This is a genomic window from Streptomyces radicis (assembly GCF_003626575.1).
GTDB classification, from domain to species: Bacteria; Actinomycetota; Actinomycetes; order Streptomycetales; family Streptomycetaceae; genus Streptomyces; species Streptomyces radicis.
Genome location: NZ_RBDY01000004.1, coordinates 55,403 through 168,938, shown reverse-complemented (window position 1 = coordinate 168,938; position 113,536 = coordinate 55,403). Strand labels below are relative to the sequence as shown.

The window sequence follows — 113,536 nt, the reverse complement described above, 5'->3', positions numbered from 1 at the left end:
GACATCAAGGAGTCGGCGCAGAACGGCATGGGCCCGCACGGCCTGCTGGTCGGCGCGACCGGCTCGGGCAAGTCGGAGCTGCTGCGGACGCTGGTGCTCGGGATGGCGGCCACCCACTCCCCCGAGCAGCTCAACTTCGTGCTGGTCGACTTCAAGGGCGGCGCCACGTTCGCCGGGATGGCCGAACTCCCGCACGTGGCCGCGGTGATCACCAACCTGGAGGACGACCTCACCCTGGTCGACCGCATGAGGGAGGCGCTCTCGGGCGAGATGAACCGCCGCCAGGAGGTGCTGCGCGACGCGGGCAACCTGGTGTCGGTCCGCGACCACGAGCGGGCCAGGCAGCGCGGCGCCGACCTGCCGCCGCTGCCCAGCCTGTTCATCGTGGTGGACGAGTTCTCCGAACTGCTCGCGCAGAAGCCGGACTTCGCCGACCTGTTCGTGCAGATCGGCCGCCTCGGGCGGTCGTTGGGGCTGCATCTGCTGCTGGCCTCGCAGCGCCTCGACGAGGGCAGGCTGCGCGGCCTCGAGGCGCACCTGTCGTACCGGATCGGGCTGCGGACGTTCTCCGAGGGCGAGAGCCGCACGGCGATCGGCGTCCCCGACGCGCACCACCTGCCCAACGCGCCGGGCCACGGCTATCTGCGGACGGACACGGCGACGCTCAAGCGGTTCCGCGCGGCGTATGTCTCGGGCCCCTACCGCACCGGCGAGGGCGAGGCGGGGGCGGCGCTCGGCGGGTCGCTCGCGGTGCGCCCCTTTCCCGCCTCCTATGTGCCGGTGCCAGCGGAGCAGCGCGCGCCCCAGTCCGAACGCGATGCCGAACGCGATGCCGAACCCCAGCGGGAGCCCGACGAGTTCGGCGAGGGCGAGGACCTGGGCAGCACGGTGCTCGGCGTGATCGTCGAACAGCTGGGCGGCCAGGGCCCTTCGGCCCACCAGGTGTGGCTGCCGCCGCTCGGCGCCCCCGAGTCGCTCGACGCGGTCCACGGCGACCTCGCGGTGCGGCCTGGGCGCGGCCTGTCCACGGCGCCGACGCGGCCCCCGCTGACGGCGGTCATCGGCACGGTGGACCGCCCGTTCCACCAGCGGCGCGACCCGTTCACGCTCGACCTGTCGGGCGCGGGCGGCCATGTCGCGATCGTCGGCGGCCCGCACAGCGGCAAGTCCACGGCCGTCCGCTCGTTGATCGCGTCGCTCGCGCTGCGCCACACGCCCGACGAAGTGCAGTTCTACTGCCTGGACTTCAGCGGCGCCCTGTTCGGGCTCGGGAAGCTCGCGCACGTCGGCGGGGTCGCGGGGCGGCTCGACGCGGAGACGGTCAACCGCACGGTGGCCGAGGTGCTCGAGGTCCTGGAGAGCCGGGAGAGCCGCTTCAGGGAGCTCGGCGTGGAGTCCATGGCGGACTACCGCCGCGCCCGCGCCGAAGGGCTGGCCGCCGACGACTTCGGCGATGTGTTCCTCGTGGTGGACGGCTGGGGCGTGCTGCGGCAGAGCTACCCCGAGATCGAGGCCACGCTGATGGCGGTCGCCGGGCGCATGCTGACCTATGGCATCCACCTGGTGATCACCGGGAACCGCTGGCTCGACATGCGCATGGCCATGCGCGACCTGGTCGGCACCAAGGTCGAGCTGAAGCTGGGCGACGCGCTGGACTCCGAGGTCGACAGGAAGACGCAGCGGACCGTTCCTGCCGGGCGCCCGGGGCGCGGCATCACGGCGGACCGGCTGCACTTCCTGACCGCCGTGCCCCGCGTGGACGGGCGGCACTCCGACGCCGGGCTCGCCGACGGCGTGGCCGACCTGGTCGCCCGGGTGAACGCGGCCTGGCAGGGCCGCCCCGCCCCCCGCGTCCGGCTGCTGCCGCCCAGCTTCCCCGTCACCGAGGTCGCCGAGCGCGACCTGGCGCGCGGCATCACCGTGGGCCTCGAGGGCAACCGCCTCGAGCCCGTGGTGTTCACGCCAGGCCAGGACGCCGGGATGATCGTGATCGGCGACAGCGAGTCGGGCAAGACGTCGCTGCTGCGCGCGGTCGCCCGGCAGGTGGTCCACGCGTTCCCGCCCGAGAGGGCCAAGCTCATCCTGCTCGACCACCGGATGACGCTGCTGCGCGAGTTCGACGGGCCGAGCCTGCTGGGGTACTCCACGACCCACGAGCGGTCGGCCGAGGTCATCGGCGGCGTGGCGCAGGGCCTGAAGAAGCGGCTGCCAGGCGCCGACGTGACGCCGGAGCAGCTGCGCGACCGCTCGTGGTGGAGCGGGCCCGAGATCTATCTGCTGATCGACGACTACGACCTGGTCGCCACGTCGGCGGGCAACCCCCTGCGCGCCCTGGTCGACTTCCTGCCGCAGGCCCGCGCGATCGGTCTGCACCTCTTCATCACCCGCCAGGCGGGCGGCGCGGCGCGCGCCGTGAACGACCCCGTGCTCGGCCGCCTCAAGGAGCTCAACTTCCCGGCCGTGCTGCTGAGCGTCCCCAAGGACGAGATGCCCATCTGGGGCGTGAAGTCCGCCAAGCGCGCCAAGGGCAGGGGCCTGCTGCTGCACCGGCGGCTCGGCACCGTTCCCGCCCAGCTCGTCCGCGCCGACTCCCCCCTCGCCACGTCCGACCGCAGTCAGGATCCCTCATGAACGGCAGCCTCACCCCGAACGCGACGGCGCGAAGGCCCGCGCGGGCCAGGGCGGCGACGCCCGCCGCACCCGCCGCACCCGCCGCGCCAAGCGCGCCCGCGGCGCCCGCCGAGTTCGTCCGCGTCGGCCTCGCGGGGGCGGCGGGGCGCGCCGACCTCGCGGTGCCCGCCGGGGTGCCGCTGGCCCGCCTCATGCCGACGCTGCTGCTGCACGCGGGCGAGGACCCCGGCCCCGACGGGGGCGTGCGCCACGGCGGCTGGGTGCTGCGGCGCGCGGACGGCACGCGCCTCGCGCCCGACCAGCCGCTGGTGGCGCAGGGCGTGCGCGAGGGCGACCTGCTCTTCCTGGCCCATGGCCACGACGACGCCACGCCCCCGCTCTACGACGACGTCGTCGAGGTGATCGGCGCCCACGGCGTGCGCGGCACCTGGTCCGGCGCCGGGACGCGCAAGGTCGCGGGGGCGCTCGCCGCCGTGGCCGCGCTGGCGGCGTGCGCCGCGCTGGCCGCCGCCCCCGGGCGGCTGCCCGGCTGGCTCGGCCTGGCGACGGCGCTGCTCGCCCTGGCCGTCGGCGTGCTGATGGCCCGCGCGTTCGGCGACAGCCGCGCCGGAACGGCCGCCGCCGTGCTGGCCGCCCCGCCCGCGATGATCGGCGCGGTCCGGCTGCTCGGCACCGAGGCGGGCACGGTCGACGGCTTCACCGCGGGCCATCTGCTGCTCGCCTGCGCGGTGCTCGCGGTGATCGGCGCGCTGGGCCCCGTGCTGGTCGGCGGCGGGGACGGCACGTTCACCGCGCTCGTGGTGGCCGGGGCGCTGGCCGCGGGCGGCGCCGCCGTCTGCGCGGTGTGGGACGCGGAGCCCGCGCGGGCCGCCGCGGTCGCCGGGCCGCTCGCCCTGGCCCTGACCACGGCATGGCCCGCCGTCGCGCTGCGCCTCGCCCGCCTCCCCGCGCCCGAAGTCGCCTCGGCCGCCGAGGACTTGGAGCGGCTGCCGAGCCAGCTCCAGTACGAGCGGCTGCGCGCCCGCGTGAACCGCGCCGGGCGGCTGCTGCGCGGCATGCTGGTGGGCAGCCACGTCGTCGCGGGCGGCGCCACGCTGGTGCTGTTCGCCGCGGGCGCGATGTGGGCCTCGGTCCTCGGCGGCGTCTGCGTCGTGCTGATCCTGCTGCGGGCGCGGCTGTTCAGGGAGGCGCGCCAGGCCGTGGTCCCGCTGGCCACGGCGCTGGTCACGGCGGGCGGCGGGGCGGCGTTCCTGCTGACCGCGTCCGTGGGCGACACCCTGCCGCTGCTCGGCGTCGCGCTGCCGCTGGCGTTGACGGTCGCCCTCGTCGCGGGCTGCGTCGCGCTGTTCGCGGGCCGGTCGAGGTCGGGCCCGCGCCTGTCGCGGGCCCTGGACACGCTGGAGACGCTGCTGCTGGTCGCGGTCGTGCCGCTGGTGCTCGCCGTGTGGGAGGTCTACACGACGCTCCTCGACCTGAGGGCGTGAGGCCGTTGCCCCGCCGACCGGCCGCCGCCGTCGCCGCGCTCGCCGTCGCGGCGACCCTCGCCACGCCGCTCGCCGCCGCGCCAGGGGCGGCGGCGGCCGAGTGCCGCACCGAGGTCACCGGCGCTGAGCTGCCGGACGGCGGCCCGCACCGGCTCATCGACCGGCTCGGCCTGCGCCAGGCGTGGGACCTGGCCACCGGGGCCGGTGTGACCGTCGCGGTGATCGACTCGGGCGTGGACGCCACCCACCCCGACCTCACGGGCGCCGTGGCCCGCGGCAGCGAGTTCGCGATGACGCGGGACGCCGACGAGTTCGCGCGCACCACCCCCCTGCCCGAGCAGGACTGCGAGGGCCATGGCACCGCCGTCGCGGGCCTGGTCGCGGCCCGCCGCTCCGAGGGCGACCGGATGGCGGGCGTCGCGCCCGGCGCCCGGATCTACCCCGTGCGCATCGCCGACGGCGTCGGCGAGGCCAGCCCCAACGCCCTCGCCGCCGCCGTGAACGACGCGGTGGACTCGGGCGCCTCCGTGCTCAACCTGTCCTTCGCCTATCCCACCGACGCGGAGCCGCTGCGCGAGGCGGTCGAACGCGCCCTGGCCGACGACGTGGTCGTGGTCGCGGCGGCGGGCAACGAGGGCACCGAGGACGTGCCCATGTACCCGGCCGCCTACGACGGCGTGCTCGCCGTGGGCGCGGTCGGCGACGACGGGCGGGCGATGGACCGTTCCAACGCGGCCGACTGGGTGGACCTGGCCGCCTATGGCGAGGACCTGATCGTGGTCTCGTCGGGCGGCTCCGGGTACCGCCAGGAGTCGGGCACGAGCTTCGCCACCGCCCAGGTCTCGGGAACGGCGGCGCTGGTGCGCTCCCGCTTCCCCGGCCTCTCGGGGCCCGAGGTGGCCGCCCGCCTCACCGGCTCGGCGACCCCGGCGGCCGGGGACGAGGGCGCCAGGACGGGCGCGGGGATCCTCGACCCGTTCGCCGCGCTGACCCACCTCGAAGGCGGCGGGGGAGGCGGCGACGGGGACGACGGCGCGGCCCAGCCGGGCGGCATCCCCGTCCAGGCGCTCCCCACCGACGAGCCGCTGCTCGGCCCGACCGCGGCCACCGCCGTGGCGTGGAGCGCCGGGCTGCTGCTCGCCGTCGTCCTGGGGCTGCTCGCCGCGCCCGCCGTGCGGCGCGCGGCCAGGCGCGGCTGGCGGCTCGGCCCCGACGACGAGGGCGCGGGCGCGGGTGCGGGCGCGGGCGCGGCGGGGGGCGCGGGCGCCGCGGGTGGCGCCGCGTCCGACCGGAAGCCGCCCGCGCGCACCCCCGCGGCCGCGCGCCTCGGCTGGCTCGACGGCAGCGGGACACCGACGGCGGGCCGCCCCACCTCCCCGAGGCACCCCAACTCACCCAGGAACCGGACCGGATAGGCGAGACGATGGCCACGACACGCGAACAGGCGGAGGCGTACGCCTACGAGAACCGCCGCCGCACCACCAGCCTCATCCGCGGCGCCGACGAGGCCCGCGACGACCCGCGCCGCCGCCTCAACTGCGCGGTCGGCGGCGGCACCGCCGTGGGGGTGCTGATCATGGCGGGCTTCGGCATCGCCGGGTGGCTCGGCGCGGGACGCGGCCCCGACCTGCCGGGCAGCGGCGCGGTGGTCGCGAGCGGCAGCGGCGACCGCTACGTGGTCGCCGAAGGCGTGGTGCACCCCGCGCTCAACCTCGCCTCCGCGCTGCTGGTCGGCGGCGGTGAGGTGACCGAGGTGCGGCAGTCGGCCCTGGACGAGGCGCCGCGCGGCCTGCCCGTCGGCATCCCGGGGGCCCCCGACGCGCTGCCGGGGCGCGACGACCTGGTCGATGACGACTGGACGCTGTGCGCGACGCCTTCGGAGACCGGCGGCGCCCCCGCGGACACGGCGCTCTATGTCTCCGTGCCCGGCGTCGCCCCCGGGGGCGAGGGCGCGGACGGCGGCTCGACGGTGCTGGCCCAGGAGGAGGACGGCGCGCTGTGGCTGCTGACCGAGGGCCGCCGTTACGCGCTGACGCCCGAGATCAGGGACGTGCTCGGCCTCCAGCGGGTGACGCCCGTGGCGCTGCCACGCGGCATCATCGCGGCGCTCCCCGAGGGCCCGGAGATCGCCGTCCCCGAGGCGGGCGGCGGCGCGGGCGGGCTGCCCACCGTGGACCTGCCGTTCCCCGCGGCGGTCGGCGACCTCGCGCACATCGAACTGGGCGGCGCGAGCCCGCAGTTCTACGTCGTCCGCCCCGACGGCCTGGTCGCCGTCTCCGAGCTGGTGTACACGCTGCTGCTCACCGGCGACGTCACCGACCACGAGCTGAGCGGCCCCGACGTGGCGCGCGCGGCCCGTTCCGACGACACCGCCCCCGGCGACCCGGCGTGGCCCGAGACGCTGCCCGCCGCCGACGAACCCGAACGGAACCAGCCCGTCTGCGTCTCGACGCCACCGGGCGCGGAGCCGGGCGACGCGCCGTGGCGGGCCACCGTGCACCTGCCCCCGACGATGCCCGAGCCCGAAGGGGTCACCGCCGTGGCGGCGGGGGACGGGGCCAGGCTCGGCCTGCTCGACCGCGTCTATGTGCCCGCGGGCCGTGGCGCGGTGGTGCGCGCGGTCTCGTCGGCGGGCGCGGGAGGCACCTACACCCTGGTCACGGACGGCGGAACGGCCTACCCGTTCGCCTCGGACGAGGCGGTGGAACGCCTGCGGTACCGGCCGGGTGACGCCCCTTCGGTGCCGCGCAGCTTTGTCGCGCTCCTCCCGGCGGGCCCGGCCCTCGACCCGCGGGCGGCCGCCCAGGAGCAGCGCGGCGAGGCGGCGCCCGAGCAGGACGAGCCCGAGGACGAGGGGGCCGAGAACGAGGAGGAGACGGGATGAGCGCCATGACAGCGACGGCCCGAGTCCGGGCCGGGACGGGGGCGTTCGGGCGGTTCGGGCGGGGCCGGGTGGTCGCCGTCGAGGCGGGGCTCGGCTCGCTCGCCGCCGGTGTCGCGTTCGGCGGCCCCTGGGGCTACGCCCTCGCGGGCGCAGGGGCGGCCACGGTGGCCGGGGCGCTGCTGCGGCTGCGCGGGCGCTGGGCGGAACAGCGCCTCGTCGCCCGGCTCTCGCGCGACGCGCTCGCCGTCGCACCGGTGGCCGCCGGGCCGCGCGACGACGGGCTCGGCCTCGTCCACGCCCTGCTGCCCGCGCTCGACGTGACGGAGGTCGCCGACCGCAACGGCGGCCCCATGGGCGTCATCTCCGACGGGCGCGGCCACGCGGCGGTCGTGGAGTTCCCCGGCGGCACGCTGCCCGCGCTGCCCGCCGCGGAGGTCGCGCGCTGGCTCGCCGATGACCCGGCACGGCCCGCGGCGGCGCAGGTGGTGGTCGAGCAGTTCGGGCTGCCGCCCTGGGACCTCCACTACCGCTACCAGCCGACCGCCACCTACCGGCAGCTCCCGTTCGGCGGGCGCCCGGTCGCCGTGCGCGCCTGGCTGGTGGCGCGTTACGAGCCGTTCGACGCGCCCGAGGCGGCCGAGCGGCGCGGCGGCGGCGAGGCGGGGGCGCGGGCGGCGGTGCTCGCGGCGACGGCCAGGCTGCGCGCGCGGCTGGCCGCGGCCGGGGCGCCGACGAGCGCGCTCGGCGCCGACGCGGTGCGCGAGCTGCTGCGGCAGCTCGGCGACGCGTCGGGCAACGGGCGCCCGCTGTCCGGCAGTTGGGCCGGTGACGCGGCGGCGCACTGCACGGTCACCGCGTCGGTGGCGGGCCAGAACGACTGGTGGCGGCTGCTCGACGGGCTCTCGGGCTGTGCCGCGGACCGCGTGGTGACGGCCGCGACCCTGACGGCCGCGACGCCGACGCCGACGTCGGCCGGTGGTGGCCCCGAGGCGGGGCTCACCGTCAGGACCGCGGTCCGGGTGGTCAGCACGCTCGCGCAGCACGCCGCGACCGAACGCGACCGGCTGCTGCGCGCGAACGTCGTGGGCCCGCCCGCGGCCGACCAGCGCGCCGGGCTGCTGGCGACGCTGCCGCTGGCGTATCCGTCCCGCTCGCTGGTCGCGGCGGCGGGCTTCGCTCCCAGGGAGGACGCATGAGGCTGCCTGATCGAGCGGCGCTGCCCGCCGTGCGGTGGGGCGACGCGTCGCCCGCGCCGTTCCGGCTTGTCCCCGCGGACGCGGGCGTCCACCTGGGCACGGGCAGGGACGGGCGGCCCGTCCGCCTGGCCGCGCCCGGACCCGCGGGCGTGCGGATCGGCGTGTTCGGGGAGTCGCTCTTCGGGCGGCTGTTCGCGCTGCGGCTGCTGGCCGTGGGCGCGCGGGTCACGGCGGCGACGCGGGTGCCCGAGCAGTGGACCGGGCTCGCGGGCGCGGCGGGGGACCGGCTGGTGATCGGCGACTCCGCCGCGGGCTGGCTGCGGCACGTGCCCGCGCCGCCCACGGTGGGCGCTGGCCCGCAGGCGCTCGTCTGCGACCAGCGCCGCCCCCCGCCCGCCGCCACCGCGGAAGGGCCCTGGCGAACGGTGCTGCACGTGACGCGCGGCGCGCCGCGGTCGTCGGCGTTCTGGGGCTCGGCCCACGCGGTGCTCGCGCTGGACGCGCAGTTCGCCGACGCGGTGGGCCGCATCCTCGGCGACCGGGCGGCCAGGGCCACGGCGGCGCTGGCCCCGGGCGAGATCGCGCTGTTCACCCCGGGCGCCGGCCACGAGGTCCTGCACCCGGACATCGCCCCCGGCGAAACGGCCCTCCTGACCCCGAACCTCCCGTAAACGGTCGGCCCGCGGCGCCGGAACGACCGCGGCGACGGTTCGGGTCAGCCCCGGGCGGACGCCGTGCGCCGCCGTGGCCCCCGCATCGCCGCGAGCGTGACCACCAGGGCCGTCGTGGCCGGGGCGACCGCCGCGGCCGCGACGTTCCACCGGGCGAGCAGCAGCCCGCCCGCGAGCCCGCCCACGAGCAGGGCGCCGAGGATGCCGCAGCGCAGCCCCGCGTGCCGCCGGTCCCCCGTGGCCAGGCCCGCGATCAGCGACGTGAGCGTGCCGGTCACGAATGTCGAGGTGATCCCGGCCCGGTCAAGGCCCCGGGCCGCGGCCGTCTGCGTGCCCATCGCCGCGGCCGACACCAGGATCAACGCCGCGCCCTCGGCGCCGCCGGGGCGGGCGCCGGTCGCGGCCCACCCGGCCAGGAACGCCACGTGCAGCGCGAGCACCACGGCCAGCGCCGCGGCGAACCCGCGGGGCCACGGCGACCCGGGGCGCGCGGGCGAGGCGGCGGGCAGCAGCCGGAATCCGGCCAGCATGCCGACCGCGAAGCCCGCGAACGAGGCGGTGCAGCGCAGCACATCGCCCGTGAGCAGCTCGGCCCACGACCCGCCTGCCGCGGCCGACATCCCGACCAGGACCAGATTGCCGGTCATGTTGGCGGTGAACACCCCGCCCAGGCCGAAGAAGGAGATCGCGTCGGTGATCCCCGCGGTGAACGTGAGGAGCACGAGCACCGCGTCGACGCGCCGGGCGCCGCGCCGCCTGGCGCCGTTCGTCATGAGGCCCGTGGGGCGACCTTCCGCTCGAACGCGGCGAGTGCCGCCGCCCCCACGGCCTTGTCCTGGTCGCCGTTGCCGCCGCTGACGCCGACGGCGCCGATCACCTGGCCGTCGAACACCACGGGGAAGCCGCCGACGAACGCCGCGAACCGGCCCGGGTGCATGTGCTGGATGCCGAACGCCTCGTTGCCCGGCAGCGCGGGGCCGCCCGGCTCCTCGTTGAACAGGTGGGTGGCGCGCTGGTGGCCCGCGGCGGTGAACGCCTTGGCGATGGCGATCTCGACGCCGGTCAGCCGGGCGCCGGTCATCCGGTGCAGCGCGATGGGGTGCGCGCCGTCGTCGGCGACGCAGATGGTCTGCCTGACGCCGATCCGCGCGGCCTCCGCCTCGGCGGCCTCCAGCATGATCAACGCGTCCTCGAGAGTCAGTCGGTGGATGGTGTGCATCGGCCCTCCGGTCGGCACGGCCCGGGCCGCTGTCAGCCCAGGTAGTTGCAGTAGACGGTCTTGGTGTCGGTGACGAACTCGAGCGCGGTGCGGCCCCCTTCGGGGAAGGCGCCCGAGCTCGAGCTGCCCCAGCCGCCGAACGGTGGCGCGACGCCGTTGCCCGTCGTGCGCTCGTTGACCTTGACCACGCCGCAGCGCACGGCCTTCAGGAAGCGGCCCGCGGTGCCGAGGTCCCTGGTGTGCACGGCGGTGACCAGGCGGTGCGCGTCGGCGTTGATGACGGCCGTGGCCTCGTCCGGCCCCTCGACGGGCACCACCGAGAGCAGCGGACCGAAGATCTCCGCGGTGTTGACGGGGTGGTCCGCCGGTACGCCGGTGAGGACGGTGGGCAGCACCCAGTGCCCCGCCGGGTCCGCGTCGGCCGCCAGGGCGCCCTGCCCCGCGACGGCCGCGCCCGCCGACAGGGCCGAGTCGAGCAGCCCGTCGATCCGCTCCCGCTGCGCGGCCGTCGCGGCGGGGCCGAGGTCGGCGGCGGGGTCGTCGCCCCGGCCCGCCGTGAGCCGCGCCGCCTCCTCGGCGAGCAGCTCGGTGAACGCGGCGGCCACGGGCCGTGCCACCAGCACCCGGTCCGTGGCGGTGCACACCTGCCCGGTGAGCCCGAACGCCCCGGCCGCGACCCGCGCGGCGGCGCGCGGCAGATCGGCGTCGGCGCACACCAGCGCCGCGTTGTGGCCGCCGAGCTCGAACTGGAGCCTGGCGCCGGGCGACACGGTCCGCCGCAGCACCGCGCCGACCCGGTCCGAGCCGGTGAAGGTGACGGCCCGCACCTCGGGCGCCCCCACGAGGGCCGCCATCGCCCCGGGGTCGTCGCCCTGCACCACGCGCAGCGCCTCCTCGGGAACGCCGCCCCGGTGGCACGCCGCGGCCAGCCGCTCGCCCGCCCCCGGGGTGACGGGCGACGGCTTGAAGACGACGGTGTTGCCCGCCGCGAGGGCCGGGGCGATCTTGCGGGCGGCGAGCGAGAGCGGGAAGTTCCACGGGGTGATGGCCACGACGACGCCGAGCGGCACGCGCAGCGTCCACGCGGCGAGACCGGCCGACTCGTCCGGGTACGTGGTCCCCTCGACCAGGAAGGCGAGTTGGGCGGCGAGCCTGAACTGCTCGACAGTCTTGGCCACTTCGGTGCGCGCCGCGCCCACGGGCTTGCCCTCTTCGCGGCTGATCAGCAGGGCCAGGTCCGCGGCCTCGGCGGCCAGCTCGTCGGCCGCGCCCGACAGCGCGGCGGCGCGCTGCCCCGCGGGGGCCGAGGCCCAGTCGTCGAAGGCCAGGTGCGCGGCGCGCACGGCCGCCACGGCGTCATCGGGGCGCGCCGCGCGCACCTCGGCGACGGTCTCGGAAGGGGCCGCGGGGTCGGTCGACCGCAGGGTGCTCACGGCGCCGTCCCGGCCGGGCTCTGGTGCACAAGGGGATTTCTCGACAAGATGACCTCCACGTTCCCATCTGCCGGACGGTGCTTCGCTTCTTCACCGGGGTCCAGCATCGGCGCTCCCGGCCCCGGCGGCTTCGTACAATCCGCACCATCGCCGCAGGAGGATGTAGGCACATGGCACACGGCGTTCCGCACATGTCCCCGATGACAGTCGAGTCCCTGCTGGCCGAGCCGGTGCTCCGCGGCCGTTTGCTCGGCGGGAAGGCGGGGCTGCGCCGCACGGTCAGCTGGTGCCTGCCGCTGGCCGAGCTGCCGCGGGGCCCAGGGTCCGGCCACCGGCCCTCGGGCGCCGCGGGCGATGACCTGGCGGGCATCGCCGTGTACGCCGCCGCGGCCCAGCTCGTCGCCGCGCCCGATCCGCGGCTGCTGCTCGCCGGGTTCGCCCAACGGGGGGCCGCCGCCGTGCTCGCGCGGGCGCGGGCGGCCACCGAGCCCGACCTGGCGCCCCTGATGCGGGCGGCGGACAGCGCGGGGCTGCCGCTCGTGCGGCTGGCCCCCGAGGCCGACTACCACGCGATCGGGCGGCTGGTAGCGGTCAAGGCCATCGCGGACAGCGCGCACGTCCTGGAGTACAGCGTCCGGGTACACCGCACGCTGGGCGAGGTCTTCGCGTCGGGCTCGGGGCTGCCCGCCCTGGCGCGTTCCATGGCGACGCTGTCCGGCGGCGCCGTGCTGATCACCGACCAGCACGGCGAGTTGCTCGCCAGGGCGGAGCGGGACCGCGCGGCCTCGGACGAGGAGTGGCGTGGGCTCGCGCACGCGGTGCACCGGCGGGCGGCCGAGGGCGCGACCGCGGAGCCCGAGCCGCGTGGTTCGGGGCGTCACCACGTCGCCGCCCGCGACCTGGCGGTCGACGCCCCGTGGGGCGAGCGGCTGCATGTCGTCCGCGCCCCGGTGAGCGTCGCGGGCGAGCCCTACGGCACGGTCGCCGTCGTCGAGCCCGCGCTGCCGCCCGACGCCCACGACCTCGCCCAGCACCGGGTGATCGTCGAGCAGGGCGCGCCGCTCGTGGCGTCCGAGATCCTGCGGCAGCGCTCCGTCACCGAGGCGGAGGAACGTTCCCGCGACGACTTCGTCGACACCCTGGTGCACGGGCGCTTCACCGACCCCCACGCGTTGCAGGCCCGCTCCCGGCACCACAGGTTCGACATGGAGTCACGGCACGCGGTGTTCGTCGTCCCCGTCCCCTCCGCCGACGCGGCGCGGGCGCAGGCGCTCCAGCGCTCGGTGGCCGCCGCCCGCGGCAAGGGCTTCACGATGGCCGCGCTGATGGGACAACTGATCGTCGTGGTGGCCGAGTTCGCCGCCGAGGCGGACGCGCCGTCCGACGCGAGGGCCGAACGGGACGCGCTGCGCCGCTTCGGCCGACAGCTGCACCGGCTCGTCGCGGACCGCACGGGCGGCGCGGCGCAGGTGGCGCACGGGCGGGTGGCGCAGGGCGCGGCCGGGGTGGCGGCGAGCTTCCGCGAGGCGCGGACGGCGCTCGAGCTGTCCCGCAGGGTGCGGGTGCCCGAGGTGTGCGGCTACGACGAGCTGCGGGTGTTCGCCGCGGTGGAGGAGGCCGCGGCCAGCCCGCAGGGGCGGGCGTTCGCGCGTGAGGTGCTCGAGCCGCTGCGCCGCGCGGACGGCCAGACGGGCAACCTCGAGGAGGTCGTGCTCGCGTACATCGCGGAGTCGGGGAACCTGAACGCGGCGGCGCGCAGGCTGCGGCTGCACCGCAACACGATGCTCTACAAGCTGGAACGCGCCTCGCGGGCCCTCCAGATGGATGTGCGGTCGTCGGAGACGCAGTTCACGGTGTGGCTGGCGCACCGCATCCAGACGCTCGACGACTCCCTGCGGGCGCTCAGGGCCGAGCTCTCCCCGCCCGCGTAGCGAGGCGCGGCCCCCGCGCTTCGGGCTCGTCGGGACCGTTCGGGTCCTTCGGGTCCTCGGGGTCCTTCGGATCGGCGCCGAGGAACGACGCGGCGAAGCCTGCCACGGCCAGGGCCGCGCACACCGCGAAGACCCACACGAGCTGGCCAGGGCGGGTGCCGAGCAGGGCCACACACGCCGCGCCGAGCGCCGTCGCGCCAAACCTGACCAGGTTGAACAGGCCGAGTCCCGCGCCCGTTCCGCCCGCGGGGGAGCGGGAGGCGCCGGTCGCCGCCGGGGTCTGCACGAAGGCGACCCCGGCTCCGACGAGCACGAGCGCCGCCACGACCGTCGGGGCCCCGCCGCGCAGCCCGGCCACGGCGGCGAGCAGGCCCAGCCCCGCGACGAGGGTCAGCAGGCCGCACCTCATCACCAGCCTGCCGCCGAGCCGTTCGGTGCACCGGCCCGCCACGGGGGCGAGCCCCGCCATGGCGAGCGGCAGCGCCAGCACGGCGAGCCCGGTGTGCGCCTGCGACATCCCGTGCGTCCCGACCAGGTGGACCGGGGCGGCGAGCAGGGTGGCGCCGAGGGCGAACATCTGCGCGGCGACGGCGAACGAGGAGCGCAGATAGCGCGCCTCCACGAGGTGGCGCGGGCGCAGGAACGCCTCGGAACGGCCCCTCTCCACGAGGACGAAGACGCCGATGAACGCCAGCCCGAGCCCCGTCATGCCCCACACCGCGGGCGAGCGGAACCCCAGCGCGGGTACGGCCGAGGTGGCCGAGAGCAGCAGCGCCGCGCCCCCGGTGAGGGTGAGCGCCCCACGCCACTCGAGCCGGGGGCGCCGCGCGGACGGCGCGTCGCGGGGCAGCAGCAGCCACCCCCCGAGCACCACGAGCAGCGAAAGCGGCACGATCTGCCAGAACACCGCGCGCCAGCCGAACAGTTCGGCCAGCAGCCCGCCCGTCGTCGGGCCGAGCGCCTGCCCCGCGCCGTTCGCCGCCGCCCACAGCGACAGCGCCCTGCTGCGCCGCTCCTCGCCGAGCACCTGGACCACCAGGACCATCACCGCGGGAAGCACCGGCGCGGCGGACAGCCCCTGGAGCATCCGGAACGCGACGAGCACCGGCAGGCTGGGCGCGAGGGCGGCGCCCGCCGCGCCCACCACCATGCACAGCATCGCGGCGCACAGCACCCGCCGGTGCCCGAGGCGGTCGCCGAGCCAGCCGGACAGCGGCATGAGCGCGGCCAGCGTCACGGGGAACGCGGTGGCGACCAGGACGCCCCGGCCGAGCGGCGCGTCCAGGTCGCCGAGGAGCGCCGTCATCGGCACGTTGACCACGGTGTTGGCCATCGTGGTGGTCACGGTCGCGGTGAGCAGCGGCAGCAGACCCCAGCGGCTCGGGCGCCCTGGGCGGCCCGCGGTCACGGTGTGACGGCCGCGGTCAGCTCGACCTCGACCGGGGCTCCCGACGGCAGTGAGCGCACCCCGATCGCGGACCTGACGGGCAGCCCGGCCCCCGGCGCGGCGGCGAGCAGCGCCGCCGACGCGCCGTCCGCGACCGCCGAGAGCGCGTGGAACTCCTCGGTGCAGGCGACATGGACGGTCATCCGGAGAAAGCGCCGCAGCCGCGCCGCGTCGCCGAGCTCCGCCACGATCGCGGCGCACGCGTTGCGGGCCGCGACGCCCGCCGCCTCGTGGGCCGCCGCCGCGTCCACGTCGCGGCCCACGACCCCCGTGACCGTGAGCCGACCGCCGATCCGCGGCGTCATCCCCGCGCTCATCGCGAGACCGCCATCGACCACCGCGGCGCGGTACGCCCCCTGCGGGCGCGGCGCGTCGGCGCCCGTCGCGTCGGACACCGGGCCGCGCGGCGGCCCGGTCGGTGCGTGCGTGTGCGACTCGGACATGCGACGAGTATCCGCCGCGGCCTTCCGCGCGATCCATGTGCGTTCCGACCTGGCGGACGGGAAAAGCTTGGGCACTCCGCACATTCCTGGGCGCGGGCAACTCCCGGGATTCCGAGGGGAAACGTGATGGAAACGGCGGGGGCTCGTGGGACGCATTCTGCACAAATAATGTCCCCGACAATGTGCATCCTCACTCTGTGGCCTGGCAGTCAGGCTCGCCAGCATGCCGCTTCAACCATTGGACTTCGGCCCCTGGGCTCGCCGGGAGCCGGGTAGGGAGTGCGGACGTGGAACTCACTGCTGCGCACTGGAGTTACTTCGCGGGGGTCGTCGTCATCATCGCGGTGATGATCGCCCGCCGGAACATCGTCGTTCCCGCCGTCATCGCCACTTTCCTCACGGCCTGGTTCTACAGCGGCAGCCTGATCCAGGGGATCACCTCGATCTTCTCCGCGAGCCTGACTGCCGCGTCGGAGCTTTTCAGCATCTTTCTCATCATCGCGCTGATCACCGCACTGCTCGGCGCGCTGCGCGCCATGGGGGCGGAGCGCCGCATGGTCAAGCCGTTCAGGGCGCTCATGCGCAACGGCCGCGCGGCCTTTGTCACGATCGCGGGGGTCACCTATTTCATCAGCCTGTTCTTCTGGCCCACCCCCGCCGTTCCGCTGATCGGCGCGATCCTGCTGCCCGCCGCGATACGCGCCGGGCTCCCCGCCATGAGCGCCGCCGCCGTGATCGCCATCGCGGGCCAGGGGATGGCGCTGTCGAGCGACTATGTGATCCAGGTGGCTCCCGGCCTCTCCGCGACCGCGGCCGGGGTGAGCACCGAGGTGGTCGCCGACCGGGCGATGGTGCTGTCGCTGATCACGGGTCTTGTCGCGCTCGCCCTGGTCTACTGGCGCGGTCGGCGCGCCTTCGGGACGCTCAGCGAGGAGCACGAACTCCGTTGGGAGAGCGAGTCGTTGGCCGCCGTCGCGAGCGTGCGGGGGGAAGCGGCCGGCACGGCGGACGCGACCGCCGAGGGGGCCGCGGCGACCCGGGCGGTCCGCGCTCCCGGCGCGGAGCCCGGTGAGGGCTCGGGCGCGGGCGGCCCTGTCCCTGGCGGGGAGTCCGGCCCTGGCGGGGACGAGCCGGTGCGGCGGTCCAGGGCCTTCGCCCTGCTGGTGCCGCTGACCTTCGCGGCGATCGTCGGCTACATGCTGCTCGGCAAGTTCACCGATGTCGTCGGCGAGGTGCAGGGCGGCGACGCGGCGGGCCTGGTCGGGGGCGTCGCCATGCTGCTGCTGATCGCCGCCGTGTTCAGCGTCGACGGCGGCCACGGGCTCACCACGGCGGCGACGCACGTGGTCGACGGGCTCGTCTTCGCGTTCAAGGCGATGGGCGTCGTGGTGCCGATCGCGGGCTTCTTCTTCCTCGGCAACGCCGACTTCATCACCAGGATCACCGGCGTGGAGTCGGGCGAGCCCCCGGCGCTGCTGTTCGACCTCGTGTCCGCCGCCGACCAGCACATCCCCGACAACGGCTTCGTGCTCGCCTTCGCCATCCTCCTCACCGGCATGATCACCGGGCTCGAGGGCTCGGGGTTCGCCGGGCTGCCGCTGACCGGGTCGCTTTCAGGGGCGCTCGGGCCCGAGGCGCACGTCGACCCCGCCACGCTCGCCGCGGTCGGCCAGATGGGCTCGGTGTGGACCGGGGGCGGCGTGCTCGTCGCGTGGTCCTCGCTGCTCGCCGTGGCCGGGGTCGCCAGGGTGCCCGTGCAGGACCTCGTCAGGCACTGCTTCCTGCCCGTCGTGGTGGGCCTCGCGGCGGCGACCAGCCTGGCCACGGTGCTGTTCTGAGGCCGCCGCGCACCGAAACGGCACTCTGCACAGAGAATTCCGTCCGCCCTGTGCACAAATACCATCCTCCCCTTCGGGATTCCCGCCTACGTTGGGGTCACCCGAACCGCGGAAAGGACAACGGCGCATGACTGAGCTCCTGGCGAGGGATGATTTCCGCGCCGCACTCGAAGATGCCATCAAAGGCCGCGAGGCGAAGAACGCCTCGTTCAGCAGAGCATGGGCGGAAGGGCGTCTGAAGCGCGAGCACTTCGCCCGCTGGGCGGAGAACCACTACCACTACGTCGGCCCGTTCGCCGACTATCTCGGCTACATCTACGGAAACACCCCGGACGAATTCACCGGGGCCAAGGACTTCACCCTCCAGAACATGTACGAGGAGGAGCTCGCCGACATCAGGCACACCGACCTCCTCATCCGCTTCGCCGAGGCGTGCGGCACCACGAGGGAGCGGGTCGAGGACCCGTCCAGCATGAACGCGGTCACCCGAGGCCTCCAGTCCTGGTGCTACGCCGTCGCCATGCGCGAGCACTTCGTGGTCGCCACGGCCGCCCTGGTCGTCGGCCTCGAGTCGCAGGTGCCCAGCATCTACCGGAAGCAGATCGTCCCGCTGCGCGAGTCCTACGGATTCACCGAGGACGAGATCGAGTTCTTCGACCTGCACATCACCTCCGACGTCGTGCACGGCGAGCGCGGCTACCAGATCGTGCTCGACCACGCCGACACCCCGCGGCTCCAGCAGCGCTGCCTGCGATTCGTCCGCTGGGGCGCCGAGATGCGCTACTCGTACACGCAGGCGCTCTACGAGCACTATGTGCGGCCCGACCTGGAGTCGGCCGCGGTGGCCGCGTAGGCCCGACCCCGCAGAGCCAGGGACGGCGGCGGCGGGAGCGCGATCCCGCCACCGCCGTCCCCCGTATCCGACCGCCGGAGGGAGCACATGTCCGACTGGGTCAAGGTCGCCGAGCTCACCGAGTTGAGCAGGCGAGGGAAGAAGCTCGTGGTGCTCGGCGACGAGCGCGTCGCCCTCTTCCACGACGACGGCGAGGTGTTCGCCTTCCGTGACGCGTGCGTGCACAAGGGCCGCCCGCTCTCCCGCGGCACGCTGCTGCGCGGCCGCCTCATCTGCCCAGGCCACCAGTGGGCGTTCGACCTGCGCACCGGCAGGGCCGACGACCGCGACGACCACCAGCCCGGCTTTCCCGTGCGCGTCGTGGACGGCGGCGTCTGGATCCGCCCGGGCGCGCCCGCCGCGCCGCCCGCCCCGCTCACCGCCAGGACCGTACAGGAGTAGGTCATGTCAGACACCCCGCAGAGCGTCGTCGTGGTCGGCGCGAGCCAGACCGCCGCGGTCGCCGCCCGCACCCTGCGCCGCCGCGGCTTCGAAGGGCGGATCACCCTCGTCGGCGACGAGCCCCACGCCCCTTACCAGCGGCCCCCGTTGAGCAAGGAGCTCCTGAACGGCGGCCTGTCGGGCGCCGACACCGAGGTGCTGTCCGAGACGTGGTGCGCCGACAACGCCGTCGAGCTGCGGCTCGGCACCGCCGCCCGGCGGGTCGACACCGCCGCGGGCGCGGTCGAGTTGGCCGACGGGACGCTGGTCCCCGGCGACCGCTTCCTGCTGGCCACCGGGGCCCGCGCCCGTCGGCTGCCCGGCCTCGAGAAGGACCACGAGCGGATCATCCATCTGCGCGGCCTCGACGACGCCCTGCGGCTGCGGGCCCTGCTGCGCCCCGGCGGCCGCCTCGTCATCGTGGGCGCGGGCTTCGTGGGCTCGGAGGTGGCCTCGTCCGCGCTCGCGGCCGGGGTGCGCCCCGTGGTCATCGAGCAGGCGGCCGAGCCGCTCGCGCGGGTGCTCGGCGCCGATCTCGGCCGGTTCTGCGGGCGGCTCCAGCGCGACAACGGCGTGGAGCTGCACACGGGCGAGACCGTCAGCTCGGTACGCGCCACCTCGGACGGCGTGGTAGTGACCACGGAGAGCGGGCTGCGGGCCGAGGGCGACGCCGTGGTGGTCGCGGTCGGCGCGCTGCCGAACGTGGACGTGGCGCGCAACTCGGGGATCTCCGTCTCCAACGGCGTGCTCGTCGACGAGTACTGCCGCACCAGCCTGCCCGGCGTCTGGGCGGCCGGGGACGTCGCCAACCACCGCCACCCGCTGTACGGACGCTGGATCCGCGTCGAGCACTTCGACAACGCCAACAAGCAGGGCATGGCCGCGGCCAAGAACATCCTGGGCAGGCCCACCGTCCACGACGACCCGCACTGGTTCTGGTCCGACCAGTTCGGCCTCAACCTCCAGCACTGCGGGCAGGCCAGGACGTGGGACCGCATGGTGGTGCGCGGCTCGCTCGACGAGGCCGACTTCATCGCCTTCTGCCTGGCCGACGGCGTGCTCACGGCGGCCTTCGCGGCCGAGCGCGGCGGCGACATCCATGCCGCGAGGGAGCTCATCGCCCGGCGCGCGACCCCGGATCCGGCGCTGCTGGCGGACGAGGACGTGGAGCTGGCCCAGCTCGTGGACGCGTCGGCCGCGGTGCCGGCGGGAGGGAGCTGACCATGGAGTATGTCAAGGTCGCCCGCTCGGGCCAGGTGCCCGAGGGCGTCGTGCGCCGCTTCTTCGTGGGCGAGGTCGAGATCGCCGTGGCCCGCTTCGGCGGCGAGGTGTTCGCCAGCGCCAACCACTGCACCCATCTGGCCTGCCTCCTCTCCGCGGGCAAGGTCACCGAGGACGGTCTGCTCTGCTCCTGCCACGGCAGCGTCTTCGACTTCGCCACCGGCGAGCCGCTGTCCCCGCCCGCGACCGAGCCGATCACGGTGTACCCGGTGCGCGAGGAGGACGGCGAGATCCTGGTGGGCGGCGTCACACCACCCTGACGCCGCGCCCGCGGTCGTCGGACGCCCGTTCCCCGGACCGCTTTCCGGCCCGTTTTCCGGACAGGGGCCCGCGGCTTGTAGGTTCGCCGGGACGGGGCGGATCTCCGAGGGGAGCGGGCGTGGTGGTGGCTGAGGAAGCGGTGCGGGTGCCGGGGATCGGGCCGAGGGCCGGTGCCGTCCTGGTCTTCGGCTCTTCGGCGGCGGTGCTGGTCGTCGAGCTGGTCGCGCTGCGGCTGCTCGCCCCCTACATCGGGCTCACCATGGAGATGAACACCATGGTGATCGGCATCGCCCTGTCCGCGATCGCCTTCGGGTCGTGGGCCGGTGGGCGGGCCGCCGACGCCGTGGCGCCCCGGCGCGCGCTCGGCCCGCTGCTCGCGCTCTCGGGCGTGGCCGTCGCGGCGACGCCCCCGCTGGTGCGGCTCGTGGGCGACGCGGGCGGCGGCCTGGTCCTGTATGTCGGCGCGGCCTGCCTGTTCGTGCCCGCCGCGCTGCTCACGGCGGTGACGCCCATGGTCACCAAGCTGCTGCTCGTCGACCTCGAGGCGACCGGCACGGTGGTGGGGCGGCTCTCCGGGATCGGCACGGCGGGCGGGATCGCGGGCACCGTGCTGACCGGGTTCGTGCTGATCTCGGTCGTCCCGGTCAGCGTCATCCTGTTCGCGCTCGGCGCGCTGCTGCTGGTGACGGGCCTGGTGGTGGACGCCTCGTCGCGGGACTGGCGCCGTGGCCGCAGGGCGCTGGTGGCGGGCGTGGTCGTCGGCGGCAGCGTCACGGTCGGGGCGGCGGTGCCGAGCGGCTGCGACGCCGAGACGCGTTACCACTGCGCGAGCGTGGTCGACGACCCCGAGCGGGAGAGCGGCAGGACCCTCGTCCTCGACGGGCTGCGGCACTCGTATGTGGACCTCGACGACCCCGAGCACCTGGACTTCGCCTATGTCCGGGCGATCGCCTCGCTCGTCGACACCGCCTACCCCGAGGGCGAGGCCCTCGACGCCTACCACCTGGGCGCCGGTGGGCTCTCCGTCCCCGGCTATCTGGCGGCGGCGCGCCCCGGCTCCACGAGCGTGGTCTCCGAGATCGACCCCGGCGTGGTCGAGATCGGCAGGGAGCGCCTCGGCGTCGAGACGGGCGAGAGCCTGAACGTGCGGGTGGAGGACGGCAGGATCGGCCTGCGGAGGATCGCCACGGGCTCCCGCGACCTGGTCGTCGGCGACGCGTTCGGCGGCATCAGCGTGCCGTGGCATCTCACCACCCGGGAGGCCGTCGCCGACATCAGGCGCGTGCTGCGCCCCGGTGGCGCGTACGCGGTCAACGTGGTCGACCACGGCGAGCTCGCGTTCGTCCGCGCCGCCGTCGCGACGGTGCGGGCGGAGTTCGCGCACGTGGCCGTGGCGGGGGCGGGCGGGTCGTTCGACGGCGCGGGGGGCGGCAACTTCGTGGTGTCGGCCTCCGACACCGCGTTCGACACGGCGGCGTGGGGGCGGCGCGTCGCCGAGCGCGGCGGCGACTGGCGGGTCGTCGACGGCGCCGCGCTCGACGCGTGGATCGGTGACGCGCGCGTCCTGACCGACGACTTCGCGCCGGTCGACCAGCTGCTCACGCCCTACCCGCGCCGCGGCTGACCCGGCGCGGAACGCCGGGTCCCGCGCCGGGCCGCCCGGCTCGATCCACACCTCGAACCGGGCGGCCCCGCGGGGGCGTTCACCCGGCCCTGGGTCAGCCCTCGGCCGCCGCCCGGCCCGCTTCGAGGCGGGCGATGGGGATGCGGAAGGGGGAGCAGGAGACATAGTCGAGGCCCGCGGCGTGGAAGAAGTGCACGGACTCGGGGTCGCCGCCGTGCTCGCCGCACACGCCGAGCTTGAGGCCGGGGCGCGCGGCCCGGCCCGCGGCGATGGCGGTGGTGACGAGCGCGCCGACGCCGTCGGCGTCGATGGTCTCGAACGGGGAGACGCCGAAGATGCCCTTCTCCAGGTAGGCGCCGAAGAAGCTGGCCTCGACGTCGTCGCGGGAGAAGCCCCAGACGGTCTGGGTGAGGTCGTTGGTGCCGAACGAGAAGAAGTCGGCGGACTCGGCGATCTGGCCCGCCGTCAGCGCGGCGCGCGGCAGCTCGATCATGGTGCCGAGCGGGATGTCGAGGCGCGTGCCGTGGTCGCGCTCGACCTCGGCCACGACCCGTTCCGCCTCCTCGCGGACGATCTCCAGCTCCTGCACCGTGCCCACGAGCGGGATCATGATCTCGGGCCGTGGCGCGCCGCCCGCCGCCCCGCGCCGGGCCGCCGCCTCGGCGATGGCCCGCACCTGCATCGTGAAGAGGCCGGGGACGAGGAGTCCGAGCCGCACGCCGCGCAGCCCCAGCATGGGGTTGCGCTCGTGCAGCCGCCGCACGGCCGTCAGCAGCCTGGCGTCGTGGACGTCGTGCGCGAGCGCGACGCGCACCGACAGGTCGGTGAGGTCGGGCAGGAACTCGTGCAGCGGCGGGTCGAGCAGCCGCACGGTGACCGGCAGGCCGTCCATCGCGGCGAACAGGTCGGTGAAGTCGTCGCGTTGCAACGGCAGCAGCGCGGCCAGCGCGGCCTCGCGCTCGTCGTCCGACTCGGCCAGGATCAACCGCTCGACGAGCGTGCGGCGTTCGCCGAGGAACATGTGCTCGGTGCGGCACAGGCCGATCCCCGCGGCGCCGAAGCGGCGGGCGCGCGCGGCGTCGTCCGCGGTGTCGGCGTTGGCGCGCACGTCGAGCCGCCTGACGCGGTCGGCGCAGGTCATGAGCCGGTCCACGGCCGCCACGAGGTCGTCGGTGTCGGCCGGCGCCGTTCCCTCGAAGTACTCGACGACGGCGGACGGCACGACGGGTACCTCGCCGCGGTGGACCGCGCCCGTGGTGCCGTCGATGGAGATGACCTCGCCCTCGGCGACGACGGTGCCGTCGGCGGTCGTCAGCGTGCGCGCGGCGGGGTCGACGCGCAGCTCCTCGGCACCGCACACGCAGGTCGTGCCCATGCCCCTGGCCACGACGGCGGCGTGCGAGGTCTTGCCGCCGCGTGCGGTGAGGATGCCCTGGGCGGCGAGCATGCCGTCGAGGTCGTCGGGGTTGGTCTCGCGGCGCACCAGGATGACGCGCTCCCCGGCGGCCGCGCGGGCGACGGCGGTCGCGGAGTCGAAGACGGCGGCGCCCACCGCGGCCCCTGGGGATGCGCCGATGCCGGTGGCCAGCCGCTCGCCCGCCACGTCGCCCGCCGCTTCGGTGGCGAACCTCGGGAACATCAGCCGCGCCAGCTGCCCGCCGCTGACCCGGCGCAGCGCCTCACGCTCGTCGATGAGGCCCTGGTCGAGCAGCTGCACGGCGATCCTGAACGCGGCCGCCGCGGTGCGCTTGCCCACCCGGGTCTGGAGGATCCACAGCGTGCCGCGCTCGATCGTGAACTCGATGTCGCACAGATCCCGGTAGTGGTTCTCCAACACCTCCATCGTGCGGAGCAGTTGGGCGTAGCAGGCCGGGTCGGCGGTGGCCAGGTCGGCCAGCGGCACGGTGTTGCGGATCCCGGCGACGACGTCCTCGCCCTGGGCGTTGGCCAGGTAGTCGCCGTAGACGCCCTGGTGACCGGTCGCGGGGTCGCGGGTGAACGCCACGCCCGTGCCCGAGTCGGGGCCCAGGTTCCCGAAGACCATGGCGACGACGCTGACCGCGGTGCCGAGGTCGTGCGGGATGCGCTCCTGGCGCCGGTAGAGGCGGGCGCGGTCGCCGTTCCACGAGTCGAACACGGCCCGGACGGCCAGGTCCAGCTGCTCCCGCGGATCCTGCGGGAAGCCGCGCCCGGTGCGGACGCGCACGACGTCCTTGAACCGTTCGACCAACGCGCGCAGCTGGTCCGCCGTCAGCTCCACGTCGGTGGCGGCGCCCGCCGCCCGCCGCGCGTCGTCGATGAGGTCCTCGAACGCGTCGCCCTCGATCCCGAGGACGGTCCTGCCGAACATCTGGATGAGCCGCCGGTAGGAGTCCCACGCGAACCGCTCGTCACCGGCCTGGCGGGCGAGGGCGGTCACCGAGGCGTCGGTGAGGCCGATGTTGAGGACGGTGTCCATCATCCCCGGCATCGAGAACTTGGCGCCCGAGCGCACCGAGACCAGGAGCGGGTCGTCGCCCTGCCCGAGGCGGCGGCCCATGCGCCGCTCCAGCGCGTCGAGGTGCGCGCTCACCTGAGCGTGCAACGTGTCCGGCTCGGCGCCGGTGCGCAGGTAGGCGCGGCACGCCTCGGTGGTGATCGTGAAGCCCGGCGGAACGGGCAGGCCGAGCCTGGTCATCTCGGCGAGGTTCGCGCCCTTGCCGCCGAGCAGGTCGACCAGGCCCTTGTGGCCCTCGGCGAAGTCGTAGACATAGGTGGTCGCGGTGGTCGCTGTGGCTGAGGGTGAGGGGGTGATGAGGGGAGATATACGCGTATCCGGCACGGGACTTCGACTCCTCGTGAACGGCTGCCCTGACACGGGGAGGCTACCCTGAGATCGCTCATCTGAGCGTGCGATCGATCAAACGTGGCACGAGTCACGTCGGCGTACCCGCCGAGGCAGCGCGGTCCGCCGCCCCGCGTCGCCGACACTGGACGGCGGAACGGAAAGGAAGGAGCGGGCGATGGAGATCGTCGCTTACGGCGTCACGGCGGACGAACGCCCCTTGCTCGAGGCGGCGTTCGAGGGGCGGCACCGGCTGCGCTGCCTCGAGCTGATCCTGGACGGGGACACCGTGGCCACGGCGTCCGGGTACGAGGTGGTGTGCAGCGGCGTCAACGACGTGCTCGACCGCCCCGTGCTGGAACGCCTGGCCGCGGGCGGGACCCGGCTGATCACGCAGCGGGCCACCGGGTACAACAACATCGACCTGCGCGCCGCCGGTGATCTCGGCCTCACCGTGGCCCGCGTCTCGTCGTACTCGCCGCACTCGGTCGCCGAGTTCGCCTGGGCCCTGGCGCTTGCCGTCAACCGGCGGGTGACCCGGTCGGCGACGCGCACGCGGGACTTCGACTTCCGGCTCACCGGCCTGATGGGCCGGGACTTCCACGGCCGCACGGTCGGCGTTCTCGGCACCGGGAAGATCGGCACCGCGTTCACCCGGATCGCGGCCGGGTTCGGCATGCGGCTGCTCGGCCACGACGTGGCCGCGAGCCCGGAGTGCCAGGCCCTCGGCATGGAGTACACCGACCGCGACCGGCTGTTCGCCGAGTCCGACCTGATCAGCCTGCACGTTCCGCTGCTGCCCGACACCCACCACGTGGTGGACGCCGCCGCGCTGCGCCGCATGAAGGACGACGCCATCCTCGTCAACACCAGCCGCGGCGGGCTCATCGACGCCCACGCCCTGGTGGAGACGCTGCGCGCCGGACGGCTCGACGGCGTGGGCCTCGACGTCTACGAGGAGGAGGCCGGGGTCTTCTTCTTCGACCGGTCACTCGACGTGGTGACCGACGACGTCCTCGCCCGCCTGATGACGTTCCGCAACGTGCTGGTGAGCTCGCATCAGGCGTACTACACGCGGGACGCGGTGGGCGAGATCGTCGCGACGACGGCCAGGAACGTCGAGGACCACCTGGCCCGCCGCACGACCGACGACACCCTGGTCCCACCCCCCACCCACGACTGACCGAACAGCCGCCGTCGGGCCGGGCACGCGGGGGATATGCGGGTATCGCGGGGGGATGGAATGATTTTTGCATGGTCGATGAGGGCTCCCCGTCCTCCCGCGCACCGGCGAGCGCCGCCGAGGACATCGACGCGCCGCCGGACGCCACGGCCATGGTGGACGGCGCGGGCGTCATCAGCCGGTGGAGCGCGGGCGCCCGCTTCCTGCTCGGCTGGTCCGAGCCCGAGGCGCTCGGGCGCCACGCGTCCCTGCTGCTGGCCGAAGGCACGGCGCCCGAGATGTTCCGTGGCCTCACGGGCCTGCGCCGCTGGAACGGCTCGCTCGCGCTGCGCCACCGCGAAGGCCACCGGGTCACCGTCCCCCTGGTGGCGCACCGCGGCGCGCCGGGGACGGGGGAGGGCGGCTGGCTCCTGGTCACCGCGTTGACGGGCAGGGAGCCGCGCGCCGGTGACGAGGACCTGGCGAGGTGGGGCTTCTCCCAGTCCCCCTGCGCGACCGCGATCTACGACGCCGATCTGCGGCTGCGCAGGATCAACGCCAGGATGGAGGGCGTCATGGGCCTGTCCGAGGACGAGGTCCGCGGGCTGCTGGTGACCCAGATCGGGGGCAGGGAGGAGCACCTGGTGGTGGAGCGGGCGCTGCGCGGCGTGCTGCGCGGCGGTCGCCCGCGCGACCTGGACATCACCATGCGGACCGGCGGCGAGAGCCGCGTGCACGCCTGGCGGATGGCCATGGCGCCGCTGCGCGATCCGAACGGCCGGGTCCTCGGCGCGAGCCTGACCGCCCACGACACCACCGAGGAACAGGCCGCGAGGGAGCGGCTCGTCGTGGTGAACGAGGCCAGCGTCCGCATCGGCACCCAGCTCGACGTCACCAGGACGGCCGAGGAGCTCACCGAGGTGTGCGTCCCCCGGCTCGCCGACTTCATCACCGTCGACCTGCTCGACCCGCTGGACGGCCAGCACCCCGAGGCCCGCCACCTGACGCTCCTGCGCGCCGCGCACCGTTCGATCCACGACGGCTCGCCCGAGGCCGTGGTGCACCTCGGCGCCCTCGAGGTCTACCCCGAGCGCTCACCGCGGATCCGCGCGCTGAGCGAGGGGCGGACCATCCGCTGCGGCGACGAGGAGGAGGTGTACCGCTGCTGGAGCGGGGAGAGCGTGGCCAGGGCGGCGATCTTCCGCGAGAGCGGCGCGCACGCGACGTTGGCCGTGCCCCTGCGGGCGCGGGGCGAGGTCCTCGGCGTGGCGGTGCTGGTGCGGCACCGCCGCCCCGAGCCGTTCGCCGAGGACGACGTGCTGGTGGCCGAGGAGATCGCCGCGCGGGCCGCGGTCTGTATCGACAACGCCCGCCGCTACACCAGGGAGCACGAGGTCGCCCTCACGCTCCAACGCAGCCTGCTGCCCCGCGCGCTGCCGCGTTCCACCGCGGTGCTGACCGCGTCGCGCTACCAGCCCGCCATGCCGCACGCCGGTGTCGGGGGCGCCTGGTTCGACGTGATCCCGCTCTCGGGGGCGCGGGTCGCCCTGGTCGTCGGGGACGTGGTCGGCCACGGCGTCAGGGCGTCGGCCACCATGGGGCAGCTGCGCACCGCCGTGCGCACCCTGGCGGACCTCGACCTGCCGCCCGATGAGCTGCTCACCCACCTGGACGACCTGGTGGTGCGCCTGAGCCTGGACGCCGACGACACCGAGAAGGCCGACGAGGTCGGCGCCACCTGCCTCTACGCGGTCTACGACCCGATATCGCGCCGCTGCGCGCTCGCCAGGGCGGGCCACCCGCCGCCGGTGCTGAGGCTCCCCGACGGCACGGCCAAGGCGTTGGACATGCCGCTCGGACCTCCCCTGGGCCTCGGCGGCCTGCCCTACGAGCCCGTCGAACGCGAGCTGCCCGAGAACGCCCTGCTCGCCCTCGGCACCGACGGGCTCCTCGAGGGGAGGGGCCGGGACCTCGACACGGGGCTGCGCACGCTGTGCGACGTGCTCCGCCGCCCCGACGCCGAGCCGGGCCGGTCGTTGGACCTCCTGTGCGACACCGTGCTCGGCGCGCTGTTGCCCAAGGGGGAAGCGCGGGACGACGTCGCCCTGCTGTTCGCCAGGACCAGCGCGCTCGACCCGTCGAGGGTCGCCACCTGGGACGTCGACCCGGTCCCGCCCTCGGTGGCCGAGATGCGCAAGCGCGTCAACGAACGCCTCACCGCGTGGGGCTTCGACGAAGACACCGCGCTCACCTGCGAGTTGCTCAGCAGCGAGATGGTCACCAACGCGATACGGCACGCGGCGCCGCCGATCCAGCTGCGGCTGATCCTGGACAAGGCGCTCATCTGCGAGGTCTTCGACGCGAGCAGCACGGCCCCCCACCTGCGCCGCGCCCGTTCCCTCGACGAGACGGGCCGCGGCCTGATGCTGGTCGCCTCGCTGGCCCAGCGCTGGGGCAGCCGCTACACGAAGAGCGGCAAGACGATCTGGGTCGAACAGCCGCTCCCGAGCAGTTGAGACGGTACGCCTGCCGCGGGCTACCCGATGCCGCGGGCGACCCCGCGCTGCGCGCCTGCCACGGGCGCGCGCCCGTCCCGCGGCGGTCCGCGCGCTGCGCGGTGCGGTGCGCCTGCCGCGGGCGGCTCGGCGCCGCGGGAGATTGCGCCCTGAGTCCGTTGTGGGCCTCGGCGGTAGTGGGTGCGTGTCTGTTCCGGGGTGGTCAGCGCGCTGTGCGCCGCCCCGAACGCGCCGCGGAGGCCCCCGTGCCGGAGGCGGCTCCGCTCCGTGCTCGCCGCGGGCGACCCCGTGCCGGAGGCCACTGCGCCCCATCCCCGCCGCGGGCGACCCCGCGCCGGAGGCGGCCCCGCTCCCAGCCCGCCGCAGGCGAACGGGCACGGCAGGTGGCTCCGTTCCGAACCTGCCGCGGGCGGCCCCGCGCCGAGCCCGCCGCAGGCGACCTGCTGCGGGCGACCCCGCGCCGGAGGCGGCCCCGCGCCCAGCCCGCCGCAGGCGACCCGCCGCGGGCGGCCCCGGGCCGTGCGCTGCCGAGCCCGCCGCAGGCGAACTCGCTGCCGAGCCCGCCGCAGGCGACCCCGTATACTCGCCCGCGCGCTGCCGAGCGCGCCATCGCAAACCGGGGGGAACGCGTCCGTGCACCACCACAATGACCCGGCCTGGGGGCCGCTCCCCGTTCGATCCGCCGCGCTGCGCTGGCTGGTGCTCCTGCCCCTGACCCTGGCGTTCCTGCCGCTGTGGTGGGTCGTGTGGATCCTTCTCGCGCTCTGCTTTCACGGCGTCGCGGCGGTGGTCCAGCTGTTCGTCTACCTGGTGCCGCGCTCCGAGCGCGGCGCGGTGCGGGTGCTCGACGCCACGCTGGGCCGCGTGCCGTTCATCCCGCGCTGGTGCGTGACCCCGGTGTCGCTGGTGCGGGAGGGCGACACCGCGTACTACCGGGCGCGCGTCGAACGGCGCATAGGGAAGAAGACCCGGCTGCTCGCGAAATCCCCGTACCTCTACGCGGCCCACCGCGACCTCGACCTCGGCGTGCACTACTACCGGGGCGCGGGCGCGGGCCACGTCCTGCACGTCGCCTCGGAGCAGGGCTGGAACCTCCACCCCGAGCTGCGCACGCGCCCCCGCCACTGCGTCAGGCTGCGCCACAGCGGCCGGACGCCCTGAGACGCCGGGAACCGACCGGCCCCTGACGCCTCTGCCTCTTGCCCGGCGCCCGGCCGTGCCAGGGCCGCGCGGCTCGCCCGTAGGCTGGGGGCATGGCCGTTACCCGCGACGACGTGGCCCGGGCCGCCGGTGTGTCACCCGCGGTCGTCTCCTATGTGATCAACAACGGGCCGCGGCCCGTCTCCGCGGCGGCCAAGGAGCGGGTGCTCGCGGCGATCGCCGAGCTGGGGTACCAGCGCGACGCGATGGCGCGCTATCTGCGCACCCGGAAGACGCATTCACTCGGCCTTGTCGTGCCCGACCTCGGGCAGCCGTACTTCGGCGCGATCACGCAGCACCTCTCCGAGCAGTCGTTCGACTCGGGCCACCAGCTCCTGGTCGCCACCACGTCGTGGCGCCCCGAGCGGGAACGCGCCCAGCTCGCCAGCCTCGCCGAGCGCCGGGTCGATGGCGTGATCCTCATGAGCACCGACCCGTTGCAGGACTTCGCGCCGCTCCAGGCGCTCGGCATCCCGATCGTCGTCGTCGACCGGCCCGAGGTCGCCGTCGAGGGCGCCAGGGCGGCCACCGCGCACCTCATCGAGCACGGCCACGAACGCATCGGCCTGGTCGGCGCCGACGGGGAGCATGTCGCGGGGCGGCGTCAACGGGAGGGCTGGGCGGGCGCGTTGCGCGACCACGGGCTCGAGGCGCGGCCCGACGACGTGTTCTCCGCCGAGGCGACCAGGTCCGCCGGATACGCGGCGGCCATCGCGCTGCTCGACCGGGCCGACCGGCCGACGGCCCTGTTCGCCACGTCCGACGCGCAGGCGGTCGGCGTGATCCGCGCGGCGCGCGACCGAGGTGTCGCGATCCCCGAGGGCCTCGCGCTGGTCAGCGGCGAGGGAACGGACCTGACGGGCTTTGCCGTTCCGCGGCTGACCGCCGTTGAGCAGCCGGTCGCGGCCATTGCGCGGGAGGCGCTTTCGGCGGCGTTCGAGGCGGATCCCGGCACGGTGAGCCGTCTCGACCACCATGAGTTCGGCCTGGTGCGCCGCGAGTCCTGCGGCTGCCACGAGAGCATCCCCGCCGACCAATAGCCGACCATTCAAGCCCCACCTGCTCCGCCGACCTGTAGCCCGCCGCAGGCGAACCCGCCCCTTCGGGCCAAGGCCCCGGCACCCGTTCCGCCGACCTGTAGCTCGTCGTCGGAGCTGCCGCAGGCGAACGTGTACGTTTCGGGCCACTGCCCGGACCACCTTCTCCACGGACCTGTAGCCGGTCGTCCGGCCCGCCGCAGGCGAACGCGCCGCAGGCGAACCCCTTTTCGGGCCACTGCCCGGATCACCCGTTCCGCCGACCTGTAGCTCGTCGTCGGAGCTGCCGCAGGCGAACGTGTACGTTTCGGGCCACTGCCCGGACCACCTTCTCCACGGACCCGTAGCCGGTCGTCCGCCCCACCGCAGGCGAACGTCGTCCGAGCTGCCGCAGGCGAACGCGCCGCAGGCGAACCCGCCCCTTCGGCCCACGGTCCGGCACCTGTTCCGCAGACCTGTAGCTCGTCGTGGGGGCCCGCCGCAGGCGAACGCGCCGCAGGCGAACCCCCTTTCGGGCCCACGGTCCGGCACTTGCCCTGCGGACCTGTAGCCCGTCGTCATAGCCCGCCGCAGGCGAACCCCCCTTTCGGGCCCACGGCCCGGCACCTGTTCCACGGACCTGTAGCCCGTCGTCGGGGCCCGCCGCAGGCGAACCCCCTTGCGCTCTCGTTCTCTTCGTGTAGATTCCCGGTCTACACGAAGAGAATGGCTGGATCTGGGAGGCAACGATGCTCTCGTCGGCGCGCAACGGGCAGGTTCTCGTCATTGGTTCGGCCAATGAGGACCATGTCCTGACCGTGGACGCCCTTCCCGTCCCCGGTGCCACCGTCCTGGCCGGATCCAGCACGCTCACCGCCGGGGGCAAGGGGGCGAACCAGGCGGTCGCGGCCGCGCGCGGCGGCGCCGACACCGCGTTCGTCGCGGCGCTCGGCGCCGACGACCGCGGCGCCCGCCTGCGCGCCGCGCTCGAGGGCGCGGGCGTCGACACCCGCCTGGTCGGCCGCCGCCCCGGCGCCCCCACCGGGCTCGCCGTCGTCACCGTCGCGGCCTCGGGGGAGAACGCGATCGTCGTGGCCGCCGGTGCCAACGCCGAACTCGACGCCGACGCCGTCGAGGCGGCGCTGGCCGACGCGACGCCCGCGCACCTCGTCGTCGTCCAGTGCGAGATCCCCGTGCCCGCCGTGTGCCGGGCGCTCGAAGTGGCCGGTCGGCGGGGCGCGTTCGCGATCCTCAACCTCGCCCCCTTCGTCGCGCTCCCCGAACGCGCCCTGCGCGCCGTCGGCCTGCTGGTCGTCAACGAGTCGGAGGCCAGGGCGGCGCTCGGCGAGCGGCCTGGGGCGGCGGGGCGCGCCGTCGACGACCTGGCCCCCGCGCTCGCCGCCCGGTTCGGCTGCGCGGTCGTCGTCACGCTGGGCGCGCGCGGGGCGCGCTGCCGCACCCGCGAGGGGCGGGATGTGACGGTGCCCGCGCACCCGGTGCCCGACGCGGTGGACACCACGGGCGCGGGCGACGCGTTCGTCGGCTTCCTCGCCGCGGCGCTCGCCCGGGGGGCCGATCTCGCCGACGCCGCCCGCACGGCCTCGGTGGCCGCCGCGCTCTCGGTCCAACGGCCCGGCGCCCAGGCGTCGTTCCCCGCCCTCGCCGAGGTCGACGCCGTCCTCGCCACGAACCCCGCCCCCCACCGCTGACCCGACCCCCGACCCGACCCGACCCCCGACCCGACCCGACCCCCGACCCGATCCGCTGTCCCGATCCCGTTTCGCCCCGTCCCACTGCTCGACGAAGAGGAGGAGCACGATGCGAACCACTCACCGGCGGCGACTTTCGGCCACGCTCGCGTCGGCCACCGCCACGACCCTCGCGCTCGCCGGTTGCGGAAGCGCCGAACCCGTGGCCTCGACCGGCAGGGCCGATGGCTCGATCACCTACTCGTTCTGGGGCAATCCGGCCCGCGCCGAGAAGGTGGGCACGGTCATCGACCTGTTCGCGGCGGCCCACCCGGACGCGGACGTCTCGGTCGAGGTGGCCGAGTACCTGAACTACATCGAGCGCATGACCGTGCGGGCCGCGGGCGGCGGTCTTTCCTGCGCGATCGGCATGCAGAGCACGTTCTACACGCGCTACGCCGAACAGGACGTGCTGCGCCCGCTCGACGACCTGATCGAGAGCGGGGAGATCGACGTCTCGCAGATCCCCGACGAGGTGCTCGAGGCCGGGCGCGTCGACGGCACGCAGTACATGATCCCGACCGGCACGTTCGCCCGCCTGCTCGGCTACAACGTCGACCTCGTCGCGGAGAGCGGGGCGCCGCCGCCGACGGACGACATGACGTGGGACGCGTACGCGGACTGGCTGCGCGAGGTCCAGGCCGGGCTGCCCGAGGGGGTCCACGCCACGGAGATCGAGGCGCCCAACATGTTCTCGTTCACCTCGTGGGTGATCGGCCATGGCGAGGAGATGTTCGACGAGGGCGGCCTCGCGTTCGACCAGGAGCTGCTCGAGGAGTGGTTCCGGTTCTGGCTCGACCTGACGGACGAGGGTGTCACCGTCCCCGTGGACATGCTGGCCGAGCAGAACGCCGCGCTCGAGCTCACGCCGCTCGCGCAGGGGGCCGCGGCCGTGGGCACGCGCGACATCCCGCAGCTCCACATCACCGAGCAGGCCCTCGACGGGGCGGGCCGCGGCTCCGAGATCGCCGAGGTCTCCATACCGAGCCCCGACCCGGGGCGTTCGGCCAACGTGCTGGGCACCAACGGGATCTCGATCCCCACCGGGTGCGACCAGGTCGGCACGGCCGCGGCGTTCATCGACTTCTTCGTCAACGACACGGAGGCCGCGCTCGCCTTCCAGTCCGACAACGGCATCCTCACCAACACCCGCGCCCAGGAGGCCCTGGTCGATGACGCGGACACGCCCGATTCCGTCCGGCGCAACGTGACCACGCTGCGCGAGCTGACCGACTCGGGGGACCTGACGACCACGACCTACCCGTCGGGCCTGACGACGCTGACGACCGAGCTCTCCCGCCTCTACCAGGAGGCGGCGTTCGGGCAGACGAGCGTGGAGGACGCCGCCTCCGCCTTCTTCACCGCCGCCGAGCGGGCGCTGGACTGACGCCCGGCCGAGGAACGGAGTTCTCCCGATGACCATCACGATGGAACGCCCCCCTGGCCGGAGCGCGGCCCCGCCGCCGCCGGGGCGACGCCGCCCGCTCAGGAGCCGCCGCGACAACCTCGCGGGCTATCTCTTCCTCAGCCCCTGGCTGCTGGGCTTCTTCCTGATCATCGGCGGCCCGATGGTCGCCTCGCTCTACCTCTCGTTCACCGACTACTCCGTCCTCGGCACCCCCGAGTGGGCGGGGACGGACAACTACGAGCGGATGCTCACCGACGACCCGCGGTTCTGGGCGTCCCTCACGGTCACGCTCACCTACCTCCTCGCCTCGGTGCCGCTGGTCCAGGTGTTCGCGCTGTTCCTCGCGAGCCTCCTCAACCGCGGCATCGGCGGGCTGACCTTCTACCGCGCCGTGTTCTACGTGCCCTCGCTGATCGGCGGCAGCGTCGCGATCGCCATCCTGTGGCGCTTCCTGTTCGAGGGCGACGGACTGCTGAACAACGCGCTCGGCAGCGTCGGCGTCGACACCAGCCACTCGTGGATCGGCACGCCCGACACCGCGCTCGGCACGCTGGTCGTCCTCAACGTCTGGCAGTTCGGCGCGGCCATGATCATCTATCTGGCCGGGCTGCGGCAGATCCCCGCCGAGCTCTACGAGTCCGCGTCCGTGGACGGCGCGGGCAGGGCCCGCAGGTACTGGTCGATCACCCTGCCGCTGCTCAGCCCCGTGATCTTCTTCAACGTCCTGATGAACACCGTCGGCGCGTTCCAGGCGTTCAACACCGCCTACATCGTCAGCAACGGCACCGGCGGGCCCGCCGACTCCACCCTCTTCTACACCCTCTACCTGTATCAACGCGGCTTCGTCGACTTCGAGATGGGCTATGCCTCCGCACTCGGCTGGGCGCTGCTCGTGCTCGTCGCCGCTGCCGCGGCCGGCCTGTTCGCCCTGAGCCGCCGCGTCGTGTTCTACGGAGACGAACGATGACCACGCACACGTTCACCGCCAGGCGCGGGCGCAAGGCGGGACCACCCCGCGCCACCAACCCCCGACAGTTCCTGCGGCACCTCACGCTCATCGCGCTCGGCGTCGTCATGTTCTACCCGCTGGCCTGGATGCTCGGCGCCTCCCTGCGCGACGACGGCGCCATCGCCGACCCGGGCGTCTGGCCGGGCGACGGCTTCACCGTGGACGGCTACGTCGAGGGGTGGCGTGGCGTCTCCGGGGTGGCGTTCGGCCGCTTCATGCTGAACTCGTTCCTGGTCGCCGCCCTGTGCGTGGTGGCCAACCTGATCGCCTGCTCGCTCGCGGCGTACGCGTTCGCCCGCGTCGACTTCAGGCTGCGCAGGCTGTGGTTCGCCCTGATGATCGGCACGCTCATGCTGCCGCACCATGTGATCCTCATCCCGCAGTACATGATGTTCCGCGAGCTGGGCTGGATCGACACCTATCTGCCGTTCGTCGTCCCGAAGTTGCTGGCCACCGACGCGTTCTTCGTCTTCCTGCTGGTGCAGTTCTTCCGCGCGATCCCACGGGAGCTCGACGACGCCGCCCGCCTCGACGGGTGCGGCCACCTGGGCATCTTCTTCCGCGTCATCCTGCCGCTCGCCAAGCCCGCGCTGGCCACCACCGCCATCTTCACGTTCATCTACAGCTGGAACGACTTCTTCACGCCGCTCATCTACCTCACCGACCCCGACCTCTACACCGTCCCGCTGGCGCTGCGCTCGTTCATCGACACGACGTCGAGCTCGGCGTTCGGGGCGCTGTTCGCGATGTCGGTCGTCTCGCTCCTGCCGGTGCTCGGCGTCTTCATCGCCTTCCAGAGGCTGCTCGTCGAGGGCATCGCCACCACAGGACTACGCGGCTAGCCAACTCCAGGACTCAGGCCAGGATTTCAGGAGGCCCCATGCGCATCGCCATCTCCAACGACCACGCCGGATTCCCGCTCAAGCCGCTGATCGTGGACGCCGTCGCCCGCCTCGGGCACGACGTGATCGACGTCGGCACGGCCGACGCGACCGCCGTGGACTTCCCGCTCATGACGCGGCGGGTGACCGACCTGGTCACCTCGGGCCGCGCCGACCGCGGCGTCCTGGTCTGCGGCACGGGCGTCGGCGCCGCCATCGCGGCCAACAAGGTGCCGGGGATCCGCGCCGCGGTCATCCACGACACCCATGTCGCCCGCCAGGGCGTCGAGCACGACGACGTCAACGTCGCCTGCCTGGGCGCCTGGATCGTCGGGCCCCGCATCGCCGAGGACGCGGTCGCCGCCTACCTCGCCGCGCGCTTCAGCACCGACCCGGACTTCCGCCGAAGGGTCGAGCAGCTCGCCGACATGGAGCGGGCGGCCCGGGCGGGACGGGCGGGCCTGGGGGGAGGTGATGCGCCGGGCGGCACGCCCTGAACCGACTGTCGCGCCCCTCAGATCACCACCGGAAAAGCAGAGTTGAGAAAGGTTCCACACCATGGCGCTCTCCAGCGCGCGCAAGAAGGAAATCCTCGACACCGTCGCCAAGCTCAGGGTCACCGATGTCCGTGACGGCCTCGACTGGGTCGGCCGCCACAACATCGGCACGGTCTCGCCCGAGATCCGGCCGCTCTGGCGCACCAAGGCCGCGGGTTTCGCCGTCACCTGCCGCCATATCCCCACCCAGCGGACGGTCCCCACCATGACGCCGGGCGACTACACGAAGTGGGCCTACGAGTACTGGTACGGCGAGGTGTTCGCCAACGACCTCGCCGACCAGTTCTCCGACACGTCCTTCCTCGTCGTCGACACGTGCAACACGCCGACCCCCGCGGTGGGTTCCATGGACTCCATGATCTGGGCCGCCCTCGGCGCCCGCGGCGTGCTCACCAACGGCGGCACCCGCGACTCGGACGAGACGCTGGAGCAGAAGGCGATCCCGATCTGGTCCCGCTGGATCGTCCAGCCCATGTACCAGGGGCGGGTCGAGTGGGGCGGCCACAGCATGCCCGTCGAGGTCGGCGGCCAGCTCGTCAGGCCCGACGACCTCGTCGTGGCCGACGGCGACGGCGCCATCGTGGTGCCCGAGGAGCTCATCGACGACGTTCTGACCTACGCCATCCAGGAGTCCGAGAACGACAAGCGCGTCCGCGCGCTGCTCTTCGACCGCCTCGGCATCCCGCGCAACGCGAGCACCGAGTCCGTGTTCGAGGTCGAACCGCACCCGTACGCCCTCAGCGCGGAGGCCCTCGACAAGCGGCTGAAGCGGGCCTGACCCCCAAGGGGCGCCGAGCGCCGCACCACACCGCTCGGCGCCCCACCCGGCCCACATGGAGGGGAATGGGCGAGATTTGATTTTCGCGAGGAGAGTGTGCATTGTCCTCTTCGTAAATCTTCGTGTCGTGGACGGCCCGCATCAGGGCCAGGCGGTCACCCCCGCCGACAACAACGTTGAATACCGGCTTCCCCACCCGGCGAGGAGGGGGGTCCACTGCCGCTATCTGGTGCGGGAGCAGCCAGGATCGCCCGCTCCCGACGGGGAGCAGGAGGAGATCGCCCTGCACTACGCCGGGAACTTCCTGACCAGAGCCGAGGACGACCTCGTCCTCGGCTGAAGGCCGCCGACGCGCGCCGTGCGCGTCGCGGATCGCCCCGCGAGGGTCAACGTTCCGTGTGCGACGCGAGGTTGGCGAGGGACGAGGCGAGGCCCGCGGCGTGGTCGTCCGCCGAGATGCCGTCGGGCACGTCCTCGGCGACGATCTCGACCCGGGTCCCCGCCTCGACGGCGGTGACCTCCCAGGTCATGGTCATCGTGCCCGCGTAGGCGGGGTCGTCCGAGACGAAGTCCACCGCCTGCACGACGCGCGCCCCGGGGACGATGTCGACGAAGCGGGCCTCGACGACATCGGAGTCCGCCGTCGCCTTGCCGGGGGCGCCCGACGCGTCCGCGTAGGTGAGCACAAGACGGTACGAGCCGCCGGGGCGGGCGTCGAAGCGTTCGAACGCCCCGGTCATCCCCGCCGGGGGGAGCCAGGCCGCCAGCGCGTCGCGATCGACGAGCGCGGCGAAGACCCGATCGGTGGGTGCGGCGACCACCCGTGACGCCCTGTCCGTTCGTGGCATGCCCGGATCTTAGGCCCTGTCCTGGCGGTCTTCGAGGCGCGGCCCGCGTCGTCGGACGGGGCACATCATCGTAGGGGCGGTTCCGGTCGGGGGTCTGACCTGGCTTGGTGCGGGCCGCGCTCGCCCTGGCGTTCAGCGGGTTGAGAGTCGTCTGCCTTCGCCAACGCGTGGCGCGCCGGTGGTGCGTCTCCGCGAATCGTCCTGCCACCCGGGCCGCGCGGCTGCTCGGTCAGGTGGGCGGGGCGGTCGCGTTCGCTCTCGTCGGCGCGGGCCTCGTCGTGCGCGGCGTGCAGCGCGTCGGTGTCGAGTGTGCGGTCCTTCGTGCGGGCCACGGCGGCCAGGAGCCGCCCGACCGGGGCGGTGAGCCGGGCGCCGAGCGCGCTCACGTCCCGCGCCGTTCGGAACGCGGGGGCGCGGTGCTGTCGCGGACGACCAGCTCGGTCGCCAGCTCCACGCGCGTCTGGGCGAGCGGCTCGCCGTGGGCCAGCTCGACCACCATCGTCGCGGCCGTGGCGGCCATCGCGGCGAGGGGCTGGTGAACGGTGGTCAGCGGCGGAACGGTCCACCGGGCGGGGCGCAGGTCGTCGAAGCCGACGACGCTGAGGTCATCGGGGATGCGCAGCCCTGCCTCGGCCGCCGCCCGGTACACGCCGAGGGCCAACGCGTCGTTGCACGTGAACACGGCGGTCGGCGGCTCGGGCAGGCGCAGCAGGGCACGGGCGTGCGTGAGGCCCTCCTCGGCCCGGTAGTCGCCGACGCGGACGAGCGCGGGATCCACCGGAACGCCCGCGGTCTCCATGGCCGTTCGGAAGCCGTCCACCCTGGCCCTGCTGGCCAGGGCGTCCTCGGGTCCGGTGATGACGGCGATGCGCCGGTGCCCGAGCTCGATGAGGTGCCGGGTGGCGGAGAGCCCGCCGCTCCAGTTGCTCGCGCCGACCGAAGGAGAGGCGTGCGCGGGCTCGCCGTTGGGGTCGACGAGGACGAACGGGATGCCGCGGGCGCGCAGTTGACCGCTCTGCGTGTCGGTGAGGACCGAGTACACCTCGATGATGCCGGTGGGGCGGCGGTAGAGGACGTCCTCGACCCAGCCGAGCCCGGGCGTCTGGCGCCCTTGCAGCTCGGACAGCACGAGGGCGAGCCGGTGTTCGCGCGCGACCTGCTGGACGCCCTTGATGATCTCGATGTGGTAGGAGTCGCGGATCTGCCGGAAGACCAGCTCGAGCACGGCGGCGGGGCGGGCGGCCCGCTTCTGCCGCTGGTGCCCGTAGCGGCGGATGACGTCCTCGACGAGGGCGCGCGTGCGGGGCGCGACGTCCTCGCGCCCGTTGACCACCTTGGAGACCGTGGCGACCGAGACGCCCACGTGGGCGGCGATCTGCGCACTGGTCAACGGCCCGGTCGGCCCGCCCTGAGGCCCGGTCGGCGCGCCGTCGGTGGGGGAGGACCGGTCTGTCGGGGACACGCCCGAAAGCCTACCCCCGGGCCCCGCGCGCGAGCCCTGGCCAGGGAAGCGACGCCGGGTGGGCACCGGCGCGTTGGGCGTCCCACGCGCCGTCGGCGGCGCCGGGCCACACGGTGACCGGCTCCACTCCCGGAACCTCATACGCGCAGCGCCCACACCGTTCCGCCCTGGTCCAGGACGACCATCAGGTCGCCGCCCGTCGCGGGGTCGCTGACGTCCGTGCTGTCGAACTGGCCCGTCCACACCTCGCGGCCGTTCTCCGCGTCGAGGACCCGCACGGTGGTCCAGCGCCGGAACACCCGCTCGTCCGTGGTGCGGCGGAGCACGGCGAACGCGTCGGTGATCCGCACCGTCCCGCTGTCCCAGGCGTTGTCGCGCCAGCGCTCGGCGCCGTCGGCGGCGGCCAGGCACACCGTCGCGTCCCCGGTGGACAGCACGAACCCGCCGGGCGCGCTCGTCACCTGGCCGCCCTGGCCGCCTTGGTCGTAGGCGCCGTCATAGGTCCACCGCCGCTCGCCCGTGAGCCCGTCCACGGCGATCGGCCGCTCGCGGTCCCCCGCGGTCGGCGGCAGGAACACGGTGGTGTCCGACACCAGCGACGCGAGGGGTGGCGGGTTCCCGCCGACTTCGGGCTCGCCCTCCCTGAACGCGCTCCGCCACACCACCTCGCCCGTGCCCGCGTGGCGGAAGACGAGGTCGACGTCGTTCCCGCCCGACTCGTAGCACAGGATGCCCTCGCCGATCGCGTGCCCCGGGTCGCCCGTCGGGAACAGGTCGGGGCGTTCCCACACCTGCTCACCCGTTTCGCCGAACACCGCCCTGCCGCCCTCGAGCAGCACCAGGTCTCCGGCGGGCACGAACGTGTCGCCTTCGCCCGTCCACCGGATGTCGCCGGTGCGCGCGTCGGTCGCCGACACCAGCCGGTCCCGGGCCGAGAGCAGCAGGCCGCTCGGGCCGTGCAGGTCGAGGCCCGCGTCGAGGGGGACCGACGGCTGCCCCAGGAGCTCGCCGCTCGCCGCGTCGAAGCGGTGCAGCGTGAGTTGGGAGCCGTCGGCGCCCTGGGTCAGGGCGAGCAGGGTGCCGTCGACGACGAGGAAACGCGTGTCCCTCACCCAGAGCGCCTCGAGCGGGACCTCCCACAGGGGCTCGCCGTCGGCCAGGTCGAACGCGTGGAGCACGGCGTTGTCCCGGTAGTAGTCGCCGGAAGCCACGTAGCAGCGTCCCTCGGCCACGACGACGTCGGGAGCCGAGTTGTTCCGGACGTCGACATGGCTGAGGTCGCGGGACCAGGCGACGGGGTCCTTCGCGGGGTCGGCCGTCAGATACAGCGCCGCCGAGCCGCCCGCCACCGCGAGCGCGGCGAGGCCCGCGCCGCCGAGCAGCAGGTCGCGTCGCGTGGGGCGCGCTCGCGCGGGGGGCGGCGCGGGCGGCGCCGGGGCCGCTGGCGCCGCTGGCGCCGCTGGCGCCGTCCGGGTCGGCGGCTCGGCCGGGGCCGCGACGGTCGGGGTCCGACCCGGCGCCAGGGGCGCGGCGTCGGCGGGTCCTTCGAGGCGGCGCAGCTCATCGGCGAGCGCGGCGGCCGACGCGTGCCGCTCGCGCGCCTCCTTGGCGAGCAGCCGCAGGATCAGGCGGTCCCACGCCGCGGGGACGCCGGGCGCGACGCTGCTCGGCGCCGGGGGAGGGTCGTTGAGGTGCGCCGTGAGGTAGCCGACGGCGTCGGGGGCGGTGAACGGCATGCGCCCGGTGAGCATCTCGAACAGCACACAGCCGAGCGCGTACAGATCACTGCGCCGCTCCGGGCGCCCGCGCGCCTGCTCGGGCGCCATGTACGAGGCCGTGCCCACCATGAACCCCGTGTGGGTCAGCCGGTCGCCCGTGGCCGAGGGGTCGGCGGCGCGGGCGATGCCGAAGTCGAGCACCTTCAGGTGTCCCTGGGCCGTGACGAACAGGTTCGCGGGCTTGATGTCGCGGTGCAGGACGCCCGCGGCGTGCGCCTCGGCGAGCGCGTCGCAGACCTGCGCGCCCCACCGGGCGGCGTCCGCGCCGCCGACCGGGCCGCGGCGGAGCACGGCGTCGAGGCCCCGGCCCCGCAGCAGCTCCATGACGAGGAACGGCGTGGTGCCATCGGCGGTGACGGCCTCGCCGAGGTCGTGCACGGTCACGATGTTCGGGTGCTGGAGCGCGGCGGTGATCCGCGCCTCCCGCAGGAAGCGGGCGCGCGCCTCGTCGGCCCTGCTGCCGCCGCCCGCGAGCACCGAGATCACCTTGACCGCGACCGGCCGCCGCAGGCTCTCGTCGTGGGCCTCCCACACCTCCCCCATCCCGCCCTGCCCGAGCGGGCGCACCAGCCGGTAACGGTCGGCGAGTGTGTCGGCGCCTATCCGGTCTCCGTCGTCCACGGTCCCAAGTCCCCCGGCTCTGCCCGATGTTCGGTCGACGCCCGGTCGGCACCCGGTCGGCACTCGGTCGACGCCCGGTCGGCAGGGCGCATCGTAGCCCCGGCCGGGTCCGGTGTGCGCTCCCGCCAGGCGTGGCGCGGCGGCGGGGGAGATGCCCCGCTGGTAGAGAGAGCGGAACATGACGGACATACGCCGCACAGCGTTCTGAAAGGTGGCTCTCGTGGCCCAAGCGCCCATCGTCGTCGGGGTGGACGGATCGGATTGCAGCCAGCTGGCCGTCGACTGGGCCGTGGACGCGGCGGCGCGGCACGGCCGCGTGCTGCGGCTGGTGTATGCCACCCAGGCGGAACGCTACGAGCGCGGCGCCTCGCCGAGCGGCGAGGACCGCGGGGACGACGCCGAGACGGGCCGCGAGCTGCTCGTCGCGGCGCGCGAGCGGGCCGGTGTCCGTCGCCCCGGGGTGCCGATCTCCGCGGAGGTCCGCGACCTCACCCCGGTCAACGCGTTGGTGCGGGAGGGCCGCGAGGGCACGGTCCTGGTCGTGGGATCGCGTGGCCGCGGCCCTCTGACGACCATGTTCCTCGGCTCGGTCGGCCTCGGCGTCGCGGCCCGCGCCTCGTGCCCCGTGGTCGTGGTGCGCGGTGAACGCCCCGCGCTCGAGGGGCAGTTCGGGCGGGTGGTCGTGGGGGTCAGCGGCGCTCGAGGGGAGGGCGCGGCCATCGACTTCGCGTTCCGCGAGGCGGACGCGTGGAACGTCGAGCTGCGCGCCGTTCACGCGTGGCCCGGAGTGGCGACCGAGGACGCGGGACAGGCGGAGGAGGCCGAGGCGAGGGCGGTGCTCGCCCGGGCGGTGGCGGACGCGTCGGGGCGCCACCCCGAGGTGCGCACGGACCTGGAGACCGTCGCGGGGGCGCCGCGCTCGACGCTGCTGTGGAAGGCCGGTTCAGCGGACCTGCTGGTCGTCGGCGTGCGGGACCGCCACGGCGAGGACGGTCTGCGCCTCGGCCTCATCTCCCACGCGCTCGTCCACACCGCCCCCTGCCCCGTCGCGGTGGTCCCGCGGCGCTGACGGCGTGACGGCGCGGCCCTCGGTGCCGCGCCGTCGCGTGGCGGAGGGGCGGCCCGGGTGTTTCCCTGAGGTCGACGGGCGGTGCGCGGGACGGCAGGCGCCACGGGCGAGAGGCGGTGAGCGCGGTGGAGCATCCGATCGTGGTCGGAGTGGACGGCTCGGATCCGAGCCTCGACGCGGTCGACTGGGCCGTGGAGGCGGCGGCGCGCCACGGCCACGCGCTGCGCACGGTCCACGGGTCCATGTGGAACCGCTACGAGGCGGCCAACCCCTCGGTGTCCGTGGACCGGGTGGCGGGCGACGTCATGGGGCACGACATCGCCTCGGTGGCCGAGAGCCGCGCCAGGGCGCGCCGGGACGATGTCGCCCTCAGCTGCGAGGTGTTCGCGGACGACCCGGTCGACGTGCTGGTCAGGGAGAGCGAGGAGGCGTCGATGGTCGTGGTCGGCAACCGCGGCCGCGGCCCCGTCATGGGCGCCCTGCTCGGCTCGACGGGCCTCGGCGTCGCCGCGCGGGCCACCTGCCCCGTCGTCGTGGTCCGCGGCACGGCGGCCAACCGCGAGGGCCGCAACGGAACGGTGCTGCTCGCCCTCGACGGCACGGCGCAGGGGCTGCGGGCCGCCCAGTTCGCCTTCGACGACGCCAGGGCGCGCGGCAGCGACGTGGCGGCGGTGCACGTCAGGACGCCGGAGCGCGCCGCGCCCGACGGGGAGGAGCGCGACCTCCTCGACGAGGCGCTCGCGGGCGCGTCCGGCACGTCCGACGTTCCCGTGCGCCTCGACACGGTCGAGGACAGCCCACGCCACGCCCTGCTCTCCGCCGCCGAGGAGGCCGACCTCCTGGTCCTCGGCGCCCACCGGCGGCGGTCCGGGATCCCCGGACTCCAGCTCGGCCTGCTCAGCCACGCCCTCCTGAGCACATCCCCCTGCCCGGTCGCCGTCGTCCCCGAGGCGTGAGGGGGCTCCTGCGGAGGCGAGCCGCGATCGCGCCCGCCGTCGCCGTGCCGCCTGGTCGTCGGTCTGCTGGTCGCCGATCCCTTGGCCGGGTGGACGGCGGGGACGCGACGGGGCGCCCGCGCCCGGCGGCGCGACGAGCAGCACGGCGGCCGACGCCGCCTCGGCCTCCCGCACGCCGTCGCCTTCCGAACCACCCGCGCCTCCGCGTTCACGCCACCCGCGCCGTCCGCGCTCAGGCCGCGTGCCGTCCGCGGCCACGCCCCGCGCGCCGTTCGGCGCGCTCCGCCTCCGCCACATGGTCCTTGACCGCGAGGAAGCTGTCGGGGGACACGGAGATCGAGTCGATGCCCGACTCGACCAGGAAACGGGCGAAGTCCGGGTCGTCGCTCGGGCGCTGGCCGCACAGGCCCACCTTGCGCCGCCGCGCGTGGGCGACGTCGATGAGCGCCTCCACGCTCCGCGCGAGCGCCGGGTCGCGCTCGTCGAACAGCGGCGCGAGCCGCTCGGAGTCGCGGTCGACGCCCAGGGTGAGCTGCGTGAGGTCGTTGCTGCCGATGGAGAAGCCGTCGAACCGTTCGGCGAAACGATCGGCCGAGATGATGTTCGACGGGATCTCGGCCATCACATACGTCTCCAGGCCGTTCTCGCCCCGGCGCAGGCCGTGCTCCGCCATGGTCCGCAGGACCTCGTCCGCCTCCCCAGGGGTGCGGCAGAAGGGGATCATCACCACCACGTTGGCCAGCCCCATGTCCTCCCGCACCCGGCGCACCGCGCGGCACTCCAGGCCGAAGCCCTCCCGGTACCCCTCGCTGTGATACCGGGACGCGCCCCGCCAGCCCAGCATGGGGTTCTCCTCCGTGGGCTCGAACGCCGCGCCGCCCACGAGTCGCGCGTACTCGTTCGTCTTGAAGTCGCTCATGCGGACGATCACGGGGCGCGGCCACCACGCCGCCGCGATCCTGCCGATGCCATAGGCCAGCCGCTCCACGAAGAACGCCGCCTTGTCCCGGTAGCCGCGGGTGAGCTCCTCGATGCGGGCGCGCGCCGCGTCGTCGTCGAGGTCGTCGAAGTGGACCAGGGCCATGGGGTGGATCGTGATCAGGTTGTTGACGATGAACTCCATGCGGGCCAGGCCCACCCCGTCCGCGGGGAGCCGCCACCAGCGAAAGGCGGCCGAGGGGTTGGCGATGTTGAGCATCACCGAGGTCTCGGTCTCGGGAACGCGCGCGAGGTCGATCTCGCGTTCCTCGAAGTCCAGGGCGCCCGGATAGACCCGGCCCTCCTCGCCCTCCGCGCACGACACCGTCACCTCGCGGCCGTCCCCGAGCGCGCGGCGCGCCCCGGCCGCGCCGACCACGGCGGTGACGCCCAGCTCCCTGCTGACGATCGCCGCGTGCGACGTGCGCCCGCCGTGCTCGGTGACGATGGCCGCGGCCCGCTTCATGACGGGCTCCCAGTCCGGGTCCGTGGCGCGCGTCACCAGCACCGCCCCGTCCACGAACCGGCCGATCTCGCTCACATCGGCCAGCGCGCACACCGTTCCCGTGGCGATGGCGTCACCGACGGCCAGGCCGCGGGCCAGGGGCTCGGCGCGTTCGTTCAGCCGGTAGGAGCGCAACGTGCCCGTCGACCGCCTCGCCTGAACGGTCTCCGGGCGGGCCTGGACGACGAAGAGGTCGCCGCTGTGCCCGTCCTTGGCCCACTCCAGATCCATCGGGCAGCCGTAGTGCTCCTCCACCGCAACCGCCCACCGGGCCAGCTGAAGGATCTCCGCGTCGTCGAGGACCGCCGCCTCGCGCTCCGCCGCGCTGGTCTCCACCGTCCCGGTGGGCGAGGCGGCCGAGTCGCCGTAGACGACCTTGGTCAGCTTGCCGCCGATCTTCCGCGAGATGACGGGCGTGAGATCGCGCCGGTCGAGCAGCGGCTTGAACACCTGGTACTCGTCCGGGTCCACCACCCCGGCCACGACGGACTCGCCGAGCCCGGGCGCGGCGCTGATCAGAACGGTGCGCGGGAAGCCGCTGTCGGTGTCGAGCGTGAACATCACCCCCGCCCCCGCCAGGTCGGAGCGCACCATCTGCTGCACCCCGACGGACAGGCCGACGCGCAGGTGGTCGAACCCGTGGTGCTCCCGGTAGCTGATCGAGCGGTCGGTGAACAGGGAGGCGTACGAGCGCCTGCACGCGTCGATGAGCGCGTCCTCGCCCGTGATGTTGAGGAACGTCTCCTGCTGACCGGCGAAGCTGGCCTCCGGAAGGTCCTCGGCCGTCGCGCTGCTGCGGACGGCGACATCCGGGTCGGACCGGGACAGGCGCGCCGCGAGCTCCCGGTACGCCGCGCGGATCGAACGCTCGAGATCGTCGGGCACGCGCCCGCCGAGCACCATGCGCCGCACGTCCGCGCCGACGGTGGCGAGGTCTTCGCCGTGCCGCAGCGCGTCGATCCGCTCCGCGATCCGGCCGCGCAGGTCGTTCGCGTCGAGGTAGTCCCCGTAGGCCCGCGCGGTGACGGCGAAGCCCATGGGCACGCGCAGCCCACGCGACACCAGGTGCCTGAGCATCTCGCCCAGGGAGGCGTTCTTGCCGCCGACCAGCGCCACGTCGTCGGAGGACAGGGAGTCGAGCCACCGCACCCTCGGGTCGGCGGCGTCTCGGTCATCCGTCACGGTGCCTCCGAAACGCCCGGTGCCTTGCTTTATCCGTTTCACCCGGGTTTCCGCCGTTCCTTCCGCCGAAACATCGGCCGCCCTCGCCCCGCACGCGACGCGAGAAGGTCGGCCATCCCCGAAACCTACCGACGCGTCCGTGCGTCACTTAGGGCAGGAAAGCGAGCCCTTGCCACGGCTGTCACCGAGTGACATCCTCGCCTGGGCGCCGGCCGTTACCAAAGGGGTTGACCTGTCTCGATGGGCCACATAGACACGCAGCAGCCGGACGCCGCCGCCGCGCCAGCGCCACCCTCCGTGACCGCGCCCGTGACCGCGCCCGTGACGGGCGACGAGGGGAAGCCGTTCGGCTCCCGGGCGCCCAGGTTCGTGAAGAGCTCCCGCGCTCTGCACCTGGGCTGGCAGGTCGGCGTGTTCGTGGTCGGCCTCGTGGTCGTCGTGATCGGCGTGATCATGCTGCCGCTGCCCGGGCCCGGCTGGCTGGTGATCTTCGCGGGGATGGCCATCTGGGCGACCGAGTTCGTCTGGGCCCAGCTGGTGCTGCGGTGGACCAAACGAAAGGTCGCCCAGGCCGCGCAGCGCGCCCTCGACCCCGCGGTCCGCCGCCGCAACATCGCCCTGACCGTGGCGGGCGGCGTCATCTGCGCCGTGCTGCTCTCGGTGTACGTGTGGCAGTTCGGCCTCGCGATGCCCTGGGGCATCGAGGACTGAGCGCCTGGCCAGAGCCTCGGTGGCGCGGCGGTTCGCGTCGTGAGGTCGTCGTCCGTGACGGCGCGGAGCACGCGGCACGGCGCCCCGACCGCGACGGTCATCGGGGGGATGTCGCGGCTGACGACGCTCCCCGCGCCGATGACCGACCCGTATCCGATGCGGACGCCGGGCAGCACGACCGCGTTGCTGCCGATCCAGACCTTGTCCTCGATCACGATGGGCTCGGAGAAACGCGCGAAGTCCCCGCGCCGCGCGGGGTGCACCGGGTGCACCGGGTGCACCGGGTGCACCGGGTGCCCCGGGGGCGAGGTGTGGCGCCGTGCGATCGAGGTGGGCGGCTACGGGCTGGACGTCCTCCCGTTCGCCGTCGGCCGGTTGGTCGGGTTCGTGGTGGGTGGCGGTCGTCGCGGTCACCGGTCGGCCTGTGGGTGTCTGGGGCCGTTCGCCGAACGGGCGCGGCCGCGATCGTACTTGGCGGCCGTCTTCCCGGGGGTCGGTTGCGGTGGCGCGCACCCTTCGGGCCTGCCCTGGCCGCCGCTCTCGTCGTCATCCGCGCGCACGTTGAGCTCATGTGGCGGGCCGGTGCTTATCTGCCGCTTACAGGGGGGCGGGGTCTCTTCTGAAATGGCGCACACTTTGTTCAACACCATCCGTGCCCTGCTTCACAAGAGCATCCGGGGGGCATCGGCAACCCGCACCCACCACGAAAGCAGACACTCGGCGGACGGCGAACGGGAGGACGTCCCGCCCGTGGCCGCCGCCCCGCAAACGCCGACGTCGCACGCCGTGAGGCGCCGCGGGCGGTTGCCTTGCGCGTTCGTGGGGAACCCGGGGCGCCGAGGTATGCGTCTCCGGTGGCCGGTCGGGTCGCCGCGTTCCCTCGTGAGGAGAGGCCCATGGCACAGCAGGTTCGGGACATCATGACGGCCGACCCGGTGGTGGTGACGCCGCACGCGTCGGTGATCGACGTCGCGCAGCGGATGCGCACCGAGGACATCGGCTCCGTGCTCGTCGTCGAGGACGGCGCGCTGCGGGGCCTGGTCACCGACCGCGACCTGGTCGTGCGGATCCTCGCGGAGGGCGGTGCCGTCACCGACCGGCCGGTGAGCGAGGCGTGCAGCGAGGAACTGCTCACCGTCACGCCCGACGACGACGTGCGACAGGCGCTGTCGCTGGTGCGCGGGCGGGCCGTGCGGCGGCTCCCCGTCGTGGAGAACGAGCGCCCCGTCGGCATCATCTCCCTCGGCGACCTGGCCGTGGAGCGCGACCCCGGCTCGGCCCTGAGCGACATCAGCGCCGCCGCCCCCAACACGTAGGCAGCCCTACGCGTAGGCCCCTGCCGGGCGATCTGCCGCTGAGGGCCGCCCCTCCCGGGCCCCGGAACGTTCTGCCGGGCCCGCTCAGGCAGGCCTGATCTCCGCCGAGCCGCGCGGGATCAGGCGGCCCTCGGCCCCGGCCGCCGGGTCGGGCCGCGCCACCTCGGGCTCGGGCACGAGCCCGTGCTCCGCGAGCCCGGCGACGAACCCCTCGTACCGCTGCCGCATCGGCGCCGAGCGGAGGTCGCCGAGGTAGGCGATCCTGCGGTGGCCCGGCCGGGCCAGGTGGCGCACCGCATCGCGCATGCCACCGGCGTTGCCGCTCAGGACCGCGGGCACGTCGATACCGTCCGTGGGCAGGTCACGCTGGGAGAGCGCTTTCCGGGAAAGCTCCCGGAGAGCGCTTTCCGGAACCGACACACGGAGAGCGCTCTCCGGAATCGCGTACGGAGAGCGATTACCGGATTCGCGCCGGGAGAGCGGTTTCCGAATCAGTTCCGGAACAGTGAACGCTTCTTGACGCGCTCTCAATGCCGCGGCAACACTGCGCCCATGGGAGAGCGCTCTCCCACTCTCCTCAGACCCCCCACTGCGAGAGGGAGATCCGCATGCTTCGGAGATCAGCCTTGTTATCCGGATCGCTCATCACCACGGTCGTGGCGCTGGTGGCGGCCGGTGTCACCGCCATGGGCGCCGCCGCCTCGCCGCCCGGTGGCGAGGGCGCCGCGCCCGACCCGCACGCCGCGCACCGCGCCGCCATGGCGGCGCCGCCCCCGGGCGAGTGGATCCCGGTGGACGAGCCGGTCGAGGGCATCGAGCCGCAGGAGAACCCACCGTTCGCCGAACACCGGGAGTTCCAGGCGAACTGCCTGGTGAGCCACACCGCTCCCGACGACCCGATCGTCTACCCCGGCGCGCCCGGCGCCTCGCACGACCACACCTTCATGGGCAACACCACGACCGACGCGCACTCCGACGGCGACTCCCTCGCCGCCGGCGGCACCACGTGCAAGGTGCCGGGCGACCTGAGCGCGTACTGGATGCCGACCATGTTCGACGGCGACCAGGAGGTCCGCCCCATCGGCCACCAGGTCATCTACTACAAGTCCGGCATCAGGGACCAGACCACCGTGCGCCCCTTCCCGACGGGCCTGCGGTACGTGGTCGGGAGCCCGCTCCAGTCCGAGGCGGAGTTCCTCGACGCCACGGTCCAGGGCTGGGAGTGCGGCGACTCCTACGACAACGGCGACATCCCGGCCCACTGCGCCGAGGGCAGCCAGCTCAACATCCGTTTCCAGGCCCCGAGTTGCTGGGACGGCCGATACCTCGACTCACCGGACCACCAGGCGCACATGTCCTACCCGGTCGTGGAGAACGGGGCCGACGTCTGCCCCGGGAGCCACCCGGTGGCGGTGCCGATGGTCGAGTTCAAGATGGCCTTCCCCGTCGACGGCGACATGTCGGGGGTCCATCTGGCCAGTGGCGAGGGCTACTCGTTCCACTATGACTTCTTCAACGCCTGGGACGAGCCGACCCTCGCGGCCATGGTGGAGCACTGCATCAACGGCGGGCTCCAGTGCGACGCCCGAGGCTACGACCAGTTCCACCCGGGGGAGGGCGCCGCGCTGGACGAGGACTACGAACTCCCCTGACCGCCCCCGACCGTCCCCCTGCCACGGGCGTGCGCGGCAGGGGGACGCACTCAGGACGAGAGGATGGACCGGCGGTGGTGTCCTCACCGCCGCGTTCCGAAGGGGCGCTCGGCCCGCTGCGGGGCACGGAGCAGGGCGGGTTTGCCGCCTGAGATTGTCATGGACTTATCAAACGCTACGCGCGTAGGCTAACGTGACCCTACGCGTCATCTCGCTCACCCCTCAAGGGAGTTCGCCCGGAACGCCGCCCGTTTCCCCGGCCGGGGCGCCTGCGGCCGACCTCCCCGGAGGGACCATGCTGCCCGCCCCCCTCGGCGGCTCCGACCCGGGGGAGGGCGGGCGCTCAACGGGTGGCGCGCGTGGGGCGGCTTACGCGGGGTCGGGTGGTCTTCTGAAACGCGGCACGTTCTGTTCAACACAAAGTGTGCGCCGTTGTGAAAGAGCACCCGCCCCGGCATAAGCGGCGGATAAGCACCGGCGCGCTACGTAAGCTCAACGGGCGCGAGGAATGAAAACGCTTCGGGCGGCCAGGGCAGGCCCGAAGGGTGCGCGCCACCGCAACCGACCACCGGGAGAACGGCCGCCAACTACGGTCGCGGCTGCGCCCGTTCGGCGAACGGTCCCCGCCCAAGAACAAGCAGACCGGTGACCGGGACAACCGCCACCCACCACCCTCCCTCCCGTAGGTGCCTCTTACGTGCATTCGTACGAAACGGCGCACCCGGGATGCGGCGGGCCACGTAGGCCAGGCGTCGTAGCCGCCCACCCCGACCCGACCCCACTCCAGGCCGACAGCGCCGCCACCTCAAGGAATCAGAACCGTCTTACCGGCCAACCGCCCCGCAACAGCCGCATCGTGCACGACGGCGAGATCGGCCAAGGGCCGCCGCTCGGCCACGCCGATGCGCAGCTCGCCCGCGTCCACGAGCGCGACCAGCTCGGCGAGTTGAGCGGCATCGCCACGCACCATGACCTGCTCGACGCGCACCCCGCGCCCCGCGTTCTCGGGCCCCGGCGTCGTGGTGCTGACGAACGCCCCGCCCTCGGCGACGAGTTCGGCCAGCCGCGCGGTCTCCTCAGGGCTGTTGCGGACGAGGTGCAGCACCACGTCGAACCGTTGCCCGGCCACCGCCCGGGCGAGGGGCGTTGCGGTGTGGTCGACGATCCGGTCCGCGCCGTAGGAGCGGACGCGTTCGACGCTGCGCGCGCTGGCGGTCGCGGTCACGGACGCACCGGCGCGCCGCGCCAGTTGAACGGCGTACCCGCCGACCCCGCCGCCCGCGCCGTTGATCAGGACGCTCTGCCCCGCCTTCACCCCGGCGTACTCGAACAGCGCCTGCCACGCCGTCAGCCCCGCCAGGGGCAGCGCGGCGGCGTCGGCCAGCTCGACCGTGCGGGGCGCGGCGGCCAGCGCGTCGGCGGGCGCGGCGACATACTCGGCCGCCGCGCCCTGCGCCTCCGCCGGGAGGAACGCCACGACCGCGTCGCCCGCGCGCCAGCCGTGCACGCCGGTGCCCACCTCGGTGACGACCCCGGACAGGTCGCAGCCCGGGATGTGCGGGAACGTCACCGGCACCATGTCCCGCAGGATGCCCGCGCGGATGGCGACGTCGAGGAGGTTGAGCGACGTGCCGGACACCCGCACCACGACCTGCCCGTCGCCCGCCTCCGGCCGGTCCGCCTCCTCGTGGACCAGGACATCGCTGTCGCCATAGGCGTGGTAACGCACTGCCTTCATGCTCCCTGCCTTTCTCTCCCCGTCCTCACGCGCGTCGGCCGCGCCGCAGACGCTTCGAAGTCGAAGCATCTGCGGCCATCGTAAGGTGCTTCGAATTCGAAACGCAACCGGGCGAGGTCCCGCCAGATGCGGGTATTCTGGGAGCAATGACCGGCCCCCTCATCGACGTTGGCGCCCATGCGCCCGATCCCCAGCGGCTGGGGGCCTACTTCGCGCTGATGGAAGCCGTGAGCCTGCTCCAGCACCACATCGAGCAGCAGCTGCGCGCCGAAGGCGGCCTGAGCTCCGTGCAGTTCCAGGTGCTGACGCGCCTCGCCGCCGCCGAGGGGCGGCTGACCATGACCGCCCTGGCCGACGGCGTCGTCTACAGCCGCAGCGGCCTGACCTATCAGGCCGGGCTGCTCGAGAAGGCCGGGCTCATCACGCGCGGGCCGAGCCCCGACGACGAACGCGCCACCCTGGTGACGATCACCGAGAAGGGCGTCGCCCTGGTCAACGGCGTTCTGCCGGGGCACATCCAGGTCGTCCAACGGCTGCTGTTCGAGCCCCTGTCGGACGGCGACCTGCGGCGGCTCGGCGACGTCATGACCCGCGTCCGCGACCACATGCGCGCCCAGCCACCCCGCTCCGCCGCCCCGCGCAAGCGCCGCGCCGGGGGGTCCGGCTCGGCCTCCTGACGGGGCGCGGCGGCCTCGTGACGGCGCGCGGCCTCGTGACGGTGCGCGGCCTCCTGACGGTGCGCGGCCTCGTGACGCGCGCGGCCCGCGCCGCGTGGGGCGGCGCGGGCGGCGGTGTTCGGTGTGATGTGCCGTGCGACGTTACGTGGATGCTCCGTGTGATCGACGAGGCAACCTTTTCGCCGGGTGCGGCGGTCATAGGGGGTAGTGGTGCTGATGAGGACGGAGAGGACACGCCTCTGCGACGCGCACCGCTCGACCGAGGGGGAAGGGTGTCGTCCATGAAGCTCGATCCCGGCCTGCGCCTGGATGTTCCGGAGGGGTTCGACGATTCGGACGCCGAGACCCAGGTGCATCCGATGGCGAGGAAGCTGTTCCCGGCCGTGACCGCCGCCGACGCCTTCAGAAAGGCCCACGAGTGGATCGCGGCGCACGACGTGTTTCTTGTCGATGTGTCATGGGGTTTCGATCATGACGAGGACGAGCCCCACGTGTTGAGCATATATTTCACCTTCGAGCTGGACCCCGAGGAGGACTGACCCCCTCCCTCGGCCCATGGCCCCCGGGAGGGGGAGCCGTGGCGCGTCAGACGCCGACGCCGTAGTCCGCGGCGATCCCCGCGAGGCCCGAGGCATAGCCCTGCCCGACCGCGCGGAACTTCCACTCGGCGCCATGCCGGTACAGCTCGCCGAAGATCATGGCCGTCTCGGTCGAGGCGTCCTCGCTCAGGTCGTAGCGGGCGAGCTCGCGGCCGTCCGCCTGGTTGACGACCCGGATGAACGCGTTCTGCACCTGGCCGAAGCTCTGGCCCCGCGCGTTCGCGTCATGGATGGAGACGGGGAAGACGACGCCGGTGATCTCCGGCGGGACGGCGACCAGGTCGACCAGGATGCTCTCGTCGTCGCCCTCGCCCTCCCCGGTGAGGTTGTCGCCGGTGTGCTTCACCGAGCCGTCCGGGCTCGTCAGGTTGTTGTAGAACACGAAGTGCTGGTCCGAGGCCACCTTGCCGGTGCCGGTGAGCATCAACGCGCTGGCGTCCAGGTCGTAGTCCGCGCCGGTCGTCGTCCGCACATCCCAGCCAAGGCCGACGAGCACGGCGGTCAGGCCCGGCGCCTCCTTGCTCAACGAGACGTTGCCGCCCTTGGACAGCGAGACACCCATGTCGATCACTCCTGTCGTTCCATGTGTAGCGATAGGGGCTCCAAAATCTACAACACTGTAGAACTAAGCCCGGTGGGCCCTCCGGCCTTCCACCGCTCCGTACGATGGATGCGCTCCGCGGCGAAGGGAGAAGGTGTGACGGCTCACGGTGCGCCGGGTCCCCACGGGGAGTCGCCCCTGCTGAGGCGAGGACAGGGCGAGTTGGAGGCGCTGGTCCTGTCGGCGCTGCGCGCGGCGCCGGGGCCGGTGACGGCGGTGTGGTTGCAGGAGCGGCTCGGTGGCGACCTGGCCTACAGCACGGTGATGACGATCCTGTCGCGGCTGCTGGCCAAGCAGGCGGTGACCCGCGAGCGGGCCGGGCGCGCCTATCTGTGGCGACCGGCCGCGGAGGTGTCGCGGCTCGCGGCGCTGCGGATGCGCCGGGTGCTCGACGGGCAGCCGGACCGGGAGGCGGTGCTGGCCAGCTTCGTCGACACGCTCTCGCCCGATGACGAGCGCGTGCTGCGCCACCTGTTGGGCTCGGCGGATCCCGCGCCGGGGGAGTGAGGCGTTGGGCGTCTTCGTGTTCCTGCCGCTCGTGCTGCCGCTGACGGCGTGGCCGATCGCGCGGCTGGCCGAGCAGCACCTGCACCCGCGGACGGCGACCTGGCTGCTGACCTGCGTGGCCGTCGTCCTGGCGCTGTGCAGCACCCTGTGCCTGACGTTGCTCATGATCGTGGGCACGGCCCAGGTCCCCGGGAATCCACTGCCTGACGGCTGGTCGGACCCCGAGGTGCGGGAGGCGGTGCCGTTCGCCGGCGTCGTCGGAGGAGCGGCCATCCCGGCGCTCGTCGCCGTGGTCATCGCCTGCGGCCACGCGCTGTGGCGCCACCGCCGGGTCCGCCGCGACATGGAGTCGGCGCTCGCGGGGATGCCCGCGTCCCCGGTGGTCGTGCTGTCCGATCCCCGGCCCTACGCCTACGCGTTGCCGGGGCGGCGCGGGGCGGGACGCGGCCGGATCGTCGCCTCGACGGCGATGCTGGACTGCCTGACCGGGCCGGAGCGGCGGGTGCTGTTCGCCCACGAGCGGGCGCACCTGGCCGGGCGGCACCACCGTTATCTGCTGCTGGCGCGCCTGGCGGCGCGGGCCCAGCCGCTGTTGCGCCCGCTGCGGACGGCGGTGGCCCACTGCGCGGAGCGCTGGGCCGACGAGGACGCCGCCGACGTCGTGGGGGACCGGCGGCTGGTGGCGCGCGCGGTCGGCCGGGCCGCGCTGGTGTCCCTGGACGCGCCGTCCCCGCCGCTTCCCGCCCTCGCGGCGCCTGGGCCCGTGCCGCGGAGGGTCGCGGCCCTGCTCGACGAGGGGCCGCCCGCGCGTAGTTGGCCCCCGGCGCACATGCCGACCGCGTTGGCCGCGTGGGTGGCCGCCGGTGGCGCGGCCGTCTCGACCGTGTCGGCGCTCAACGCCGCGACCGCCCTCGTTCTGATCCTCAGGGCCGCGACACCCTCCTGAGGCGCGCCCCGCCCGCGCCCCAGGAGGGGATGTCTCAGAGGTCGAACTCGGTGGGCGGCAGGTCGAGGGCGAAGCACGCCTCGCGGACGACGGCCCTCTCCTGGTGGTCGAACGTACCGTCGGCGCCGCCGATGACGATGCCGATCTGGATCACCGCGCGGGCCTCCGCGGGCTTCTTCTTCGCCTTGGCGATGTCCTGCAACACGCTGACCTTGCCGAACTCGAAGTCGGCCGTCAGCTTGTCCAGGTAGGCGTCGAAGCGCCGCTGGAGGTCGTCGGCGGGGAAGTTCTGGAGGACCTCGTTGGTGGCGATCAGCTGGGCCACCCGGTGACGTTCGACGGGGTCGATGGACCCGTCGGCGGCGGCCACCAGCGCGCACATCGCCATGCTCGCGTCCCTGAAGGCGCCGCTCTTGAGGTCGTTCTTCTTGGCGTTCAGCTGGTCCTGCAACGACGACGCCGATTCCTTGATGCGATCCCACAAGGCCATGGCAGAGAGCTCCCGATCGATGGACAAGGCTACTTCTACAACAGTGTAGAACTCGGTGCTCCCCCGTCCCGCCCACAGACGGTGTGTCAGGGCGCGGGCGAGGGCGACCGCGACGATCCGCCGCGCGCCGTCGTCGACGCGTTGATCGCCGCCGAGGTCGGCCTCGGTACCGGCGCCAACCTGCGGCTGCACTTCAAGCGCGCCCTCGGGACGACGCCGACCGAGTACCGCCGCACGTTCGCCCGGGGTGGGTAGCGGGCCGCCTGGCGCGATCCTTGCGAATGTGGGCGCTTCCGCCGCTGTCACCGCCGGGCGCCGCGCGCGACCCTGGCGGCGAGAGGAAGGGACACCGCACATGACCCGCATCGCCATCAACGGATTCGGCCGCATCGGCCGCAACGTGCTCCGCGCGCTGCTCGAGCGCGAGAGCGCCCTCGAGGTCGTCGCCGTCAACGACCTCACCGAGCCCGCCGCCCTCGCGCGGCTGCTCGCCTACGACACCACCGCGGGGCGGCTCGGCCGCCCGGTGACCGTCGAAGGGGACGCCCTCGTCGTCGAGGGGCGCCGCATCGTCGTGCTCGCGGAGCGCGATCCCGCGCGGCTGCCGTGGGCCGAGCTCGGCGTCGACGTCGTGCTCGAGGCGACCGGCCGGTTCACGTCGGCCGACGCCGCCCGCGCGCACCTCGACGCGGGCGCGGCCAAGGTGCTCGTCAGCGCGCCGTCGGCGGGCGCCGACGTGACGCTCGCGTTCGGGGTGAACACCGACGCGTACGACCCGGCCGCGCACACGATCGTCTCCAACGCCTCGTGCACGACCAACGCGCTCGCGCCGCTCGCCTCGGTGCTCGACGAACTCGCGGGCATCGAGCACGGGTTCATGACGACCGTGCACGCCTACACGCAGGAGCAGAACCTCCAGGACGGCCCCCACCGCGACGCGCGCCGCGCCCGCGCGGCCGCCGTCAACATCGTTCCGACGACGACGGGCGCGGCCAAGGCGATCGGCCTCGTGCTGCCGGGCCTCGACGGCAAGCTGTCGGGCGACTCGATCCGCGTGCCCGTCCCGGTGGGCTCGATCGTCGAGCTCAACACGACCGTCGCCCGCGACGTGACGCGCGACGGCGTGCTGGCGGCGTACCGGGCCGCGGCCGAGGGGCCGCTCGCCGGGATCCTCGAGTACTCGGACGACCCGCTCGTCTCCTCCGACATCACGGGCAACCCCGCCTCCGCGATCTTCGACTCGGCCCTCACCCGCGTCGAGGGCCGTCATGTCAAGGTGGTCGCCTGGTACGACAACGAGTGGGGCTTCTCCCACCGCGTGGTCGACACCCTCGAACTCCTCGCCACCGGCTGAGGTTCCACGCCCCGAGCGCCCGCGTCCCCCGGAGGACGCGGGCGCTTCGCGTCGCGCTTCGCGTCGCGCGTTGCACGTTGCTGCCGGGGGGTTGCAGCCTCGTGCCAGCCCGGAGAGCCCCGCGGCGGGTCGCCCGCCGCCATCGTGGTGTGCACGGGACGGCAGGACCGTTCCGCATCCCACGCATCCCTGTCCCTGAGGAGGGCATCCGTGCGCATCCCCCAGCTGGACCCCGGCCCGCTCGACGAGCACGCCGAAGGCCGGGTCACCCGAGGCGCGTTGCCGGTCACGGCGACCCCGGTGATCGTCGGCGCCGCGGGCGCCATCGTCATCGCCTACGCCGCAGGCCGCATCGTCGGCGAGATCCGCCCCACCCAGTGACCCGGAAGGGAAGGCCCATGTCCGTCGCCCGACTCCCCGGGGACCTGGCCGCGTCGCCCGCGCTGCGGGAGGACGACGCCGGGCGCCCGCCCGTCGGCGCGGTGCCCGTGACGTCCGTCCTGACCAGCGGCCAGGCGTGCGTCACGGTCGCGATCGCCATCACGGTCGGCGACACGCGCCCCGTCCTGAGCTGATCCCGCTCGTGAGAAGAGAAGAGGAGACGTTCGTGACCGTCGCGCGACTGCCCGCGGACCTGGCCGCGTTGCCCCGGCTGCGGGAGGACGACGCGGGGCAGGCCCCGCCGACGCTGCTGCCCGTGACGTCCACCTCGTGCGCCGCCGCGTCCGCGGCCTTGGGCGCCGCCAGGGCGGTGGCCTGGGTGGCCGATGTCATCGGCCCGATCCGCCCGAGCGATTGAGCGACCCGGCTCACCCGGCACGAGCTCACCCGCAAGAGAACCCACCGGAACCCACCGGAACCCACCAGAGAACCCACCGGAAAACCATCAGGAGAAGGAGACCTCCATGTCCGCCATGCCCGTTTCGCAGCTGCCCGCCGACCTGGCCGCCATGTCCGAGCTGAAGGAGGGGGCCGCGGGCCGGGTCCCGGCCACCGCCCAGCCCGTCATGGCCACCCCGACGATCGCCCTCGCCTTCGCCGCGGGCGTCGGCATCGGCTTCGCGGCGTGCCAGGTCGTCGGCGACATCCGCCCGGTCGAGAACTGACCCGTCAAGGAAGAAGGAGCACCATGAACGATCAGAGCCGTCGCCTGTACGACTCGTCCGCCCTCGCCACCGTCGCCGTCGACGACCCGCGCGGCTGGATCTCCGCGCGGCAGAAGCCCGTTCTGTCCACCCCCGCGGTGGTGGCCGGGCTCGCGATCGGCTACGCGATGCTCAACGCCTTCGAGGCGGGCCGCAACGGCGGGCCCATCCGCCCCGCCCTCTGACGACCCCCCTCTGACGCCCCTCTCTGACGACCCCTCTCACGACCCCCGGGGTCCGGCCCGCGCCCGGCGCGGGCCGGGCCGGGCCCCGGCGGGCGCCGACCCGCCCACCGCGCAGACGAACCACCGAGCCCGGAGGCCGTTCGCCATGAAAAACCTTCCCCCGCAAGCCCGTTCGGCACTGTCCGCGCTGCTCGGACCCGTGCCGCTGACCCGTTCGCAGGCGCTCGGCGCCTCCGAGCGGCTGGCCGCCGCGACCACGCTCGTCGGCAGCCTCGAGTACCTCGCCAACCGCCGCCACACCGGCCCGCGCGGCCTCAACGACTGGGCCGTCGCGCGCGAGGCGTTCGCCGCGCGCGGCCGCCCGCTGCGCCGCGCGCTCGACACCGCCGCGCACCCGTGGTCCACGCGCGCGCTGCACGCCGCCCGCGTCGCCACCGCCGCCGGGCTCATGCTGCCGGGCGGCGGCCGGTGGCGCGGCGCCGCCGACCTCTTCCTCGGCGCGAGCAACTCCCTGCTCTACCCCACCCAGCGCTACGGCACCGACGGCTCCGACCAGGCGTCGGGCCTCGTCCAGGTCGCCACCGGGCTCGCCAGGCTCTCCGGCTCGCCCCAGGCACAGGACGCGCTGCTGTGGTACATCGCCCTCCAGTCCAACCTCTCCTACCTCGTCTCCGGCTGGGTCAAGCTGCTCGGCGCCGACTGGCGTGACGGCTCGGCGCTCGGCGGCGTGCTGCGCACCCGCACCTACGGCGAGCGCCACCTGTGGCGGCTCACTCAGCGATATCCGCGCGCCGCGCGGACGGTGGCGCACGGCGTGCTCGCGCTCGAGTGCCTGTTCCCCGTCCTCTACGCCAGGGGCGGGCGGCTGGCCAGGCCGGTGCTCGCGTCGGCCGCGTCGTTCCACGTCGCCAACGGCTTCGTGATGGGCCTCGGCCGGTTCGTCACGTCGTTCACCGCGATGCACCCGGCCGTCGCCTACACCAGCACGCCCCGCAGCCACCCCGCCGTCGCGGGCCGCGACGACCGGATGCTGCCGGTCGCCGGGCTGCTCGCCGCCGGGGGAACGGTGGCCGCGGGCGCGGTCGCCGCCGCGCGGCGGCTGCGCGTCACCGACGCGGGCCCGGGCACCGGGACCGTCACCACCCGGCACGGCAACGTCCTGCGCTTCCGCGGAACGCCGGGGGCGGGCGACGGCGACCCGGTGCTGGTCTTCGTGCACGGCCTCGCGGCCACGCCGATGCACTTCGGCTGGTACGCCCAGGCGTTCAGCGAGAGCGCGGGCGCGGGCGCGGGCGGGGGCGCGGGCGAGGGCGGCGGCGCCGGGTGGCTCACCTACCACAGGGCCGGGTACGGGCCGAGCCGCCGCGTCGCGCGCGGCGCCTACACGCTGCGCGAGTCGGTGGACGACCTGGTCGACCTGGTCGACGGCGCGCTCCCCGAAGGCCGCCCTGTCGTGCTGGTCGGCCACTCGCTCGGCGGCGAGATCGCCCGCAGGGCCGCCCACCGCCTCGGCGAACGGCTGCGCGGCGTGGTCTACCTGGACGCCTCGCACCCCGACGAGCTCAACCGCTCGAGCCAGCAGGGCAGCGGAGCCGCGTATGTCGGCGGCGCGCTGCGCACGTTCGGCGTCAGCCTGCGTGCCGGGATGGGCATCCTGCTGTCCCGCCCCTCCTGGGTCGACAACCTGCCCGCCGCCGTCCGCCGCCCCGCCATGGCCGCCTACGCGGACGCCCGCATGTGGCGCGCCGCGACGCGCGAATGGCGTTCCACCGAGATCGAGTTCCGCGCCCACGAGGGCCCGCTGCGCCCGCAGGACAGCAACGCCCTGGTCGTCTCCGCGCAGCACACCGTGGACCGCGACCCCGACCAGCTGCTGATGCACCAGGAGATCGCGGACGCCCACCGGCGCCCCGGGCGCGTGGTGCGCTCCGTGGTCGTCGAGGGCGCCGACCACGACGGGCTGCTCACCGAGCCCCGGCTGGCCGCCGAGGTCGTCGGCCACATCCGCGGCTTCCTCGCGGAGTCGAACGCCGTTGCCGCGCACGACGCTCCCGTGAACGCCGCCGCCCCGACCGCCGGGCCCCTGCCCTTCGCCATCGAAACGGAGTCCCGATGACCGGCCCGATGACCGGCCCGATGACCGCCGTCGACCCGCCGCGCGCCGCCCTGGCCGCGCTGGCCCGGCCGTTCAGGGGGCCGGGCGCCGCCCTCCGCGTCGCCGCGGGGCTCGCGCTGCTCGGCACGGTCTGCTCGCAGCACCCCAACCCCGCGTTCGGCCGGGTCATGCGCTGGGACGCCTTCTCCGCGCTCTTCCCCAACTGGCGCTTCTTCGCGCCCAATCCGGCGCAGCACGACTTCCAGTTCCACTACCGGACGCTGTCCCACGCGGGCGAGACCTCCGAGTGGTGCCCCGTCGAGGTCATCGCGGGGCGCATGCCGCACCAGATCGCGTGGTTCCCCGGGCGCCGCCCCGAGAAGGCCGTGTTCGACCTGGGCAGCGAGGTCATCCAGGCGCTCGACAAGGGCTTCTCGCACGCCGTGCACGTCCCCGCCTACCGCCTCCTGCGCGCCTACCTGGCCGACGAGGTCGAACGGTCGGGGCGCCGCGACGTCAAGGGATTCCAGTTCACGCTGGTCCGCACGGCGGGCTATGACGAGAGCGAGGAGCCCGAGGTCGTGTTCGTCTCCCCCTACACCCCCATGCCGCGAGAGGCGGGCCGGCCATGACCACTGCCCCCGACGTCACCGAAGCCCCCGAAGCCCCCGAAGCCCCCGAGACGGTCCAGGACAGCGGCTACGGGCGGGAGTTCGCCGACTTCTACGACCGCCTCTTCCCGCGCGACACCCAGGCGGACCTGGCCGTCCGCCGCCTCGCCGAGTGGCACCCCGGCGGCCGCGCCCTCGAGCTCGGCGTCGGAACGGGCCGCATCGCCGTCCCGCTGGCCGAGCGCACCGGCGACATCGTCGGCGTCGACTCGTCGCCCGAGATGCTCGACCGGCTGCGCGCCGCCATCGCGACGACGGCCGCGCCCGTCACGCCCATGCACGGCGACATCCGCGCGTGGGCCGACGGCGCGACCTACGGCCTCGTCTACTGCGTGTGCGCCACCCTGTCGATGCTGCTCGACCCGGCCGACCAGCGCGCCGCGATCGCCGTCGCCGCCCGCCAGCTGGCGCCGGGCGGCACCCTGGTCGTCGAGACGCACAACCCCGCGTTCGTCCACGGCCTGCACGAGGGCCGCGCCCGCGCCACCTGGTTCGCGCCCTACCCCGAGCCCGGCACGGGGCTCCAGACCTACTCGACGCTCCTGCCGGGCGGCGGCCTGTGGCACGCCTCCCACCTGTGGCACGAGGCCGGGACCGTCAGGGTCGGCAGCGAGCTGAGCCGCCTGACCACCCCGGGCGAGGTCGACGCGTACGCCGCCGCCGCGGGCCTCGTCCCGGTGTCCCGGCACGCCGACTGGGCGGGCACGGCGTTCGCCGACGACAGCCCGCTGTATGTCAGCCGGTACACCCGCCCCACCGAGGACGGCCCCCATGACCACCGCTGAACTGTCCACGGCCGAGCTGCCCGTCCCCGAACCGTCCACCCCCGAACCGTCCACCGTCGAACTCTCCCCGCCCGTCCCCGCGTTGACCCGCCCCGCGCGGGAGCGCGGCACCGTGCGCGGCGCCGCGCGCCGCCACCGCGGGCTGCTGTTCGGCGGCGTGGGTCTCGGCATCGCCGGGGTGGTGTCCGCGTTGGTGCAGCCCTTCGTGGTCTCCGACCTCATCGAGGCCGTGGGGCTCGGCGACCCGGTCGCGGGGTTCGTGGTGCTCCTGGCCGCGCTGTTCGTCGCCGACGCGGTGCTCTCCGCGGGCCAGGGCTATCTCATCGGCCGGGCGGGCGAGAACATCGTGCGCGACGCCCGCGTCCTGCTCTCGGGCCGCGTGCTCCGCGCCGACCTGGCCAGCCTGCACGCGCAGCGGCAGGGCGATGTGCAGACCCGCCTGGTCTCCGACACGTCGCTGGTGAAGATCGCGCTCACCCAGAGCCTGGCCCAGCTCGTCGTCAACGGCCTGACCGTGGTCGGCGGCGTCGTGCTGATGGCGTGGATCGATGTGTGGCTGCTGCTCGTCGCGGTCGGCTGCCTGGGCGCCGCGAGCCTCGGCTCGGTGTCGCTGGCCCGTGGCCTGCGCCGCCACGCGCTGGTCAACCGCGAGGACACCGGCGCGTTCGGCGCCGATCTGCAACGCGTCCTGTCCGCCCTCACCACCGTCAAGGCGGCGGGGGCCGAGGGGCGCGAACAGACCAGGCTCGCGCGGCTCGCGGACCGCGCCCGCGCCTCGGGCGTGCGCGTCAGCGCCCTGGACGCGATGCTCACCCCCGCGATGAACGTCGGCCTCCAGGTCTCCCTGGCCGCCGTGATGGGCGTCGGCATGGCCCGCGTCGCGACCGGCTCGCTGTCCGCCGCCGACTTCACCGCGTTCGTGATGTACCTCTTCTACCTGGTGTCGCCGCTCGTGCTGGTCTTCCTCTCCATCGGCGCCTACCAGCAGGGCAGGGCCGCGATCCAGCGCGTCGACGAGCTGGCCTCCCTGCCCCAGGAGGAGACGCCCGAGTCCCGACGCCCCGCGCTCGCCCCCGCGTCGGCGGGCGATGACGCGCCCGCCGTGGAGTTCCGCGGGGTGCGGTTCGGCTACGGGGGACGCGCCGTGCTCGACGGCGTCTCGTTCACCGTGCCCCGGCGCGGCCTGACCGCCCTCGTCGGCCCCTCGGGCGCCGGGAAGACCACGGCGTTCCAGCTGATCGAACGGTTCTACCGGCCCGAGGACGGCACGGTCCTGCTCGCCGGGCGCGACATCGCGGGCCTTCCGCTGGCCGAGGTCAGGGGCCGCGTCGGCTATGTGCAGCAGGACACCCCCGCGCTGCGCGGCACCCTGCGCGAGAACATCCGCTACGCCGCGCCCGACACGACCGAGGAGGAGCTGCGCGAGGCCATCGACCTCGCCGGGCTGACCGAGGTCATCGCCGAGCTGCCCGACGGGCTCGACACCCACCTCGGCGACCAGGGCGTGGGGCTCTCCGGCGGGCAGCGTCAACGGCTGTGCATCGCACGGGCGTTGCTCCAGAGGCCCGATGTCATCCTGCTCGACGAGGCCACGTCGCAGCTCGACTCCGACACCGAGACCGCGCTGCGCGCCAGCCTGCGCCGCATCGCGGGGCGCTGCGCCGTGGTCGCCATCGCCCACCGCATCTCCACCGTCGCCGACGCCGACCGGATCGTGGTGATGGAGGAAGGGCGGGTGCGCGCCACCGGGCGCCACGCCGACCTGATGGCGCGCGACGCGCTCTACCGGCGACTGGCGTCCGCCCAGCTCGACGGCGCGCGGGCGGCGGCCTGAGCCCGAAGGGAACGGCAGCATCCTGTGCCCGCGGTGCAGCCTGCTGCCACCGGCGAGCCTGGCCCGCCGCACCGGCCAGGGGGACGATCGAAGAGACCCGCAAACCCACCGCACACCACCCGAAGTCCCAGGCAGGAGCCCCGACATGAAGCGTTCCCCCCGCGCCGCCACCGCCCGCGTCGCCCGCCCGCTCGCCGCGCTCGCCCTGGCCGCGCTGGCCGTCACGGGCCCTGGCGCCCTCGCCGCGCACGCCGACGAGAGCGCCACCGACAACGCGAGCGAGCGCCTCGACCGGGACAGAGCCGACCGCGGCACCAACGGCGACAACGGCGACGGTGGCGACAACGGTGACGGTGACGGTGGCGGCGAGGGTGACGACGAGGACGGCCCCGACACCGACCCGAGCGCCAACGGCTGGCAGTGAAGGACGAGGAGGCACACCCCCGATGAGCACCGTGGACGCCGCCGTCGTCGGCAGTGGCCCCAACGGCCTGGCCGCCGCCGTCACCCTCGCCCGCGCGGGACTCCGGGTCGCCGTGCACGAGGCGGCCGACACCCTGGGCGGCGGCCTGCGCGGCGCCGCGCTGTTCGACCCGGACATCCACCACGACGTGTGCGCCGCGGTGCACCCCATGGCCGCGGCCTCCCGCTTCTTCCGCGCGTTCGACCTCGCCACCCGTGACGTCGAGCTGCTGCACGCCCCGATCGCCTACGCGCACCCGCTCGACGGCGGCCCAGCCGCCCTGGCCCATCGCGAACTGGACGCCACCGCAGCCGAGTTGGGCGCCGACGGCCAGCGCTGGCAGCGCCTCATGGCCCCCCTGGTCGCCCGCACCACCGAGGTGACCGACCTCCTGCTCTCGGGGATGCGCCGCCCCACCGGGCTGCGCGCCGCCCCGGCCCTGCTGCCCCGCGTCCTGCGCCACGGCACCCCGTGGGCCACCGGCGCGTTCCGCGGCGAACGGGCGCCCGCCCTGCTCGCGGGCGCCGCCGCGCACGCCGTCGGGCCCCTGCCCTCCCTGCCGGGCGCCGCCATCGGCCTGCTGATGGCCCACCTCGCGCACACCACGGGCTGGCCGCTGCCGCGCGGCGGCAGCCGCCGCGTCGCCGAGGCCATGGCCGACGACATCCGCGCCCACGGCGGCACCCTGCACACCGGGCACGCCATCACCGATCTGCGGGAACTCTCCGAAGCCCGCGCCGTGTTGCTCGATGTCTCGCCCACCGCCCTGCTGGCCATGGGCGGCGACGCGCTGCCGCGCCGCTACGCCCGCGCCCTGGCCCGCTACCGTTACGGCCCGGCCGCGGGCAAGGCCGACTTCCTCGTCTCCGAGCCCATCCCCTGGGCCGACCCCGCGGTCGGCCGCGCCGGAACGGTCCACCTCGGCGGCCCCGCCCCCGCCATCCACCGCCAGGAGACGGCCAACGCCCGCGGCCTGGCCACCGGGACGCCGTTCGTCCTGGTCGTCGACCCGGCCGTCACCGACCCGTCACGGGCGCGCCCCGGACGCCGCCCCGTCTGGGCCTACGCCCACCTCCCGCCCGGCGACGAACGCGACCCGCTGCCGCTCGTGCGCGCCGCGATCGAGCGGTACGCACCCGGCTTCACCGACACGATCCTCGCCCAACGCGGCGTCTCCGGCGCGGAGTTGGCCCGTTACAACGCCAACTACGTCGGCGGCGACATCGGCACGGGCGCGGTCACCCTGCGGCAGAGCGTTCTCCGGCCCGCCGCCCGCGTCGACCCGTACCGCACCCCGCTGCCCGGCGTCTACCTGTGCTCGGCCGCGACCCCGCCGGGCCCCGGCGTGCACGGCATGTGCGGCCTGCTCGCGGCCCGTTCGGCGCTGCGCCGCGAGTTCGGCCTGCCGCTGCCCGCGCTCGGGCCCGACCGGACGGCGGTGACCCCCTGATGGACGCCCACATCGTGCTGCGCGTCGTGGCCCCCGACGCCGACCACGGGGAGATCGCCGTCGTCAGGCTGCTGAGCCTGCTGCCGGGGCGCTGGCACTACCGCCACCACGCCGAGCCCGACCGGATCGGCCTGTCGATCGCCGCGCCGGGCGCGTCGCCCGACGAGATCAGGGCCGTGGTCGGCGCCGCGCTCGCCACCGCCCCCGCCCTGCGCCGCTGGCGCCTCGAACCCCCGCCCTGAACCCCGCCGTTCGTCGGGGGGCGGGGTTCACACCCAGCCGCGCTCGCGCGCCAGCAGCGCGGCCTGGGCGCGGTTCTCCGCGCCGAGCAGCTGGATGAGGTCCGCGATGTGCCGCCGGTAGGTGCGCAGCGAGACGCCCACCTGCCGGGCGCCCGTCTCGTCCTTGCTCACCGCGCACATGCGCGACAGGACGTCCCGCTGCGTCCCCGACAGCTCGGGCGTCTGCTCGGCCCCGGCGTCCACCAGCTCGGCGAAGTCCCGCGCCGCGTCCCACAGTCGCTCGAAGAGCGTCACGATGTTGCCCACGAGACCGCTCTCCCGCGCGCACAGCGCGCCCCGCGCGGTGTTCCCCGGATCGATCGGCACCAGCGCGGTGTGCCGGTCGTAGACGAGGATCAGCTCGGAGAACGCGTCGGCCACCTTGATCCGCGCGCCATGGGCGTTCAACTCCCGCAGATAGCTCAACGTCACCGGGTCGTCGAGCGTGGCACGGCGCACCAGGTTCCGGATCCGCACGCCCCGGCTCAGGCAGCGCAGGTCGAGCGCCCGCGCGTGCGCGATGTTCTCCTTCGACAGCGCGTCGTACGGCTCGGCCGCCAGCACCTCGTCGTGCGCGAAGAACGCCAGGTCGTCGATCCGGTTGCGCACCTGCCGCAGATCCTCGAGGCGTTCGATCCCGGGCGCGGGGCCCGCGGGGTCGGCGGCGGTCCTGTCCCGTTGCAGCGAAAGCACGATCGGCCGCGTCCTCGTCACCTGCCGCATCTGCCGATGCAGGTCCTCGAGGCGCTCCTCCGCCAGCCGCGGCACCGCCACATCGGGCTCGGCCGCCCAGGTGCTCGCCTCGTCCCCGTGCAGCAGCCGCAGCGACCGCAGCCGCCGCAGCGCCTCCGACACGGCCTCACGGTCCGAGCGCAGCAGCACATGGATGTCGGCGGGCGACGTCCTCGGGTTGCGCAGGAAGTGACGGTAGATGTCCTCCTCGGTACCGGACAGGCCGAGCACCGACATGGTGTGCGTGTCCACGGGTCCTCCCCGGTCTCCTGGCGTCAGGTCAGGCCGGAACCCTCCCAACGTACTGAGCGCGCGGGCCCGTCGGGTCTCACATCCGTCTCACATCGTGCGCGCGGTCGTCGGGGCGGGTCGTTAGGGTGGGCCCGCACCGCACCGCACCGCATCGCACCGCACCCTCCGTTCACCAGCCGTCCCGAGGGGGCAAGCAGCACATGGGGGAGACACCACCGCCGTCCTCGCCGTACCCGGCCACGCCCGAGGGCGTGCGCGCCGCGCTGGCCGCGCACCCCGTGGTCAACCTGACGGGCCCGCTCGGCTCTGGCAAGTCCTGGCTGGCCGGGCGGATCGGTGCCGCGACGGTCCTCGACCTCGCGCCGCCGGACCTCGCGCCTCTCGCGTCGCCGGACCTCGCGCCGTCGGGGGCGGGCGACGCGGTGCGGGCCGCGCTCGCCGACGACACCCGCGACCCGCTCGTGCTCGACGGCGTGGACGCGCCCGCCGCCGTGGCCGCCGTCGCCCCCGTGCGCACGGGGGCCAGGGTCCGCCGACCCGTCCTGCTCGTCAGCAGGCGCCCGTTGCTCAGACACCCGGAGTGGACCCTCTCCGCCATCCCCACCCTCACCGTGCGGCCCTGGCCCGACGGGCACATCGACGCCCTCGCCGCCGCCGCCCAGCTCACCGACCCCGGCGCGAGGCGGCTCGTCGTCCGCCTCGCCGCGGGCAACCCCCTGCTCGCCGCGGCCGCCTGCCGCGCCCTGCACGCCGGAGCCGCCCCCGACGCGCCGGGCGCCGTCGCCGACCGCATGGCGGGCGAGATCGTCGGGCGGCTCGCGCGCGAGCTCCCCGACCGGCGCCTGCGGCGCGACCTGCCCCTGCTCGCCACCGTGGGCGCGGGCGACGAGACGCTGCTGCGGGCCCGCGGCGAACGGTTCGACGCGCTCTCCGCCCTCAGCGTCGTCACCCGCACGCCGTTGGGCCTCGCCGTCACCGAGCCGTTCCGCCACATCGTCGAGCTCGCCCACCAGTGGCGCCGCCCCACCACCCACCGCGCCACCCGCACCCGCGCGTTCGGCTACCGCAAGAAGCTGATCTCCGCCACCACCGACGTCGCCCAGCGCGCCGCGCTCATGGAGGAGAGCCTCTTCCTGACCGGCGTCACCGGGCTGCGCGAGACCCTCTTCCCCGCGGCCCGCCCCTCGGCCACCGTCGACGCCGCATCGCCCGCCGACGCGGACGACATCGGCCGCATGATGCGCCGCTGGGCCCAGCACGGCGGCCTCGACCCGCGCCGCACCGACGCCCTCGCCGACCGCTGGGTGCGCGCGGACATCGGCGGCTTCCGCCTCGTGCGCGACACCAACGGCCAACTCGCCGGATTCGCCGGTCTCTTCGACGTCAACGCCCGCACCGTCACGGACATCGAGCCGCTGTTCCAGCAGCACGCGGACCGGCTGCTCGCGCCCTCGGCCGAGCCGGGAGGCCCCGGCGGCCTCTTCCTCGGCGTCGCGTTCTGCCCCGACGCCGCCCTGCACGCCAGGCTGCTGCGCTACATCCTGCGCCAGACCATGTCCCGGCCCACCCGCCTGCTGGTCTCCACCCCGACGCCGCAGTACCAGAGCCTCCTGGACGAGCTGCGGTTCGAGGACCACGGCGCCACCGTCGACGACGTCTACCGCTGCGGGCGGCGGCCCATGGTGTTCAGCCAGGACTTCCGCGGCGAGGCGCTGCCCGCGTGGCTCGAACGCCTCGGCTCGGCCGACGCCGCGGGCACCGGCGCCGAGAGCCGCACGATCGGCGCCGAAGTGGCCCACGCCCTCGCCCACCTGGGCGACCACCGCGAACTCGCCAAGAGCCCCCTGCTGTCCGCCCCCCGCACCCCGACCACGGCCGCCCTGAGCCGCTGGCTGCGCGACGCCGTCCAGGAGCTGTGCGACAGCGCCGACCCCGGCGAGGCCGAGGCGGGCTGGATCCTGCGCCGCTATCACCTCGGCCCGCCCCGCACCCACCAGCAGCTCGCCACCCAGCTCCACCTGAGCCGCGCCACCTACTTCCGCCGCCTCCAGCACGGCCTGAACGTCCTGGCGGCCCGGCTGTTCGCGGAGGGCGAGCGCTGAGCGCGTTGCCCTGCGGGCCCGCTACGCGGGCGTTGACGGGCGGCTACGGGCTGGACGTCCTCCCGTTCGCCGTCGGCCGGGGTGGCGCTTTCGTGGTGGGTGCGGGTCAGAGCTGGCACCTACGGGGGGAGGGGTGTCGGGTGTGCGGCCGTCTCGGTCACCGGGCTTTTTCGTTGTGGGCCGCGGCCGTTCGCCGAACGGGCGCGGCCGCGTCCCTTGTGGGCGGCCGTTTTGCCGGTGGTCGGTTGCGGTGGCGCGCACCCTTCGGGCCTGCCCTGGCCGCCGCTCTCGTCGTTCACCGCGCGCACGTTGAGCTCAGGTAGCGGGCCGGTCCGGGGCGGGGGTGCGCTTCGTTCAGCGGGCCCGCTGGGCTTTATGTCCCGCTTACGCGAGGACAGGGTCTCTTCTGAAACAGGGCACACATTGTGTTGAACAGAACGTGCCCCGTGTGAAAAGAGCACCCGCCCCGGCATAAGCCGCGGATAAGCACCGGCCCGCTACCTCAGCTCAACGGGCGCCAGGCTTGAAAACGCTTCGGGCGGCCAGGGCAGGCCCGAAGGGTGCGCGCTACCTTAAGCGACCACCGGGAAAACGGCCGTCAACTACCTTTCGCGGCTGCGCCCGTTCGGCGAACGGTCCCGGCCAGCAGCGAGAGCTACCGTTTACCGGGACGGCCGGTCACCCGGCGCCCCCCCTCCCGTAGGTGCCAGCTTTTACCCGCACCCACCACGAAAGACGAGGTCGGCAGGCGGCGAACGGGAGGACATCCAGCCCGTAGCCGCCCCACCCCGAAGCCACGCACCTCTAGAACCGCGCCCGCTCCCCGACCCGGGCCCGCGCCGTCGCCGCGTCGGGGGATGTGCGGGCGATGTCGGCCAGCTCGCGGCACTCGGCGAGGGTGTGTGCCGCGAGGGCGGCCCTGATGTCGGGGAGCGCGCCCGGGGCCGCGGACAGGCTCGTCACGCCGAGGCCGACCAGCACCAGGGCCAGGGCCGGATCGGCCGCCGCCTCGCCGCACACGCCGACCGGGCGGCCATGGCGGGCGCCCGCCGTCGCGGTCATGTGCACCAGGTCGAGGAGCGCGGGCTGCCAGGGGTCGAGCAGGTCGGCCAGGCTCGCCAGGGTGCGGTCGGCGGCGAACGCGTACTGCGAGAGGTCGTTGGTGCCGATGCTGAGGAAGTCGCACGCCCCGGCCAGCGCGTCGGCGCGCAGCGCGGCCGCGGGGACCTCGACCATGGCGCCCGCGGTGGACAGGCCGTGGGCGCGGACGCGTTCGGCGAACGCGGCGGCCTCGGCGGGCAGCGACACCATGGGCGCCATCACCCACACATCGGCCGCGCTGTCCCGCGCCGCCGCGGCGAGGGCGCGGAGCTGGTCGTCGAGGAGCCCGGGGTCGCGGGTCGCGGTGCGCAGGCCGCGGACGCCGAGCGCGGGATTCTGCTCGTCGGCCGCGGTGGCGAACGGCAGCGGCTTGTCCGCGCCCGCGTCCAGGGTCCGCACGACGGCGCGGCGCCCGGTGAAGGCGGCGAACACCCGGGCGTAGACGTCCGTCTGCTCGGCCACGGACGGCGCGTCCGCCCGGTCGAGGAACAGGAACTCCGTGCGGAACAGGCCCACGCCCTCGCTCTCGGCCGCCGCCGCGGCCTCCCACTCCTGCGGCGCGCCCAGGTTGACCAGCAGCTTGACGGCGTGCCCTTCCGCGGTGCGGCCAGGGCCCGTCAGCTCGGCGGCGCGGCGGCGGCGGCGTTCCCGCGCGGCCGCGGCGTCGACCGCGCCGGGCGCGGGGTCGGCCTCGACGGTGCCGGCGGCGGCGTCCACCAGGACCGTTCGCCCCTCGGCCAGCCCGTCGGCGCCCGCGCAGCCGACGACGGCGGGGACGCCGAGGCCGCGGGCCAGGATGGCGGTGTGGCTCGTGGGCCCGCCGCGCTCGGTGACCAGCGCGATGACCTGGGCGGGGTCGAGGAGCGCGGTGTCGGCGGGGGCCAGGTCGTCGGCGACCAGGACATGGGGGTGGCCGGGGTCGGGCAGCCCCGGCATGGGCAGCCCGAGCAGCGCGGCGACGGCGCGGTCGCGCAGGTCGTCGAGGTCGGCGACGCGTTCGGCGAACAGCCCGCCCGCCGCGTCGAGCGCCGCGCGGAACTCCCCGAACGCGCCCGTGAGCGCGCGCGGCCCGTCGGCCCCTTCGAGCGCGAGCGCCTCGGCGCGCTCGGCGAGCGCCGGGTCGGTGACCATGAGCGCCTGGGCGGACAGCACGTCGGCCGCGGGCCCCGTCGCGGCGGCGGCGCGCCGGTCGAGCGCGGCGGCTACCTCGGCGAGCGCCGTGCGGGCCGCCGCGGCCTCGGTCGACCTCTCGACCGGCGGAACGGTACGCGGCGGCGGCGGAACGGGCGGCCGCGCCATGCGCGCGACCGGCCCATGACCCGCGCCGCCGCCGATGCCGATGCCGCGCAGCACGGTGGGCACCGTCACTCACCCGCCTCGACGGCGTCGCCCGCGGGCCCTTCCAGGTCGTCGGCGACGAGCGCGGCCAGCTCGGCGAGCGCCGCTTCGGCTCCCTCGCCCTCGGCCGCGAGGACCACGGACTCGCCGTGGCCCGCGCCCAGGGCGAGCACCGAGAGGAGGCTGCGGGCGTCGACCGGGGCCTGCCCCCGGCGGGCGATGGTGACCGGGACTGGCTGCCGGGTGGCCGCCCTGACCAGCAGCGACGCGGGGCGCGCGTGCAGGCCGCCGCGCGAGCCTATGACGACGGTGCGCTCGGGCATGGGACTCAACTCCTGGGTGCGGGTGGGTGGTGGTCGGGGGCTCAGTGGGCCGGGGCCGCGGTGGCGGGGGCGTCGGCGGGGGCGCGTTCCTCCGGGGCCTGACGCGTGGCGCCCGGCGCGTCGGGAACGGCGCGGTGCGACTTGAGCAGGATGACCAGCGCCGTGCTGAGCACCGTGCCCGCCGCGATGGCCAGCAGGTAGAGGAACGGCGCGCCGATCAGCGGCACCACGAAGATCCCGCCGTGCGGGGCGCGCAGCGTCGCGTCGAAGCCCATCGACAGCGCGCCGGTCAGCGCGCCGCCCGCCATCGCGGACGGGATGACCCGCAGGGGGTCGGCCGCCGCGAACGGGATGGCGCCCTCGGTGATGAACGAGGCGCCAAGCACCCACGCGGCCTTGCCGTTCTCCCGCTCGGTCCGCGTGAACAGCCCGCCGCGCACCACCGTGGCCAGCGCCATGGCCAGCGGCGGCACCATGCCCGCGGCCATCACGGCGGCCATCACCTTGAGGTTGCCCTCCCCGGCCTCGGCGAGGCCGCCGACGGCGAAGGCGTAGGCCACTTTGTTGAGCGGGCCGCCCAGGTCGAAGCACATCATCGCGCCGAGCACGATGCCGAGCACGACCGCGTTGGACCCCGAGAGGCCGTCGAGCCAGTCGGTGAGCGCCCGTTGCAGCGCGGCAAGCGGCTCGCCGACCACGACGAACATCAGGAAGCCGACGGCGGCCGAGCCGATCAGCGGGATGACGAGCACGGGCATGATCCCGCGCAACGCGGCCGGGATCCTGGCCCGTTGGATGGCCATCACCACCGCGCCCGAGAGCAGGCCCGCGACAAGGCCGCCCAGGAAGCCCGCCTCGATCGTGACGGCGATCGCGCCGCCGACGAAGCCGGGCACGAGACCCGGGCGGTCGGCCATGCCGAACGCGATGTAGCCCGCGAGCACCGGCACGAGGAAGCCGAACGCGGCGCCGCCGATCTGGTTGAGCAGGGCCGCCCAGCTGTCGCCCTCGGTCCACACGAAGTGGTCGGCGACGGAGGGCGCGCCGGCGATCTCGTGGCCGCCGATCGCGAACGACAGGGCGATGAGCAGGCCGCCCGCCGCGACGAACGGGACCATGTAGCTGACGCCGCTCATCAGGTAGCGGCGCAGCCGGGTGCCGAAGCCCTCCCCGTGCGCCGCGCCGCCGCCCTCGTCGGGGTCGGTCCCGGTGGCTGCCCCGGTGGCGGAGGGGTTCGTCCCGCCGCGCTCGGCCAGGGCCCTGACCTCGGCGATCAGCTCGGCGGGCCGGTTGATGCCCGCCTTCACGCCGACGTCGACGGTGGGCTTGCCCGCGAACCGGGCGCGTTCGCGCACCTCGACGTCGTGGGCGAAGATCACGCCGTCGGCCGCGGCTATCAGGGCGGGGTCGAGGCGGTTGAACCCGGCCGAGCCCTGCGTCTCCACGACCACCTCGACCCCGGCGTCCCGGCCCGCCCGCTCCAGGGACTCGGCCGCGAGGTAGGTGTGCGCGATGCCGGTGGGGCACGAGGTGACGGCCACGACGCGGAACGGGGCGTCCGCGGAAGCCACTTCGGTCTCTGTCTCGGGCTCGGTCTCGGCGGGCGGCTCATCGCCGCGGATCAGCGCGGCGGCGGCCTCGGGGTCGCGTGCGGCGCGCAGGGCCTCGGTGAACGCGGGGTCCATCAGGCGGCGGGCCAGCGTCGACAGGATGCCCAGGTGGTCCTTGTCGCCGCCCGCGGGGGCCGCGATCAGGAAGATGAGGTCGGCCGGTCCGTCGGCCGCGCCGAAGTCGACGCCCTCGGCGCTGCGCCCGAACGCCAGCGTGGGCTCGGACACGTGCGCGCTGCGGCAGTGGGGGATGCCGATGCCGCCCTCGAGCCCCGTGGGCATCTGCGCCTCGCGATCCGCCACGTCCACGAGGAACGCGTCGAGGTCGCTCACCCGGCCCGCCGCGGCCATGCGTGCGGCGAGGGCGCGGACAGCGGCGTCCTTCGTACCGGCGGAGAGGGTCAGGTCGACCAGCTCCGCGGTGATCAGCTCGGTCATCACGCGGCTCCTTCGCTCGCGATCCGCCCGGCGGGCGGGGATATGGGCTTCACGGTTGACGTGGGGTTCACGGGGGACATGGGGGAGGGGAAACGGGGGGTCATGGCAGCCGTCCGGCGCGGGTGGCGCCCAGCGGGCGGTCGACGGGGACGTCGGCGGTGGTGACCACCGAGGCGGGGTCGAGGTCGGCGAGCCCCGGCATCGCGCTGCCGGGCAGGCCCACGGCCGCGGCGCCGTGCGCGAGCGCCGCGGCGAGCGCGGCGGGCCCGTGCCCACCTGCGGCCAGGAACCCCGCCAACGAGGCGTCCCCCGCCCCGACATCGCTGCGCACCGTGGCCACGGGCGCACTGCCCCAGTGCGCGCCGCCCTCGGACACCAGGAGCTGGCCGTCCGCGCCCAGGCTGGCCAGCACGGTCCCCGCGCCGCGGACCCGCAGCTCCTCCGCGGCCTTGACCGCGTCGCCGACCGTGGCCAGCGGGTGGCCGACCGCCTCGGCCAGCTCGTCGGCGTTGGGCTTGACCAGCTCGGGCCGCGCGGCGAGCGCCGCGGCCAGGGCCTCGCCCGAGGTGTCGAGCGCGACCCGGGTCCCGGCCCGGTGCGCGGCCTCGACGAGCTCGGCGTACCAGCCGGGGCCTGGGCCGCGCGGGAGGCTGCCGCAGCAGGCGACCCAGTCGGCGTCAGCGGCGCGCGCCCGCACGGCGTCGAGCAGGGCGGCGGCCTCGGCCGTGGACAGCTCGGGCCCCGGGGCGTTGACCTTGGTGAGGGTGCCGTCGGGCTCGACCAGGGTGACGTTGACCCGGGTGGAGCCGGTGAGCGGAACACCCGCCACCTCGATGCCCCGCTCGTCGAGCAGCCGGGCGAGCAGCGCGCCCTCCGCCCCGCCGAGCGGCACCACGGCGGCCGTGCGCCCGCCCGCGGCGGCGACGGCGCGCGAGACGTTGACGCCCTTGCCGCCGGGCTCGACCCGGTCGGTGTCGGCGCGGAGCAGGGCGCCGCGGCGCAGCTCGGGCACCTCGTAGGTGCGGTCGAGGCTGGGGTTGGGGGTGACGGTGAGGATCATGCGCGCACCACCTCGATGCCCTGCCGCTCGATCGCGGCGGCGTCCTCGGGGGACAGGCCCCTGTCGGTGATCAGCAGGTCGACATCGGACAGGTCGCCGAAGCGGGCGAAGTGCTGGCGGCCGTGCTTGGCGGAGTCGGCCAGCAGAACGGTGCGGCGCGCGGCCGACACCAGCGCGCGCTTGACCGCGGCCTCGGCCAGGTCGGGCGTGGTCAGGCCGCCGTCGAGGGAGAAGCCGTTGGTGGCGAGCAGCAGCAGGTCGACGTTCAGCTCGGCGTAGGCGCGCAGCGCCCAGGCGTCGACGGCGGCGCGGGTGCGGTGCCGCACGCGGCCGCCGACCAGGTGCAGGGCGATCCCCGGGTGGTCGGCGAGCCGGGCCGCTATGGGCAACGCGTGGGTGACAACGGTCAGTTCGCAGTCGACGGGCAGGGCGGCCGCCAGCCGCGCGGTGGTCGTCCCCGCGTCGACGATCACGCTGCCGGTGGCGGGCAGCTCGGAGAGCGCGGCCCGAACGATCCGGTCCTTCTCGTCGGCGGCGACGGCGTCCCGCTCGGTGAGGTCGGGCTCGAAGTCGAGGCGGCCCGCGGGGATGGCGCCGCCGTGCACGCGGCGGACGAGACCGGCCCGGTCGAGGACCTTCAGGTCCCGCCGCACGGTCTCGGCGGTCACCTGGAACGCCTCGGCCAACGACGGCACGTCGACGCGCCCGCCCTCGCGAGCCAGGCGCAGGATCTCCTGCTGGCGCTCTGCTGCGTACATGTGGTTTTACGCCCGTTTCACTGCCCGGATCTGTTGATGTGGCGCCAGGTTACGCCGGTATCGCCGGGAAGTAAACACAACTGGGCATGCGGCCGGACGCGAACGGGCCCATGGCCGGGGAGCGCTCTCCCGCTGGGGCCCTGCCAGCCCCGCCAGCCTCAAGGTCTCAACGGGCTCAGAGGTGGCTCAGGAGCTCGTCGAGGGCGCCGGGCGGCGGCTCGTGGTGGCCCGCCGTGCGGCGGGCGTGGGTCCAGGCGGTCAACGTGTCGGGGCGGATGTGGGACCACACCGGCAGGTGGGCCGCCCAGTCCAGGGCGGCGGCCGGGGTGTGACCGGCGTCGATGAGGCACAGCACCGCGTCGGCGACATCGCACCACGCGGGCCCGCGCGCGGCGTTCGACCAGTCGGGGAGCCAGGCCCGGCGGCCGTCGACCAGCAGCGCGCCAGGGGCGAGCGCGGTGTGCAGCAGCCACTCGCCCGCGAGCCAGCGGGCCCCGCCGGGCCCCGCGCCCAGGCGGTCGGCCAGGAGCGGCAGCGCGTCGGGCCCCGTCCGCAGGGACGCCTGGTCCAACAGGGCGGCCACCAGCGGGAGATCGGGCGAGCCGGGGGAGAGGTCGGCGGTGCGCCCAGGCGCGTGGTCGTGCGCCAGGACGTGCCAGCCGCCGACGGCCCAACGCCCCCGCATCCTGGGGGCGATGCCCGTGGTGCGGGCGGCGGCGTGGGCGCGCGCCTCGAACGCGGCGGCGCGTGCGCCGTCGTCGAGCGGCGCGCCCTCCACGCACACGGTCCCGGCCGGGGTCTCGAGCACCGCGGTCAGGGGCGAGGACCCGGCGGGCAAGGGCCTGGCGGCGGCGACGGGCCCGAGCACCGCCTCGACCTCACGCCGCACGGGACCCGGCAGCTCGTCCCACGTGACGCGCCGCGCGGCGACGGCGGTGCCGCGGCCGTTCACCGGGGATCACCGCCGTGCGCGGCTGGCTCGGGCTCGGGCTCGGGTTCGGGACAGGTGTGGATCTCGTCGGCCCAGTAGCGCGTCCTGCACCGATCGCAGTACCGCGGTCCCGCGACGGGCTTCTTGATGTGGTCCGGGGTGCCCGGGGGCCAGTTGATCGGCTCAGGCACCGCGTATCCCGTGTAAGTCCCGCAGTTCCATGCTGAATCCGTGTCTCGTCGGGCGGTCAGGCCGGCAGGTGGACAGTGATGACGCTCAGTCAACCGCCGAATACGGCCGGGCGACAGGTTGCGCGGGGTCCAACAACCGGCCATTCAGCGGCCATTGGGGCACGCGCACATCACGGGTTCCGCATACCGGGTCCGGGGTGGGCACATCACGTCTACCGTGGGAGAACGACCAATCGGGGGACAGAAGGATGACCAGCACCGGCGAGGGGAACACCGAGCTGCGGGTGGCGCGCATCGAGCGTGGCTGGTACTCGCAGGAAGCGGCGGCCGAAGGGGTCAGCAGGGCGGGACAAGTCGCTCTGCGTGACGATCACTTCACCGTTTCGCCGCGCACCTACCGACGTTGGGAGTCCACCCGGCCCGGCTGGCCACGCGGCGACTACGCCACCGCGCTGCGCGCCGCGTTCGGCCGTGCGCCCGAACACCTCGGGTTCACCCCGCCTCCCGGGCACCCCGCTCGACAGCAGCACATCCCGGAGCCTCCTGTGGATCGTCGCATGTTCCTGGCGACCGGATCGGCCGCCGCACTCTCCTCGCTCGCTCCCGACGACCTCACCCCCCGCCACCTCGACCCCGCGCTGGTCGACTACTTCTACCGGCAGCTCGACGGACACTACGCGGCCGACATGATGCTCGGCCCGCGCGAACTGATCCCCACGGTCACCGAGCAGTACCGGCTCATCAGCAGCCTCGCCCGGCGGGCGAACGGCGACACCCGCGACGGCCTTGTCCACGTCGGCGCCACCTATGCCGTGCTGGCCGGGTGGCTCCACCAGGACGCGGCCCTGTGGGCAGACGCCGCCTACTGGCACGGCATAGCCCAGACCGACGCCCTCATCTCGGGCGACCCCGACCTGATCGCCTACACCATCTCCAACATGGCCCACCTCCGCGCCGACCTGGGCGACGGCCGCGCCGTGGTGGCGTTGTGCGAACGCGCCCTGACCGACCAACGGCGGCTCTCCGACCGCATCAGGGCCAACCTCATGTATCAACAGGCCCACGGCGCCGCCCTGTTGGGCGACCGCCGCGCCGTCGACCGGCTGCTCGACCAGGCGTCGCGCGCGACCGAGCGCGTGGACCCGGCCATCCCCTGGGGCACCGCCGCCCGCCGCAACGCGCACTACACCGCCGTGCAACGGGCCACGTGCTACGGCCGCATGGGCCACCACCGCGAGGCGCTGGCGCTCTGGGACCACATCACCGCGACCATGCCCCCCACCGCGCGCCGCGACACGGGCGTCTACCTCGCGCGGCAGGCCAGTGCTCACGCGAGCACGGGCGAGCCCGAACGCGCCGTCGAGCTGGCCGCCGAGTCCGCGCGGATCGCGCACGACACCGCGTCCGGCCGCCACCGCGCCGAGCTCGACCGGCTGCGCGAGGCGATGGCCCCCTGGCGCGACGACAGGCTCGGCCACCAACTCGACGCCGCGCTGACCACGGCGGCCTGAGCGGCCGTGACGCCGGGCGCGGGCGCGCCGTTCACCCCGGTGCGCCCGCGCCCGGTCGGGCGCCGTCGGGGACGGCTACGGGCTGGACGTCCTCCCGTTCGCCGCCTGCCGAGTGCTGCTTTCGTTTTGGGTGCGGGTCACAGCTGGCACCTACGGGAGGGGGGCGTCGGGTGACCGGCCGTCCCGGTAAACGGTCGGTCTCGTCGTTGGCCGGGACCGTTCGCCAAACGGGCGCAGGCGGATACCGGTTTGAGGGTGGTCGATCTCTGCGTGGGTGGCTGGGGTAGCGCGCACCCTTCGGGCCTGCCCTGGCCGCCGCTCTCGTCGTTCACCGCGCGCACGTTGAGCTGAGGTAGCGGGCCGGTCCGGGGCGGGGACGCGCTTCGTTCAGCGGGCCCGCCGGGCTTTATGTCCCGCTTACGCGGGGTCGGGTGCTGTTCAACACAAAGTGTGCGCCGTTTCGAAAGGGCACCCGCCCCGGCATAAGCGGCGGATAAGCACCGGCGCGCTACGTAAGCTCAACGGGCGCGAGGAATGAAAACGCTTCGGGCGGCCAGGGCAGGCCCGAAGGGTGCGCGCCACCGCAACCGACCACCGGCCGGGCGGCCGCCAACTACGGTCGCGGCTGCGCCCGTTCGGCGAACGGTCGCAACCCGCCGACGTACAGACCGGTGACCGGGACGACCGCCACCCACCACCCTCCCTCCCGTAGGTGCCTCTTACGCGCATTCGTGCGAAACGGCGCACCCGGGATGCGGCGGGCCACGTAGGCCAGGCGTCGTAGCCGCCCCACCCACACACCCCACGGGCTCAGCGCAACGGCAGGAGGGACTCCGTGAATTCGCCCGTCGGGCGGTAGGCCACGCACATCACGTCCTGGTCGCCGAAGGCCCACGTGGCCGCCGTCGGCAGCACGGGGTAGAAGTCGAGGTCCCGCGCCGCCTCGCCCGGCCAGTACGTCGTGAAGCCGCGTTCGCACGTCTCCCAGGCGAACGCCGCGAGGCGGGCGCGGTCGAACGTGCCGTCCGGGGCGGTCACAAAGCCGTAGACCTGGTTGTCGGCGCCGTCCTCGCACGGCGTGTACAGCACCGTGACCTGGCCGAGCACGGCGGAGTGGGCCGGATCCGTGAAGCACTCCCCGGCCTCCAGGTCGAACACCCCGCCCATCTCCGCCGTGAGGAACGTGTCGTCCTTGTCCGTCGGCGCCCGCCCGGGCGCCGCGTCCGCCGCGGGGAGGACGAGCAACGCCAGCGCGGCGAAGGTCACCAGCCGCCTCGACGCCATCCGCATCCGCACCCGCACCCGCCTCCGTTCGCCCGTCGACCCTGTCGACCCCCTCGGTCCATGGCCGAAAAGCTATCGCCCGGCGACGTTGCCCCGACGAACAGTTGGCAAACGGTCAGCACCGGTCAGACGAACCCGCACTTGCCGGTCAGGGGCTCGCCACGCGGAACACACCTCATACGGAAGTGTTCACCGATCGGCCAACAAAGAACGGCAAACCGTTCCATCGGCCCTGGCTGAATCCAGTCGCCTCCGGCGCCGGTGCCCGAGGATGACCGTGCTTCAACGCCCGTGAGGGGTTCTAGTTCAAGTGAGCGCAATTTCCAGGGTCTGGGTCACCCGATCCACCCGTTCCAAGGTCGCCGTGCTCGGCACGGCGACGCTGGTGGCCAGCGGCCTGCTGGCCAGCCCCATCGCCTTCAGTGACTCGCCGACCGCACCGACCGAGTACCCGGCCGCGGACATCCACCGCCCGTCCCCGGTGCCCGACCGCATCATGCTGACCCCGACCACCGCGCCGGCGACCAGCCAGAACGTGACGTGGCGGGCGGACGCGCCCAACGGCTCCGCGCAGGCCCAGATCCTCGAGGCCCCGCGCGCCCTCGGCGACGTGCAGCCCGAGGAGGGCGCGGTCTCCACCGTCATGGCCGGGGCGACCACGCCGGTCAACACCGACCTCGGCTACGCCTCGACCTACCACACGGTCAGCTTCACGGACCTGGCGCCCGACACCCGTTACAGCTACCGGGTGGGCGACGGCGTCAACTGGAGCGAGTGGGTCGACTTCACCACCGCGGCCGAGGGCCCCGAGCCGTTCTCGTTCATCTACTACGGCGACGCGCAGAACTACATCGACTCCGCCGTCCCGCGCGTCTTCCGCCAGGCGTTCGCCGAACGCCCTGAGGCGCGGATGATCGTCAACGCCGGTGACCTTGTCAACTCGCCCAACTCCGAGGAGGAGTGGGGCCAGTGGCACCAGGCCGACGGCTTTGTCGACGCCCAGGTCAACAACTTCTCGGTGCCCGGCAACCACGAGTACAGCAGCGGTCGGCTGTCGCAGTTCTGGCGGCCGCAGTTCCCCTACCCGGACAACGGCCCCGGCAACGCGGAGACCCAGCAGACCGCGTACACCGTGGACTACCAGGGCGTCCGCTTCATCGGCCTGGACTCCAACCTCCAGAACAACGCGGAGGTGATGGCCGCCCAGACCGAGTGGCTCGAGGGCCTGCTGCGCGACAACCCCAACAAGTGGACCGTGGTCACCTTCCACCACCCCGTCTACTCCACGACCGGCACGCGCAACAACCCCAACGTCCGAGCCCAGTGGGGCCCGCTGTTCGAGGAGTACGGCGTCGACCTGGTGCTCCAGGGCCACGACCACTCCTACGGCCGCGGCAACCGCACCGACGCCCGCGAGTCCGTCACCGTGCACAACGGCGTCACCTACGCCGTCTCCGTGTCCGGCGGCAAGATGTACGACCTCAACGGCGGCGAGAACTGGACCGACAACGGCGCCGAGGTCCTCTCCAGCGGCCAGGACGCGCAGCTCTACCAGCTGATCGACGTCGACGAGGACACGATCCGCTACGAGGCGCGCTACGCCAACGGCGAGCACCATGACGGCTTCCTCATCCGCAAGAACGACGAGGGCGAGCGCACCGTCAACGAGATCCGCACGCCGGAGAACACCGTCGGCGAGCAGGTCACGGTCGATGACACGACCGTGCGGCGCGGCCAGACGCTCGAGGTGTCGGCGTTCGGCTACGACCCGGGCGAGCGCGTCACGGTCACCTACCGCCGCGAGGGCGACGAGGACGGCGGCTCGGTCGTCGGCGTGGTCAGGGCGGACGAGATCGGCCGTGTGACCCACGGCTTCCGCGTTCCCCCGTCGTCGCGCCCCGGCACGACGTACGAGGTCTACCTGACCAGCGAGAACCAGCGGATCACCAGCCCGTCGCTCACCATCGAGAGGTAGTCGGCACCGGGGTGCGGTGCCGCGTGGGCTTCCCCGCGCGGCACCGCCCCCGGTGGCACGACTCCGGGAGAACGCCACACCGTGACCATCCGTATCCGCGTGCGAGCCGTGCTCGCCGCCTGCGCCGCCGCCCTGTGCGCCGCCACCCTGTGGACCGCCGCGGGGCCCGCCCCCGCCGCGGCGGCGCACCCGTTCGGCCCCCCTTCCACCGCCACGATCAGCGCCGACGGCTCGCGCGCGACGATCACCTGGCGCGCCGCCGAGGACGACTGGGTGGCGCTCGGCCAGGCGGTCGGCGCGTTCGAGGACCCCGCGCTCGACACGGTCTCGACCTCGCTGACCGGCGAGCAGAAGCTGCAACGCTCGCCCGACCTGCGGGCGTACCTGCTCGACCGGATCTACATCACCCAGGACGGCGCCAGGTGCGCGGGCGAGGTGGCGTCCCTCGAAGGGCTTCTCGCCAACGGCGCGCGGCTGAGCTACGAGTGCCCCCGCGACGTCGACCAGGTGGATGTGACGGTCGGGGCGCTGGCCGATCTCAACGAGGCGTACCGCACCGTGCTCTCCGCCGAGTCGCCCGCGAACCCGAGGCGGACGATGCTCACCGCGACGGACACCACGCAGCGCCTCGACTTCTCCTGGTACGCCGGGATCCTCGGCAACACCGCGGCCCTCGGGGTCGCGGGCTTCGCCCTGGCCATCGTGGCGGGGGTCGTCGTCCTGCTGGCCGTCGGGCGCCGCCGCGCCGCGCGGGGGCGGGCGGCATGAACGAGGTCAACGGGCCCGACGCCGAGCTGGTCGCCCTCTTCGACGGCAGGGCCGCGTTCTGGCTCGCGGCGGCCGTGGCGCTCGGCGTCGGCGCCGCGCACGCGGTCGCCCCAGGCCATGGCAAGAGCATCACCGCGGCCTATCTGGTCGGCGTGCGGGGGCGTTACCGCGACGCCCTGCGGCTCGGCCTGATCGTCGCGACGATGCACACCGTGTCGGTGCTGCTGCTGGCCAGCGCGTGGGTGGGGGTGACGGGGGCCGGAGGCTTCGCCACCGAGATCGTCACCGCGTGGATGCAGGTCGCCGCGGGGCTCGTGGTCATCGCCGTCGGCGCCCACCTCGTCCACCGCCATGTGCGCGCCCGCGGCCACCGGCACAGCCACGCGCACGCCCATCACGGGCACGACCATGGGCACGGCCACAGTCATGGCCACGGCCACGGGCACAGCCATGACCTTCCCGAGAACCCCTGGTCGCGCCGCGGCCTCACCGCGCTCGCGGTCTCGGGGGGCCTGCTCCCCTCGCCTTCCGCGTTCCTGGTGCTGGTGAGCGGCATGCTGACGGGCCGTTCCCTGAACGCCGTGATCCTCGTCCTGATGTTCGGCCTCGGCATGGCCGTCACGCTGACCGGCGTCGGGGTGCTGACGGTGCGCGGCCGCGGCCTGCTCGCCGGTCGGGTGCGGAACGCGCGGCTCGCCGCGGCGGCCGCGGCCTGGACCCCGGCGGTCGCGGGCGCCGCGGTCGCGGTCGGCGGCTGCCTCTACCTCTTCGCCGCGGTCACCACCCTCACGGCGTGAAGGTGCTGGCCTCCCGCCACAGCGCGCGGGTCAGCTCGGCCGCGGATCCCGTGCGGGCGAGGCGGTGGCCCGTGCCCGCCCACAGGTGCATCCCCTCGGGGTCGCCGCGCCTGGCGGCGGCGGCCCGCAGGGGCGCGGTGAGGTGGTGCACCTCGGGGTAGGCGGCGGGCGCGTGGGCCTGGTGGCGGTCGATGAACGCGTTCCGCAGCCCGCGCGCCGGGCGCCCGGTGAACGCGCGGGTGACGGTGGTCGCGCCGAACTCCCGCAGCGCGCGGCGGTGCGCATCGGACGCGCCGGACTCGTCGGTGCGCAGATAGGCGGTGCCGAGCTGGACGGCGTCCGCGCCCGCCCGCAGCGCGGCGGCGATCCCCTCGCCGTCCGCGAGGCCGCCAGCGGCGATGAGCGGCAGCCCGGTCACCTCACGCACGGCGGCGATGAGCGGGAGCAGCGGCAGGGTGCCGGGCTCCTCGTCCGCCCGGTGGGTGGCGCGGTGGCCACCGGCCTCGGGCCCCTGCACGGTGAGCGCGTCGAGGCCGAGCGCGGCGGCGGCGCGCGCCTCTTCGGGTGTGGTGACGGTGCCGATCTGCACGCTGCCCGCGGCGCGCACGGCGTCGGCCTCCGCCCGGGTGGGCAGGCCGAACGTGTAGGAGACATACGGCACCGGATCGGCGATCAGCGTCACGAGCTTGGCCTCCCAGTCGTCGCGGTCCGGCTGGATCGCGGAGGGCAGCGTGACGTTCCACGCCTCGGCCTCGGGCAGCAGCCGCCTGCGGTAGGCGGCCACCGCGGCCAGGTCGGCGGGCGGCCCGGGGACGAAGATGTTGACGCCGAACGGGCGGTCCGTCAGCCGCCTGGTCCGCCCGATCTGCTCGACCATCGCGCCCGCCGTCCGGTACCCGGCGGCGAGGAACCCGAGCCCGCCCGCGCCGCTCACCGCCGCCACGAGCTCGGGAGTCGAGACGCCACCCGCCATCGGCGCGGCGACCAGGGGCACGGCGATCCTGAAGCTCATTCCCTCACCCTACGGCGGGGGCGTCACCGGCCGCCCCGTTGATCGCACGCGCGGGAGTCGTCGCCGTCGAGCAGCAGGACAAGGCCGCCATGGGCGGCGCGTTCACTCCCCGCCGAGCAGCGCCGTGACGCGCAGATCCCTGACCCGGGTGAGGTGCTCGGTGAGGCGGCTCCTGGCGAGATCCTGGTCGCGGGCCGCGACGGCCGCCACGATCCCCTCGTGCTCGGCCAGGGTGACGGCGGCCAGGTCGGAGCGGCGCTGCCGGTAGGGGCCGTGCACGGTCATCTGGGCGTCGAGCCGGTAGAGCGTCTCCGCGATGGTGCTGTTGTGCGCGGCCTGCCGCAGGGCGGCGTGGAAGTCGGTGTCGCAGCGCCACAGTTGGTCGCCGTCCGTGGTGTCGGCCGCCTCGGAGACGATCTGCCGCAGCCTGGCCAGGTCGAGCGGGGTGTGCCGGATGGCGGCCACCGCGGCGGCGTGGCTCTCCAGCACGATCCGCGCCTCGTAGACGTCGAGGACCTCCTCGGGCGTGCGCTCCCTGACGCGGTATCCGCGCGGCGCCCTGCGCAGCAGCCCGTCCTGCTCGAGGCGGGCGAGCGCGTCGCGCACGGGGGTGCGGGAGATGCCGTACGCGGCGCTGAGCGCGGTCTCCTGAAGGAGCGTCCCCGGAGGGTAACGACCCATCATCAGCTCGTGCCGCAGCCGGAAGTACTGCTCGGCCGAGGTGTCCCGCGCGCCGCTCCTCGGCCCCGGCGTCACCGGCGCCTCGCCCGCGTACGTGTCGGTCCGGGGGTCGCCGGCCACGGTCTCCGCCTCTCTGCCGCCCTGCCGCCGCGCGGCGTCGGACCGCGCTGCCGTCTGGACCCGTAGCGTACCCGCACCCACCCCCACAGCGAACACCGACCGTTGACAATGGATACGTTAGCGCTATAGCGTCCACGCACACCCTCTGGTGTATCCCGAATTCCGTTGATCTGCTGGGAGAACGACATGACCGGCCCGGTGCGCAGCCCGCGGTGTCGCCGCGTGCTGGCCAGGCGCCGGGTGGTGGACCACATGCGGATCCGCGGCGGGCTGTGTCCCGCCGGTCCCGCGTCCCCGCGTCGTTCCTGACCCCCGCGTCCCCTCCCCACCGCCGTCCCGTCCCGTTCCCCGGGACCAACGGCCCCGCGCGGTGAATCCCCGCGCCCCCGCCGCGCCCTCCCGAGGCCCCGGCGGAAACTCCCAACGCCCCGGCAGAAAAGGGTCGATGCACCATGACACCCCCCGTGCCCGCACCGTTCGCCCGCCGCTCCTTCCTCGCCGGTCTCGGCGCCATCGGCGCCGGTGCCCTGCTCGCCGCGTGCAGCGAGGGGACCTCGGGCTCATCCGACGCGGCCCCCGCCGCGCCCACCCCGCACCCGGGCCCGCCCACCACCGGCACCCCGGTGCGCGGCGGCACGCTGCGCGTCGGCGTCCTCAGCGGCGGCTCCGCCGAGGTGCTCGACCCGGCCAAGGCGTCCGCCTGGCCCGACTGGCCACGCATCCGCGCCCTGTACGACCCGCTGTTCCGTACCGTGCCGGGCGGCATCGAGCCCGCGCTCGCCGAGTCGGCCGAGGCCGAGGACACCGCCGCCTCCTGGGTGTTCAGGCTGCGCCGCGGCGTCGAGTGGCACGACGGCAGGCCGTTCACCGCGGACGACGTGCTGTACACCCTCGGGCTGTGGGCGGGCGAGGGCCACAACTACGGCCCGACCGCGCAGGCCGTGATCGACTTCGCCGGGGTGCGCAAGCTCGACAGCCACACCGTGCGCATCCCGCTGCTGCGGCCGATGGCCGAATTCCCGTCGCTCACAGCCAACTTCAACGCCCTCATCGTCCAGGACGGCGCGACCGACTTCGAACGGCCCGTGGGCACGGGGGCGTTCGCGTACGCGTCGTTCGAGCCGGGCCGTTCGAGCACCTTCACCGCGCACCGGGACCACTGGGGCGGCGAAGGGCGCCACGTCGACGAGCTGGTCTTCGACTCCTCCTTCACCGACGACGCGGCCCGCGCCAACGCCCTGCGCTCGGGCGCCCTCGACATCGTCAGCGACCTGTCCTACACCCAGGCCGCGATCCTCGCCGACGACGGCGACGTGGTGATCGGCAACAGCCCCGGCATGGCGTTCCAGGCGTTCGTGATGCAGGTCGACCAGCCGCCGTTCGACGACGTGCGCGTGCGCCAGGCGCTCAAGCTCCTGGTCGACCGGCCCGCGATGGTGAGCCAGACGCTCGCCGGATACGGCACGGTCGGCAACGACCTGGTCGGCAAGACCCTGCCCCACTACGCCGAGGACCTGACCCGCGAGCGGGACGTCGAGCGCGCCAGGAGCCTGCTGCGCGAGGCGGGCCACGAGGGGCTGCGGCTGACCCTGGCCACCAACACCGGGCGCGTCGGCTTCGTCGAGGCCGCCACCCTCTTCGCCCAGCAGGCCGCGGAGGGCGGCGTCGAGATCTCCGTCCGCAAGATCGACCCCGGCCAGTGGGACGCCCAGCGCGCGAACGAGCCGCTCAACATGGCCTCGTGGGCGGGCTCGGCCTCCCTCACCTACTTCTACGCCACCGCGCTCGGCGGCGACGCGCGCAACAGCGAGACCCACTGGCCCGCCGAGCGCGGCCGCGACCTGCTCGCCGACGCCATGGGCGAGCTCGACGAGGCCGCGGCTGAGGAGAAGTGGCGCGCGGTGCAGCGGCAGCAGTTCGACGAGGGCGGCTACATCGTCTTCGCCAACCGCAACTACGTCGACGGCTACGCCCCCGCCGTCCGCGGCGTGACCACCGACGCCTCGGGGTCGACCAACAACTACGACTACTCGCGGGCATGGCTGGCGAGTTGACCGGCGCGCCGCCCGCCGTCCACGTCACGGGCCTCACGGTCACCGACGCGGGCGGGCGGCCGCTGGTGCGCGACCTCCACCTCACCGTCCCCGCGGGCGGCGCCCTCGGCGTCGTCGGCGAGTCGGGCTCAGGCAAGACGACCACCGCGCTCGCGCTGCTCGGCCACCTCAACGCCGGAACGCGCCTGGCCGCGGGCCGCGTCACCGTCGCGGGGCGGCCCGTGCTCGACGCCGCGGCGGGCGCCGACCCGCGCCCGCTGCGGGGCCGCGTCATCTCCTATGTGCCGCAGAACCCGGGGCGTTCCCTCAACCCCTCGATGCGGGTGCGCGACCTGGCGCGCTCCCTGCTCGACCCGGCGGGCGACGGGCCCGCCACCGCCGATGAGCTGCTGGAGTCGGTGCGGCTGCCCGCCACCCGCGCGTTCCAGCGGCGCTATCCCCACCAGCTCTCCGGCGGCCAGCAGCAGCGGCTCGCGATCGGCATGGCCCTGGCCGCCCGCCCCGCCGTCGTGGTCCTGGACGAGCCCACCACCGGGCTCGACGTGATCACCGCGGCCGGGCTGCTCGCCCAGCTGCGGCGGCTGCGCGAGGAGCGCGGCACGACGCTCGTGCACATCGGCCACGACCTCGCCGTGGTGGCCCGACTCGTCGACGACGTCGCCGTGTTGAAGGAGGGAAGGCTCCTGGAGAGCGGGCCCGTGGCCGCCGTGCTCGGCGCCCCTGCCAGGCCCGCCACCCGCGCCCTCGTCGACGCGGTCCTCGACCCCGCGCGCCCCGCCGCGCCCCGCGCCAAGGCCGCCCCGGCCACGGCGCCACCGCTGCTCCAGGTCAACGGGCTGACCGCGCACCACCGTTCGGGCCGCCGCGAGCGCGTCGTCGCGGCCGAGGGGATCGACCTCACGCTCGCCGCGGGCGAATGCCTCGCCCTGGTCGGCGAGTCGGGCTCGGGCAAGACCACCGTGCTGCGCGCCCTCGCCGGGCTGCACCGGCCGACCGCGGGAGCCGTCACGCTCGAAGGCGTCCCGCTCGCCGCCGCGGCCCGCCACCGCGACCCCGCCCAACTCCGCGCGATCCAGCTGGTGTTCCAGAACCCCGCGCAGGCGCTCAACCCGTACCAGCGCGTCGGCGATGCCGTGGCCCGCCCGCTGCGCGGCCCCGCCGGGCTCCCGCCACGCGAACGCGCCCGCCGCGTCGCCGCGTTGCTCGACCAGGTGCACCTGGAGCCCGCCCTGGCCACCAGACTCCCCGGCGAGCTGTCCGGCGGGCAGCAGCAACGCGTCGCGCTGGCCCGCGCGTTGGCGGCCGGGCCCCGGGTCCTGCTGTGCGACGAGATCACCTCGGCCCTCGACGTCTCCGTGCAGGCCGCCGTTCTCGCCCTGCTCGACGAGCTGCGCGCCACCACCGGAGTGAGCCTGCTGTTCGTCACCCACGACCTCGGCGTCGTCGGCCGGATCGCCGACCGGGTCGCGGTGCTCGAACGCGGCCTGATCGTCGAGACCGGGCCCACCGCCGCCGTCCTCACCGCGCCACGCGACGACCACACCCGCCGCCTGCTCGCCGCCGCGCCAGGGCTCGGCGACGCGCTCGCCGAGGCCGCGGCCCGGGCCGAGGGGAGCCGCGCGTGACCGCCCGCCCTCAACTCCCGCCGCTCGCCCGCTTCCTGCTCGCCAGGCTCGCGGGAGGCGCGTTCACCCTGCTGCTGGCCGCCACCCTCGTCTTCCTGGCCACCAACGTCCTGCCCGGCGACATCGCCCACGCCGTCCTCGGCGCCAACGCCACGCCCGAGCTGGTCGCGAGCGTCCGCGCCGACCTCGGCCTCGACGAGCCGCCGCACCGCCGCTACCTCGACTTCATCGGCGGCCTCCTCACCGGCGACCTGGGCAACTCCTCCGCCGCCCTCGCCCAGGGCAACGTCCTCCCGGTCGCCGACGTCATCGGCACCCCGCTGCGCAACACCGCCGTGCTCGCGGCGATCACGTTCGCGCTGTTCGTGCCGCTGTGCCTGGTGCTCGCCGGGGTGGCCGCGTCGCGCGTCGGCGGCACGGTCGACCGGCTGCTCTCCGGCGGCACCATCGCGGCCGCCGCGTTCCCCGAATTCCTCGTCGCCACCGTGCTGATCAGCGTCTTCTTCGACGCGCTCGACTGGCTGCCGCCCCTGGCCGCCGTGCCGGAGGGGCGGACGCCGCTCGACGACCCGCTCGCCCTCGTCATGCCCGTCACCACCCTGCTCGTGCTGTGCGTGGCGACCGGCTTCCGGCTCGTGCGCGCCGCCGCCGTCGAGGTGCTCGCCGAGCCGTATGTCGACTGGGCCAGGCTCAACGGCGTCCCCGAGGCCACCGTGCTGCGCCGCTACGTCCTGCGCAACGCCCTGGCCCCCGCCGTGCAGGCGTTCGCCGAGGTCGCCCGCTACCTCTTCGGCGGCGTCATCGTGGTCGAGGCGGTCTTCGCGTTCCCCGGCATCGGCGGCCTGCTGGTCCGCGGCATCAGCGTCAACGACGTGCAGCAGACGTGTGTGATCGCGACCGTGCTCGCCGTCCTGTACTGGGCGATCAACACGCTCGCCGACCTCGCCGTCATCCGGCTCGTTCCCCGACTCAGGACGGAGGCGTCACGGTGAGAAGGACCACGCTGCGACGGATCGGGGTGCCGCGCTCCCTCACCCGCGGCTGGGGCCTCGCGGGCGCGCTCACCCTCGTGGCGCTGCTCGCCCTGGCCGTCGCGGGGCCGCTGCTCGCGCCCCACCCGCTCGACGAGCCCGTCGCCGACGTCGGCCAACTCCCGGGCCCCGGGCTGTGGTTGGGCGCCGACCAGCTGGGCCGCGACGTGTTCAGCCGGACGCTGCACGGCGGGTTGACCACGCTGGGCGTCAGCGTCGGCGGCACGCTCGCGCTCTATCTCGTCGGGGTGCCGCTCGGCGTCGTCGCCGGGTACCGGGGCGGCTGGGTCGACGCCGTGACGGTCCGCGCGGCGGACGTCCTGCTCGCGCTGCCGGGGCTGCTGCTCGCCCTGCTGCTCGTCGCGGGCCTCGGCGGCTCGGGCGGGGTCCTGCTGCTGTGCGTCGTGCTCACCCAACTCCCCGCGCTCACCCGGCTGGTGCGCACCGCGACCCTGGAGGCCGGGAGCCGCGCCTTCGTCGAGGCGGCCCGGGCCAGGGGGGAGTCCGCCGTGCGCGTCGTCGGGTTCGACGTCCTGCCCACCATCCGCCCGGTGATCCTGGCCGACGCGGGGCTGCGCCTGCGCTCCTCCGTCATCGTCGTCGCCGGGCTCAACTTCCTCGGCCTCGGGCTGCACCCCCCCACCGCCGACTGGGGCCTGATGATCTCCGAGAACCGCGACATCATCGGCCTCAACCCCTGGGCCGCCCTGGCCCCCGGCGCCCTGCTCGCCCTGTTCACCGTCGCCGCCAACGCGGTGGGCGACGAGTCGGCGGCCACCAGGACGGCCACCAGGACGGCGGCCAGGACCGCCGCCGGGACCGCCGCCGGGACCGACCCGACAGACGCCGCGCCGACAGACGCCGATCCGAGAGAGGCCCGCCCATGAGCGTTCGCCAGCTCCACCTCATGCTGCTGCTGCGGCCCGGCGGCTACCACCGCGCGGCCTGGCGCGCCCCCGACAGCCCCGTGGACCGGGCCACCACCCTCGCGCCCTACCTCCAGCTCGCGCGCGCGGCCGAGGACGCCCGTTTCGACGCGGTGTTCATGGCCGACGCCGTCTCCCTCTACGCCGACCCCTGGGACCACCTCGACCAGCCGCTCGAACCCCTCACGGTGCTCAGCGCGTTGGCCCCGCTCACCGAGGCCATCGGCCTGGTCGCGACCGTCTCCACCACCTACTACGAGCCCTACAACCTCGCCAGGCTGCTCGCCTCCCTCGACCACCTCAGCGGCGGGCGCGCCGGGTGGAACGTCGTCACCACCGCCGATCCGCGCTCGGCCGGGAACTTCGGCGCCGCGCCCCACCCCGACCACGCCGTGCGCTACCGCCGCGCCGCCGAGTTCGTCGCCGTGCTGCGCGCGCTGTGGGACAGCTGGGACGACGACGCCGCGGTCGTCGACCGCGCCGCGGGCGAGCTCACCCGCGCCTCCCGCATCCACCCCGCCGACCACCACGGCGCGTTCTTCGACGTGGCGGGCCCGCTCAATGTGCCGAGGCCCCCGCAGGGCCACCCCGTCCTGGCCCACGCGGGCCAGTCACGCGACGGCCTCGCGGTGGCGCCCGGCTACGCCGAGGTGCTGTTCGCCGTCCAGCACGACCTCGACACCGCGCGCGCCTTCCACGCCGACATCGGGCGCCGCGTCGCCGCCGCGGGCCGCGACCCGCGCGAACTCGCCGTGCTGCCAGGGCTGTTCGCCGTCGTCGGCGGCACCGAGCAGGAGGCCCGCCGCAAGGCCGCCGAGCTGCGCGAGCTCGACGGCGGCAGCGGCGCCCTGGCCGACGAGCTGTCCGCCCTGCTCGGCGTCGACCTGTCCGCGCGCGCCCCCGACGACCTCGTCCACGCCGACGAGATCGCGGCCCCCGAGACGCTCCTCGGCCCCCAGAGCTGGTACGGGCTGCTGCACCGCCGCCTGACCGAGCGCCCCACCACCGTGGCGCGGCTGCTCGACCACCACGCGCGCGTGGGCCGTTCAGGACATCTCCAACTGGTCGGCACCCCCGAGCAGATCGCCGACGAGATCGAGCGCTGGTTCACCGGTCGGGCCTGCGACGGCTTCGTCCTCCAGCCCACCACCGTCCCCGGGAGCGTCACCGACTTCACCACCGAGGTCGTGCCGCTGCTGCGCCGCCGCGGCCTGTTCAGGAACGACTACGACGGCACCACCCTGCGCGACCACCTCGGCCTGCCACGCCCGGCGGACCGTGCGGGGCGCGGAGCCGCCCGATGAACGCCCCGCCCCCGCCGAACGCCCCGCCCGCGCCGAACGCCCCGCACCCCGACGCCGACCTGCACGACCTCGCGCGCCGCCACGCCGCCGAGGCCGACAGGACCGCGCGGCTTCCCGAGCCCGTGCGCGCGGCCCTGCTGCGCTCCGATGTGATCTCGCTGCCCGTGCCCGCCGCCTACGGCGGCCCCGAGACCGACCCCGTCGCGTCGTTCGCCCGCGTCGCCGCGCTCGCCGCCGCCGACGCCTCCACCGCCTGGTACGCCGCGGTGTCCGCGTCCGCCGCGCTGACCGCGTGGAGCCTCCCGCCCGAGGCCGCGCACAAGATCTGGGGCCGCGGCCCCGTCCTGGTCGCGGGCACCCGGCGGGTCGGCGGCCTGGCCACGGCGGACGGCGCGGGCGGCGGCGTGATCCTGACCGAGGGCCGCTGGCAGTGGGGATCCGCCGCGCGCGACGCGGACTGGATCACCGTGGGCGCGCGCGACGACACCGGGCGCGAGCTGCTGCTGACCGTGGAGCGCGCGGCGTTCCACGTGAACGACGACTGGCAGGCGATCGGCCTGCGCGCCACCGCCTCGGGCACGTTCCGCCTCGCCGGGCCCGTCCGGGTGCCCGCCGCCCTGTGCCGCCCGCTCGACGACGCGGCCGCCCCCGCCCACAGGCCGGGCCCGCTCGGCCGCTTCGCCGCGCCCGCCTACACCTCGGGCCTCTTCTGCGCCGTCGCCCTGGGCAACGCCAGGGGCGCGGTCGAGGAGTTCGAGGAACGCGCCCGCACCACCCGCCGCCTGGCGACCGACGCCACGCTCGCCGCGACCGACCACGTCCGACGCGCCCACGCCCGCGCCCTGGTGGCGTGCGAGGCGGCCGAGGCGCTCGCGCTGCGCACCCTCGCCGACGCGTGGGACGACACCGTGCGCGGCCGCGCCCTCGCCCCCGTCGCCGCCGCCCGCACCCGCGCGGCGCTCGCCCACGCGACCGAGGTCGCCCGCGACACCGTCGACGCGTGCCTGCGCCTCGTCGGCTCGTCGGGCGTCAGGCTCGACAGCCCGTTGCAGCGCAGGCAGCGCGACGCGACCGTGCTGACCGCCCACCACTACCTGGGCGAGCGGCACATCGCGGACTACGGGCGGGCCCGCCTGCACCCGACCGAGGAGCCCGACGCGTGAGCGCCGACGAGAAGGCCATCTGGCACGCCATGCTCGACATCTACGCCGGAGCCCAGGACGGCGACACCGCCAGGATCGACCGCCACCTGCACGCCGACGCCACCCTGTGGGACACCGACGAGCCCGAACTGGCCGTCGGGCTCGAGGCGTTGGCCGCCATCAGGGCCCGCCGCCCGGCGACCGCGCCCGACCTGCTGCCCAGGCTGCGGGCCGAGGCGCCCCTGATCACCGTGTGGGGCGCCACCGCCCTGCTGCGCCACGTGCTCACCATCGAGCCCCCCGCCCCCGCCGCGGCGCGCACGGTGCGGAACACCAGCGTGTGGCGCCGCCACGGGGAGCGCTGGCTGCTGGTGCACAACCACGAGGACGTCATCGCCGACCCGTGACCCGCGCCGGGTGACGGCTCAGCGCGGGCCCGTGCTCGCGATGCCCTGGACGAACTGCCGCTGGCGGAGCGGGAAGATGGCGGCAGCGCGTGGCGGCCCGACACCGGGTCGCCCGACGCCTCGAGCAGCACGATCGCCTCGGCGACCAGCTGGATGGTGCCGCCGACGATCAACTGGTTGGCGGCCTTGACGAGTTGACCGGCACCGGCCGGGCCGACCCGGACCACGGTCGAGGCCATCGCCGCCAGGACCGGCAGCGCGCGGGCGAACGCTCGCCGAGGGCCGCGCGCCCGTCCCCGACGGCGCTCTCGAGGCGCGACGGCTGATCGGACGGGCCGCCCAGCAGCTCGACTTCCCCGCGCGGGTCGAGTCGGACATCATGTTCCACCCGGCGCTCGTGGCGGCGACGGGCAGCAGCCGCCTCGGCCCCATGCCCGAGCTCATCATGGGCGAGGTGCAGCTGACCATGGGCCAGGCCCGCGCCCACCGCGCGACGCACCCCGGCGACATCGAGCGCGAGCACGCCGCGATCCCGGCCGCGATCGACGCGGGCAACGCCAAGGGCGCCGAGAACGCCCTCCTCTTCCACCTCCACGCCGCCAGGGACCGGCTGATCGCCGACCTCGGCACCGAGTAGTCGGCACGGCGCCCCGCCCGAAGGGGTCAGGGGGTTTCCGGCGGCGTCGGCAGGGGCTGCTCGGTCCAGATGATCTTGCCGCCCTCGATGTAGCGCGTGCCCCAGCCACTCACGGCCTGGGCGACCAGGAACAGGCCGCGGCCACCCTCGTCGTTGGCCTTGGCACTGCGCAGGTGCGGCGCGGTGGTGCTGCCGTCCGCGACCTCGCACACCAGCGCGCGATTGCGCAGGAGCCGCACCCTGATGGGCCCCGAGGCATGGCGGATGGCGTTGCCGAGCAGCTCGCTGACGACCAGCTCGGTGGTGAACGCCGCCTCCTCGAGGCCCCATTCGGTCAGCCGACGCGTGACCGCGGTCCGCATGTCCGCGACCACGGCCGGATCCTTGGGCAGGTCCCAGCTGGCCACGTCGTCCTCGCTCAGCTCGTTCGCGCGCGCGACCAGCAGCGCCACGTCGTCCGTGGGCCGCTCGGGCAGCACCTGGTCCATCACGATCCGGCAGATCTCCTCAGGGGACGCCGACCCCGCCTGGTCCAGGGCGCGTTCGAGCCGTGCGAGCCCCACATCGGGGTCCTGCCCGCGCGCCGCGATCAACCCGTCGGTGTACAGGACGAGCCGGTCGCCGCGGCGCAGCGGGATGTCCACCGCCTCGAACGGGAACCCGCCGAGCCCCAGCGGAGGCCCCGCGGGCACCTCGATGAACTCCACCGCGCCACCCGCCCTGATCACCGCGGGCGCCAGATGCCCCGCCCTGGCCAGCGAGCACCGCGCGGAGACCGGGTCGTGGATCGCGTACAGGCACGTGGCCCCGGCGATCCCCCCGCCCTGCGCGCCCAGGTCGGACTCCTGGTCGAGGCGCCGGACCAGGTCGTCGAGGTTGGCGAGCAGCTGGTCGGGCGGCAGGTCGAGGGAGGAGAGATTGTGGACCGCGGTGCGCAGGCGGCCCATGGTCGCCGAGGCGTCGAGGCCGTGCCCCACCACGTCGCCCACCACCAGGGCGACCCGGGCGCTGGAGAGCGGGATGATGTCGAACCAGTCGCCCCCCGCCCCGCCCGCCCCCTCGGTCGCCGGCAGGTAGCGGTAGGCGGCCTCCACCGCGCTCTGCTCGGGCACCGCGCTGGGCAGCAGGCTGCGCTGAAGGGCCAGCGCGGTGGCGTGCTCGCGCGAGTAGCGGCGCCCGTTGTCGATCGAGGCGGCCGCGTGCACGGCAAGCTCCTGGGCGAGGGAGCGGTCCTCGGCGGCGAACGGCGGCGCGTTCGGCGCCCGCACGAGCGAGAGCTGCCCCAGCAGCACGCCACTCACCCGCAGCGGCACACACAGCGCGCGCCCCTCCGCGCCCTCCGTCGGCCCCGAGGCGAGGGCGCGCCTGGCCGCCTCGTCGGGCGGCGGCGGCAGCTCCACGTCCTGGCCCGCCGCGGTGCTCTGCGCCACCCGCTCCATGCGGTCGGGCGCGCGGGCGGGCTCCTCACCCGTCATGACGGACTCCTGGAGGTCGACCGCGACCGCGTCGGCGAGCCTGCCCACGGTGACCTCGACCAACTCCTGGGCCGTACGGCGCACATCCAGGCTGGTGCCCATCGCCGCGCTGGCGTCGTACAGCAGCCTGAGACGGTGCTGCGCCTCCTCCGCCACGCCCGCGAGCGCCCGCAGCTCCGTGGTGTCCCTGAGCGTCACCACCGTGCCGAGGCGCTTGCCATGGCCCCTCGTGGGGCGCTGGTTGACCGCGAGCGGTCGGCCACCCACCTCGATCACCTCGTCGGTCGCCTCGCGCCCCGACGCCAGCAGCGCGGTGATCTCGGCGCCGAGACCCAGATCGGTGACATGCCGCCCCTCGGCCCCCTCGGCCCCCTCGGCCAGGTCGAGCAGCCGCCGCGCCTCGTCGTTGGCCAGGATGAGAAAGCCGTCGTGGTCGGCCAGCAGGATGCCCTCCCTGACCGAGTGCAGCACCGCGTCGTGGTGCTCGTACAGCCGGGTGAGCTCCGCGGTGCCGAGCCCGTGCGTCTGCCGCCGCAGCCGCCGGCTCAACAGCGCCACGGCGCCCGATGCGATCAGCAGGCCGAGTGCCGTCACCCCGGCGATCAGGGGCAGCTCGCGGCTGACGTCGTGCTGCACGTTGGGCTGGGTCACGCCGACGCTGACGATGCCCACCACGGAGCCGCTGTCGTCCTTGACCGGCACGGCGGCGCGGATCGACGGCGCGCCGATCGACGAGCCGGGCACGCGGTCGGTGAACGCCCTGCCCTTCGTGGCCGGGGACAGCGACTGGTCCACGCGCTTGCCGATGAACTTCGGGTCAGGGTGCGAGAAGCGGACGCCCTCGGGATCGGTGACCACCACATAGTCCACATCGACCCGCCGCCGCACCCCCTCGGCCAGCGGCTGGAGCACCTCCGGCGGATCGGCGGACTCCAGGCCGCGCAGGACGTCGGGCGACTGCGCGAACGTCCCCGCCACGGCCTTGGCCCTGCCCCTGGCGTCCTCCTCGCTGTCGCGGCGCGAGTCCAGCACAAGCACCACCGCGGTCGCGCCCATGAGCAGCAACAACACCGTCAGCGCCACGGCGAGCGTCTGCCCGGCGACGCTGCGCGGGATCAACCTGCCGAGCCACGTAGGCGACGAGCCACGCCTGGGCACCTTGAACCAGGACGGGGCCCATTTCATGTGATCTGTATAACTTTGCCCCTCCGCCGCCGCAACCGAGCGGCGACCGAGCGGCCACGCCGCCGGGCGCCCGCCGGGCGGCGTTCAGCGGTGCCCGGCGGCGTTCAGCGCTTGATGCCCACGGCCGCCCACATCGCGACCTGGGCGTCGTACTCCTCCGAGCGCGGCCGGACACGCGCGGGGTCGGGCCGCCAGCGGTGCGGCACCTCGATCCCCGGCGGCACCAGATCGAGCCCGTCGAAGAACGCGGCCAGCTCCTCCCGCGAGCGGGCCTGCGCCCCGATCCCGCTGCCGCGGTAGATCTGCGCGACCCGCTCCATCACCGCGGGGTCGAAGTCCCCGGTGCCATGGGTCAGAACGAGCGCCGACCCAGGAGACAGCGCGTCGAGCAGCCGCCGCACCATCCCGTACGCGCCCTGCTCGTCCGGCACGAAGTGGAGCAGCGCGATCAGCGAAAGGGCGACCGGCTCGTCGAGGTCGAGCGTCTCCGCCGCCCCGGCCACGATCCGGTCGACGTCCGTCGTCACATCCGCCTGGAGATAGGCGGTCCGCCCCTCGGGCGCGCTGCGCATCAGCGCGTCGGCGTGCACCAGGACCAGCGGGTCCTTGTCGACATAGACGGTGCGGGCCGCGGGATCGACCTCCTGGGCGACCTGGTGGAGATTCGGCTCGGTCGGGATGCCGGTCCCTATGTCGAGGAACTGCCGTATCCCCCGCTCACACAGCAGCCGCACGGCCCGGTGCATGAACGCCCGGTTCACCTGCGCGGCCTGCTGCGCCCCGGGCCACACCGCGAGCACCTGCTCACCGGCGTCCCTGTCCACCTGGTAGTTGGTCTTCCCACCCAGATAGAAGTCGTACACGCGTGCGGGGTGGGCGGTGGTGAAGTGCGATTCGGGTAAGGCCATGGCTCCCCTCCACGGTGAAACGGGACGCCCATGCTAGAGGTGACCCCCACGGCCGCGACGGCCGGGTGGGTGAGGCGTTCGCCGTGCCGCGCCCGGGCGTTGGGGCCCTGACGCAGGGTGGGGATGTCCACGCGACCCGCCCACCCGGAGGAACGCCCATGGCCGCCGACCCGCTCGCCCACCTGCTCAGGCAGCTCAGCCCGGAGAACCGCTGCTGGCTCGAGGACCAGCCCGAGGACCGCAGGCGCGCCCTCGCCGAGGAGTGGCGAGGGCGCGAGGGGAAGGGCACGGCGCTGCTCGCCTCGACCGACCTCCTCCCCGACCTCGTCGACGAGGGCGCCGAGGCCAACGCCTTCATCGACGACGTGCGCGACGCCGACGGCTGGTGAACCCCCCCGGCACCCCGCCCGTTCAGCCGCCCGCGCCCGCTCAGCCGCCGGGCGGGGCCAGCCGCAGCACGCTCCCCTCGCCGTTCGCCGACACCAGCGGCGCCCCGTCGGCCGCGAGGGCCAGCCCCGCGAACGGCAGGGGCGGGGCGGGCACCCGGGGCCCGGCTCGGCGACCCGGTAGTGATCGGCCGCCAGCACCCGGCCACCGAGGTCGACGGTGACCCCGAAAGGCCCGCCGAACCCCCGCGGCACCACCACCCGCGTCCGCCCGTCCTCGCGCGTCTCCGCGATGCCACCACCGGCGTAACTGGACACGAACATCCGGTTCTCGGCGTCGAACGCGGCGTTGTCGAGCCCCACGATCCCCGTCGTCACCACCGAACGCCGCCCGGCGCCCGGATCGATCCGGGTGACCCGACCCGCCGGGCCACGCGACAGCACCAGCAGCACCCCGCCCCGGTCGAACCGCACCGCGACCGGCGCGTCCACCCCCTCCGCGACCAGGTTCGCCGCGGGGCTCGACGCCGTGGCGCGGCGCCTGCGCGACTGGCCCGCCGACCGCCCGCTCGGCGAGGGCGTCGAGTGGGGCGGGCCGACCGAGGCCGAACGGAACGCGGACACCTCGGCGCGGCAGCTGCTGCGGATGCTCGCCGACGAGCCCGGGCTGCGGGCCGTCTGGCTGCGCGTGCACCACGACGCCGAGCCGGTGCTCACCCGGATCATCGCCGAACGCACCGGCGCCGACCCGGACGACCCCCTGCCGCGGATCAAGGCCGTCATGCTCAACGGCGCCCTGCGCGTGGCAGCCGAGGAGTGGGCCGGGCTCTCCTCGGGCGAGAACGACCGGGCGCGCGCCGCCGCGCTGCGCGAAGCGGTCCTCAGGGCGACGGCGGACCTGGGCGTGTGACCGGCTCCGGGGCGACGCCTTCGAGGAGCGCGAGCAGCACGGCCGCCTCCGCGCGGAGCCGCGCGGCGCGGTCGGCGTGCCCCGTCAACCCGGCGGCGGCGTCGAGCCGTTCGGCCGCCTCGGCCCGCACGATGTCCGCCACGTCGCCCTCGCTCAGCTCGCGCCGCGCGGCCTCGGTGGCGCCCACCCCGACGGGCGCGTCCTCGATGGCCCCGCTCACCGGCCCTGCCCCGTCGAGCGGCACCGCTTCGGCGTTCTCCACCGCGGCGAGCGTGGCTCGGAGAGCGCTCACCGCCGCCTTGTCGCGGGCCCGCATGGCCTCAGGCAGGGCGGCTCGCATCCGTATGCGCAGGGACATGAGGGCGACCCTACGACCGGGTGCGCGGGACGGACAAGCGGGTGGGGGGCGGGGGGTGCGGAGAGCGCTCTCCGGGAGCGCTCTCCTGCGGTGGAGCGCTCTCCATCGACTGGGTGGTGGGTCGCGGATCTGGGGGAGAGCGCTCCACCGGCACGTTGATGGTTGCCGCTGGAGGGCGGAGAGCGCTCTCCCCGTCAGTTGGTTGCCCGGGGGTGGAGAGCGCTCTCCCTGCAGGTTGTTGCCCGGGATGGAGAGCGCTCTCCCCGCCAGCCTGATGGACCGGAGAGCGCTCTCCCGCCCCCCGGCGGGCATCAGCGCACCCCCGAGCCCGCACCCATCGGCTCAACCCCGCTGCGGCGCCGAAGTGGCCGCCGCGCCATCGGGCTTGCGGGGTCGGCCCCGCGGAGCGGTCAGTTCTTCCTGGCGTCCCACGGCTGGCCCGCCCAGCCGTCGAAGGCGCGCAGCAGGGCCACCAGGGCGGCCCCCAGGCGCCAGTCCGTCTCCGGCGCGTGCAGGATCAGCCGGTTGCCCCTTGACCTGAACTCCAGCCTGGCCCGCCCGCCCGCGCGCCAGATGATGCGCCGGGGTGCGCGCGCGACCTCAGGACCGCCGTTCTCGAGCATGCCGAGCAGGACGATCGGCACCTGCACCGGCCAGAACGGCCACCACACGCACCACCAGAAGATCCGCCCCTTGAAGCCCACCGCCTCGGGACCGCCGACCGGCGTCACCGTCCAGCGGGTGCGCAGGCCCCTGCCGCGCAGCGCCTTCTCGCGCTTGAACGTGCCGATCAACTCGCCCTGCGGGCCCAGCACCTGGAAGGTCGCGACGCCGCGCGCGGCCGAGGTGGTCACCAGGGTCGCCACCCGCTCCCCGCGGTGCTCGTCGGCCCACAGGACGAACGAACGGACCCCATCGCGGCGGGCGGCCAGGTACGCGGGTAGGCCGCCCTGCGGCAGCTCGCGCTCCGGGTAGGCGACCGTCCGGGCGGGACCCGATCCGTCGGAGAACTCCACCGAGATCCTGACCGGCCCGTCCGGATCCGGATGGCGGGGTTCCGGACGGGACCTCATGGTCAATTTGCTGCTCACCCGATGTGCTCCCCATGTGCCAGAGCCCCGTGACGGCTTCCCGGGCGACTCCCAGGCGGGATCCTACGCGCGGCACCGGGGGCACAACAGCCCCTACCGCCCCACCCCTTACGAGGGGGGAGCGCCCCACCCCGTACGAGGGAGCGCCCCTCGGGGGACCCGCGGCCCGGCGTCGCGGCCCCCCTTGGCGGAACGGCGCGGCCTCAGGCGGTCGCGGGCTCGTCGGGGGCCGGAGCCTGCGTGCCGTCGTCCGCCGCGGGGCGGTTGCGGGAGCGCAACTCCCGCCAGACGGCCAGCGCGAGCAGCACCACGGCCACCGCCGCGAGCCCCAGCGGGATGACTGTGCGGACCAGCCACAGCATGGTCGCCGCGGACTCCGCGTCGTCGGCCCGTTCGGCGATGCCGTCCTCGGTGCCCTCCACCGAGAGGGAGTTGACGGGGGCGAGCGTCACCGGGCCCTCGGGGCCCGCGGTCTGGGCGACGATGGTCTGCTCGAGCGTCCCGTTGAGCACCGTGCCCGTCTCGGAGTCCACCCAGGCCACGCGCTGCGTCGTGGCCGCGTACGTCAGCGGCACCGGGTCGGGCAACGCGCCCAACAGGGCCGGATCCGGCAGCTGTTCGGCGGGCAGGGTCTCGGCGAGGCTCGCCACGACATCCCTCGGCAACGCGTCGGGCAGGCCCTCGGCGATCGCCGGGTCGCCCAACTCGCCCGCGGCCTCGATCACATACACGTACGCGTCGCGGCCCTCGACGTCCTCGGTGCGGTCGTACACCGCGGGCACCTCGGTGGCGGTCGTCGGGTCCCAGAACGTGTAGTCCCGCTCCTCCGGGTCCAACGGCCAAGAAATGACGAGACCTTGGTGCTCCTCGGCCTCTGAGCCGTCGGGCGCGGGCGCGTTCACCAGGTCGACGCGGTCGACCGACCAGCGGTGGCTCGTGGCGGACAGCTCGGCCCCGTCGGGCCCGGTGACGACGACGTCGTCGCTGACGACCGCCGTGCCGCCGTCCGTCTCCACGACCTGGACACGTCGGTCCAGGCTGATCGGTATGTCGGCGAGGAAGGCGTTGGCCAGGTCGCCCGACTCGATGGCGGCGGCGTTCAGCAGCGAGGCCGTGCCGGTGTACGCGAAGGTGTTGTCCGTGTCGGACGGGACCTGGTGCACCTCCGGATAGACGACCAGCCGCGTCACGGCTGAGGCGGCCACCAGCACGACGGCCGTTCCGGACAGGATCCAGGTGCTTCTTCGCATGGGGTCTCCCGACTGTGTGCGCACGGCGCTGTGCGATGGATGCGCCAACCTATGGTCGGCGGCGGGGCCCGTCAACAAGGCGAGGTGGAACGCGCGTTCGGGGGCGGGCGTTCAGTGGGCGGCGGCCGGTCCCGGGCTCAGGCGGATGAGGGCCGTGCCGTCCTCGACGGCCAGCACCTCGAACGTGAGTCGGCGGTCGCCGATCCCGTCGCCCGCCGGGATCTCATAGGTGACCACGTCGATCTCGCGGTGCTCGACGAGGGTCACCGTGTCCCCCGAAGTGTCGGTGATCCGGAAGGTGTTGGGCGTGATGTGCGGGTCGACGGGGATGTCCGTGGGGCCCGTGACGGCGACTTCGCACGCGCCGTCGTAACACGCGCCGATGTCCGAGCCGTCGGCCGCGTCCGAGGGCAGCGGCGGGACATCGCAGCCCGCTCCCGCGACCGCGACCGCGGCGGCTCCCGCGAGCGCAACGGCAGTGATCCGGTGGCTGGTTGGTGGCGTCACACGACCGTTGTAACGCTCCGCCGAGGGAGGGGTCCCGGGCGTCGGCCGTTACCGTGACCGGATGCGCGGAACGCGGACGGGCACGGCGGGGACGGGCACAGCGGGCACGGGCACGGGGGGGACGGGCACGGGGGGGACGGGCACGGGGGCGGCGGGGCTGAGGCGGCGGGCGCGGGAGGCCGGGTTCGGGGCCGTGCGCGCGGTGTACCGGGAACGGCGCGACGGCGGGGCGTTCTTCGTCTGGCTGCTCGTGGGCCTGGTCGTCGCCCTCCCCGCCGGGCTGGCGGCGTGGAGTGGGTGGCTCGGCCTCGTGCTGTCGGTCGCGGTGCTCCTGCCGCCCGGCCTGTGGGTCCTCCTCGGGCCCGTCCCAGGGCCTTCGGGGCGGCGCTGGTACGCGGTGTGCGAGGGCGGGGTCGTCGTCCGCTCCCGAGGTCAGGGGTATGTGGCGCTGTCCTGGGAGGAGTTGAGGGAGGGCGGGGGGACGCGCGAGGTGTTCCCCGAGGCCGGGGCCCGAGCATTGGAGAGCGCTCTCCGCCGGGGTCGCCCTGTTCGTTTCGCGCTGCTCAGGCAGGCGGCCGTGGTCGCCGCGGTCGGCGCGTGGCTCGCGGCGGTCGTGGCCGTCGTGGTGGCCCCCTGGGGCGCCGATCTCCTGCGCGGCGAGCAGCCGCCGTCGGCGTTGCGCGACCTGGCGCCGGTCTGCGCGGACGACGGGCGGCACGGCGCGGCCGCGCCCTATGAGCCGCAAGGCCCGCACCCCGTCGCCCTGTTCGGGGACGGGGGTCTGGCCCGGCTGGCGACGGCCGGACCCGACCTCCCGGCGCCCGCCCCCGAGGACGTCCAGGTGGTGGCGTGCGTGCGCGCGTCCGAGCGCGGCTCGCCCGAGCCGGTGAGCGTCTGCCCCTATGTGGGCGGGCACTCGGTGAGCTACTTCCCCGCCACCCACCGCGTCGAGGTCGTCGAGGCCCGCACGGGGCGTTCGTTGGGCTCGTTCACGCTCCGGGCCGTGGACGCGCCCACCTGCTCGACCAGCGAGGTCTTCGCCGAGGACGCCCCCCACCGGGAGCGTGACCTGACCCCCTCGGACGAGCAGTTCGAGGCGGCGCTGGCCGAGTACGTCACAGGATCGGCCGACTGACCGACGCCACACGCCCCTCGGCCGCGGCTCACGCGCCCCCGCCCAGGGCTCGCGCCCCCCGCCCAGGGGGCGCGTTCAGTCCGACGGGCGGACGCGGGCCAGCAGGAGCGCGATGTCGTCCTCCGTCAGCCGGTCGCCCACCATCGTGTCGATCACGCCATCGCACAGCTCGTCCAACGGCTGCCCGGTCCGGTCGAGCGCCCCGCGCAGGCGGTCGAGCCCCGTGTCGATGTCGATGTCCCTGGTCTCGACCAGCCCGTCGGTGTACAGCGCGAGCACCGCGCCCTCGTCCAGGACGACCTCGAGCGACTCGAAGTCGAACGCGCCCATCCCCACCCCGATCGGCGTCCCCGCGGGCAGGTCCAGAAGCGTGACCCCGCCGTCGGGGGCCAGCAGCGCGGGTGGCGGGTGGCCGGCGCGCGCCATCGTGCAGCGCCGCGTCGCCGGGTCGTAGACGGCGAACACGCACGTGGCGTTGAGCGGCTGCGGGTGCCCCGAGCCCGAGTCCCCCTCGACGAGCCGCAGCGCGAGCGCGTCCAGGCGGCCGAGCAGCTTGCCAGGCGGCAGCCCGACATAGGCCAACGTGCGGATGGCGGTGCGGAGTTGGCCCATCGTCGCGGCGGCGTTCAGGCCGTGGCCCACGACGTCGCCGACGACCAGGGCGATCCGGTCGTCGTCCAGGCCGAACACGTCGAACCAGTCCCCGCCCACCCCGTCGCGCAGGTGCGCGGGCAGGTAGCGGGTCGCCACCTCGATGGCCGGGGCGCCCCCCAGGTCGTGCGGCAGCAGGTTGCGCTGGAGCGCGAGCGCGGTGGCGTGTTCGCGCGTGTACTGGCGCGCGTTGTCCAGGCCGAGCGCGGCCCGCAGGACCAGCTCCTCGGCGAGCACCAGGTCGTCCTTGTCGAACGGGCGGGGGTTCTCCGTCCGCACGAACACCGCGATCCCCAGCGTCTCGCCCCTGGCCACGAGCGGCGTGATCATCAGCGAGTGCATCCCCGTCTCGCGCGCGACGCGCGCCCGCCGCGGGTCGGCGTCCCACCAGGTGCCGGGCACGACGTCGATCCGCGGCTCGAAGTGCGACCTCCCCAGGGACAGGACCTCGGTGAACGGGGACGCCGACGGCACGTACACCGCCTCGCCCCTGGCCCACAGGGACTCCGGGATCCCCTCGTGGATCGAGGCGGCGCCCGCGCGGCGGAACGCGGGCACGCTCACCTCGGTGGCGTCCAGGCGCCCCAACGGCTCGTCGCGCACCGGCACCGCCTCGGCGAGGTCCACCGCGACATAGTCGGCGATGACCGGGACGGACAGCTCCGCCAACTCCTGCGCCGTTCGCATGACGTCCAGGCTGCTGCCGATGCGCGTGCTCGCCTCGCCGAGCAGCCGGATCCGTTCGCGGGCCCAGCTGCGGCTGACGTCGACCGCCACCGTGCACACGGCCATCGGGCGGCCGTCCTCGGCCTCGAGGCGGAAGAACGAGACCGACAACGTCCGGCTGCGCCTCCCGTCCGCCGAGCGCCACGGGTACTCGTGGTCGATCACGGGCGCGCCGTGGTCGAGCACCCGCCGCATCGTCGTCACAAGGCCCGGGGAGTCGAAGCCCTCCGGCATCTCCGTCACCGGGCGCCCCACCTGGTCCCGCAGGCTGCGTTCGGTCGCCCGCGCCGCCGCGTCGTTCATCCAGAGCAGGCGCAGCTCCGTGTCCCACACGCCGACGGCCATGGGGGAGCGGTGCAGCAGCACCGTCAACGCCTCGTCCGCCACCCCTTCGCCGCCGTGCGCCGGGATCAGGGCGCCCGCGGAGAACAGCCACCTGGCCTCCCCACCCTCGGCCGACAGGGGCGACACGCGCACCCGCAGCGGCACCGCGTGGCCCTCCCGATGCCGCACCTCGGCGAACCCCGTCCAGCCCGCGCGGGCGCGCAGGACGCGGGCGAGGTCGCCACCCAGGTCGCCCCCGGGGTCGGCCAGCAGGAGCGTGGCGACGGAACGGCCCATCACGTCGGCGGCCCGGTGCCCGAGCAGGCGTTCGGCGCCCGGCGACCAGGCGGTGACGACGCCGTCCGCGTCCGTCACCGCGACCGCGGGCGCCGCCGCGTCGGCCGCCTCGCGATCCGGTGGGTCAGGTGCAGCCATCGGTGGGCCAGGTCCCCTCACGCTCGACCGTCGTGTGTCCCCGCGTGCCCTCATTGTGGCTCCGGGTTCCTGGGGCGGCGACCGGAAGGGCGGGTGCCGCAGGCCGCGCGTTTGGTTCGTACCATTGCTACTTAATCGGTTTAGTGCTTCCATGCCGACGACAGCCTCAACCCCCACTCCCCACACGGAGGTTGGTATGCGAGCACGTTCTCCGGCGCTCCTCTGCGCCGCGCTTCTCCTGGCCCTCACGGGCGGTCCCGCGGTGGCCGACGCCGACGAGCCGCCGCCCTCGCCCCCGGCCGCGTCGGCGGCCCCGCCGAGCGATGTCCTGGGATTCCTGCGGGACATCTCGGGGCAGCGGACGGTCACGGGGCAGCACAACAAGGAGCCCAACTCCTGGCCCTCCCAGTACACCGCCCAGGTGCACGCCATCACCGGCGTCTATCCGGGCCTGTGGGGCGGCGACTTCCTCTTCAGGGCGGACGACGTGGCCCACCGCCAGACCATGATCGACCAGGCGAAGACCGAGTGGGCCAACGGCTCGTTGGTCTCGCTCACCTGGCACGTCTGCCCGCCCACGCGCGGCTCGTCGTGCGACTGGGATTCCGGCACCGGGATCATGGACGACCTGTCCGACGCCCAGTGGGACGAGCTCGTCACCGAGGGAACGCCGCTGAACCAGGCGTGGAAATCCCGCCTCGACGAGGCCGTTCCCCATCTCCAGCAGTTGGAGGACGCGGGCGTCCCGGTGCTGTGGCGGCCCCTCCACGAGATGAACGACCCCTGGGCATGGTGGGGCGGCCGCCGTGGCGCCGACGGCAGCAGCAGGCTCTACCGGATCACCCACGACTACCTCGAGAACACCAAGGGGCTGAGCAATCTCCTCTGGGTCTGGAACGTGAAGGACCTGGACGCCCAGGGAATCCCGGACTTCTATCCCGGCGACTCCTATGTCGACGTGGTCTCCATCGACATGTGGAACCAGGACTTCCCTTCGGGCGCCTATTACGACGTCCTCAGGTCGCTCGCGGGCGACAAGCCGATGGCCCTGGCGGAGGTGGGCCGGATCCCGTCCCCCGCCCAGCTGGCGTCCCAGCCCGAGTGGACCTATTTCATGGGCTGGTCGGAACAGCTCACCGATCCCGCCTACAACTCGCCCGACGCGATCAGGAACACGTACGGCGACGGCCGCAGCCTCAACCAGGGCGAGTTGGGCTGAACGCGCTCGTCGGCGTCCTCGTCGGGCGGGGCCCCGGCACCCGGCAGCGGGTGCCGGGGCTCACCGGCCGCGGGGCTGGCTGAAACGGAGCATGTTGCCCGAGGGATCACGGAACGCGCAGTCGCGCACGCCGTACGGCTGGTCGATCGGCTCCTGGAGCACCTCGCCCCCGGCGGCGCGGATGCGCTCGAACGTGGCGTCGCAGTCGTCGGTGCTGAAGATGACGCCGCGCAGCAGGCCCTTGGCCAGCAGCTCAGCCATGGCCTCCCGGTCCGCGGCGGGGGCGTTCGGGTCGGCGAGGGGCGGTTCGAGAACGATGTCCACATCGGGCTGCGACGGCGAGCCTACGGTCACCCAACGCATCCCCTCGAACCCGACGTCGTTGCGCACCTCCAGGCCTAGTACGTCGCGGTAGAAGGCGAGCGCCTTGTCGTGGTCGTCGACGGCGATGAAGCACTGTGAGAGGTTGATGGTCATGGCTCGCACGCTACGGGTGGGGGGCGAGCTTCGCTTCTTCATTCGTGATCGGTGCCCCGCGGGCGGCGGGTGACCGCGGCGGATATCGCTGTGCGGGTGGCCGACTTCTGCGCGGTCGGCCGGGGTGGCGCGCCGGTTCCTCATCCACCGTTCACAGGGCGTCGGGGTCTCTTCCGAAACGGCGCACACGTTGTGTTGAACAGAACGTGCCCCGTGGGAAAAGAGCACCCGCCCCGCACCCACCTTGAAAGCAGACACTCGGCGGACGGCGGGCGGGAGGACGTCCGGCCCGTAGCCGCCCCGCCGACGCCGCCCGCGGGGCACCGCTACGGCGCACACCCCCGCAACACGAACGCGACCGTGTCCCGCATCCCCTGCTCGACGCTGTCCGCGGGAAGCGTCCCGCTGGCCGCGAGGACGGCGAATCCGTGCAGGGTGGCCATGACCGGCAGGCCGATCTCCTCAAGCGGGCCCTCGCGCACCGCGCCCTGGCGCTGGCCCTCCCGGATCAGCGCGGCGGCCAGCGACCCGACCCGTTGCCCGGCATCGATCAACTCCTCCGAGGCGGCGGGGTCATGCTTGACCGAGTACATGAGGTCGAGCAGGGCGGCGTTGGCGACGGCGAAGTCCAGGTAGGCGCGCGTGACCGCGAGCACCCGTTCGGCGAACGCGTCGCCCGCCGCGTCGTGCGCCTCGATCAACCCGGTCGCCAGGCGGCCGAAGCCCTCGAGCGCCAACGCGTCGAGCAGCGCCTGCTTGCTCCTGAAGTGGCGGCTGGGCGCGGCCGGGCTGACCCCGATCTCCCGGGCCAGCTCCCGCAGCGACAGCGCGCCCGGCCCCTTCTCACCCAGCGTGCGCTCGGCGCGCGTCAGCAGCGCGGCGCGGAGGTCCCCGTGGTGGTAAGGGCGCGTCCTCATGGCCACCACCCTATCCCTGTGTGAGCGGCGCCTACATTGTTGGCGTTGACTACATAGTTATCGATGCATACATTGGGGTGCATGCCGAAGAATGAGAAGACCCCCCGCTGGAACGCCGGGGACATCCCCGACCTGACCGGCCGCACCGCCGTCGTCACCGGCGCCAACAGCGGCCTGGGCATCGCCACCGTCGAGGCGTTGGCGCGCGCCGGTGCCCGCGTCGTTCTCGCCGTCCGCGACATGGCGCGGGGCGAGGCCGCCGCCGCGAAGGTCGCCGGGGCGCGCGGCGCGTTGGAGGTGCGACGGCTGGACCTGGCCGACCTCGACTCGGTCAGGGCGTTCGCCGCCGACTGGCGCGGCGACCTGGACCTGTTGATCAACAACGCGGGTGTCATGAACATCTCGGAGGGCGCCACCAAGGACGGCTTCGAGACGCAGTTCGGCACCAACCACCTCGGCCACTTCGCGCTGACCAACCTGCTGCTGCCGCACCTCACCGACCGCGTGGTGACCGTGTCGTCGGGGGCGCATCGGGTCGGGCGTCCGCGCATCCACTTCGAGAACCTGAACCTGAGCGGCGAGTACTCCCCGACCCGCGCCTACGCCCAGTCGAAGCTGGCCAACCTCCTGTTCACCCTCGAGCTCCAGCGCCGCCTCACCGCCGCGGGCTCGCCCGTCCGCGCGCTGGCCGCACACCCGGGCTGGGCGGCCACCGGCCTCCAGGGGCACGACGCCAGCGTGCTGCGCCGCGCGTTCCTGCGGGTCGGAAACCGCGTTCTCGCCCAGGACGGCCCGGCGGGCGCGCTGCCCACGCTGTATGCCGCGGTGCGGGACCTGCCGGGCGCGTCCTACGTCGGTCCCGACGGCCTCGGCGAGATGCGCGGCGGCCCGGCGCTGGTCGGCCGCTCCGCGGCGGCGAGTGATCCGGAGAGCGCTCTCCGGCTGTGGGTCGTCTCCGAGGAGCTGACCGGCGTCACCTTCCCCGAACAGCTCTCCGCTCCCACCCCCGCCTGAGCCCGCGCGGCCCGGCGTGGGCCACGTTCATCGGCGGGGGAGTGCGGTGGAGCCTGGTGGAGCCCGGTGGAGTCCGGTGGAGCGCTCTCCCAGGGGAATCCCCCGCGCCGCGCGATGAGTTCCCGCGGCGCGGGCCCTCGTGGTCCACTGCCCTCATGAGTCTGTCGGTGGACGTCTTCGTCGTGGAGGCGGGCGGCGCGATCCGGGTGCTCGACGTTCCGGCCGGGTGCTCCGACCTGGCGGGGTTCGAGCGCTGGCGCACGACCGTGTGGGGCTCGGACGCGGTCCGCTCGCTCGGCGCGCGGTTCCTCCCGGTCCTGGCCGAAGCCGACCTGCGGTCGAGCCCGATCAGTTGACGTGCTCCTGGGCGAATGCGCCCTGCTCACCGACCATCTGGACCACATCGCCGCCGCCACCGACCCGGCCCGGACGGTCGAGGAGCACCGCCACCAGATCGCGGCCCGCCTCGCCGCCATCGAGGACGCGGCCAGGCGCGCCCAGGCGATCGGTGGCGGCGTCCTCATCTGGTGAGCCGGGCGCCGCCGTCGGCCCCTGAGGTCGGCGGTGGTCGAGGCGCGCCCGGCACGGCCACCGCCCGTTCCCCGGATCCTGCCCGGTCCCCGGCCACCGCCCGGTCCCCTGCCCCCGGTCAACGGTGTGACGGCGGTCAACGGTGTGAGGGCGACGGCCGGAAGTGAACGTTTCCGCAAGTGAGCGCTCTCCGCATCGTCGTTGACGTCCCCGCGGGCAGGTTCCCGTACCCCGTGCCGATGATCCCCGGCGCGGCGGTCAGGTGCCGCGAGGCGCATACATGATCAGCGCCATCCCGGCCAGGCAGACCGCCGCGCCGACGAGGTCGAAGCGGTCGGGCCGGTAGCCGTCGGCGATCACGCCCCAGGCGATCGACCCGGCCACGAAGATCCCGCCGTAGGCGGCGAGGATGCGGCCGAAGTTGTCGTCCGTCTGGAAGGTGGCCACCACCCCGTAGAGCCCGAGCGCGATGACGCCCGCGCCGATCCAGACCCAGCCGCGGTGCTCGCGGATGCCCTGCCACACCAGCCAGGCACCCCCGATCTCGAACAGCGCGGCGACGGCGAACAGGGCGATGGAACGGGCGACCAGCACGGGAGATGGGGTCCTTCCAGGAGGGGGTGGGAAACGAGGGGAACGCTGGGCGTCAGGCGGCTTCGGCGAACAGCTCGGCCAGCAGCCCCGCGCCCTCGGCCGGGGCGCGCACCTCCAGGTGGAGGTCGGGGCCTTCGAGGTGGAGGCGGAAGTCGAGGAACGCGCAGCAGTGCTGTTCGGCCGCGGCGAGCTCGGCCACCGCGGCGGCGCGCGCGGACGGCAGCGTCAGCCGCAGCCCTTCGGGGATCTCGCGGCGGCGGGCGCCGTTCAGGATCCGGTGCCATGCGGTGACGCGTTCGACGGCCTCCTCGGCGCTCAACGAGCAGGCCACCGGCGCCGAACGCCACCGCTCCGCCTCAACGGGCCCCGGCCGTGGGGCGGTTGACCCCGCGGAGGACGGGGCGGCGGCGAGGAAGCCGCAGCGTGGGTCGCAACGGCCGGTGCGGTCCGGCAGCGCGTCCAGGTGCGCGAGCGCGGCGCGCAGGGTGGTGGTGAACGCCGCCAGTTCCGCCGCCCGTTCGTCCGCCGCCGTCAGGCGCGCGGCGATCCTCGGCCGGAGGTCGGCCTTCACCTCCCGGCAGGCACCCGACTCCCAGACCGCGAGCAGCTCGGCGATCTCGTCGAGCGCGAGCCCCAGGTGCTTGGCCGCGCCGATGAACGTCAGCCGTTCCACCGCGTCTTCGCCATAGCGGCGGTAGCCGGACGCGGTCCTGTCGGCGGGCAGCAGCCCGGCCGTCTCGTAGAACCGCAGCGTGGTCGCCGGAACGCCGGTGCGTTCGGTTAGCTGGGAGATCCGCATCGCGCTCATGCCGACGACCGTAAACCTTCGACATGGCTCGAAGGTCAAGTCGCCGAGGCTGGGAAACCTGACGCAAGAGCCTTGGAGAGCGCTCTCCGCGCTCTTACGCGAGCTGCTATAAAGGCCGGATGAGCGACCGGCCGTCTCCCAGACCTTCCCCCACGCTCGAGGACGTGGCACGAGCAGCGGGTGTTTCCCGGGCCACCGTCTCCCGGGTGATCAACCAGATCCGCAACGTCGATCCGTTGATACAGGCGGTGGTGCGCCAGGCCATCGAGGAGACCGGGTATGTGCCCAACCGCGCCGCCCGTTCGCTGGTCACCAGGCGCGCGGGCGCCGTCGCGCTCGTCGTCTCGGGCGCGGGCGAGGACGGCGACAGTGACGAGCAGTTGCTCACCGACCCGTTCTTCGGCCGCGTCGCCACCGGCGTCGTCAACTTCCTGCGCCCGCTGGGCATCCACCCCGTGGTGATGCTCGCCGACTCGACCGACTCACGCGACCAGGTCGTGGCCGACCTGCGGCGGGGAACGGCCGACGGGGCGCTGCTGGTGTCCACGCACTCGGCCGACACGCTGCCGTTGGACCTGCTGGAAGCCCAGCTGCCCACCGTCGTGTTCGCCCGGCCACCCGGGCCCCAGCGGGTGAGTTTCGTCGACCTGGCCCACTACGACGGGGGGCGGATCGCCGCCGAGCACCTGGTGAGCATCGGCCGTCGGTTCCTGACCGCCATCTCGGGGCCGTTCGACGTGATGGCGAGCCAGGAGCGGCTCGCGGGGTTCCGCGAGGCCGCGGCACGCCACGGGCAGCCGTATGTGCCGGTGCATGTGGGGCGCTTCACGCAGGAGAGCGGCGAATGGGGCATGAAGGCGCTGCTGGCCGAGAACCCGAAGCTCGACGCGGTGTTCGCCGCCAATGACCTGATGGGGCAGGGCGCCGTCCATGTCCTGCGCGAGCACGGCAAGCGGGTGCCGGAGGACGTGGCGGTCGTGGGGTTCGACGACAGCAGCGCGGCGACGGCGAGTCGACCGGCGTTGACCACGGTCCGCCAGCCGGTCGAGGACATGGCCGCCGAGATGGCCCGCCTCCTGCTCGACCACCTCGAACGCCCGGAAGCCGGGCCCTCCTCCGTCATCTTCGAGCCGACCCTGGTGCGCAGGCAGTCGGCCTGATCCCCGCCGACTCGTCTACTTGCTTGTCCACTTGGTTGTCCACCTGCTTCCCACCTGTTCCCCGACGCCCGGCCGACCGCCGGGCGTCGGGAAACGGACCGGAACCGTGTCACGGGCGTTGACACCCGCCGCACCGGGCGCGACTCTCCTCGGAGAGCGCTCTCCCAGCACCTCTCCAACTCCCCGCGCGGCGCGCCGTTCCCGCACCGGCGTGGCGTGGCCGCCACCCCCATGCGAAGGAGAAGTCGTGTTCAGCCTCAGTCGCACCATGGCGGGCCGGGTCCGTTCCCTGACCCTCGGCGCCGCGGTGTTCACCCTGCTGGCCAGCACCCTCATGCTGGCCCACCCCACGGCGGCCGCCGCCCCTCGGCAACCGCTCTCCCAAGGCGGCGTGGTCGAGGTCACCGGCGGCCAGGGAGACTGGCAGTTGACGGTGGACGGCGAGCCGTACACCGTCGAGGGCCTGACCTGGGGCCCGCCGGTCGCGCAGGCCGCCCAGTACATGCCGGACGTGGCCTCCCTCGGCGTCAACACCGTCCGCACATGGGGCACCGACGCCACCACCGCGCCGCTGCTCGACGCGGCGGCGGCCAACGGCGTCCGCGTCATCGCGGGCTTCTGGCTCCAGCCCGGCGGCGGCCCGGGCAGCGGCGGCTGCGTGGACTATGTCAACGACCACGACTACAAGGGCGAGCAGTTGGCCGCGATGAACCAGTGGGTCACCGCCTACCGGGACCACCCCGGCGTGCTCATGTGGAACGTCGGCAACGAGTCCCTGCTCGGCCTCCAGAACTGCTACTCGGGCACGGCGCTCGAGGAACAGCGGGACGCCTACGCCCAGTTCGTCAACCAGGCCGCCGAGGAGATCCACGCCGTCGACCCCGACCACCCCGTCACCTCCACCGACGCCTGGACCGGGGCGTGGCCCTACTACCAGGAGCACGCGCCCGCCCTCGACCTGCTCGCCGTCAACTCCTACGGCGACGTGTGCAACATCCAGGAGACCTGGACCCAGGGCGGCTACGACCGGCCCTACATCCTCACCGAGGGCGGCCCGGCCGGTGAGTGGGAGGTCGCCGACGACGTCAACGGCGTGCCCGACGAGCCGACCGACATCGAGAAGCGGGACGGCTACCGGCAGGCGTGGGAGTGCCTGATGGGCCACGAGGGCGTGGCGCTGGGCGGCACGCTGTTCCACTACGGCCTCGAGGAGGACTTCGGCGGGGTGTGGTTCAACCTGCTCCCCGGCGGCGAGCGGCGCCTGGCCTACTACGAGGTGGCCGAGCTGTTCGGCGGCGCGGCGCCCGGCAACTCCCCGCCCGAGATACGGGACTTGACGGTCGGCGGGGACCGGACGGCCGTGCCCGCGGGACAGCCGTTCACCCTGGGCGTCACCGTCACGGACCCCGACGGTGACGCCCTCACCTACGAGGCGATGCTGAGCGGCAAGTACGTCGACGGGAACGGGGCGTTGGTGCCCGCGCAGGCCACCAGGACCGGGGAAGCAACGCTCGAGGTGACCGCGCCGAGCCGACCCGGCACATGGAAGGTCTACCTGTTCGCGAGGGACGGCCAGGGCAACGTCGGCATCGAGACCACCTCGATCCGGGTCGTGCCGCCGACGGTCCCCGGCACGGACATCGCCGAGGGCAAACCCACCACCGCCTCGTCGTACCAGGCACAGGGCGACG

106 protein-coding genes and 3 pseudogenes (2 of these 109 cut by a window edge) are annotated in these 113,536 nt (G+C 74.5%); 70 read left to right on the top strand and 39 right to left on the bottom strand.

Translation table 11 applies throughout. From position 1 onward, the window contains the following. The 6 genes in view from eccCa to D7318_RS08350 are tightly spaced (at most 8 nt apart) and all read left to right on the top strand, a layout consistent with a single transcriptional unit that may run on beyond the window. Positions 1-2,631: the 3' portion of a type VII secretion protein EccCa gene (eccCa, locus tag D7318_RS08375; protein ID WP_120696244.1), read on the top strand. It extends 1,422 nt beyond the left edge of the window; the window shows 2,631 of its 4,053 coding nt (coding positions 1,423-4,053); its start codon lies off the left edge, out of view; it ends in the stop codon at positions 2,629-2,631. Continuing rightward, entirely contained in the window at positions 2,628-4,115 is a 1,488-nt protein-coding gene (eccD, locus tag D7318_RS08370; RefSeq protein WP_120696243.1) for a type VII secretion integral membrane protein EccD, read from the top strand. The genes eccCa and eccD overlap by 4 nt, the downstream gene beginning before the upstream one ends. Further along, a complete protein-coding gene (locus D7318_RS08365) occupies positions 4,112-5,530 on the top strand; it encodes a S8 family serine peptidase (RefSeq protein ID WP_183091322.1) in 1,419 nt (472 codons plus the stop codon). Before eccD ends, D7318_RS08365 begins: the two co-directional genes overlap by 4 nt. 8 nt (positions 5,531-5,538) lie before the next feature. Continuing rightward, on the top strand, positions 5,539-6,999 hold the full coding sequence (gene eccB, locus D7318_RS08360; RefSeq protein WP_120696241.1) for a type VII secretion protein EccB: 1,461 nt from the start codon (positions 5,539-5,541) through the stop codon (positions 6,997-6,999). Beyond that, positions 6,996-8,195 (top strand): type VII secretion protein EccE, encoded by a 1,200-nt coding sequence (locus tag D7318_RS08355; RefSeq protein WP_230423523.1) that lies wholly within the window; start codon positions 6,996-6,998, stop codon positions 8,193-8,195. The genes eccB and D7318_RS08355 overlap by 4 nt, the downstream gene beginning before the upstream one ends. Beyond that, the gene (locus tag D7318_RS08350; protein WP_230423522.1) at positions 8,192-8,866 is read left to right on the top strand and encodes a hypothetical protein; all 675 of its coding nucleotides are present in this window, start codon (positions 8,192-8,194) and stop codon (positions 8,864-8,866) included. Before D7318_RS08355 ends, D7318_RS08350 begins: the two co-directional genes overlap by 4 nt. A 44-nt stretch (positions 8,867-8,910) precedes the next feature. Here the strand turns inward: D7318_RS08350 and D7318_RS08345 are convergent, their stop codons facing one another. Genes D7318_RS08345 through D7318_RS08335 form a run of 3 tightly spaced genes read right to left on the bottom strand, consistent with a single transcriptional unit; the run spans position 8,911 to position 11,518 of the window. Beyond that, positions 8,911-9,639 (bottom strand): YoaK family protein, encoded by a 729-nt coding sequence (locus D7318_RS08345; RefSeq protein ID WP_120696239.1) that lies wholly within the window; start codon positions 9,637-9,639, stop codon positions 8,911-8,913. After that, positions 9,636-10,085 (bottom strand): GlcG/HbpS family heme-binding protein, encoded by a 450-nt coding sequence (locus D7318_RS08340; protein ID WP_120696238.1) that lies wholly within the window; start codon positions 10,083-10,085, stop codon positions 9,636-9,638. Before D7318_RS08340 ends, D7318_RS08345 begins: the two co-directional genes overlap by 4 nt. A 32-nt stretch (positions 10,086-10,117) precedes the next feature. Further along, positions 10,118-11,518, bottom strand: coding sequence for an aldehyde dehydrogenase family protein (locus D7318_RS08335; RefSeq protein ID WP_120696237.1), 1,401 nt, complete (start codon positions 11,516-11,518; stop codon positions 10,118-10,120). Positions 11,519-11,718: 200 nt separating this feature from the next. Here D7318_RS08335 and D7318_RS08330 point away from each other — a divergent pair, with 200 nt between their 5' ends. Continuing rightward, the gene (locus D7318_RS08330) at positions 11,719-13,449 is read left to right on the top strand and encodes a PucR family transcriptional regulator (protein ID WP_230423521.1); all 1,731 of its coding nucleotides are present in this window, start codon (positions 11,719-11,721) and stop codon (positions 13,447-13,449) included. On the opposite strand, the gene D7318_RS08325 is transcribed toward D7318_RS08330, so the two are convergent. Continuing rightward, positions 13,421-14,857: an MFS transporter gene (locus D7318_RS08325; RefSeq protein ID WP_230423520.1), complete on the bottom strand. Its 1,437-nt coding sequence runs from the start codon at positions 14,855-14,857 to the stop codon at positions 13,421-13,423. The two genes, D7318_RS08330 and D7318_RS08325, sit on opposite strands and share 29 nt — an antisense overlap. Further along, positions 14,854-15,339, bottom strand: coding sequence for a RidA family protein (locus D7318_RS08320; RefSeq protein ID WP_120696235.1), 486 nt, complete (start codon positions 15,337-15,339; stop codon positions 14,854-14,856). The genes D7318_RS08325 and D7318_RS08320 overlap by 4 nt, the downstream gene beginning before the upstream one ends. A 287-nt stretch (positions 15,340-15,626) precedes the next feature. On the opposite strand from D7318_RS08320, the gene D7318_RS08315 reads away from it, so the two are divergent. The 6 genes from D7318_RS08315 to D7318_RS08290 all read left to right on the top strand — a co-directional run bounded on the left by D7318_RS08315 (position 15,627) and on the right by D7318_RS08290 (position 21,676). Next, the gene (locus D7318_RS08315) at positions 15,627-17,177 is read left to right on the top strand and encodes a hypothetical protein (RefSeq protein WP_120696234.1); all 1,551 of its coding nucleotides are present in this window, start codon (positions 15,627-15,629) and stop codon (positions 17,175-17,177) included. A gap of 127 nt (positions 17,178-17,304) precedes the next feature. Continuing rightward, positions 17,305-18,030, top strand: coding sequence for a TenA family transcriptional regulator (locus D7318_RS08310; RefSeq protein ID WP_120696233.1), 726 nt, complete (start codon positions 17,305-17,307; stop codon positions 18,028-18,030). An 87-nt stretch (positions 18,031-18,117) separates the two neighbouring features. Beyond that, positions 18,118-18,471 carry a Rieske (2Fe-2S) protein gene (locus D7318_RS08305; protein WP_120696232.1) on the top strand — a complete coding sequence of 118 codons (354 nt, stop codon included), beginning with the start codon at positions 18,118-18,120 and terminating at the stop codon, positions 18,469-18,471. A gap of 3 nt (positions 18,472-18,474) precedes the next feature. Beyond that, entirely contained in the window at positions 18,475-19,731 is a 1,257-nt protein-coding gene (locus tag D7318_RS08300) for an NAD(P)/FAD-dependent oxidoreductase (protein WP_120696231.1), read from the top strand. 2 nt (positions 19,732-19,733) lie between these two features. Further along, entirely contained in the window at positions 19,734-20,051 is a 318-nt protein-coding gene (locus D7318_RS08295) for a Rieske (2Fe-2S) protein (protein WP_120696230.1), read from the top strand. A 125-nt stretch (positions 20,052-20,176) separates the two neighbouring features. Beyond that, positions 20,177-21,676 (top strand): fused MFS/spermidine synthase, encoded by a 1,500-nt coding sequence (locus tag D7318_RS08290; RefSeq protein ID WP_230423519.1) that lies wholly within the window; start codon positions 20,177-20,179, stop codon positions 21,674-21,676. A 94-nt stretch (positions 21,677-21,770) separates the two neighbouring features. Here the strand turns inward: D7318_RS08290 and ppdK are convergent, their stop codons facing one another. Next, complete coding sequence (ppdK, locus tag D7318_RS08285) at positions 21,771-24,470, bottom strand: pyruvate, phosphate dikinase (RefSeq protein WP_120696420.1); 2,700 nt, start codon at positions 24,468-24,470, stop codon at positions 21,771-21,773. Between the two features lie 208 nt (positions 24,471-24,678). Here ppdK and D7318_RS08280 point away from each other — a divergent pair, with 208 nt between their 5' ends. The 11 genes from D7318_RS08280 to D7318_RS08230 all read left to right on the top strand — a co-directional run bounded on the left by D7318_RS08280 (position 24,679) and on the right by D7318_RS08230 (position 37,115). Then, a complete protein-coding gene (locus tag D7318_RS08280) occupies positions 24,679-25,683 on the top strand; it encodes a 2-hydroxyacid dehydrogenase (RefSeq protein ID WP_120696229.1) in 1,005 nt (334 codons plus the stop codon). A 71-nt stretch (positions 25,684-25,754) separates the two neighbouring features. Continuing rightward, positions 25,755-28,178 carry a SpoIIE family protein phosphatase gene (locus D7318_RS08275; protein WP_120696228.1) on the top strand — a complete coding sequence of 808 codons (2,424 nt, stop codon included), beginning with the start codon at positions 25,755-25,757 and terminating at the stop codon, positions 28,176-28,178. A 633-nt stretch (positions 28,179-28,811) separates the two neighbouring features. Further along, on the top strand, positions 28,812-29,339 hold the full coding sequence (locus D7318_RS08270) for a hypothetical protein (protein WP_120696227.1): 528 nt from the start codon (positions 28,812-28,814) through the stop codon (positions 29,337-29,339). Positions 29,340-29,431: 92 nt separating this feature from the next. Next, positions 29,432-30,418, top strand: a complete 987-nt coding sequence (locus D7318_RS08265) for a LacI family DNA-binding transcriptional regulator (protein ID WP_120696226.1) — start codon at positions 29,432-29,434, stop codon at positions 30,416-30,418. Positions 30,419-31,143: 725 nt separating this feature from the next. Continuing rightward, on the top strand, positions 31,144-32,103 hold the full coding sequence (locus D7318_RS08260) for a ribokinase (RefSeq protein ID WP_120696225.1): 960 nt from the start codon (positions 31,144-31,146) through the stop codon (positions 32,101-32,103). Between the two features lie 109 nt (positions 32,104-32,212). Beyond that, on the top strand, positions 32,213-33,529 hold the full coding sequence (locus tag D7318_RS08255; RefSeq protein ID WP_120696224.1) for an ABC transporter substrate-binding protein: 1,317 nt from the start codon (positions 32,213-32,215) through the stop codon (positions 33,527-33,529). Positions 33,530-33,557: 28 nt separating this feature from the next. Then, positions 33,558-34,517, top strand: a complete 960-nt coding sequence (locus D7318_RS08250; RefSeq protein ID WP_120696223.1) for a carbohydrate ABC transporter permease — start codon at positions 33,558-33,560, stop codon at positions 34,515-34,517. Continuing rightward, positions 34,514-35,401, top strand: coding sequence for a carbohydrate ABC transporter permease (locus D7318_RS08245; RefSeq protein ID WP_120696222.1), 888 nt, complete (start codon positions 34,514-34,516; stop codon positions 35,399-35,401). The genes D7318_RS08250 and D7318_RS08245 overlap by 4 nt, the downstream gene beginning before the upstream one ends. A gap of 38 nt (positions 35,402-35,439) precedes the next feature. Then, positions 35,440-35,937, top strand: coding sequence for an RpiB/LacA/LacB family sugar-phosphate isomerase (locus D7318_RS08240; RefSeq protein WP_120696221.1), 498 nt, complete (start codon positions 35,440-35,442; stop codon positions 35,935-35,937). Between the two features lie 61 nt (positions 35,938-35,998). Next, the gene (locus D7318_RS08235) at positions 35,999-36,775 is read left to right on the top strand and encodes an RraA family protein (protein WP_120696220.1); all 777 of its coding nucleotides are present in this window, start codon (positions 35,999-36,001) and stop codon (positions 36,773-36,775) included. 127 nt (positions 36,776-36,902) lie between these two features. Then, positions 36,903-37,115 (top strand): hypothetical protein, encoded by a 213-nt coding sequence (locus D7318_RS08230; protein ID WP_120696219.1) that lies wholly within the window; start codon positions 36,903-36,905, stop codon positions 37,113-37,115. Positions 37,116-37,161: 46 nt separating this feature from the next. Here the strand turns inward: D7318_RS08230 and D7318_RS08225 are convergent, their stop codons facing one another. From D7318_RS08225 to D7318_RS08215, 4 genes are all read right to left on the bottom strand, one after another. Further along, positions 37,162-37,623: an SRPBCC family protein gene (locus D7318_RS08225; protein WP_120696218.1), complete on the bottom strand. Its 462-nt coding sequence runs from the start codon at positions 37,621-37,623 to the stop codon at positions 37,162-37,164. A gap of 65 nt (positions 37,624-37,688) precedes the next feature. Next, positions 37,689-38,009 carry a hypothetical protein gene (locus tag D7318_RS32405; protein WP_147437644.1) on the bottom strand — a complete coding sequence of 107 codons (321 nt, stop codon included), beginning with the start codon at positions 38,007-38,009 and terminating at the stop codon, positions 37,689-37,691. Next, positions 38,006-39,085 (bottom strand): LacI family DNA-binding transcriptional regulator, encoded by a 1,080-nt coding sequence (locus D7318_RS08220; RefSeq protein WP_230423518.1) that lies wholly within the window; start codon positions 39,083-39,085, stop codon positions 38,006-38,008. The genes D7318_RS32405 and D7318_RS08220 overlap by 4 nt, the downstream gene beginning before the upstream one ends. Before the next feature lie 137 nt (positions 39,086-39,222). Next, complete coding sequence (locus D7318_RS08215; protein WP_230423517.1) at positions 39,223-41,484, bottom strand: protein kinase domain-containing protein; 2,262 nt, start codon at positions 41,482-41,484, stop codon at positions 39,223-39,225. A gap of 220 nt (positions 41,485-41,704) precedes the next feature. Here D7318_RS08215 and D7318_RS08210 point away from each other — a divergent pair, with 220 nt between their 5' ends. Next, positions 41,705-42,553 (top strand): universal stress protein, encoded by an 849-nt coding sequence (locus D7318_RS08210; protein WP_183091321.1) that lies wholly within the window; start codon positions 41,705-41,707, stop codon positions 42,551-42,553. 125 nt (positions 42,554-42,678) lie between these two features. Further along, positions 42,679-43,509, top strand: a complete 831-nt coding sequence (locus tag D7318_RS08205; RefSeq protein ID WP_120696419.1) for a universal stress protein — start codon at positions 42,679-42,681, stop codon at positions 43,507-43,509. A gap of 232 nt (positions 43,510-43,741) precedes the next feature. Here the strand turns inward: D7318_RS08205 and ppsA are convergent, their stop codons facing one another. Then, positions 43,742-46,174, bottom strand: a complete 2,433-nt coding sequence (gene ppsA / locus D7318_RS08200) for a phosphoenolpyruvate synthase (RefSeq protein WP_183091320.1) — start codon at positions 46,172-46,174, stop codon at positions 43,742-43,744. Positions 46,175-46,414: 240 nt separating this feature from the next. Here ppsA and D7318_RS08195 point away from each other — a divergent pair, with 240 nt between their 5' ends. Continuing rightward, on the top strand, positions 46,415-46,885 hold the full coding sequence (locus D7318_RS08195; RefSeq protein ID WP_120696213.1) for a TIGR02611 family protein: 471 nt from the start codon (positions 46,415-46,417) through the stop codon (positions 46,883-46,885). 128 nt (positions 46,886-47,013) lie between these two features. Here the strand turns inward: D7318_RS08195 and D7318_RS34905 are convergent. Next, positions 47,014-47,100: pseudogene (locus D7318_RS34905) on the bottom strand (DapH/DapD/GlmU-related protein); the annotation flags it as partial. Between the two features lie 681 nt (positions 47,101-47,781). Here D7318_RS34905 and D7318_RS08185 point away from each other — a divergent pair. Next, the gene (locus D7318_RS08185; RefSeq protein WP_120696212.1) at positions 47,782-48,201 is read left to right on the top strand and encodes a CBS domain-containing protein; all 420 of its coding nucleotides are present in this window, start codon (positions 47,782-47,784) and stop codon (positions 48,199-48,201) included. Positions 48,202-48,285: 84 nt separating this feature from the next. Here D7318_RS08185 and D7318_RS08180 read toward each other — a convergent pair whose 3' ends face one another. Continuing rightward, on the bottom strand, positions 48,286-48,540 hold the full coding sequence (locus D7318_RS08180; protein WP_120696211.1) for a substrate-binding domain-containing protein: 255 nt from the start codon (positions 48,538-48,540) through the stop codon (positions 48,286-48,288). A 269-nt stretch (positions 48,541-48,809) separates the two neighbouring features. Between D7318_RS08180 and D7318_RS08175 the strand changes: the two genes are divergently transcribed. Further along, positions 48,810-49,853 (top strand): DUF1996 domain-containing protein, encoded by a 1,044-nt coding sequence (locus D7318_RS08175; protein WP_120696210.1) that lies wholly within the window; start codon positions 48,810-48,812, stop codon positions 49,851-49,853. A gap of 805 nt (positions 49,854-50,658) precedes the next feature. On the opposite strand, the gene D7318_RS08170 is transcribed toward D7318_RS08175, so the two are convergent. Then, on the bottom strand, positions 50,659-51,591 hold the full coding sequence (locus D7318_RS08170) for an NADP-dependent oxidoreductase (RefSeq protein ID WP_120696209.1): 933 nt from the start codon (positions 51,589-51,591) through the stop codon (positions 50,659-50,661). Between the two features lie 146 nt (positions 51,592-51,737). Between D7318_RS08170 and D7318_RS08165 the strand changes: the two genes are divergently transcribed. Both D7318_RS08165 and D7318_RS08160 read left to right on the top strand, forming a co-directional pair. Beyond that, on the top strand, positions 51,738-52,268 hold the full coding sequence (locus tag D7318_RS08165; protein ID WP_120696208.1) for a MarR family winged helix-turn-helix transcriptional regulator: 531 nt from the start codon (positions 51,738-51,740) through the stop codon (positions 52,266-52,268). 149 nt (positions 52,269-52,417) lie between these two features. Continuing rightward, positions 52,418-52,807, top strand: a complete 390-nt coding sequence (locus D7318_RS08160; protein ID WP_230423516.1) for a hypothetical protein — start codon at positions 52,418-52,420, stop codon at positions 52,805-52,807. Between the two features lie 46 nt (positions 52,808-52,853). Here D7318_RS08160 and D7318_RS08155 read toward each other — a convergent pair whose 3' ends face one another. Then, positions 52,854-53,429, bottom strand: coding sequence for a TerD family protein (locus D7318_RS08155; protein ID WP_120696417.1), 576 nt, complete (start codon positions 53,427-53,429; stop codon positions 52,854-52,856). A 135-nt stretch (positions 53,430-53,564) separates the two neighbouring features. Between D7318_RS08155 and D7318_RS08150 the strand changes: the two genes are divergently transcribed. Together D7318_RS08150 and D7318_RS08145 are read left to right on the top strand one after the other, a co-directional pair. Beyond that, the gene (locus D7318_RS08150) at positions 53,565-53,975 is read left to right on the top strand and encodes a BlaI/MecI/CopY family transcriptional regulator (protein WP_230423515.1); all 411 of its coding nucleotides are present in this window, start codon (positions 53,565-53,567) and stop codon (positions 53,973-53,975) included. Between the two features lie 4 nt (positions 53,976-53,979). Next, complete coding sequence (locus tag D7318_RS08145; protein WP_120696206.1) at positions 53,980-54,921, top strand: M56 family metallopeptidase; 942 nt, start codon at positions 53,980-53,982, stop codon at positions 54,919-54,921. Between the two features lie 34 nt (positions 54,922-54,955). Here the strand turns inward: D7318_RS08145 and D7318_RS08140 are convergent, their stop codons facing one another. Then, positions 54,956-55,411, bottom strand: coding sequence for a tellurite resistance TerB family protein (locus D7318_RS08140; RefSeq protein WP_120696205.1), 456 nt, complete (start codon positions 55,409-55,411; stop codon positions 54,956-54,958). A 144-nt stretch (positions 55,412-55,555) separates the two neighbouring features. On the opposite strand from D7318_RS08140, the pseudogene D7318_RS08135 reads away from it, so the two are divergent. The 14 genes and pseudogenes from D7318_RS08135 to D7318_RS08075 form a co-directional block, all read left to right on the top strand. Beyond that, positions 55,556-55,666 (top strand): annotated as a pseudogene (locus tag D7318_RS08135) (AraC family transcriptional regulator); the annotation flags it as partial. 100 nt (positions 55,667-55,766) lie between these two features. Next, positions 55,767-56,765, top strand: a complete 999-nt coding sequence (gene gap, locus D7318_RS08130; RefSeq protein WP_120696204.1) for a type I glyceraldehyde-3-phosphate dehydrogenase — start codon at positions 55,767-55,769, stop codon at positions 56,763-56,765. A 210-nt stretch (positions 56,766-56,975) separates the two neighbouring features. Beyond that, entirely contained in the window at positions 56,976-57,146 is a 171-nt protein-coding gene (locus tag D7318_RS08125; RefSeq protein ID WP_230423514.1) for a hypothetical protein, read from the top strand. A 17-nt stretch (positions 57,147-57,163) separates the two neighbouring features. Then, positions 57,164-57,340, top strand: a complete 177-nt coding sequence (locus tag D7318_RS32725; protein WP_183091319.1) for a hypothetical protein — start codon at positions 57,164-57,166, stop codon at positions 57,338-57,340. Positions 57,341-57,372: 32 nt separating this feature from the next. Continuing rightward, complete coding sequence (locus D7318_RS08120) at positions 57,373-57,564, top strand: hypothetical protein (RefSeq protein ID WP_120696203.1); 192 nt, start codon at positions 57,373-57,375, stop codon at positions 57,562-57,564. A gap of 106 nt (positions 57,565-57,670) precedes the next feature. Further along, on the top strand, positions 57,671-57,871 hold the full coding sequence (locus D7318_RS08115; RefSeq protein ID WP_120696202.1) for a hypothetical protein: 201 nt from the start codon (positions 57,671-57,673) through the stop codon (positions 57,869-57,871). 23 nt (positions 57,872-57,894) lie between these two features. Continuing rightward, the gene (locus D7318_RS08110; RefSeq protein ID WP_120696201.1) at positions 57,895-58,095 is read left to right on the top strand and encodes a hypothetical protein; all 201 of its coding nucleotides are present in this window, start codon (positions 57,895-57,897) and stop codon (positions 58,093-58,095) included. A 145-nt stretch (positions 58,096-58,240) separates the two neighbouring features. Then, positions 58,241-60,211 (top strand): alpha/beta fold hydrolase, encoded by a 1,971-nt coding sequence (locus D7318_RS08105; protein ID WP_120696200.1) that lies wholly within the window; start codon positions 58,241-58,243, stop codon positions 60,209-60,211. After that, entirely contained in the window at positions 60,208-60,822 is a 615-nt protein-coding gene (locus tag D7318_RS08100) for a hypothetical protein (RefSeq protein ID WP_230423512.1), read from the top strand. The genes D7318_RS08105 and D7318_RS08100 overlap by 4 nt, the downstream gene beginning before the upstream one ends. Continuing rightward, positions 60,819-61,646: a class I SAM-dependent methyltransferase gene (locus tag D7318_RS08095; protein WP_120696199.1), complete on the top strand. Its 828-nt coding sequence runs from the start codon at positions 60,819-60,821 to the stop codon at positions 61,644-61,646. The genes D7318_RS08100 and D7318_RS08095 overlap by 4 nt, the downstream gene beginning before the upstream one ends. Further along, entirely contained in the window at positions 61,633-63,480 is a 1,848-nt protein-coding gene (locus D7318_RS08090; RefSeq protein WP_120696198.1) for an ABC transporter ATP-binding protein, read from the top strand. Before D7318_RS08095 ends, D7318_RS08090 begins: the two co-directional genes overlap by 14 nt. A 145-nt stretch (positions 63,481-63,625) precedes the next feature. Next, positions 63,626-63,904 (top strand): hypothetical protein, encoded by a 279-nt coding sequence (locus D7318_RS08085; RefSeq protein ID WP_120696197.1) that lies wholly within the window; start codon positions 63,626-63,628, stop codon positions 63,902-63,904. A 22-nt stretch (positions 63,905-63,926) separates the two neighbouring features. Then, positions 63,927-65,393 carry a phytoene desaturase family protein gene (locus D7318_RS08080; RefSeq protein WP_120696196.1) on the top strand — a complete coding sequence of 489 codons (1,467 nt, stop codon included), beginning with the start codon at positions 63,927-63,929 and terminating at the stop codon, positions 65,391-65,393. After that, positions 65,393-65,635 carry a hypothetical protein gene (locus tag D7318_RS08075; RefSeq protein WP_120696195.1) on the top strand — a complete coding sequence of 81 codons (243 nt, stop codon included), beginning with the start codon at positions 65,393-65,395 and terminating at the stop codon, positions 65,633-65,635. Before D7318_RS08080 ends, D7318_RS08075 begins: the two co-directional genes overlap by 1 nt. 27 nt (positions 65,636-65,662) lie before the next feature. Here the strand turns inward: D7318_RS08075 and D7318_RS08070 are convergent, their stop codons facing one another. Continuing rightward, on the bottom strand, positions 65,663-66,643 hold the full coding sequence (locus D7318_RS08070) for a helix-turn-helix transcriptional regulator (protein WP_120696414.1): 981 nt from the start codon (positions 66,641-66,643) through the stop codon (positions 65,663-65,665). A 215-nt stretch (positions 66,644-66,858) separates the two neighbouring features. Between D7318_RS08070 and D7318_RS08065 the strand changes: the two genes are divergently transcribed. Beyond that, entirely contained in the window at positions 66,859-68,760 is a 1,902-nt protein-coding gene (locus D7318_RS08065; protein ID WP_230423508.1) for a hypothetical protein, read from the top strand. Positions 68,761-69,564: 804 nt separating this feature from the next. Here the strand turns inward: D7318_RS08065 and D7318_RS08060 are convergent. The 7 genes from D7318_RS08060 to D7318_RS32720 form a co-directional block, all read right to left on the bottom strand. Then, complete coding sequence (locus D7318_RS08060) at positions 69,565-71,223, bottom strand: putative PEP-binding protein (protein ID WP_120696412.1); 1,659 nt, start codon at positions 71,221-71,223, stop codon at positions 69,565-69,567. A 2-nt stretch (positions 71,224-71,225) separates the two neighbouring features. Next, positions 71,226-71,522 carry an HPr family phosphocarrier protein gene (locus D7318_RS08055; RefSeq protein ID WP_120696194.1) on the bottom strand — a complete coding sequence of 99 codons (297 nt, stop codon included), beginning with the start codon at positions 71,520-71,522 and terminating at the stop codon, positions 71,226-71,228. Positions 71,523-71,563: 41 nt separating this feature from the next. Beyond that, a complete protein-coding gene (locus D7318_RS08050; protein ID WP_120696193.1) occupies positions 71,564-73,570 on the bottom strand; it encodes a PTS fructose transporter subunit IIABC in 2,007 nt (668 codons plus the stop codon). A 100-nt stretch (positions 73,571-73,670) separates the two neighbouring features. Beyond that, positions 73,671-74,630 carry a 1-phosphofructokinase gene (pfkB, locus tag D7318_RS08045; RefSeq protein WP_120696192.1) on the bottom strand — a complete coding sequence of 320 codons (960 nt, stop codon included), beginning with the start codon at positions 74,628-74,630 and terminating at the stop codon, positions 73,671-73,673. Continuing rightward, positions 74,627-75,388, bottom strand: coding sequence for a DeoR/GlpR family DNA-binding transcription regulator (locus D7318_RS08040; RefSeq protein ID WP_120696191.1), 762 nt, complete (start codon positions 75,386-75,388; stop codon positions 74,627-74,629). The genes pfkB and D7318_RS08040 overlap by 4 nt, the downstream gene beginning before the upstream one ends. A 175-nt stretch (positions 75,389-75,563) precedes the next feature. After that, on the bottom strand, positions 75,564-76,340 hold the full coding sequence (locus D7318_RS08035; RefSeq protein WP_120696190.1) for an aminoglycoside phosphotransferase: 777 nt from the start codon (positions 76,338-76,340) through the stop codon (positions 75,564-75,566). Next, a complete protein-coding gene (locus D7318_RS32720) occupies positions 76,337-76,510 on the bottom strand; it encodes a hypothetical protein (protein WP_183091318.1) in 174 nt (57 codons plus the stop codon). The genes D7318_RS08035 and D7318_RS32720 overlap by 4 nt, the downstream gene beginning before the upstream one ends. Positions 76,511-76,758: 248 nt before the next feature. On the opposite strand from D7318_RS32720, the gene D7318_RS08030 reads away from it, so the two are divergent. Continuing rightward, positions 76,759-78,021, top strand: coding sequence for a Twin-arginine translocation pathway signal (locus D7318_RS08030; protein WP_120696189.1), 1,263 nt, complete (start codon positions 76,759-76,761; stop codon positions 78,019-78,021). 810 nt (positions 78,022-78,831) lie between these two features. Here the strand turns inward: D7318_RS08030 and D7318_RS08025 are convergent. Next, on the bottom strand, positions 78,832-79,317 hold the full coding sequence (locus D7318_RS08025; protein WP_147437643.1) for a hypothetical protein: 486 nt from the start codon (positions 79,315-79,317) through the stop codon (positions 78,832-78,834). A 298-nt stretch (positions 79,318-79,615) separates the two neighbouring features. On the opposite strand from D7318_RS08025, the gene D7318_RS08020 reads away from it, so the two are divergent. From D7318_RS08020 to D7318_RS08010, 3 genes are all read left to right on the top strand, one after another. After that, on the top strand, positions 79,616-81,280 hold the full coding sequence (locus D7318_RS08020) for a purple acid phosphatase family protein (RefSeq protein ID WP_230423504.1): 1,665 nt from the start codon (positions 79,616-79,618) through the stop codon (positions 81,278-81,280). Between the two features lie 81 nt (positions 81,281-81,361). Next, a complete protein-coding gene (locus tag D7318_RS08015) occupies positions 81,362-82,048 on the top strand; it encodes a hypothetical protein (RefSeq protein ID WP_120696187.1) in 687 nt (228 codons plus the stop codon). Beyond that, on the top strand, positions 82,045-82,845 hold the full coding sequence (locus D7318_RS08010) for a HoxN/HupN/NixA family nickel/cobalt transporter (RefSeq protein WP_120696186.1): 801 nt from the start codon (positions 82,045-82,047) through the stop codon (positions 82,843-82,845). Before D7318_RS08015 ends, D7318_RS08010 begins: the two co-directional genes overlap by 4 nt. Here D7318_RS08010 and D7318_RS08005 read toward each other — a convergent pair. Both D7318_RS08005 and D7318_RS08000 read right to left on the bottom strand, forming a co-directional pair. Then, on the bottom strand, positions 82,835-83,857 hold the full coding sequence (locus D7318_RS08005; protein WP_120696185.1) for a nitronate monooxygenase: 1,023 nt from the start codon (positions 83,855-83,857) through the stop codon (positions 82,835-82,837). The genes D7318_RS08010 and D7318_RS08005 overlap by 11 nt on opposite strands. Before the next feature lie 102 nt (positions 83,858-83,959). Beyond that, positions 83,960-84,658 (bottom strand): GntR family transcriptional regulator, encoded by a 699-nt coding sequence (locus tag D7318_RS08000; protein WP_120696184.1) that lies wholly within the window; start codon positions 84,656-84,658, stop codon positions 83,960-83,962. A 464-nt stretch (positions 84,659-85,122) separates the two neighbouring features. Between D7318_RS08000 and D7318_RS07995 the strand changes: the two genes are divergently transcribed. From D7318_RS07995 to D7318_RS07955, 9 genes are all read left to right on the top strand, one after another. Beyond that, complete coding sequence (locus D7318_RS07995; RefSeq protein WP_183091317.1) at positions 85,123-86,712, top strand: ABC transporter substrate-binding protein; 1,590 nt, start codon at positions 85,123-85,125, stop codon at positions 86,710-86,712. Beyond that, positions 86,697-88,337 carry an ABC transporter ATP-binding protein gene (locus tag D7318_RS07990; protein WP_120696182.1) on the top strand — a complete coding sequence of 547 codons (1,641 nt, stop codon included), beginning with the start codon at positions 86,697-86,699 and terminating at the stop codon, positions 88,335-88,337. The genes D7318_RS07995 and D7318_RS07990 overlap by 16 nt, the downstream gene beginning before the upstream one ends. After that, complete coding sequence (locus D7318_RS07985) at positions 88,334-89,329, top strand: ABC transporter permease (RefSeq protein ID WP_120696181.1); 996 nt, start codon at positions 88,334-88,336, stop codon at positions 89,327-89,329. The genes D7318_RS07990 and D7318_RS07985 overlap by 4 nt, the downstream gene beginning before the upstream one ends. After that, entirely contained in the window at positions 89,326-90,255 is a 930-nt protein-coding gene (locus D7318_RS07980) for an ABC transporter permease (RefSeq protein WP_183091316.1), read from the top strand. The genes D7318_RS07985 and D7318_RS07980 overlap by 4 nt, the downstream gene beginning before the upstream one ends. Next, entirely contained in the window at positions 90,252-91,598 is a 1,347-nt protein-coding gene (locus D7318_RS07975; RefSeq protein ID WP_220729556.1) for an NtaA/DmoA family FMN-dependent monooxygenase, read from the top strand. Before D7318_RS07980 ends, D7318_RS07975 begins: the two co-directional genes overlap by 4 nt. After that, on the top strand, positions 91,595-92,761 hold the full coding sequence (locus tag D7318_RS07970) for an acyl-CoA dehydrogenase family protein (RefSeq protein ID WP_120696178.1): 1,167 nt from the start codon (positions 91,595-91,597) through the stop codon (positions 92,759-92,761). Before D7318_RS07975 ends, D7318_RS07970 begins: the two co-directional genes overlap by 4 nt. Then, positions 92,758-93,147 (top strand): nuclear transport factor 2 family protein, encoded by a 390-nt coding sequence (locus D7318_RS07965; RefSeq protein ID WP_120696177.1) that lies wholly within the window; start codon positions 92,758-92,760, stop codon positions 93,145-93,147. The genes D7318_RS07970 and D7318_RS07965 overlap by 4 nt, the downstream gene beginning before the upstream one ends. A gap of 89 nt (positions 93,148-93,236) precedes the next feature. Continuing rightward, entirely contained in the window at positions 93,237-93,473 is a 237-nt protein-coding gene (locus D7318_RS34900) for a hypothetical protein (protein WP_183091315.1), read from the top strand. Then, positions 93,470-93,784: an FCD domain-containing protein gene (locus tag D7318_RS07955; RefSeq protein ID WP_120696176.1), complete on the top strand. Its 315-nt coding sequence runs from the start codon at positions 93,470-93,472 to the stop codon at positions 93,782-93,784. Before D7318_RS34900 ends, D7318_RS07955 begins: the two co-directional genes overlap by 4 nt. A 26-nt stretch (positions 93,785-93,810) precedes the next feature. Here D7318_RS07955 and D7318_RS07950 read toward each other — a convergent pair whose 3' ends face one another. Next, on the bottom strand, positions 93,811-96,444 hold the full coding sequence (locus D7318_RS07950; RefSeq protein WP_120696175.1) for a SpoIIE family protein phosphatase: 2,634 nt from the start codon (positions 96,442-96,444) through the stop codon (positions 93,811-93,813). Positions 96,445-96,548: 104 nt separating this feature from the next. Next, positions 96,549-97,352, bottom strand: a complete 804-nt coding sequence (locus D7318_RS07945; RefSeq protein ID WP_120696174.1) for an SAM-dependent methyltransferase — start codon at positions 97,350-97,352, stop codon at positions 96,549-96,551. 158 nt (positions 97,353-97,510) lie between these two features. On the opposite strand from D7318_RS07945, the gene D7318_RS07940 reads away from it, so the two are divergent. After that, positions 97,511-97,741 (top strand): hypothetical protein, encoded by a 231-nt coding sequence (locus D7318_RS07940; RefSeq protein ID WP_120696173.1) that lies wholly within the window; start codon positions 97,511-97,513, stop codon positions 97,739-97,741. A gap of 144 nt (positions 97,742-97,885) precedes the next feature. On the opposite strand, the pseudogene D7318_RS34895 reads toward D7318_RS07940, so the two are convergent. Further along, a pseudogene (locus D7318_RS34895) lies at positions 97,886-98,245 on the bottom strand (hypothetical protein); the annotation flags it as partial. On the opposite strand from D7318_RS34895, the gene D7318_RS32400 reads away from it, so the two are divergent. Further along, positions 98,151-98,648, top strand: a complete 498-nt coding sequence (locus D7318_RS32400) for an acyl-CoA-like ligand-binding transcription factor (protein ID WP_147437642.1) — start codon at positions 98,151-98,153, stop codon at positions 98,646-98,648. The pseudogene D7318_RS34895 and the gene D7318_RS32400 overlap by 95 nt on opposite strands. Here D7318_RS32400 and D7318_RS07930 read toward each other — a convergent pair. The 4 genes from D7318_RS07930 to D7318_RS07915 all read right to left on the bottom strand — a co-directional run bounded on the left by D7318_RS07930 (position 98,620) and on the right by D7318_RS07915 (position 101,854). After that, entirely contained in the window at positions 98,620-98,964 is a 345-nt protein-coding gene (locus D7318_RS07930) for a GatB/YqeY domain-containing protein (RefSeq protein WP_120696172.1), read from the bottom strand. The genes D7318_RS32400 and D7318_RS07930 overlap by 29 nt on opposite strands. A gap of 452 nt (positions 98,965-99,416) precedes the next feature. After that, a complete protein-coding gene (locus D7318_RS07925) occupies positions 99,417-100,079 on the bottom strand; it encodes a hypothetical protein (protein WP_120696171.1) in 663 nt (220 codons plus the stop codon). Between the two features lie 221 nt (positions 100,080-100,300). Beyond that, entirely contained in the window at positions 100,301-101,347 is a 1,047-nt protein-coding gene (locus D7318_RS07920) for a porin PorA family protein (RefSeq protein WP_120696170.1), read from the bottom strand. Between the two features lie 111 nt (positions 101,348-101,458). Further along, complete coding sequence (locus D7318_RS07915) at positions 101,459-101,854, bottom strand: hypothetical protein (RefSeq protein ID WP_120696169.1); 396 nt, start codon at positions 101,852-101,854, stop codon at positions 101,459-101,461. Between the two features lie 61 nt (positions 101,855-101,915). On the opposite strand from D7318_RS07915, the gene D7318_RS07910 reads away from it, so the two are divergent. Continuing rightward, positions 101,916-102,989, top strand: coding sequence for a hypothetical protein (locus D7318_RS07910; RefSeq protein WP_120696168.1), 1,074 nt, complete (start codon positions 101,916-101,918; stop codon positions 102,987-102,989). A gap of 75 nt (positions 102,990-103,064) precedes the next feature. Here D7318_RS07910 and D7318_RS07905 read toward each other — a convergent pair whose 3' ends face one another. Next, entirely contained in the window at positions 103,065-105,125 is a 2,061-nt protein-coding gene (locus D7318_RS07905) for a SpoIIE family protein phosphatase (protein WP_183091314.1), read from the bottom strand. 196 nt (positions 105,126-105,321) lie between these two features. Between D7318_RS07905 and D7318_RS07900 the strand changes: the two genes are divergently transcribed. Next, complete coding sequence (locus tag D7318_RS07900; protein WP_120696166.1) at positions 105,322-106,344, top strand: glycoside hydrolase family 26 protein; 1,023 nt, start codon at positions 105,322-105,324, stop codon at positions 106,342-106,344. A gap of 60 nt (positions 106,345-106,404) precedes the next feature. On the opposite strand, the gene D7318_RS07895 is transcribed toward D7318_RS07900, so the two are convergent. Next, positions 106,405-106,821, bottom strand: a complete 417-nt coding sequence (locus D7318_RS07895) for a VOC family protein (protein ID WP_183091313.1) — start codon at positions 106,819-106,821, stop codon at positions 106,405-106,407. Between the two features lie 326 nt (positions 106,822-107,147). Beyond that, positions 107,148-107,738 (bottom strand): TetR/AcrR family transcriptional regulator, encoded by a 591-nt coding sequence (locus D7318_RS07890; protein WP_120696164.1) that lies wholly within the window; start codon positions 107,736-107,738, stop codon positions 107,148-107,150. 81 nt (positions 107,739-107,819) lie between these two features. Between D7318_RS07890 and D7318_RS07885 the strand changes: the two genes are divergently transcribed. The 3 genes from D7318_RS07885 (at position 107,820) to D7318_RS33775 (ending at position 109,283) form a co-directional block, all read left to right on the top strand. Continuing rightward, the gene (locus D7318_RS07885; RefSeq protein WP_120696163.1) at positions 107,820-108,752 is read left to right on the top strand and encodes an oxidoreductase; all 933 of its coding nucleotides are present in this window, start codon (positions 107,820-107,822) and stop codon (positions 108,750-108,752) included. 155 nt (positions 108,753-108,907) lie between these two features. Continuing rightward, a complete protein-coding gene (locus D7318_RS33780; RefSeq protein WP_230423502.1) occupies positions 108,908-109,108 on the top strand; it encodes a hypothetical protein in 201 nt (66 codons plus the stop codon). A gap of 1 nt (position 109,109) precedes the next feature. Further along, on the top strand, positions 109,110-109,283 hold the full coding sequence (locus D7318_RS33775) for a hypothetical protein (RefSeq protein ID WP_230423501.1): 174 nt from the start codon (positions 109,110-109,112) through the stop codon (positions 109,281-109,283). Between the two features lie 258 nt (positions 109,284-109,541). Here D7318_RS33775 and D7318_RS07875 read toward each other — a convergent pair whose 3' ends face one another. Together D7318_RS07875 and D7318_RS07870 are read right to left on the bottom strand one after the other, a co-directional pair. Then, on the bottom strand, positions 109,542-109,877 hold the full coding sequence (locus D7318_RS07875) for a YnfA family protein (protein WP_120696162.1): 336 nt from the start codon (positions 109,875-109,877) through the stop codon (positions 109,542-109,544). 52 nt (positions 109,878-109,929) lie between these two features. Further along, positions 109,930-110,685, bottom strand: coding sequence for a MerR family transcriptional regulator (locus D7318_RS07870; protein ID WP_120696161.1), 756 nt, complete (start codon positions 110,683-110,685; stop codon positions 109,930-109,932). Positions 110,686-110,804: 119 nt separating this feature from the next. On the opposite strand from D7318_RS07870, the gene D7318_RS07865 reads away from it, so the two are divergent. Both D7318_RS07865 and D7318_RS07860 read left to right on the top strand, forming a co-directional pair. Further along, positions 110,805-111,845 (top strand): LacI family DNA-binding transcriptional regulator, encoded by a 1,041-nt coding sequence (locus D7318_RS07865; protein WP_120696160.1) that lies wholly within the window; start codon positions 110,805-110,807, stop codon positions 111,843-111,845. 268 nt (positions 111,846-112,113) lie between these two features. Next, a protein-coding gene (locus tag D7318_RS07860; protein ID WP_120696159.1) for a discoidin domain-containing protein crosses the window boundary here: on the top strand, positions 112,114-113,536 show its 5' portion. 338 nt of this gene lie beyond the right edge of the window; only the first 1,423 of its 1,761 coding nucleotides appear in the window; it begins with the start codon at positions 112,114-112,116; its stop codon lies off the right edge, out of view.

Excerpts from the sequence above, each read along its gene's own strand:
- D7318_RS08170 (WP_120696209.1), bottom strand. The coding sequence starts at position 51,591 with ATGAAGGCAGTGCGTTACCACGCCTATGGCGACAGCGATGTCCTGGTC.
- D7318_RS08260 (WP_120696225.1), top strand. The coding sequence starts at position 31,144 with ATGCTCTCGTCGGCGCGCAACGGGCAGGTTCTCGTCATTGGTTCGGCC.
- D7318_RS08340 (WP_120696238.1), bottom strand. The coding sequence starts at position 10,085 with ATGCACACCATCCACCGACTGACTCTCGAGGACGCGTTGATCATGCTG.
- D7318_RS08055 (WP_120696194.1), bottom strand. The coding sequence starts at position 71,522 with ATGCCCGAGCGCACCGTCGTCATAGGCTCGCGCGGCGGCCTGCACGCG.
- D7318_RS07900 (WP_120696166.1), top strand. The coding sequence starts at position 105,322 with ATGCGAGCACGTTCTCCGGCGCTCCTCTGCGCCGCGCTTCTCCTGGCC.
- D7318_RS08305 (WP_120696232.1), top strand. The coding sequence starts at position 18,118 with ATGTCCGACTGGGTCAAGGTCGCCGAGCTCACCGAGTTGAGCAGGCGA.
- D7318_RS08075 (WP_120696195.1), top strand. The coding sequence starts at position 65,393 with ATGGACGCCCACATCGTGCTGCGCGTCGTGGCCCCCGACGCCGACCAC.
- D7318_RS07950 (WP_120696175.1), bottom strand. The coding sequence starts at position 96,444 with ATGAAATGGGCCCCGTCCTGGTTCAAGGTGCCCAGGCGTGGCTCGTCG.
- D7318_RS08095 (WP_120696199.1), top strand. The coding sequence starts at position 60,819 with ATGACCACTGCCCCCGACGTCACCGAAGCCCCCGAAGCCCCCGAAGCC.
- D7318_RS08065 (WP_230423508.1), top strand. The coding sequence starts at position 66,859 with ATGGGGGAGACACCACCGCCGTCCTCGCCGTACCCGGCCACGCCCGAG.
- D7318_RS07885 (WP_120696163.1), top strand. The coding sequence starts at position 107,820 with ATGCCGAAGAATGAGAAGACCCCCCGCTGGAACGCCGGGGACATCCCC.
- D7318_RS08355 (WP_230423523.1), top strand. The coding sequence starts at position 6,996 with ATGAGCGCCATGACAGCGACGGCCCGAGTCCGGGCCGGGACGGGGGCG.
- D7318_RS08105 (WP_120696200.1), top strand. The coding sequence starts at position 58,241 with ATGAAAAACCTTCCCCCGCAAGCCCGTTCGGCACTGTCCGCGCTGCTC.
- D7318_RS08255 (WP_120696224.1), top strand. The coding sequence starts at position 32,213 with ATGCGAACCACTCACCGGCGGCGACTTTCGGCCACGCTCGCGTCGGCC.
- D7318_RS08185 (WP_120696212.1), top strand. The coding sequence starts at position 47,782 with ATGGCACAGCAGGTTCGGGACATCATGACGGCCGACCCGGTGGTGGTG.
- D7318_RS07920 (WP_120696170.1), bottom strand. The coding sequence starts at position 101,347 with ATGCGAAGAAGCACCTGGATCCTGTCCGGAACGGCCGTCGTGCTGGTG.
- D7318_RS08165 (WP_120696208.1), top strand. The coding sequence starts at position 51,738 with ATGACCGGCCCCCTCATCGACGTTGGCGCCCATGCGCCCGATCCCCAG.
- D7318_RS32725 (WP_183091319.1), top strand. The coding sequence starts at position 57,164 with ATGTCCGTCGCCCGACTCCCCGGGGACCTGGCCGCGTCGCCCGCGCTG.
- D7318_RS08050 (WP_120696193.1), bottom strand. The coding sequence starts at position 73,570 with ATGACCGAGCTGATCACCGCGGAGCTGGTCGACCTGACCCTCTCCGCC.
- D7318_RS08295 (WP_120696230.1), top strand. The coding sequence starts at position 19,734 with ATGGAGTATGTCAAGGTCGCCCGCTCGGGCCAGGTGCCCGAGGGCGTC.
- D7318_RS33780 (WP_230423502.1), top strand. The coding sequence starts at position 108,908 with ATGAGTCTGTCGGTGGACGTCTTCGTCGTGGAGGCGGGCGGCGCGATC.
- D7318_RS08005 (WP_120696185.1), bottom strand. The coding sequence starts at position 83,857 with ATGAGCTTCAGGATCGCCGTGCCCCTGGTCGCCGCGCCGATGGCGGGT.
- D7318_RS08250 (WP_120696223.1), top strand. The coding sequence starts at position 33,558 with ATGACCATCACGATGGAACGCCCCCCTGGCCGGAGCGCGGCCCCGCCG.
- D7318_RS08085 (WP_120696197.1), top strand. The coding sequence starts at position 63,626 with ATGAAGCGTTCCCCCCGCGCCGCCACCGCCCGCGTCGCCCGCCCGCTC.
- D7318_RS08110 (WP_120696201.1), top strand. The coding sequence starts at position 57,895 with ATGAACGATCAGAGCCGTCGCCTGTACGACTCGTCCGCCCTCGCCACC.
- gap (WP_120696204.1), top strand. The coding sequence starts at position 55,767 with ATGACCCGCATCGCCATCAACGGATTCGGCCGCATCGGCCGCAACGTG.
- D7318_RS07990 (WP_120696182.1), top strand. The coding sequence starts at position 86,697 with ATGGCTGGCGAGTTGACCGGCGCGCCGCCCGCCGTCCACGTCACGGGC.
- D7318_RS07940 (WP_120696173.1), top strand. The coding sequence starts at position 97,511 with ATGGCCGCCGACCCGCTCGCCCACCTGCTCAGGCAGCTCAGCCCGGAG.
- D7318_RS08330 (WP_230423521.1), top strand. The coding sequence starts at position 11,719 with ATGACAGTCGAGTCCCTGCTGGCCGAGCCGGTGCTCCGCGGCCGTTTG.
- D7318_RS08245 (WP_120696222.1), top strand. The coding sequence starts at position 34,514 with ATGACCACGCACACGTTCACCGCCAGGCGCGGGCGCAAGGCGGGACCA.
- D7318_RS07930 (WP_120696172.1), bottom strand. The coding sequence starts at position 98,964 with ATGCGGGCCCGCGACAAGGCGGCGGTGAGCGCTCTCCGAGCCACGCTC.
- D7318_RS07905 (WP_183091314.1), bottom strand. The coding sequence starts at position 105,125 with ATGGCTGCACCTGACCCACCGGATCGCGAGGCGGCCGACGCGGCGGCG.
- D7318_RS08160 (WP_230423516.1), top strand. The coding sequence starts at position 52,418 with ATGCTCCGTGTGATCGACGAGGCAACCTTTTCGCCGGGTGCGGCGGTC.
- D7318_RS08175 (WP_120696210.1), top strand. The coding sequence starts at position 48,810 with ATGCTTCGGAGATCAGCCTTGTTATCCGGATCGCTCATCACCACGGTC.
- D7318_RS08350 (WP_230423522.1), top strand. The coding sequence starts at position 8,192 with ATGAGGCTGCCTGATCGAGCGGCGCTGCCCGCCGTGCGGTGGGGCGAC.
- D7318_RS08280 (WP_120696229.1), top strand. The coding sequence starts at position 24,679 with ATGGAGATCGTCGCTTACGGCGTCACGGCGGACGAACGCCCCTTGCTC.
- eccB (WP_120696241.1), top strand. The coding sequence starts at position 5,539 with ATGGCCACGACACGCGAACAGGCGGAGGCGTACGCCTACGAGAACCGC.
- eccD (WP_120696243.1), top strand. The coding sequence starts at position 2,628 with ATGAACGGCAGCCTCACCCCGAACGCGACGGCGCGAAGGCCCGCGCGG.
- D7318_RS08345 (WP_120696239.1), bottom strand. The coding sequence starts at position 9,639 with ATGACGAACGGCGCCAGGCGGCGCGGCGCCCGGCGCGTCGACGCGGTG.
- D7318_RS08090 (WP_120696198.1), top strand. The coding sequence starts at position 61,633 with ATGACCACCGCTGAACTGTCCACGGCCGAGCTGCCCGTCCCCGAACCG.
- D7318_RS08155 (WP_120696417.1), bottom strand. The coding sequence starts at position 53,429 with ATGGGTGTCTCGCTGTCCAAGGGCGGCAACGTCTCGTTGAGCAAGGAG.
- D7318_RS07910 (WP_120696168.1), top strand. The coding sequence starts at position 101,916 with ATGCGCGGAACGCGGACGGGCACGGCGGGGACGGGCACAGCGGGCACG.
- D7318_RS08235 (WP_120696220.1), top strand. The coding sequence starts at position 35,999 with ATGGCGCTCTCCAGCGCGCGCAAGAAGGAAATCCTCGACACCGTCGCC.
- D7318_RS08195 (WP_120696213.1), top strand. The coding sequence starts at position 46,415 with ATGGGCCACATAGACACGCAGCAGCCGGACGCCGCCGCCGCGCCAGCG.
- D7318_RS07865 (WP_120696160.1), top strand. The coding sequence starts at position 110,805 with ATGAGCGACCGGCCGTCTCCCAGACCTTCCCCCACGCTCGAGGACGTG.
- D7318_RS08010 (WP_120696186.1), top strand. The coding sequence starts at position 82,045 with ATGAACGAGGTCAACGGGCCCGACGCCGAGCTGGTCGCCCTCTTCGAC.
- D7318_RS08275 (WP_120696228.1), top strand. The coding sequence starts at position 25,755 with ATGGTCGATGAGGGCTCCCCGTCCTCCCGCGCACCGGCGAGCGCCGCC.
- D7318_RS08310 (WP_120696233.1), top strand. The coding sequence starts at position 17,305 with ATGACTGAGCTCCTGGCGAGGGATGATTTCCGCGCCGCACTCGAAGAT.
- D7318_RS08240 (WP_120696221.1), top strand. The coding sequence starts at position 35,440 with ATGCGCATCGCCATCTCCAACGACCACGCCGGATTCCCGCTCAAGCCG.
- D7318_RS08070 (WP_120696414.1), bottom strand. The coding sequence starts at position 66,643 with ATGTCGGTGCTCGGCCTGTCCGGTACCGAGGAGGACATCTACCGTCAC.
- D7318_RS08300 (WP_120696231.1), top strand. The coding sequence starts at position 18,475 with ATGTCAGACACCCCGCAGAGCGTCGTCGTGGTCGGCGCGAGCCAGACC.
- pfkB (WP_120696192.1), bottom strand. The coding sequence starts at position 74,630 with ATGATCCTCACCGTCACCCCCAACCCCAGCCTCGACCGCACCTACGAG.
- D7318_RS08100 (WP_230423512.1), top strand. The coding sequence starts at position 60,208 with ATGACCGGCCCGATGACCGGCCCGATGACCGCCGTCGACCCGCCGCGC.
- D7318_RS07945 (WP_120696174.1), bottom strand. The coding sequence starts at position 97,352 with ATGGCCTTACCCGAATCGCACTTCACCACCGCCCACCCCGCACGCGTG.
- D7318_RS08265 (WP_120696226.1), top strand. The coding sequence starts at position 29,432 with ATGGCCGTTACCCGCGACGACGTGGCCCGGGCCGCCGGTGTGTCACCC.
- D7318_RS07975 (WP_220729556.1), top strand. The coding sequence starts at position 90,252 with ATGAGCGTTCGCCAGCTCCACCTCATGCTGCTGCTGCGGCCCGGCGGC.
- D7318_RS07970 (WP_120696178.1), top strand. The coding sequence starts at position 91,595 with ATGAACGCCCCGCCCCCGCCGAACGCCCCGCCCGCGCCGAACGCCCCG.
- D7318_RS08040 (WP_120696191.1), bottom strand. The coding sequence starts at position 75,388 with ATGTACGCAGCAGAGCGCCAGCAGGAGATCCTGCGCCTGGCTCGCGAG.
- D7318_RS08225 (WP_120696218.1), bottom strand. The coding sequence starts at position 37,623 with ATGCCACGAACGGACAGGGCGTCACGGGTGGTCGCCGCACCCACCGAT.
- D7318_RS07895 (WP_183091313.1), bottom strand. The coding sequence starts at position 106,821 with ATGACCATCAACCTCTCACAGTGCTTCATCGCCGTCGACGACCACGAC.
- D7318_RS08140 (WP_120696205.1), bottom strand. The coding sequence starts at position 55,411 with ATGGCCTTGTGGGATCGCATCAAGGAATCGGCGTCGTCGTTGCAGGAC.
- D7318_RS07870 (WP_120696161.1), bottom strand. The coding sequence starts at position 110,685 with ATGAGCGCGATGCGGATCTCCCAGCTAACCGAACGCACCGGCGTTCCG.
- D7318_RS08030 (WP_120696189.1), top strand. The coding sequence starts at position 76,759 with ATGACCAGCACCGGCGAGGGGAACACCGAGCTGCGGGTGGCGCGCATC.
- D7318_RS08320 (WP_120696235.1), bottom strand. The coding sequence starts at position 15,339 with ATGTCCGAGTCGCACACGCACGCACCGACCGGGCCGCCGCGCGGCCCG.
- D7318_RS07890 (WP_120696164.1), bottom strand. The coding sequence starts at position 107,738 with ATGAGGACGCGCCCTTACCACCACGGGGACCTCCGCGCCGCGCTGCTG.
- D7318_RS08115 (WP_120696202.1), top strand. The coding sequence starts at position 57,671 with ATGTCCGCCATGCCCGTTTCGCAGCTGCCCGCCGACCTGGCCGCCATG.
- D7318_RS08080 (WP_120696196.1), top strand. The coding sequence starts at position 63,927 with ATGAGCACCGTGGACGCCGCCGTCGTCGGCAGTGGCCCCAACGGCCTG.
- D7318_RS07925 (WP_120696171.1), bottom strand. The coding sequence starts at position 100,079 with ATGAGGTCCCGTCCGGAACCCCGCCATCCGGATCCGGACGGGCCGGTC.